General features: G+C 46.4%; 97 protein-coding genes and 2 tRNA genes. 11 read left to right on the top strand and 88 right to left on the bottom strand.

Going from position 1 to position 112,013, the window contains the following annotated elements; all coding sequences use genetic code 11:
* The 10 genes from ACMQ5W_RS04825 to ACMQ5W_RS04780 all read right to left on the bottom strand — a co-directional run.
* The coding region (locus ACMQ5W_RS04825; RefSeq protein ID WP_419023842.1) for a CoA transferase subunit A at positions 1–353 on the bottom strand (353 nt) is incomplete at its 3' end.
* A 23-nt stretch (positions 354–376) separates the two neighbouring features.
* A complete protein-coding gene (locus ACMQ5W_RS04820; RefSeq protein ID WP_419023840.1) occupies positions 377–1,762 on the bottom strand; it encodes a GntP family permease in 1,386 nt (461 codons plus the stop codon).
* A gap of 73 nt (positions 1,763–1,835) precedes the next feature.
* Positions 1,836–2,597, bottom strand: a complete 762-nt coding sequence (locus ACMQ5W_RS04815; RefSeq protein ID WP_419023838.1) for a 3-hydroxybutyrate dehydrogenase — start codon at positions 2,595–2,597, stop codon at positions 1,836–1,838.
* Between the two features lie 12 nt (positions 2,598–2,609).
* Entirely contained in the window at positions 2,610–3,548 is a 939-nt protein-coding gene (locus tag ACMQ5W_RS04810; RefSeq protein ID WP_419023836.1) for a 3-hydroxyacyl-CoA dehydrogenase family protein, read from the bottom strand.
* 265 nt (positions 3,549–3,813) lie between these two features.
* A complete protein-coding gene (locus ACMQ5W_RS04805) occupies positions 3,814–5,199 on the bottom strand; it encodes a sigma-54 interaction domain-containing protein (protein WP_419023834.1) in 1,386 nt (461 codons plus the stop codon).
* A complete protein-coding gene (locus tag ACMQ5W_RS04800; RefSeq protein WP_419023832.1) occupies positions 5,180–6,400 on the bottom strand; it encodes an AI-2E family transporter in 1,221 nt (406 codons plus the stop codon). The genes ACMQ5W_RS04805 and ACMQ5W_RS04800 overlap by 20 nt, the downstream gene beginning before the upstream one ends.
* Positions 6,401–6,742: 342 nt before the next feature.
* A complete protein-coding gene (locus ACMQ5W_RS04795; protein WP_419023830.1) occupies positions 6,743–7,414 on the bottom strand; it encodes a class I SAM-dependent methyltransferase in 672 nt (223 codons plus the stop codon).
* Between the two features lie 475 nt (positions 7,415–7,889).
* Entirely contained in the window at positions 7,890–10,433 is a 2,544-nt protein-coding gene (locus ACMQ5W_RS04790; RefSeq protein WP_419023828.1) for a heavy metal translocating P-type ATPase, read from the bottom strand.
* A 2-nt stretch (positions 10,434–10,435) separates the two neighbouring features.
* The gene (locus tag ACMQ5W_RS04785; RefSeq protein WP_419023826.1) at positions 10,436–10,744 is read right to left on the bottom strand and encodes a metal-sensing transcriptional repressor; all 309 of its coding nucleotides are present in this window, start codon (positions 10,742–10,744) and stop codon (positions 10,436–10,438) included.
* Between the two features lie 449 nt (positions 10,745–11,193).
* Complete coding sequence (locus tag ACMQ5W_RS04780) at positions 11,194–11,949, bottom strand: acyl-[acyl-carrier-protein] thioesterase (protein ID WP_419023824.1); 756 nt, start codon at positions 11,947–11,949, stop codon at positions 11,194–11,196.
* Positions 11,950–12,037: 88 nt separating this feature from the next.
* Between ACMQ5W_RS04780 and ACMQ5W_RS04775 the strand changes: the two genes are divergently transcribed.
* Positions 12,038–12,997, top strand: a complete 960-nt coding sequence (locus tag ACMQ5W_RS04775) for an alpha/beta hydrolase (RefSeq protein ID WP_419023822.1) — start codon at positions 12,038–12,040, stop codon at positions 12,995–12,997.
* 101 nt (positions 12,998–13,098) lie between these two features.
* On the opposite strand, the gene ACMQ5W_RS04770 is transcribed toward ACMQ5W_RS04775, so the two are convergent.
* The 11 genes from ACMQ5W_RS04770 to ACMQ5W_RS04720 all read right to left on the bottom strand — a co-directional run bounded on the left by ACMQ5W_RS04770 (position 13,099) and on the right by ACMQ5W_RS04720 (position 24,710).
* On the bottom strand, positions 13,099–13,359 hold the full coding sequence (locus ACMQ5W_RS04770) for a Txe/YoeB family addiction module toxin (RefSeq protein WP_419023820.1): 261 nt from the start codon (positions 13,357–13,359) through the stop codon (positions 13,099–13,101).
* Positions 13,352–13,615, bottom strand: a complete 264-nt coding sequence (locus tag ACMQ5W_RS04765) for a type II toxin-antitoxin system Phd/YefM family antitoxin (RefSeq protein WP_419023818.1) — start codon at positions 13,613–13,615, stop codon at positions 13,352–13,354. The genes ACMQ5W_RS04770 and ACMQ5W_RS04765 overlap by 8 nt, the downstream gene beginning before the upstream one ends.
* Positions 13,616–13,752: 137 nt before the next feature.
* Complete coding sequence (locus tag ACMQ5W_RS04760; protein WP_419023816.1) at positions 13,753–15,750, bottom strand: ABC transporter permease; 1,998 nt, start codon at positions 15,748–15,750, stop codon at positions 13,753–13,755.
* Positions 15,743–16,510, bottom strand: coding sequence for an ABC transporter ATP-binding protein (locus ACMQ5W_RS04755; protein WP_419023814.1), 768 nt, complete (start codon positions 16,508–16,510; stop codon positions 15,743–15,745). The genes ACMQ5W_RS04760 and ACMQ5W_RS04755 overlap by 8 nt, the downstream gene beginning before the upstream one ends.
* 110 nt (positions 16,511–16,620) lie before the next feature.
* A complete protein-coding gene (locus ACMQ5W_RS04750) occupies positions 16,621–17,616 on the bottom strand; it encodes a sensor histidine kinase (protein ID WP_419023812.1) in 996 nt (331 codons plus the stop codon).
* Between the two features lies 1 nt (position 17,617).
* Complete coding sequence (locus ACMQ5W_RS04745; RefSeq protein ID WP_148493192.1) at positions 17,618–18,289, bottom strand: response regulator transcription factor; 672 nt, start codon at positions 18,287–18,289, stop codon at positions 17,618–17,620.
* A 15-nt stretch (positions 18,290–18,304) separates the two neighbouring features.
* The gene (locus ACMQ5W_RS04740; RefSeq protein WP_419023810.1) at positions 18,305–19,234 is read right to left on the bottom strand and encodes a ketopantoate reductase family protein; all 930 of its coding nucleotides are present in this window, start codon (positions 19,232–19,234) and stop codon (positions 18,305–18,307) included.
* 157 nt (positions 19,235–19,391) lie between these two features.
* Complete coding sequence (locus ACMQ5W_RS04735; protein ID WP_419023808.1) at positions 19,392–20,177, bottom strand: hypothetical protein; 786 nt, start codon at positions 20,175–20,177, stop codon at positions 19,392–19,394.
* A gap of 110 nt (positions 20,178–20,287) precedes the next feature.
* Positions 20,288–21,115, bottom strand: coding sequence for a metallophosphoesterase (locus ACMQ5W_RS04730; RefSeq protein ID WP_419023806.1), 828 nt, complete (start codon positions 21,113–21,115; stop codon positions 20,288–20,290).
* Positions 21,112–21,795 carry a DNA alkylation repair protein gene (locus ACMQ5W_RS04725; RefSeq protein WP_419023804.1) on the bottom strand — a complete coding sequence of 228 codons (684 nt, stop codon included), beginning with the start codon at positions 21,793–21,795 and terminating at the stop codon, positions 21,112–21,114. The genes ACMQ5W_RS04730 and ACMQ5W_RS04725 overlap by 4 nt, the downstream gene beginning before the upstream one ends.
* On the bottom strand, positions 21,792–24,710 hold the full coding sequence (locus tag ACMQ5W_RS04720; RefSeq protein WP_419023802.1) for a response regulator: 2,919 nt from the start codon (positions 24,708–24,710) through the stop codon (positions 21,792–21,794). Before ACMQ5W_RS04720 ends, ACMQ5W_RS04725 begins: the two co-directional genes overlap by 4 nt.
* Positions 24,711–24,858: 148 nt before the next feature.
* Here ACMQ5W_RS04720 and ACMQ5W_RS04715 point away from each other — a divergent pair, with 148 nt between their 5' ends.
* The 5 genes from ACMQ5W_RS04715 to ACMQ5W_RS04695 all read left to right on the top strand — a co-directional run bounded on the left by ACMQ5W_RS04715 (position 24,859) and on the right by ACMQ5W_RS04695 (position 30,441).
* A complete protein-coding gene (locus ACMQ5W_RS04715; RefSeq protein ID WP_419023800.1) occupies positions 24,859–25,179 on the top strand; it encodes a PadR family transcriptional regulator in 321 nt (106 codons plus the stop codon).
* Positions 25,172–25,768, top strand: coding sequence for a DUF1700 domain-containing protein (locus tag ACMQ5W_RS04710; protein ID WP_148493198.1), 597 nt, complete (start codon positions 25,172–25,174; stop codon positions 25,766–25,768). Before ACMQ5W_RS04715 ends, ACMQ5W_RS04710 begins: the two co-directional genes overlap by 8 nt.
* Entirely contained in the window at positions 25,769–26,614 is an 846-nt protein-coding gene (locus ACMQ5W_RS04705) for a DUF4097 family beta strand repeat-containing protein (protein WP_419023798.1), read from the top strand.
* 159 nt (positions 26,615–26,773) lie between these two features.
* On the top strand, positions 26,774–27,478 hold the full coding sequence (locus ACMQ5W_RS04700) for an ABC transporter ATP-binding protein (protein WP_419023796.1): 705 nt from the start codon (positions 26,774–26,776) through the stop codon (positions 27,476–27,478).
* Positions 27,479–27,489: 11 nt separating this feature from the next.
* Positions 27,490–30,441 carry an FtsX-like permease family protein gene (locus tag ACMQ5W_RS04695; RefSeq protein WP_419023794.1) on the top strand — a complete coding sequence of 984 codons (2,952 nt, stop codon included), beginning with the start codon at positions 27,490–27,492 and terminating at the stop codon, positions 30,439–30,441.
* Between the two features lie 59 nt (positions 30,442–30,500).
* Here ACMQ5W_RS04695 and ACMQ5W_RS04690 read toward each other — a convergent pair whose 3' ends face one another.
* Both ACMQ5W_RS04690 and ACMQ5W_RS04685 read right to left on the bottom strand, forming a co-directional pair.
* Positions 30,501–31,667, bottom strand: a complete 1,167-nt coding sequence (locus ACMQ5W_RS04690; RefSeq protein ID WP_419023792.1) for a M20 family metallopeptidase — start codon at positions 31,665–31,667, stop codon at positions 30,501–30,503.
* Between the two features lie 16 nt (positions 31,668–31,683).
* On the bottom strand, positions 31,684–32,928 hold the full coding sequence (locus ACMQ5W_RS04685; protein WP_419023790.1) for an MFS transporter: 1,245 nt from the start codon (positions 32,926–32,928) through the stop codon (positions 31,684–31,686).
* A 122-nt stretch (positions 32,929–33,050) separates the two neighbouring features.
* On the opposite strand from ACMQ5W_RS04685, the gene ACMQ5W_RS04680 reads away from it, so the two are divergent.
* Together ACMQ5W_RS04680 and ACMQ5W_RS04675 are read left to right on the top strand one after the other, a co-directional pair.
* Positions 33,051–33,929, top strand: a complete 879-nt coding sequence (locus ACMQ5W_RS04680) for a LysR family transcriptional regulator (protein ID WP_419023788.1) — start codon at positions 33,051–33,053, stop codon at positions 33,927–33,929.
* Positions 33,930–34,187: 258 nt separating this feature from the next.
* Positions 34,188–34,775: a DUF4230 domain-containing protein gene (locus ACMQ5W_RS04675; RefSeq protein ID WP_419023786.1), complete on the top strand. Its 588-nt coding sequence runs from the start codon at positions 34,188–34,190 to the stop codon at positions 34,773–34,775.
* On the opposite strand, the gene ACMQ5W_RS04670 is transcribed toward ACMQ5W_RS04675, so the two are convergent.
* The 31 genes from ACMQ5W_RS04670 to ACMQ5W_RS04520 all read right to left on the bottom strand — a co-directional run bounded on the left by ACMQ5W_RS04670 (position 34,761) and on the right by ACMQ5W_RS04520 (position 68,198).
* Positions 34,761–35,498 (bottom strand): acyl-[acyl-carrier-protein] thioesterase, encoded by a 738-nt coding sequence (locus tag ACMQ5W_RS04670; RefSeq protein WP_419023784.1) that lies wholly within the window; start codon positions 35,496–35,498, stop codon positions 34,761–34,763. The two genes, ACMQ5W_RS04675 and ACMQ5W_RS04670, sit on opposite strands and share 15 nt — an antisense overlap.
* Positions 35,499–35,658: 160 nt before the next feature.
* The gene (locus ACMQ5W_RS04665) at positions 35,659–37,236 is read right to left on the bottom strand and encodes a glycine betaine ABC transporter substrate-binding protein (protein ID WP_419023783.1); all 1,578 of its coding nucleotides are present in this window, start codon (positions 37,234–37,236) and stop codon (positions 35,659–35,661) included.
* Complete coding sequence (locus tag ACMQ5W_RS04660; protein WP_148493208.1) at positions 37,233–38,378, bottom strand: ABC transporter ATP-binding protein; 1,146 nt, start codon at positions 38,376–38,378, stop codon at positions 37,233–37,235. The genes ACMQ5W_RS04665 and ACMQ5W_RS04660 overlap by 4 nt, the downstream gene beginning before the upstream one ends.
* A 1,051-nt stretch (positions 38,379–39,429) precedes the next feature.
* Positions 39,430–40,317, bottom strand: coding sequence for a GGDEF domain-containing protein (locus ACMQ5W_RS04655; protein ID WP_419023781.1), 888 nt, complete (start codon positions 40,315–40,317; stop codon positions 39,430–39,432).
* A 28-nt stretch (positions 40,318–40,345) separates the two neighbouring features.
* A complete protein-coding gene (locus ACMQ5W_RS04650; protein ID WP_419023780.1) occupies positions 40,346–40,642 on the bottom strand; it encodes an STAS domain-containing protein in 297 nt (98 codons plus the stop codon).
* A gap of 9 nt (positions 40,643–40,651) precedes the next feature.
* Positions 40,652–41,065, bottom strand: coding sequence for an ATP-binding protein (locus ACMQ5W_RS04645; protein WP_419023778.1), 414 nt, complete (start codon positions 41,063–41,065; stop codon positions 40,652–40,654).
* A gap of 60 nt (positions 41,066–41,125) precedes the next feature.
* Positions 41,126–43,111 (bottom strand): SpoIIE family protein phosphatase, encoded by a 1,986-nt coding sequence (locus ACMQ5W_RS04640; RefSeq protein WP_419023776.1) that lies wholly within the window; start codon positions 43,109–43,111, stop codon positions 41,126–41,128.
* Between the two features lie 11 nt (positions 43,112–43,122).
* On the bottom strand, positions 43,123–43,827 hold the full coding sequence (locus ACMQ5W_RS04635; protein WP_419023774.1) for a hypothetical protein: 705 nt from the start codon (positions 43,825–43,827) through the stop codon (positions 43,123–43,125).
* On the bottom strand, positions 43,824–44,720 hold the full coding sequence (locus ACMQ5W_RS04630; protein WP_148493214.1) for a DMT family transporter: 897 nt from the start codon (positions 44,718–44,720) through the stop codon (positions 43,824–43,826). The genes ACMQ5W_RS04635 and ACMQ5W_RS04630 overlap by 4 nt, the downstream gene beginning before the upstream one ends.
* A 6-nt stretch (positions 44,721–44,726) precedes the next feature.
* The gene (locus tag ACMQ5W_RS04625; RefSeq protein ID WP_419023772.1) at positions 44,727–45,191 is read right to left on the bottom strand and encodes a DUF3574 domain-containing protein; all 465 of its coding nucleotides are present in this window, start codon (positions 45,189–45,191) and stop codon (positions 44,727–44,729) included.
* A 91-nt stretch (positions 45,192–45,282) separates the two neighbouring features.
* Positions 45,283–46,602 carry a GHKL domain-containing protein gene (locus ACMQ5W_RS04620; protein ID WP_419023770.1) on the bottom strand — a complete coding sequence of 440 codons (1,320 nt, stop codon included), beginning with the start codon at positions 46,600–46,602 and terminating at the stop codon, positions 45,283–45,285.
* Between the two features lie 99 nt (positions 46,603–46,701).
* The gene (locus ACMQ5W_RS04615) at positions 46,702–47,427 is read right to left on the bottom strand and encodes a LytR/AlgR family response regulator transcription factor (protein WP_419023768.1); all 726 of its coding nucleotides are present in this window, start codon (positions 47,425–47,427) and stop codon (positions 46,702–46,704) included.
* A 28-nt stretch (positions 47,428–47,455) separates the two neighbouring features.
* Positions 47,456–47,680 (bottom strand): hypothetical protein, encoded by a 225-nt coding sequence (locus tag ACMQ5W_RS04610; protein ID WP_419023767.1) that lies wholly within the window; start codon positions 47,678–47,680, stop codon positions 47,456–47,458.
* A gap of 13 nt (positions 47,681–47,693) precedes the next feature.
* Positions 47,694–48,233 carry an RNA polymerase sigma factor gene (locus tag ACMQ5W_RS04605; RefSeq protein ID WP_419023765.1) on the bottom strand — a complete coding sequence of 180 codons (540 nt, stop codon included), beginning with the start codon at positions 48,231–48,233 and terminating at the stop codon, positions 47,694–47,696.
* Positions 48,234–48,394: 161 nt separating this feature from the next.
* Positions 48,395–48,592, bottom strand: coding sequence for a hypothetical protein (locus ACMQ5W_RS04600; RefSeq protein WP_148493220.1), 198 nt, complete (start codon positions 48,590–48,592; stop codon positions 48,395–48,397).
* Positions 48,593–48,770: 178 nt separating this feature from the next.
* Positions 48,771–49,016 carry a hypothetical protein gene (locus ACMQ5W_RS04595; protein WP_148493221.1) on the bottom strand — a complete coding sequence of 82 codons (246 nt, stop codon included), beginning with the start codon at positions 49,014–49,016 and terminating at the stop codon, positions 48,771–48,773.
* Between the two features lie 13 nt (positions 49,017–49,029).
* Entirely contained in the window at positions 49,030–49,275 is a 246-nt protein-coding gene (locus ACMQ5W_RS04590; RefSeq protein ID WP_148493222.1) for a hypothetical protein, read from the bottom strand.
* A gap of 20 nt (positions 49,276–49,295) precedes the next feature.
* Complete coding sequence (locus tag ACMQ5W_RS04585; RefSeq protein WP_419023764.1) at positions 49,296–49,556, bottom strand: hypothetical protein; 261 nt, start codon at positions 49,554–49,556, stop codon at positions 49,296–49,298.
* A gap of 80 nt (positions 49,557–49,636) precedes the next feature.
* Positions 49,637–51,811, bottom strand: coding sequence for an NHLP bacteriocin export ABC transporter permease/ATPase subunit (locus ACMQ5W_RS04580; protein ID WP_419023762.1), 2,175 nt, complete (start codon positions 51,809–51,811; stop codon positions 49,637–49,639).
* A 9-nt stretch (positions 51,812–51,820) separates the two neighbouring features.
* Positions 51,821–53,965, bottom strand: coding sequence for an NHLP family bacteriocin export ABC transporter peptidase/permease/ATPase subunit (locus ACMQ5W_RS04575; RefSeq protein ID WP_419023760.1), 2,145 nt, complete (start codon positions 53,963–53,965; stop codon positions 51,821–51,823).
* Positions 53,966–53,975: 10 nt separating this feature from the next.
* Entirely contained in the window at positions 53,976–54,572 is a 597-nt protein-coding gene (locus ACMQ5W_RS04570; protein ID WP_419023758.1) for a hypothetical protein, read from the bottom strand.
* Between the two features lie 169 nt (positions 54,573–54,741).
* Positions 54,742–56,319: a glycine betaine ABC transporter substrate-binding protein gene (locus tag ACMQ5W_RS04565; RefSeq protein ID WP_419023756.1), complete on the bottom strand. Its 1,578-nt coding sequence runs from the start codon at positions 56,317–56,319 to the stop codon at positions 54,742–54,744.
* A complete protein-coding gene (locus ACMQ5W_RS04560; protein WP_419023755.1) occupies positions 56,319–57,461 on the bottom strand; it encodes a betaine/proline/choline family ABC transporter ATP-binding protein in 1,143 nt (380 codons plus the stop codon). The genes ACMQ5W_RS04565 and ACMQ5W_RS04560 overlap by 1 nt, the downstream gene beginning before the upstream one ends.
* A gap of 218 nt (positions 57,462–57,679) precedes the next feature.
* Positions 57,680–58,132, bottom strand: coding sequence for a hypothetical protein (locus ACMQ5W_RS04555; RefSeq protein WP_148493228.1), 453 nt, complete (start codon positions 58,130–58,132; stop codon positions 57,680–57,682).
* Positions 58,133–58,150: 18 nt separating this feature from the next.
* Complete coding sequence (locus tag ACMQ5W_RS04550; protein ID WP_419023753.1) at positions 58,151–59,416, bottom strand: ArsB/NhaD family transporter; 1,266 nt, start codon at positions 59,414–59,416, stop codon at positions 58,151–58,153.
* Positions 59,417–59,595: 179 nt separating this feature from the next.
* Entirely contained in the window at positions 59,596–60,195 is a 600-nt protein-coding gene (locus tag ACMQ5W_RS04545) for a lactate utilization protein (protein ID WP_419023751.1), read from the bottom strand.
* 76 nt (positions 60,196–60,271) lie between these two features.
* Positions 60,272–61,903, bottom strand: a complete 1,632-nt coding sequence (locus ACMQ5W_RS04540) for a Na/Pi cotransporter family protein (RefSeq protein WP_419023749.1) — start codon at positions 61,901–61,903, stop codon at positions 60,272–60,274.
* Between the two features lie 263 nt (positions 61,904–62,166).
* On the bottom strand, positions 62,167–65,130 hold the full coding sequence (locus tag ACMQ5W_RS04535; protein WP_419023747.1) for a response regulator: 2,964 nt from the start codon (positions 65,128–65,130) through the stop codon (positions 62,167–62,169).
* Positions 65,127–66,404: an ABC transporter substrate-binding protein gene (locus ACMQ5W_RS04530; RefSeq protein ID WP_419023745.1), complete on the bottom strand. Its 1,278-nt coding sequence runs from the start codon at positions 66,402–66,404 to the stop codon at positions 65,127–65,129. Before ACMQ5W_RS04530 ends, ACMQ5W_RS04535 begins: the two co-directional genes overlap by 4 nt.
* 76 nt (positions 66,405–66,480) lie before the next feature.
* Complete coding sequence (locus ACMQ5W_RS04525; RefSeq protein WP_419023743.1) at positions 66,481–67,338, bottom strand: ABC transporter permease; 858 nt, start codon at positions 67,336–67,338, stop codon at positions 66,481–66,483.
* The gene (locus tag ACMQ5W_RS04520; protein WP_419023741.1) at positions 67,335–68,198 is read right to left on the bottom strand and encodes an ATP-binding cassette domain-containing protein; all 864 of its coding nucleotides are present in this window, start codon (positions 68,196–68,198) and stop codon (positions 67,335–67,337) included. The genes ACMQ5W_RS04525 and ACMQ5W_RS04520 overlap by 4 nt, the downstream gene beginning before the upstream one ends.
* A gap of 168 nt (positions 68,199–68,366) precedes the next feature.
* Between ACMQ5W_RS04520 and ACMQ5W_RS04515 the strand changes: the two genes are divergently transcribed.
* Positions 68,367–69,338, top strand: a complete 972-nt coding sequence (locus tag ACMQ5W_RS04515; protein WP_419023739.1) for a tetratricopeptide repeat protein — start codon at positions 68,367–68,369, stop codon at positions 69,336–69,338.
* Between the two features lie 20 nt (positions 69,339–69,358).
* On the opposite strand, the gene ACMQ5W_RS04510 is transcribed toward ACMQ5W_RS04515, so the two are convergent.
* The 7 genes from ACMQ5W_RS04510 to thrC all read right to left on the bottom strand — a co-directional run bounded on the left by ACMQ5W_RS04510 (position 69,359) and on the right by thrC (position 79,770).
* Positions 69,359–69,796, bottom strand: a complete 438-nt coding sequence (locus ACMQ5W_RS04510) for a DUF3021 family protein (protein WP_419023737.1) — start codon at positions 69,794–69,796, stop codon at positions 69,359–69,361.
* Positions 69,797–69,807: 11 nt separating this feature from the next.
* Entirely contained in the window at positions 69,808–70,245 is a 438-nt protein-coding gene (locus tag ACMQ5W_RS04505; protein ID WP_148493237.1) for a LytTR family DNA-binding domain-containing protein, read from the bottom strand.
* Positions 70,246–70,474: 229 nt separating this feature from the next.
* Entirely contained in the window at positions 70,475–73,465 is a 2,991-nt protein-coding gene (locus tag ACMQ5W_RS04500; RefSeq protein WP_419023735.1) for an EAL domain-containing protein, read from the bottom strand.
* A 1-nt stretch (position 73,466) separates the two neighbouring features.
* On the bottom strand, positions 73,467–74,909 hold the full coding sequence (locus tag ACMQ5W_RS04495; RefSeq protein ID WP_419023733.1) for an extracellular solute-binding protein: 1,443 nt from the start codon (positions 74,907–74,909) through the stop codon (positions 73,467–73,469).
* A gap of 140 nt (positions 74,910–75,049) precedes the next feature.
* Positions 75,050–77,761: a response regulator gene (locus ACMQ5W_RS04490; RefSeq protein ID WP_419023731.1), complete on the bottom strand. Its 2,712-nt coding sequence runs from the start codon at positions 77,759–77,761 to the stop codon at positions 75,050–75,052.
* A gap of 354 nt (positions 77,762–78,115) precedes the next feature.
* Positions 78,116–78,203: transfer RNA gene (locus ACMQ5W_RS04485), tRNA-Ser, on the bottom strand.
* A gap of 88 nt (positions 78,204–78,291) precedes the next feature.
* Positions 78,292–79,770 (bottom strand): threonine synthase, encoded by a 1,479-nt coding sequence (gene thrC, locus ACMQ5W_RS04480; RefSeq protein ID WP_419023729.1) that lies wholly within the window; start codon positions 79,768–79,770, stop codon positions 78,292–78,294.
* Positions 79,771–79,881: 111 nt separating this feature from the next.
* Here thrC and ACMQ5W_RS04475 point away from each other — a divergent pair.
* Both ACMQ5W_RS04475 and ACMQ5W_RS04470 read left to right on the top strand, forming a co-directional pair.
* Positions 79,882–79,956, top strand: a tRNA-Glu gene (locus ACMQ5W_RS04475).
* A gap of 512 nt (positions 79,957–80,468) precedes the next feature.
* Complete coding sequence (locus ACMQ5W_RS04470; RefSeq protein WP_419023727.1) at positions 80,469–81,524, top strand: hypothetical protein; 1,056 nt, start codon at positions 80,469–80,471, stop codon at positions 81,522–81,524.
* A gap of 278 nt (positions 81,525–81,802) precedes the next feature.
* Here ACMQ5W_RS04470 and ACMQ5W_RS04465 read toward each other — a convergent pair whose 3' ends face one another.
* The 27 genes from ACMQ5W_RS04465 to ACMQ5W_RS04335 form a co-directional block, all read right to left on the bottom strand.
* On the bottom strand, positions 81,803–83,179 hold the full coding sequence (locus ACMQ5W_RS04465) for an MATE family efflux transporter (RefSeq protein WP_419023725.1): 1,377 nt from the start codon (positions 83,177–83,179) through the stop codon (positions 81,803–81,805).
* A gap of 620 nt (positions 83,180–83,799) precedes the next feature.
* A complete protein-coding gene (locus ACMQ5W_RS04460; RefSeq protein ID WP_419023723.1) occupies positions 83,800–84,663 on the bottom strand; it encodes a GH25 family lysozyme in 864 nt (287 codons plus the stop codon).
* Positions 84,664–84,787: 124 nt separating this feature from the next.
* Complete coding sequence (locus tag ACMQ5W_RS04455) at positions 84,788–86,002, bottom strand: hypothetical protein (RefSeq protein WP_419023721.1); 1,215 nt, start codon at positions 86,000–86,002, stop codon at positions 84,788–84,790.
* Positions 85,999–86,559 carry an RNA polymerase sigma factor gene (locus ACMQ5W_RS04450; RefSeq protein ID WP_419023720.1) on the bottom strand — a complete coding sequence of 187 codons (561 nt, stop codon included), beginning with the start codon at positions 86,557–86,559 and terminating at the stop codon, positions 85,999–86,001. Before ACMQ5W_RS04450 ends, ACMQ5W_RS04455 begins: the two co-directional genes overlap by 4 nt.
* 208 nt (positions 86,560–86,767) lie before the next feature.
* The gene (locus tag ACMQ5W_RS04445) at positions 86,768–87,274 is read right to left on the bottom strand and encodes a CarD family transcriptional regulator (protein ID WP_419023718.1); all 507 of its coding nucleotides are present in this window, start codon (positions 87,272–87,274) and stop codon (positions 86,768–86,770) included.
* A gap of 131 nt (positions 87,275–87,405) precedes the next feature.
* Entirely contained in the window at positions 87,406–88,722 is a 1,317-nt protein-coding gene (locus tag ACMQ5W_RS04440) for a sodium-dependent transporter (RefSeq protein WP_419023716.1), read from the bottom strand.
* Positions 88,723–88,733: 11 nt separating this feature from the next.
* Positions 88,734–90,062, bottom strand: a complete 1,329-nt coding sequence (locus ACMQ5W_RS04435) for a hypothetical protein (RefSeq protein WP_419023714.1) — start codon at positions 90,060–90,062, stop codon at positions 88,734–88,736.
* Between the two features lie 130 nt (positions 90,063–90,192).
* A complete protein-coding gene (locus ACMQ5W_RS04430; protein ID WP_419023712.1) occupies positions 90,193–90,846 on the bottom strand; it encodes a GntR family transcriptional regulator in 654 nt (217 codons plus the stop codon).
* 209 nt (positions 90,847–91,055) lie between these two features.
* Positions 91,056–92,420 carry an FAD-dependent oxidoreductase gene (locus tag ACMQ5W_RS04425; RefSeq protein ID WP_419023710.1) on the bottom strand — a complete coding sequence of 455 codons (1,365 nt, stop codon included), beginning with the start codon at positions 92,418–92,420 and terminating at the stop codon, positions 91,056–91,058.
* 3 nt (positions 92,421–92,423) lie between these two features.
* The gene (locus tag ACMQ5W_RS04420; protein WP_148493257.1) at positions 92,424–92,840 is read right to left on the bottom strand and encodes an RrF2 family transcriptional regulator; all 417 of its coding nucleotides are present in this window, start codon (positions 92,838–92,840) and stop codon (positions 92,424–92,426) included.
* Positions 92,833–93,660 (bottom strand): 4Fe-4S binding protein, encoded by an 828-nt coding sequence (locus ACMQ5W_RS04415; protein ID WP_419023846.1) that lies wholly within the window; start codon positions 93,658–93,660, stop codon positions 92,833–92,835. The genes ACMQ5W_RS04420 and ACMQ5W_RS04415 overlap by 8 nt, the downstream gene beginning before the upstream one ends.
* 25 nt (positions 93,661–93,685) lie before the next feature.
* Positions 93,686–93,823 carry a CD1871A family CXXC motif-containing protein gene (locus tag ACMQ5W_RS04410; protein WP_419023708.1) on the bottom strand — a complete coding sequence of 46 codons (138 nt, stop codon included), beginning with the start codon at positions 93,821–93,823 and terminating at the stop codon, positions 93,686–93,688.
* An 11-nt stretch (positions 93,824–93,834) separates the two neighbouring features.
* On the bottom strand, positions 93,835–94,383 hold the full coding sequence (locus ACMQ5W_RS04405) for a TlpA disulfide reductase family protein (RefSeq protein ID WP_419023706.1): 549 nt from the start codon (positions 94,381–94,383) through the stop codon (positions 93,835–93,837).
* 149 nt (positions 94,384–94,532) lie between these two features.
* Positions 94,533–95,279 carry an alpha/beta hydrolase gene (locus ACMQ5W_RS04400; RefSeq protein WP_419023844.1) on the bottom strand — a complete coding sequence of 249 codons (747 nt, stop codon included), beginning with the start codon at positions 95,277–95,279 and terminating at the stop codon, positions 94,533–94,535.
* A gap of 93 nt (positions 95,280–95,372) precedes the next feature.
* Positions 95,373–96,578, bottom strand: a complete 1,206-nt coding sequence (locus ACMQ5W_RS04395) for an MFS transporter (protein ID WP_419023704.1) — start codon at positions 96,576–96,578, stop codon at positions 95,373–95,375.
* Positions 96,571–97,656 (bottom strand): butyrate kinase, encoded by a 1,086-nt coding sequence (gene buk / locus ACMQ5W_RS04390; RefSeq protein ID WP_419023702.1) that lies wholly within the window; start codon positions 97,654–97,656, stop codon positions 96,571–96,573. The genes ACMQ5W_RS04395 and buk overlap by 8 nt, the downstream gene beginning before the upstream one ends.
* A gap of 36 nt (positions 97,657–97,692) precedes the next feature.
* Positions 97,693–98,595, bottom strand: coding sequence for a phosphate acyltransferase (locus tag ACMQ5W_RS04385; protein WP_419023699.1), 903 nt, complete (start codon positions 98,593–98,595; stop codon positions 97,693–97,695).
* A 495-nt stretch (positions 98,596–99,090) separates the two neighbouring features.
* A complete protein-coding gene (locus tag ACMQ5W_RS04380; protein ID WP_419023697.1) occupies positions 99,091–99,441 on the bottom strand; it encodes an Hpt domain-containing protein in 351 nt (116 codons plus the stop codon).
* Positions 99,442–99,443: 2 nt separating this feature from the next.
* Positions 99,444–99,566, bottom strand: a complete 123-nt coding sequence (locus tag ACMQ5W_RS04375; protein ID WP_419023695.1) for a hypothetical protein — start codon at positions 99,564–99,566, stop codon at positions 99,444–99,446.
* A gap of 243 nt (positions 99,567–99,809) precedes the next feature.
* The gene (locus tag ACMQ5W_RS04370; protein WP_419023693.1) at positions 99,810–101,147 is read right to left on the bottom strand and encodes an APC family permease; all 1,338 of its coding nucleotides are present in this window, start codon (positions 101,145–101,147) and stop codon (positions 99,810–99,812) included.
* A gap of 14 nt (positions 101,148–101,161) precedes the next feature.
* Positions 101,162–102,325 (bottom strand): AfsR/SARP family transcriptional regulator, encoded by a 1,164-nt coding sequence (locus tag ACMQ5W_RS04365; RefSeq protein WP_419023691.1) that lies wholly within the window; start codon positions 102,323–102,325, stop codon positions 101,162–101,164.
* Positions 102,316–103,848, bottom strand: a complete 1,533-nt coding sequence (locus ACMQ5W_RS04360) for an amidohydrolase (RefSeq protein WP_419023689.1) — start codon at positions 103,846–103,848, stop codon at positions 102,316–102,318. Before ACMQ5W_RS04360 ends, ACMQ5W_RS04365 begins: the two co-directional genes overlap by 10 nt.
* Before the next feature lie 8 nt (positions 103,849–103,856).
* Positions 103,857–105,488, bottom strand: coding sequence for an amidohydrolase (locus ACMQ5W_RS04355; protein WP_419023687.1), 1,632 nt, complete (start codon positions 105,486–105,488; stop codon positions 103,857–103,859).
* 4 nt (positions 105,489–105,492) lie between these two features.
* Entirely contained in the window at positions 105,493–107,115 is a 1,623-nt protein-coding gene (locus ACMQ5W_RS04350; RefSeq protein ID WP_419023685.1) for an amidohydrolase, read from the bottom strand.
* Between the two features lie 176 nt (positions 107,116–107,291).
* Positions 107,292–107,810, bottom strand: coding sequence for a GNAT family N-acetyltransferase (locus ACMQ5W_RS04345; protein ID WP_148492685.1), 519 nt, complete (start codon positions 107,808–107,810; stop codon positions 107,292–107,294).
* A gap of 36 nt (positions 107,811–107,846) precedes the next feature.
* Positions 107,847–108,404 (bottom strand): hypothetical protein, encoded by a 558-nt coding sequence (locus tag ACMQ5W_RS04340; protein WP_419023683.1) that lies wholly within the window; start codon positions 108,402–108,404, stop codon positions 107,847–107,849.
* Positions 108,405–108,552: 148 nt separating this feature from the next.
* The gene (locus tag ACMQ5W_RS04335) at positions 108,553–112,011 is read right to left on the bottom strand and encodes a pyruvate carboxylase (RefSeq protein WP_419023681.1); all 3,459 of its coding nucleotides are present in this window, start codon (positions 112,009–112,011) and stop codon (positions 108,553–108,555) included.
* Positions 112,012–112,013: the final 2 nt, after the last annotated feature.

Below are 112,013 nucleotides of genomic sequence, written 5' to 3'. Positions count from 1 at the left end.
GCAGCTCTGATCTTCTCAGCAAGGGTTCCCTGCGGAACCAGTGTGCACTTGAGCGTTCCGGCTACCATGCCGTCGCCGATCAGCGGGTTCATGCCTACGTGGGAAGCGATGATGTGGTCTACCATGCCTGCTTCCAGCAGCTTGCCGATGCCTCTGGCAGTCTTTGCTCCATATGTACCGACAGGAAGGCCTCCATCGTTGCCGATTACAGTTAAATGCTTCACGCCCTTTCTGACCAAGGCGTCGATTAAAATCTCCGGCGATCCCGTTCCGAGGAATCCGCCGACCATGATTGTCATACCGTCTTTGATGCCTGCAACTGCTTCGTCAGCAGTGATTAATTTTTGAATCATCTGATCTCTCCTTCATTATATATCTAAACTATACCAATTGAACCCAGTGCGATGATAACGGCACATGAGATCAGTGGAATAATGACTGTACACATACCGATGTTGAGATAGCACTGTTTATGAGACATACCCGTAACTGCCAGTAAAGTGATGACTGCTCCGTTGTGAGGCAGGGTATCCATTCCTCCGCAAGCAACTGACGCAACTCTGTGCAGCACCTCCGGGCTGATTCCCGCTTCTCCTGCTCTTTCCAGGAAGGTCGGAGCAAAGGTTTCAAGTGCGATGGAAAGTCCTCCCGACGCAGAGCCTGTGATTCCGGCAAGCACTGATGAGGAAATTGCTTCACCGATGAGCGGATTTTCAAAGGTGTTCAACATGACGTTCGCGAGAATTGTAAATCCGGCCAGGGTCTTGATGACGTTTCCGTATCCTACCTCAGAGGCAGTGTTCATAATTGCTAAGAACGATCCTGCCACACCTTCCTTCAATACTTCTACTACACTGCCCATTCTCTTGTAATTACAGATAATGGCTACCAGTACGCCGATGATCAGTGAGACGATCAGTGACCAGTCTCCGATGACCTTTGACAAAGTTGTTCCGTACTGTTCCAGGTAAGAAGCATCCATGTCTCTAAATATGAATTTTGAGAAAATGTAGTTGCTTGCGATAACCAGGATGATCGGTGCGATGGCAATTCCAAAAGGCGGCAGTTTTTCTCTGTCCATGGTGGTCAGTTTTTCTTCTTTGTGCTCGCCATAACCTTCTCCATTCGCCATTGCGATCTTCTTTCTCCAAGTAAGCCAGAACATGCCGCCAAAGAGCATGATCGCTGCTGCGACGATGCCCAGAATCGGCGCTGCAAAACCGTCTGTTCCGAAATACTGCATCGGTATCGCATTTTGAATCTGCGGCGTTCCAGGGATGGCCGTCATGGTAAAGGTAAAAGCGCCAAGAGCAATGGCAGGAGGTAAGATTCTCTTCGGAATTCCTGCCTGTCTGAACAGTGCCGCGCCGATTGGGTAGATAGCAAATGCCGCTACGAACAGAGACACGCCTCCATAGGTGATGACGGCACAGGCCAATACGATGGCCCATAGTTCTTTGCCTTTTCCTGCTTTCTCAGAAATAAAGGTGGCGATGGAATCTGCTGAGCCTGATGCGTCCATGAGTTTTCCGAAAATAGCGCCCAGCATGAAAATTGGAAAGTATGCCTTTACGTAGTTACCTAAGCTGGTCATGAAGGCTTCTGTATAGATTGCGATTCCGTGGAAGTCTCCTCCTTCAAAAATGGCAAAGGCTGATGCCAGCAAAGCAAGAATCGGGGCTAGCAAGATAATGGACCAGCCTCTATACGCCAGGTATATGAGCAGTCCTAATGATAATATAATACCTATTACTCCTATCATTTTTTTCTCCTCTTTTTTAAATATTCAATGATAACGTCTGTTTCAAGTGCATCCCATACCCCTTTTCCTGTATTTAACCTGCAACCCAGCCGCCATCAAGTGGCAGCGCAATGCCTGTAATCGTGTCTGCGTTGTCGCTGCAAAGGAATCTGACTGCTTCGCTGATGGTGGCAAGATCGATGGTCTTCTTTACCGCCGCCTTCTGGAGCATGATCTTGGTCAATACCTCTTCTTCACTGATACCGTGGTGTTTTGCCTGGTCTGCGATCTGTTTCTCTACCAGCGGCGTCCTCACATAGGCTGGACAGATGGCGTTACAGGTAATCCCCTGTGGTCCACCTTCTAAAGCCGCCGTTTTGGTCAATCCTATCATACCGTGCTTTGCCGAAATGTACGCAGATTTAAATTCCGATGCGACCAGCCCATGGATGGAACTGATGTTGATGATTCTTCCCCATCCGTTTTCTTTCATGGAAGTCCAGGCGTATTTTGTCATCAGGAACGGCGCTGTCAGCATCAGGGAGATGATCAAATCCCATTTGTCTTCTGGGAACTCTTCGATGGGACATACGTTCTGGATTCCTGCCACATTTACCAGGATATCCACCCGTCCGTGATTTTCGATGGTGTAATCCACCAGACCCTTGCAGTCTTCTCTGAGGGTCAGGTTGGTGACTTTATATTGGCATCCCAGTCTTTTGGAATGGCTGATCAGCGCTTCTTCATTGATATCTGCCATAACCACCTTTACGCCGTCTTCTGCAAGGGTTTCCGCAATCGCCAGTCCGATACCGCTGGCTGCACCTGTTACAATTGCTGTCTTTACATTACTCATATTTTACCTCCTCTATGATTCTCCAAACAAACATTTGGAAATTTTTGTATACATTTGGTCTCTATACATAATCGCAGCTTCGTCTTTTCCATCGCTGTAGTCATAGAATCCGCACTGGGATTTCACACCATATTCTCCTTTTTCAAAGGCATCAGCCAGCAAGCCGAATGGCTTTTTTTCATTGCAGAGGTCTTCGAACAGGTAAGATGCAATATTATAGAAAATATCCAATCCGCCGTGATCAGAAACTTCAAAGGGGCCCAGACAAGCATAACGTACGCCAAGGGCGTATTTCATCACTCTGTCTACGTCTTCCGGCGATGCAATGCCTTCTTCAACGATATACAGGCATTCTCTGAGAATCGCCAATTGTATTCTGTTGAGGGCAAAGCCTGGGGCATCTTTGACGATGACCGGCTTCTTGCCAACGGCTTCTGCCAAAGCATAGACCGCAGCGGCAGTCTCTTCAGATGTTTTCTCCCCTTTGATCACCTCGATCAAGGGGATGATGTGAGGCGGGTTGATCCAGTGCATGCCTGCAAAGCGTTCCGGTCCGTCTACCACCTCGGCGATTTTCGTTATAGAAAGTCCCGATGTGTTACTTGCCAGAATGGCATCTTCACGAACCAGCGCAGATAGCTTTTCCCAGAAATCGTGTTTTACCTCGATTTTCTCCAAGATTGCTTCAATCACGATGTCCGCCTCTGCAAGCTCCTTCATATCCGCAGTATATTTGATGCGCCTCATCAGTTCTCTGGATTTTACTTCAGACACTAAGCCTTCTGTGACCTCTGTCTTTTGATTGATACCGATGAGCCGCTCAGCCTTTGCCAGAGCCTCCTCAAATATGTCAAAGAGTGTCACCTCATATCCATATTTCGCAAAAGTCTCAGCCATGGATGAGCCCATGGTTCCCGCACCAGCAATGCCGATTTTTTTGATGTTTGTCATCCTTTCACCTCCTCAGAGATTTATGAGAGTGCAATTGCATTTGCTCTATGCCATTCTATTGAGCAAATACCGTGCCATATTTTTCAAAGGCGAAAGGATTGTTGAAATTCCAACAATTATCCAGCACCTCCTATAAATCTGCATAACAAAAAACATCTGGAAATTGTGCTTCCAGATGTTTTTTGTTCAGTATTTCGAACATTTCGAGAAATTTGTTTAGAATTACGTTCGAATTTCAGAACATAATTCTATTTATTTCCATCTCTTATTTGGCCGAAATTTCATATTTTTTCATTTTCTCGTGCAAAGTCGTCCTGCCGATTCCTAAAGAGTCTGCAGTACGCCCTTTCCTTCCATTATTCTCCAATAACGTATCAACAATGAATTGACGTTCGGCTTCTTCCAGATATTGCTTGAGATTTTTGTTTGATTTTTCAACGTGTAGGCGCGTAATCCCTACGGGCAGATCTTTGACTGCGATCATTTTGCTGTCGTCTACAAAATGAGCTGCCTGCTCAATCACATTTTCTAATTCCCTCACATTACCGGGCCAATGATATCTTTTCAGGTACTCCATAGCGCCTGGCGTGATCCCTTTGACAAAAATGTTCCGTTTTTCGTTCATTTTTTCCAAGAGCAGCTTTGCCAGATATGGAATGTCATCGGTTCGTTCTCGCAGAGGAGGGATATTGATCACGATAACGCCCAATCTGAAATAGAGATCATCTCGAAACTCTCCTTTCGCTGCCATCTCCTCCAGATTCCGATTTGTAGCGGCGATGACCCGCACGTCCACACTTTCCGGCCTGCTGGCACCGACTCGCCTGACCTGTCTGTCCTGTATGACGCGAAGGAGCTTCGCCTGCATATGCATGGGAATTTCACCGATTTCATCTAAGAAAATAGTTCCGCCGTTGGCCGCCTGAAAAAGCCCGATGGAGCCGCCGGTTTTCGCCCCTGTGAAACTCCCTCCCTCGTAACCGAACAATTCTGATTCCAAAAGCCCCGGTGCGATGGCAGCGCAGTTGACGCATACAAGAGGCCGCTCATTGCCCCATTTTTCTTTATGTATGGCATGGGCGACCAGTTCCTTTCCTGTTCCGCTCTCACCTAAAATAGTAATGTTGGAATCGCTTGAAGAAACTTTATGCAAAAGAGCCCGCAAATCCTTCATTTCAGGGCTCTTTCCCCATATGTTTTCGATACCGTAACGGGCCGTATTCATCTTGTCAAAGGTACTTTCATAGAAATTCAGTTCCTTTTTCATCTTGCTGATCCTGTTATGAAGCTGATCCAGATCCTTCACATCTTTGAACAGGACTCTGCCGAACGCACCGATAACCTCTCCATCCTTGATGATGGGAATCCGGCTCGCAATCATATTTCTGCCTTTGATCTTGTGGGTTCTCTCAAGCTCAGGAATGCCGCTTGCGATAACTTCCAGCATTCTGGTGTTTTCGATCACCTGGTCTACACGCTTACCGATTGCCTCTTCCTGACTGATTCCAAGAAATTTTGCATAAGCCTTGCTGAGAGCGATAATCGTTCCCTCCGTATTCACAAACACGATGAGTTCTTCTGATGTATTAAACAGGAAATCCAGCAGAAATCCTTTGCTGTGCAGATCACACTTATTCAACGATTTCTTCATTGCGATTCGTCACCTCTTCTTCGCCTGTCATGACACTCTCTTCAAATACAGCCTTCTCCTCCCATTTTTCTCTCGGCACGCCCTTTTTCCTGAGCCTGTCTTTGACAAAAAGTCTGAACAGCGCATAGAGTATGGAGCAAATCGGAATAAAGATGATCATGCCGACAACGCCCATCAGATTTCCACCGATGGTAATGGCTACCAGTACCCAGATGGACGGCAGACCCACTGAATTTCCAACCACGTGTGGATATACCAGATTGCCTTCCAGCTGCTGCAATACTAAGAATACGATGATGAACATGAGCGCTTTAAACGGGCTGACCATCAAAATCAGCAGAGCGCCGATGGCACATCCGATGAAGGCGCCCACCATAGGAATCAGCGCCGTAAAAGCAATCAGCACAGAAATCAGCATGGCATACGGCATCCGGAAGATACTCATGACGATAAAGAACATCATGCCCAAAATGCAGGCTTCCAGGCACTGTCCGGATATAAACTTCGAAAAAGTCCTGCTGGAAAGAGTGCAGACATAAAGAATCTTCTCCGCCGTGTCCTCTTTAAAAATAGCGAAGAGAATCTGCTTGCCCTGTCCCGCCAGCTTCTCTTTTGCCATGAGCAGATAAACGGCAAAGACAAAACCGATAAAGAAATTGACGATGGCGCCGATGATGTTGGTCACTGCGCCAATGCCGCTGTTGACCATACTGGTGGCTGCCTGCTGCATGAAGGCAGACAGTTTCCGTACAATATCCGCCCAGTCCACAGAAAGCTGTTCAGCCAGATCCTGTAATGCCTTCCAATAGCTCATCTTGGAGAAAATCCAATCTTGCGCTGCATTAAATGCGCCCGGCAGTTCTCTTGCAATGCTCATCATGGTGTCAGCAAGCTGCGGAATAACAATATACATGGCGATGATGATGACGCCGACGACTGCTGCCAGTGTGAGCAAGAAAGAAAGCGGCCGCCGTCCTGACTTCAGTCTGTTCGTTCTGTGAAATATCCAGTATTCGATTCTGGTCATGGGCACGTTGATGACAAAAGCGATGCCGGCTCCCAAAATAAAGGGGAACATCAGCCCCAGCACCCCGCCAATCGCCTCGACGACCAGGCCGATGTTTTTGATGCCCAGATAAAACAGAATACAGGCAAATGCGGTCAATATAAAAGTCTTGATATTTTTCTTGTTAAACTCCAATGTGTTCTCCCCTCTTATCCCAAATGTAATTATGGAGATATTCTACCATAGGTATGGGGGTTTGACAAATAAAAAGTCTTCTGCTAGCCTTGCTACCAAAAACGCCTGATGCTGGTTTAATGCGGGATCAGCCAACTCTCACCAAGTATACCCCATCCCAGTATATTCTTGTAAAAATCGCAAAAAACATGAATTGTCCAATTTAAGAGCTGCACTTTTCCAGCATATACTCGATGTTCCAGTCGGATTCTATCAAACAATTCGGCAAATTTGCTGTCTTTTGCGACACCCCCCCTGACACAGCATCAAAAGAATCCTGCATGTATCCTCTCTCGAAATCATTCACTTCTCCACAACCAGGAAGATGCTGGATTCATCCACTTCTGTCACCTGGTACTTATATCCGGAAGCCCTGCCAATCATGTCCATATTTTCCGGCGAGCAGGTGGTTGCCCGAAAGCCGTCCTTGCAGACAATTACGCCATCCTTCGTCTTTTCCATATCGAGTTCACCCAGCAGTCCCTTTTCCGCCTGCTCCGCAAACCAGGCGAGCCGATGCTCCCAGAAGTTAGGACTGTAACTGCTGAAAAAGGCTTTCCCACCTGGCCGCAGCAGTTCCAACACCTCTTTGATGTAGCTCATCGGCTCAATCTTCATGGCGGAAAGACCGTTTTGCAGACATAAAATCACATCAAAAGACGCCTCAAGCTGCATGTGATGTGCATCCATGACGAGCAGCTGTGCGTTCTCCATCTCCTTTAAATATTCCCTGCCGAATTCCACATTGTCCTTAGAAATATCAATGCCGACTATGGACTGACAAAAGGGAGCCAGTTCTTTCATAATGCGTCCGTATCCAGCACCTAATTCCAAAATCCGCTCCGAGCCCTGCAGATATTTTTTTACATAAGAGATTTCCGCTGCCAAATACTGCGCTACTCTCGGATACTTGCTTTGATAGACGTCATAGAGCTTTTGTGCGTTCAAACTTTGATCATAATAGTTATCTTTCATGGCAGACCTCCTGCTATCTAATATAGCAATATTTTATCTTGCCTTCATAACTTTGTCAATTTTGGTGAATCAAATCTGTCGTCAATGAGAGTCGAGATACCCCTACCCGGTACATGCCTGTCAGAAAAACAAAATCTGCCTGATTTGTCTAATTTTAACCCTGATTCTGGCAGATTTCTCTGTTTTTCATGAATTTCTTTGGCACAAGGTGCTTTTAGAAGCGCTAATCCATAGTATTTCGCCAAAAATCGAGCTAAAAATTATATTTAATATACAAATTACATCGTAATATCAATTATTTTTCCCTGTTTTTCACCTTGTCTTTTGCCAAGATACCCCTTTCAAATTTTGAAATCTGCCATAATCCCTAGTTTTTTTGGCTTTTCTGGCCGCTCGCCCTGCTCCCACATGACCCTCTTTGCACATCACACAAAAAAATCCCCCTGCAATCTGCAAGGGGCTGATTTCAATCAGGCTATTTTACCAGTGTATAACCGGCGTCTTCGATGACGCTGGCAAAAGCGTCCATGGAAATTTCCCGCTCTGCGGTAACCGCCGCTATGCCAGAATCCAAATTTACCTCTACCGCACTCACACCCTCCATAGCGCTCAGCGCATCGTTTACGTGTTTCTGGCAGTGGCCGCACATCATTCCCTGAATCATCAATTCATACTTCATTTCTTCATTCCTCCTCGGTTCTCCGGCGCTTTCGCTTGTAACAATCATCTGCTCACGAGCCGCTTCCTGCGCCGGACTTCTCTTTACTTTAAATCTTTTTAAACGCAGCGCATTGAGCACCACGCATACACTTGACAAACTCATGGCTGCCGCGCCGAACATCGGTGACAGCTTCAGCTCGAACATGGGATACAGCACCCCTGCTGCCAGAGGAATCCCGATGGTATTATAGAAGAAAGCCCAAAACAGGTTTTCTTTGATGTTCTTGATGACTGACTTTGACAGTCTCACCGCAGTCACAGCATCCAGCAGGTCGTTTCTCATCAAAACCGCATCGGCGCTTTCAATGGCTACATCCGTACCCGCACCGATGGCGATGCCCACGTCGGCCTTCGCCAGGGCCGGCGCGTCATTGATGCCGTCCCCGATCATGGCTACCTTGTGACCTTCCGCCTGCAAAGCGGCGATGTGCTTTTCCTTATCAGAAGGCAGCACTTCTGCGATGACCTTTGGAATGTGCAGACGCTTTCGAAGAGCCTCGGCAGTCCGCTTGTTGTCTCCTGTCAGCATGACCACGTCAATCTTCATATCCGCAAAGGCCTCGATGGCTTCTCTGCTGCTGACCTTTTCAACATCTGCCACAGCGATCACGCCGATCACTTTATCTGCACGGGCAAAGATTAAAGGCGTCTTACCTTGATCCGCCAAGTCGTCCAAAGTCTTCTGAATGGAACCTGTGTCAATGCCGGCTTCTCCCATCAGGGCGGCGTTACCTGCCAAATATGCCTTGCCGCCGATAGAAGCTTTGATGCCGCGTCCAAAGACCGCTTCAAAGTTCTCTGCTTCCGCCGGTCGTATGCCTTTGACGCCTGCATGCTCCATGACAGCCTCCGCCAGAGGATGTTCGCTGCCGGATTCCAGTCCTGCGGCGATCTCAATCAGCTTTTTCTCGTCTATATCAAAATTGATCACGTCGGTTACTTTCGGTTTGCCTTCTGTGATGGTGCCTGTCTTATCCATGACCACTGTATCCACACTATGGGCTGTTTCCAAGGCTTCGCCGGATTTGATCAAAATGCCGTTCTCGGCGCCCTTACCAGTTCCAACCATGATGGCGACCGGTGTTGCAAGACCCAGGGCGCAAGGGCAGGAAATGACCAGTACAGAAATACCGATAGAGAGGGCGAACTCGAATCCCGCGCCTGCGATGATCCAAATCACTGCTGCGACGATTGCGATACCGATGACAACAGGAACGAAAATCCCTGCAATCTTATCTGCCATCCTGGCGATAGGCGCTTTGCTGGCGCTGGCCTCATCTACCAGTCTGATAATCTGGCTGATGGTGGTATCTTCCCCCACCTTTTCGCACCTGACTTTGATGAAGCCGGTCTTGTTGATGGTGGCAGAAACCGCCTTATCTCCCGGCTGTTTCTCCACCGGAATACTTTCGCCCGTGATTGCCGATTCGTCGATGCTGGTCGTTCCGCTGATGATCTCTCCGTCGGCGGCGATGCTCTCGCCCGGCCTGACGACTAACACATCGCCTATGGTCAATTCGCCGGATGGTATTTCCATCTCGACGCCGTTTCGCTCCACATGAGCGGTCTTTGGCGCCAGATTCATCAGCTTCTCAATGGCCTGGCTGGTCTTCCCCTTTGATCTGGTCTCCAGGTATTTACCCACTGTAATCAGGGTCAAAATCATGGCCGCTGATTCAAAATAGATATCGCCTGCATATCTGTGTACTAAATCCATATTGCCAGTCTCATATCCTGTGGTCATTCTGAATATGGCAAAGACGCCGTAGACGATTGCCGCTGCCGATCCCATAGCGATCAAACTGTCCATATTAGGGCTTCCCCGGAACAGGCTCGGAAAGCCTTTGAGGAAATATTTCTTGTTCAGCACTACGATGGGAATCAGGAAGACCACCTGCAGCAGCACCATGGTCAGTGGCTGGTCCGGCATATGCTTTCCGGTCAGCATATGTCCCATGGACACGTACATCAGAGGAACCAGCAGGATCACAGACCAAATCAATCTGCGCTTCATCAGCTTCGCTTCGTCAAAAGCAGCTTTAGATGCTTCTTCAGATGCGTCATTTGATTTCTTTGCCGCGGCTTCCCCGCTGTCAACGGAAGCGCCATATCCGGCTCTCTCTACTGCCTGAATAATCTTTCCGTCGTCTATTAAATTGTCATCATAGGTGACCTGCATGGTACCGGTCAGCAAGTTTACGCTGACTTCATCAGTCCCTTCCAGCTTGGAAACTGTCTTCTCCACCCTGGAAGAGCATGCCGAGCAGGTCATGCCCGTCACTTTAAATTTTTCTTTCATTTTTACCTCATCAATTTGTGAAGTGTCCCGCAGAGTTCCTCGACCATCTGGTCGTTGCCCGCTTTGATATCTTCCACTACACATGATTTAATATGCTCAGAAAGCAGCAGTTTATTAAAAGAATTTAGGGCGGCGCTAATCGCAGAAACCTGATTGATGATGTCGATGCAGTATCTGTCGTCCTCTACCATCTTCTTTACGCCGCGCACCTGGCCTTCAATCTTGTTCAATCTCGAAATTAAATCTCGATACTCTTTGCCTTCTCTATGGGTTGTTTTCTCTGCACAAGCAGCACACTTTTCTTCTGTCATATGATCATCTCCTTTTCCTTAATGATTATAGTATACCCCTGTTAGGTATATTCGTCAAGGGTTAGATGCTTTTTTTATAATTTGATCTTCATGCGTCTGCTATGGTCATGTTTTACCCGTCATTTCATCAAAAAAGGGTAAAAACGCCTAAATATTTTGCTGCATAAAGAGCCGCAACGGCATTTGAGAAAAAAAGGCGACGAAGTTTCAACGGTTACAGCCTGTACAGCAGCGGCACTCCCTTTGCAGTCCTCAGATTTTTTAGGTGTTATCGCGCTTTTTGTACCAATAGGGGTTAAAAGCGGTTTGCAGGTCGTTAGTTATGTCATTGCAAATAAAAAACGGAGCCGAGTACCAGTGATTCTTAGTACGCGGCTCCTCTTGTTTCATCTTGTTCTGCGTTATTTGCCGATTCTGTAAATTGTTTACTCCATTTCGTGTAGACTTTTTTATCGTTCTAACCTTTTCATGCCAATCTGGGCCTCGACGTTGATTTCACCTTCTACCTTTGATGCAAAACACCAGGTTTCTTCTGCCTCAGAATCCTCCGACAGAGGCACATCCATTTTGCCCATATAGATCTCCACTTTGCCTCCCAAAGGCGCTTCCTTCATGAATCTGAGATTGACAGACGTCACCTCTTTGCTCATAACATCTGGGATAAAGTTCCAGAGCATGTCCGGATAATGGGTGTTATTCATATGCAGATTCATGTCCACATCGCTGTAGAATACCTCCTTCTCCCCCGCTTTCGCATACGCAAGATCCTTTGGCAGGCGGAAACGATTTGGCAGGGAAAGGGACAGCGGCTCGTCCGTATCATAATTTGAGATATCTACTTCAGAGGCTTTGCAGAGCTTGCCGGTCTGGTGATTGGTTACAGCCCAGACGCTGTAGGCTCTGGCGCAAACGCGGTTATCGCAAGTGATCTCGTAACAGCGGATAAAGGTAGCCCCCTTTTCCGGGCAGCGCCAAGTTGCCACTTCGATCTCGTCATACTGATGGATTTGTTCGTAAACCTCAATGGTGATTCTGGTGATGATAAAAGATTTGCCGGCAAAAAACAACTCGTAGTAGGACGGCTTCCGATCCCTCATCTGGTGGTTGGCCGTTTCCTGCATGTATCTGAGGACGAGAGACGGCTTCATATTATTATTGACATCAACATCGTGACTGGTCACTTTGTACTTTTCTGTGTATCTCATCTTACCCTTCTTTCTTTTTTTCATTTCATATGATAATATTGTAACATAAATCTAAAAAATTTTGAATAAATATCATTGGGGTATGAAAATGAAAAAGAAAAAAATAATCATCATTTCTGCCATCATTTTGGCATTTTTACTCGTTGCCTTTGGCTCCATGTCCTGGTTCATCGGTACGGAGGTTTTCAAAAGCTCCACCCAGCTGGTGACCAACCAAGAGACATCCGGCGTCAAGGAGAGTTTCTGGAAAACTTTCGGCATCGATTACGAAAAGTTCAAATCCACATACAAAATAGAAGGCATTTCGGTTCCATCTTCTGAAGGCGACCACGATATTCCCGGCGACTATATCTACGCCAAAGGCGCAGATACCAAGGATCGAGATACCGTCATCCTGATTCACGGACTGGGAGGCAACAGATACAGCAACTACCCGGTAGCAGCATACTTCTTAGAGAAAGGCTATAATGTCATCACCTACGATCAGCGCAGCTCCGGGGAAAACAAGGCAAAATACACGACCTTCGGTTATCTGGAAAGCGACGACGCAAAAGATCTGGTATATTACGCCTCCAATCTGACGACCGACAAAGCCATCGGTCTTTGGGGCACCTCCTTTGGCGGCGCAACAGCGGGCCATGCCATTTCTGATAAGGATATCGCGGCAAAGGTGAAATTTGCTGTTCTCGACTGCCCAGTCAGCAGCATGAAAGACATGGTGGCAGCGGAGATCGACAAGATGGATATTCCGCTTCCTACGGAATACATGACCTGGTGCGGCAGTGTGGTCAACAAATTCAAACTGGGGTTCTCTTATGGAGACGCTGACGTACCGTCCGCCGTAGCCGACACCGACGTACCGGTTCTCGTCATCAACAGCAAAGCGGACCAGCTGACGCCCTATTACATGGGCCGGGACATCTACAAAGACATCGATTCAAAGGATAAAAAGATTCTCTCCGTAAAAGACAGCGACCACGCACAGGTCTGGCTGAACCATAGGGAACTCTACCGCAAAACCATGGACGAATTTATCAGCCAATATTGACTCTTGACCAGACAAAGAACGTACCTTACGAAGCGTCGCCCCTTGCGGGCGACATGAGTGCATAGGAGCGACGCTCCGTTATGCACTCGTTTTTTATAAGATTATTTTTGATGATGGTACCTGCAGGAGAGGATAATGATGGATCCGTCATCAATTTTATAAACCAATCGGTTTTGTTCATCGATGCGCCGGCTCCAAAATTCACTCAGATTTCCTGTGAGAGGTTCTGGTTTGCCAATTCCTCTGTTTCCATTGCGAGAAATGTCCTCAAATAATTGATTTATTTTTTTCAGAGTTTTTCGATCCTCTGTTTGCCAGTAAACATAGTCCAGCCAGGCATTGTCTGTAAATAATTTATTCATCTTTTGTCTCTAAAATTTCATGAATTTTTACATTGCCATTTTCGAACTGACGCTTAGATTCCATAAGCCAGTCATAATTAGCCTTGTTTCCCATCAAATGCATGTTTTCAAGCATATTATTATAGGCTTCCTCTGATATCATGACAACATTTTTATTATTCTTACGTGTAATAATAACCGGTTCATAATCCTCTGTCACTTTATCCATGTAACATTTCAAATTATCACGAACCTGTGAATAATTCGTTGCAATCATAATAGACTCCTCCTTTATTATATTCATTATATCGTACAATATTTTGTACGTTAAGTTCAAGATAGTCAAATTCAAAAGCGGCGGCTAAATCCATGACCTGGATTTTTAGCCGCCGCAATTTATTTTCTTTGTAAGCCTTATCCCACAATTTTATAGTATTCTCTCGCCGTTACCGCATAGACGATAGCGTAGATGACGGCAAACACCACGAAGGTTCCCAGAGTACAGAGAGCAAACAACGTCACATTGTACATCATGAATACCTGCAGCAGACGTGTAATCATCTGGAACGCCGCCAGTATATGGATGCCTGCCATGACCAGCGGTACAAAGAACACCATCAGAACCTGTTTCCTTATGGTTTTCTTTACCTCGCTCTTGCTCATGCCTACCTTCTGCATGATCTCGAATTTGTCCTTATCGTAATAGCCTTCAGAGATCTGCTTGTAATAGATGATCAAAGCTGCCGCAAAGGTGAACACGATGCCAAGGAAGATACCCAGGAACAGGAAACCTCCGACCAGCCCCGTAAAATCTTTGCTGCCCTCCTGCTTGCTGTCGATGCGCATCATTTCAAATGGGAACCTCAAATCATATAGAGCATCCTGCATTTTATTGTAGCAGGCTATTTTCTCCTCATTCGTTCCATCCATGTCCAGAACAAACTCTGTATTGATCTGGCTGCCGTTACCGCCATAGGCTTTTGCCTGCATGTCGTTGATCTGATTCAGTACCTGGTCGTCTGCCACCACCAGGTAGTAAGCTTCGGTCATATAGATCGCCAGATCCTCCATAACGAACTTATCTAAACGCTCCTTCACCTGGAACTTCATTTGGTTGATAGAAAAATCCTCGGCCAGCTCATCACCGTAAGAGTGTACAGCCACCTCGTCTTTTTTCAGAGTGACCTTCTCCCCCGAAATCCTTTCATACTCATCCGCCGTCAAAATTGCCAGATTTGCTACCTGATCGACAGATTCTACTCGTTCGATATCACTGTCAACTTGGAAACCGTCATCCTTCTTCTGTACGGAAAATATCAGCGCCTCATGGTCGTAATACTTCACGATCTTGCGGCCTTCTTCCCGGCAGATTTTCTTCATGGTATCACCTACCAACTGGCGATCCTCACTAGTAATCCGTTGCCCGTCATGCGGAGTCACGGAAGCGATGACGTCTCCTGCATAACGTCCGTCCAATACGTCATTCATTCCTGCATAGAGGCTGACTGTGCCGGATACCATGACCAGAACCATGGTGGAAAGAATGCAGATGTTAGCTAGACCCACCGCATTCTGTTTCATTCGGTAAATCAAGCCTGACACGGCTGTAAAGTTACCTGGTTTGTAGTAGAACTTGTGGTTTTTCTTCAGTGTCTTTAAAATTGCCACGCTGCCTGCCGTAAACAGGCAGTAAGTTCCGATGATGACCAGGACCACCGCCACGAAGAACAGCATGATTGCCGTCAGTGGTGATTCCGTCGTGATAGCGATATAGTAACCGACGCCCAGACAGATGACCCCGATGATGGCCAGAAGCCATTTGGTCTTCGGCTCTTTTTCTCCCACGTTGCCGCCGTAGAGCAACTCAATGGGCTTTGCCAGATGAATGCTCATCTGATTGGTAATCATAGTCAATACGAACAGCACACCGAAGAGCGCCAATGTGATGACCACGGCTAACCACGAAACGTCAATCCCAAAAGGCGGTTCTATCCCAAAGACCCAGCTGAGAAACAAGTGGACCAATTTGCTGAACAGAATGCCGCACAGCAGGCCGAGGATGATGGAAGACAGAGAAATGATCGTATTTTCGATAATCAAGATCTTGCCAATGTGCTTCTTCTCCATGCCCAGAATGTTATATAGACCGATTTCTTTTTTCCGCCTCTTCAGCAGAAAGCTGTTGGTATAAAACAGGAAGATGAAGGCGAAGATTCCCATGACGAAGACGCCAAATCCCATAATCATAGAAAGAGCGTCGGACATCGCCTGAATACCCTTACTGATAGATAGAAATGCGATAATGTAAAACATTCCGATGATGCCGATGGAAGCCAGAAAATATGGCAGATAGAACTTCCGATTGTTTTTGATGTTATTGACTGCCAGCTTTAATGAAAACGATTTACCCACGATTGCCACCACCTGCCTGCAGAACTGTCAGTGTGTCAGAAATCTTCGCAAACATCTCCTCGTCAGACATGTTTGCTTTGTAGATCTGATGGAATACCTCCCCGTCTTTGATGAACAGCACCCGCTTTGCGTGGCTGGCAGCCTTTGTGCTGTGGGTTACCATCAGAATGGTCTGACCTTCCTCATTGATTTCTCCGAAGAGCCTGAGCAGGCCGTCTGCTGCGTTTGAATCCAGTGCCCCTGTCGGCTCATCGGCCAAGATCAGCTGCGGACTTGTAATCAGCGCCCGCGCCACTGCCGTTCTCTGTTTCTGTCCCCCTGATACCTCATAGGGATATTTCTTTAAAATGTCCCCAATACCCAGCTTTGCCGCAATGGGTTTCAGCCGTTTCGCCATCTCTTTGTACTGCTTTCCCGCCAGGACAAGAGGAAGGAAGATGTTGTCCTGTATGGAAAATGTGTCCAGTAGATTAAAGTCCTGAAATACAAAACCCAGATTATCACGTCTGAACGCGGAGATTTCTTTTTCTCTGATCTGGACGATATTCTGTCCATTGAGAAATACCTCCCCACTGGTCGGCTTATCCAGCGCGGCCAAGATGTTGAGCAGCGTCGTCTTACCAGAGCCGGACTCACCCATGATGGCCACGTACTCGCCTTCTTCTACAGAAAAGCTGACGTTTGACAGCGCCTGTACTTGATTTCCCCCGAAGCGAGTGGTGTAAATTTTCTTTAAGTTTTTTACATCTAAGATTGTCATTTATTTGAACCCCTTTCTTTACCTTATGTGCTTATTCTAACAAAAAAGAGAATGTAAATCCTATACATTCCCTTACAATCTGCTGTTCAAATCTTACATTTTCGTAAGACTTATTCGTAAACGCTCATCTCGCAATAATCTAATCCTAATTTTACCTTTGTTCCTTTTCCTACCTCTGATTCGATGGACATCGTATGTCCCAGCTTGTTCATCACTTGCCTGCACAGATAGAGGCCGATTCCCGTGGACTTCTTGTCTTTGCGGCCGTTATATCCAGTATATCCCTTGTCAAAGACTCTCGGCAGGTCCTCACTCTGGATGCCGATGCCTGTATCCTCGATGATCAAAGTGTTGGGCAGATCCTCATCCATATAGATAGAAATCTTTCCCACGTACGTATACTTGAGAGCATTGGACAACAGTTGTTCGATGACGAAGCTGAGCCACTTCTCGTCGGAGATGACCACAGCGTCCGTCTGCCGATACTCCAGCGAGATTTTTTTCTTAATAAACGTGGTGGAATACTTTTTAACAGCCTCTCTGACGATATCGTCGAGAGGTTGTTTTCTGATGACGAAATCCGTGCTGTCGCTGCCCAGACGCAGATATTGCAGCACCATCTCCACATATTGTTCGATTTTGAACAGTTCCATTGCCAATTCATCCTTGGAGCGGCCGCCGCTTTCACTTTGCAGCAGAAGCCGCATGGCAGCAATAGGCGTTTTGATCTGATGTGCCCAAAGGGTGTAATAATCGATCATGTCCGTCATATTCCTGTCATTTTTGGAAATAGCCTCTGCCGTCTTTTTATAGAGCTGCTGAATGATTTCCTGATACTGCTCCTCAATTCCGTTGGCAGCCTTGGGCATCTGCTCCGGTCCATATTCGATTCGCCCTCTGATGTCCATCAGATATTCCGCCTTCTGCTTGTACCTAAAATAACTGTAGGTCATAAAGATGATGGCAAAGAAGATGCACAGCAGCATGGCGTACAGGCAGGCGTCTATGGGCATATCGTACAGATAAGCGATCAGACAGAAGATTCCTAAATACAGAAGGAACAGCAGTATATACTTATTCTTGCTCTTGATATATTTTCCCAGCATATCACTCCACCAGATATCCCATGCCTTTCTTCGTCTTGATAAAGTCCGATAATCCGCTTGCCTCCAGCTTTTTCCGCAATCTGGCCACGTTAACCGTCAAAGTATTCTCATCTACAAAGCTGTCTGTCTCCCACAGCTTGACCATGATATCGTCCCTGCTGACCACCTGCCCCTTATTTTCCAGCAGCAGCTGAAGAATTTTAAATTCGTTCTTGGTCAGATCGATTTTTTCTCCCTCATAGGTCAGTGTCGCATCACCGGTGTTCAGCATCGCGCCTCTGTGTTCCAGCACGTTGCCGCTGGTTCCAAAGTCATAAGTCCTGCGCAGCATGGCCTGGACCTTTGCCGTCAATACCGTCAGATCAAAAGGTTTTGCGATAAAATCATCTCCGCCCATATTCATAGCCATGACGATGTTCATATTATCTGAGGCCGATGAAATAAAGATAATCGGCACCTTTGACACAGATCTAATCTGCGTGCACCAGTGATAACCGTTAAAAAACGGCAGTCCGATGTCCAGCAATACCAGATCTGGCGAAAACTGGGCAAACTCCGCCATGACCTCTTTGAAGTCCTCTACACAGCGGGCTTCACAATTCCAGGTCTCTATATGGTTTTTTATGGCATTTGCAATGACCATGTCGTCCTCTACAATCAAAATCTTATGCATCTCTCCAACCCCTCTTCAGTTCTTCTCATATGCAGCTTCAATTTCTTTGATTCTTCGGTTCAGTTCCCTGTTGACTGGCACGTCGATACCGTGTTTTGCCGCTTTTGCCAAAACTGTGCCCGAAAACAGATCCACCTCAGAGTACCGCTTTGCCAGTCCGTCCTGCCTCATAGAAGGCATCCCATCTGGGTCCAGGGTATCTGCAAGTGTCATATATCCTTCCAGATCTTCCTCTCCTAAATGTACGCCTTCGGCGCGGGCGACGGCAATCACTTCCCGCATGGCGGCTTTCGCCATCTCCCTGCCGGAACCTTCCTCCTGTATCGTTCTATAGGTGCCCTCATTGACCATGATGACCTGGTTACACCCCACATTGAGCATCCACTTGCTCCACATTCTCTTCTTGATGTCTTCTTCCTCCGTGTATGGCAGGGACATCCGATCAAAAAACGCCTCCACCCTGCGCAGATTTTCTAATTTCCGAGGGTCTGCATCAGGCACGCCGATGCGCAGCTCCCCCAAATTGGAGAATTTCAGCTTGTTGCCGATTTTGGTGGCATCCATACCCTGGGCTACTGTATAGATCAGATGTTCCGGTCCGAAAATCTCCGCTAAAATTTCCTCACTGGAAATGCCGTTGAGCAGGGACAGGATTACCGTGTCTTCTGCCACAGACTTTTCCGCCAGCCGGGCGGATTCTCGCAGGGCATTCCCCTTGACTGCGAAAATCAGCAGATCAGCAGCTGTCTGCTTTCCGCCTTCTACCATGGTGAAGGAACACTTTTCTCCGTTGCAATATACCCCTTCCTTCGCAAAGCGGGCAGTTCTTTCTTCGTCTGCAACAAAGGTCACGTGATCACGCCCTATCTTCTTTACAAAAAAATCTCCGTACAATATGCCAAGGGCGCCCATGCCTACAATCGTTACATTTTCAATCTGCTTCATATCCTAAGTCCCTTTCTCTAGATGATAACATTATCATAATGGCATTTTTTATCCCTGTCAAGGCGTGACGGTTCTAAAAGCTTCTTCAGCTTTCGGCCGGTACAAAACCAGCGCCGCCAGGTGCACTATCAAAAAAGAGGGCCTAAGCCCTCTTCCATCACTCTTCCATATCTCTGACCCGCGTTTCTGTAAAAATCATGACCGCAGAGATATTGCCGTATTGATTGAACCAGATATATGCGTTGTCTGCATATTCCAGGTTGTCCTTTATCTTCTGATACGTCGTCTTGGCAAATTGAATATTCTTGTTGACCTCTTTGTTTTCACTGTCCACAGTGATCTTCACTGTTTCACTATAGAATTTCACATTCTTGGCGAACTGATAATTCTTGATAAAGCCCTCGAACTTCTCAGGCTCCTTTTCGTTGTAATTGATCGGCGCCAGCTTCATACCGTTCTTATTCATGGACAGAATCGTATTGGAGGATGTGAAACTGGACGGCTCTAAACCATCCAGGCTGGACAGGCTGGCATTATTATTATCGTAGCTCTGTTCCAAAACCATGATGCTCTGTACCTTGCCGGTGGTCGTCAGCCACATGCGGATGGATACCTCTCCTGCTTCGCTCTTTTTCTTCAAATCCTCGATAGAGGAATTCTTATAGCTGACCTTTGTCGTCTCATCGCCCTTTTCGTCAACCGTCGTGTCTATCTTCTGCAGGAAAACATCTACATCGTCCAGATATAGGTATGTATCGTTACCTGCGTTGCAGATTAAATTGTGGTCTTCGACACCTGCGCAAGTTGCTTCCACATCATAGCTGTCAGGGTCCAGTCCGCCAAGCAAATCCTCGCCTGCGCTGTTCTGGCTCCACAAATAAATCCCCCCTGCGACGACGACTAAAATCATCAAATAAACAATCGTTCTCACATTCTTCTTCATAGCTTAACCTCTTCCCGTTTTTAGTAATACACCTCTTTTATCTTTCTATTTCTTATATAATACTATCCTTATATCCCCTATTGCAACCCCCAAATTGACCTTTTTCGACTTTATTCGCCGGTAAGGTGAATGACTGCAACCTCCGGCCGATTGAGAAATCGAATAGGCACGGGAAAATTGCCCAATCCGCTGGAAACAAAGAGGTTCTTGTCTCCCATTTCATACAATCCTTTGACGTATTTTTCCTTTCCATCCTTTAATTCAGGAAACCAGACACCGCCATTGTTAAATCCGCCCACAAAAGGCAGACGCACCTGGCCGCCGTGGCTGTCCCCACACAGGGAGAGATCGATGCCGAAATCTGCGAAGGCTGAAAAATTAGGGATATGCGCTGCCAGAATGTTGAAAATATCTTTGTTCAGAGTGAATTCGTTAGCCAGGTCAAAGGTGCTGCTGTAATACACATTGCTAATCCCATATAAGCGGACTGTCGTCTGCCCGACGGTGATATCTCTGCTCTCGTAATCTAATACATCCACACCGGCAGCAGTCAGCTGTTCATCATAAGTTTCATTGTTGTCGTGCTCTCCATTGACAAAATACACAGGGCTGAATTTGGCTAAGTCCGCCATCAAATCCACCGCAGTCTGCCTTCCCTCGTCGTCTCCAGAGGAGTACATGTCACCCGTTATGACGATAAAGTCAGGTTTGGCCTCCTTTACCCGCTGAAGCAGCCGGCTGTTTCCCTGGCCAAAGACGGCACCGTGCAGATCCGTCAACTGTACAATGGTCACATCATCTTTGATCTCACTGCTTTCGATGGTCACCTCTGTGGTTTTTAAAGTGAACGTCCCTATATACCATATTGCTGCCAGAATCAGACAGTATATAAAAAAATTACGGATTCCGTGATGTCGCTTTTCTCTTCTCTTGCTCATTTTATTTTCAGACTGCGCAGATAGTCCTTCGTCTCCTTGTCAATTCTATAACTCTCTATGGCCTTTTGCAGGGATTTATTGTGCACCCACTTGTCCAGACGTTGTTCCTCAAAGAGCGGAATTGTGGATTGATATTGTTTGATCAGCGCAAAACTATAATACCACGCGATGGCCATATTTATGTAATACTCCTCGGTGTGAATCTCTGCCATAATATCCAGCATTTCCGCCCTGAAAGCATCCTCCAGAAAATACTGCAGCTGGGTCACGATGCCGTATCGCACCGTATAAACGTGCGTACTGTTCATCCACTCCAGCGTTTTGTCATACAGCGCATCCAGATCTTTTTTGAAGGCTTTCGGCGAAAAAGTGTCGCAGGTCGCCCAATTATTTATATAGGGAAGAAATTCCTCTGTCAGTCTCACAGCGTCGTCAAAAGTCTTAGCGATGTTTTCTATCAAATAGGCGTGCAAATTGTTTTCCTCATAATATTTATGCGGCAGTTCTTTGAGAAATTCCTCACAAAAGGGTTCCTTTGCCAGTTCTTTTGCCAGCTTACGTAAAACCGGCGTGCGGACCCCGATGACCAATTCCTTATCGTGGTCGGGCATCAGTTTAGAATGGAAGTCTCTGTACTGCAAATCCTGCAAAGCGAATAATCGCGCTTCTATGGTTTTCATGGCTGCTGTTTCCCTTCTGTCGGTAAAAATTTTCTTAACTCCTCAAGCAAAGTGGTGATATCCAGCGGTTTCACCAAATACCCTGTCATCTCAGCCTCGTAAGCTTTTTTCTTATCTTCCTCAAAGGCGTTCGCTGTCATGGCCAAAATCGGAATCCGCTTACTGTCCTCTCTGTCCATGGATCGAATCGCTTTTGTCGCCTCAATTCCGTCCATGACAGGCATGCGAATATCCATCAAAACAGCGAAGTAGGTGTTAGGGCTTTGCGATTCAAAGCGTTCTGCCGCTTCTCTGCCATTATCGACCACATCTACGACGGCTCCATTCATCTCTAATAACGTTTTAGCGATTTCCTGATTGAGTTTATTATCTTCGGCCAATAAAATGCGCTGACCTTCCAAAGTAGGTTCTTCATCGCCTCTATCTGTATCTGTGTCTCCGTGAATTCTTTTCTGATCCAGTTCCGCAAAAGTATCGTAGATAGACGATTTCAGCAGAGGTTTAGCGATAAAATAGTCCACCCCTGCATTTCTGGCATCCTCTTCGATGTCGGTCCAATCATAAGCGGTAATCATGATAATCATCGTCTCAGGCCCTACCAGACGACGAATCCGTCTAGCCGTCTCAATGCCATCGATACCTGGCATTTTCCAGTCAATCATGGCAATATCGAACATAGAGGCTTCTCCCATTCGCTGCTCTACTTTCTCGACGGCTCCATAACCAGAATCCGTCCAAACAGTCTCGGCGCCGATGCTGTCGAGAATCACCGCTGTCTGTTCTCCAATGAAAGGGTCATCATCTGCTACCAGCACTTTAAAGTCCTTCAGCAGGTTCTGCCGTTTTCTTTCCCACTCTCTTTCTTCATCGTCAGACACTAGCTGCAGGGGGATGGTCACCGTAAACTTGCTTCCCCGGTTTTTCGCACTTTCCACGCAGATGTTTCCACCCATAAGTTGAAGCAGATTATAAACGATAGAGAGACCAAGGCCGCTGCCCACGTTATTCCTCGCGCTGCCTGGATTTTCCTGTTCAAAGGGCTGGAAAATTCTTTCCATAAATTCCTCTGACATGCCTATCCCTGTATCCCATACGACGAACTCCAGCAGCGCGTAGCCGTTGGTTCGTTCTTTCTCTCTGATTTCTACACAGATGGTACCGCCTGACGAGGTGAATTTCAGAGAGTTGGACAACAAATTCATCAAAACCTGTTTCATCCGCAGAGCGTCTCCCATATAATAAGCCTCCAATGGCTCTTGATGACGCATCTCGTAGTTGATTTCCTTTTCCGCAGTCTGTGAATAGATGATCTGATTGATCTCGTCCAAGAAAGACTTAAATTCGAAGAGCTCGCAATTCACTTCCATCTTATCGGTTTCGATTCTGGACATATCCAGCACGTCATTGATCAAAGACAGCAGATACTTTGACGATGTATCTATTTTTTGGAAACAGTCGCCGACAACTTTCTTATCTTCGATTTTCAGTTGTCCTATGGTGCTCATGCCGATGATGGCATTCATAGGCGTTCTGATATCGTGACTCATCCGTGAGAGAAAATCCGATTTTGCCTGATTGGCCGCCCGCGCTGAAGCCAGGGCGTCTCGCAGCAATTGTTCCTGTTTAGCCTTCTCCTGCCTCTGGGTATCCAGAATTTTAATCAGGTTGATAGCCAGCACGTCGTCGTTGAAAGGATTATCCACATAAATAGAATGAACAGAAATCCAGTGGTACTCACCATCGGTTCCTTTCGACTGTACTTCCATGTATGCTTCACTTTCTCCTTTTTCAAAACGCTGCAGCAGTGCTCCTCTGCTGAACGTCGCGGCAAAGTCCTCCTGATAAGAGGCATAAGTATATCCCGTGCTTTCCTCCACCATGGCAGAATAGCAGCCTTCCTTTGTAAAATGGTAATTGGACTGTCCGTCCACAAAGCAGTTATAGCTATCTCTCGTGAGATTGACACTGATGATCAGCGGGTATGCCGTACAGATCGCAGCCCGGAGAGAACGATTCTCCAAAACGCGTTCCATCTCCTGGGTCTTTTCCATCTGCACCTCTTCTGTAATATCGGTGAATACTGCCTGAATGACCTCTTCACCGTTGCTGTTGACAATTCTGCCCATGACCACATTGATCCAGGCTTCTTCACCGTTCTTTTTTCTGCACTGACGGCGGTAAGATGTCGTCTCCCCGTTGAGTGTCAGCCCTTCAATCGTCGCCGTAATCCAGTCGCGGTCTTCTTCTTTCACGATTTGCAGGGCGCCCCTCACTTCACTTCTAAATGCTTCTTCACCGGAATAACCATAGAATTTCCAAGTCATAGGATTGACAGAAATCAGTTTGTGAAGGGAATCGATAGAAAACTGAAGAATTCCGCAAGGAACGGTATTGTAAAGCTGTTCTAAAAAACGAGCCTGGTGTTCATATTCCAGATTTTTTTCAATCAGCGCCGATTTTAGCCGTTGATACGCAGCACGACTCGATTCCATTGGAAACAGTTCGTCATCCTTGATTTCTGCAAAGGGCACGGAATTATGGATATGTACGGTTTCCAGGCTGTCACCTTTTTCCCTGAATACAAAGGTCACTCTCTGCTGCATATTCAAATAGGTTTCAGACTCCGGTCTGCTCTGCAGTCTGCTGACGCCTTCGCAGAGGTAACAGCCGCCTCCTAAGTCAACGGAATGATAAACCTCTTCTGACATGTCACAGGCAATCATTTCGTCCTTTCCGGCCCGAAAAGCTGCCGCCACAGCCTCTTTTCCCTCTGCTTTCTGCATTTCACCACCACCCAGCCAAATGATATCATCTGCAAAGGTCGAAATCATAAATTCCATTTCAGAATCACAGAAATAAGTGGATACGATCTTGTGTGCCAGCTGCTCTACTTCTGTTAAAGTTTTATTTCCCAAAATAAACGCCTCCTCTGCTGCGTAAAAAACACATTATTCTTTATCATAGCACATATGACAATCTGATAAAAGAAATTCTTTTGTCAAAATACTGCTTGACACACAATACTATGTGTTGTATAGTATAACGTGAAAGGGGGTATATCAAATGATAAATCCACAGATGAAGAAAGGCCTTCTGGAAGTATGTATTTTATCCGTACTGCAGCGAGGGGACTCCTACGGTTACAAGATCATCAAAGACCTTTCTAACTACATCAAACTATCCGAATCTACCCTGTATCCCATTCTGCGGAGATTAGAGGCATCCGGCTATCTGATGGTATATACCGTCGAACACAATAGCCGCCTTCGTAAAATGTACAAAATTACAGCTATGGGCACACAGCAGATTAAAGAATTCCTCATTGGCTGGGAAGAAATAGAAGCCATCTACCAATATATTAAGGAGGGCATCCGGGATGAATAGAGAAATATTTTTACATCAATTGCGTATCCGGCTTTCACAGCTGCCGGAACCGGAAATCGAAAAAAGGCTGGAATATTATAGTGAACTCATTGAAGATATGGTCGAAGACGGCATGAGCGAGGAAGCTGCCGTAGCCAGTTTTGGCGACGTCAACCAAATCGCACAGGGCATCATGGAGACGACAGCACTCTCCACTTTGGTCAAAACCACTGTAAAGCCGAAAAACGGCTGGTCCACAGCGGCAATCGTCTTTGCCATCGTAGGATCACCCATCTGGGTTCCGCTGTTGCTGGCATTTATGGCCGTCATCGCCTCGGTATACCTGGTCATCTGGGCTTTGATCATATCCATCTTTGCCGTCGTGTTGTCCCTAGGGCTCCTCGGCATCTACCTGTTCTTCAAATCCTTCTGGCTGCTCGGCGCAGGCTTCCCTACGGTGATTTATACCATCGGATGCGGTCTCGGACTTGCAGGACTCTGCCTGCTGGCATTTCTGGGGGCGAAAGTTGCCATTCTCGGTCTCATCCATCTGACTGGCTGGATCTTCATTCAGATCAAAAGCCTGTTCATCAAAAAGGAGGCGAAATAAATGAAAAAGAGCACTAAAATCATATTGATGGTTTCCATCTGCCTCATTTCTGTAGGTATCGTTTTTTCCACAATTGGAATCATCGCAGGTGCGTCTCCCAGCCATATTCTTTTTAACGGGCTTTGGAATGCTGCCTTTCACTACGGGGACGACTTTGATAACGACTTTGAAGAAAGTAATACTTACCGTGTATCTGATGCGTCCATAGACTCCATCGACATCGACTGGATCAGCGGCAGGGTGACGGTCATTCCTTACGATGGCGATGACATCGTCATCAGAGAAAAATCCAAGGGCAAAATCGATGAGGAGAACTGCCTGCGTTACCGGATAAACGGAAGTACCTTGGAAATCAACTATTTACGCCAGACAGCAGAAATCAACTTTTCAGGTTCTATAAACTACAGTAAACAGCTGGAAATCAAAATTCCGCGGACACTGGCAAAAGGCCTGGACGAATTGAATTTTGATGCGGTCTCTGCAGACCTCAATATCAAAGACCTGTACGTCAACTCCTTCGATATCGATACGACTTCAGGAAATCTGTTAGGTAAAAACATCGAGGCCAAATACGTGAATATGAACACCGTATCCGGCGATATGAAGGTGACCTATAGGAACTGTCCAAAGGAACTGAATATGGACTCTACTTCCGGGGACTGTATCATCTCCCTGCCGAAGGGCAGCGATGTAACAGCAGAACTTGACAGTGTCTCAGGTGATTTTTCCTCCGAGTTCAGCACTCGCTACGAAGACGAGGATGTTTATATCATAGGCAGTGGGAAGTATGAATTCAGCGTTGCTACTGTCAGCGGAGACTTTGTCATCAACAAAGCAGAAAAATAACAAAGGTGAAGCGGGCTTGTAAAGCCCGCTTTTATAATATTTACGGCTGCGTGATGTGACCTCATGGACTCATTTTTAATTTTTGTAATTTGTCTGAACACTTTGATTTCCCCTGTGTAATATGCTAAAATGAGTTATCAATAATGAAGGAGGCCTGCTATGAGTGCTTATGTAGAATTTCAACAGGTAAAAAAGGTATACAACATGGGCGAAGTTTCCATTGAAGCCCTGAGTGATGCAACCTTTGAGATAGAAAAAGGGGAAATCTGCGTCATTGTCGGCGCATCCGGTGCCGGCAAGACCACACTGCTCAATATACTGGGCGGCATGGATACCCTGACGACGGGCGCTGTGCTTCTGGACGGCAAAGAAATATCCAAATACAACAAAAAAGAATTGACAGCCTACAGGCGTTACGACATCGGTTTTGTATTCCAGTTCTATAACCTAGTGCAGAATCTGACCGCTCTGGAAAACGTTTCCCTCGCGACTCAGATCTGCAGAGAACCCCTGGATGCGGAACTGGTCTTAGAAGAAGTGGGCCTGTCTCATAGGATGAACAACTTTCCGGCGCAGCTTTCCGGCGGCGAGCAGCAGCGTGTTGCCATTGCCCGCGCCCTGGCCAAAAATCCCAAGCTGCTTCTCTGTGACGAACCGACAGGCGCCCTGGACTATAACACAGGGAAGTCTATTCTCAAATTGCTGCAGGATACCAGCCGGAAAAACGGTATGACCGTGGTCATCATCACCCACAACCAGGCCCTTACAGCCATGGCGGACAGAATTATCCACATCAAAAATGGCTCAGTTTACTCCGTTGAGAAAAATGAGAACATTGTCCCTGTGGAAAATATCGAATGGTAAGAGGTCAGCAAATGTTAAAAAAATCAACATTACGGGAAATAAAAAACAGCCTCGGACGTTATATCGCAATCCTGGCTATCGTCGCCCTGGGCGTAGGTTTCTTTTCGGGCATCAAAGTGACCCGGGAAGCTATGATTGAAACAGCTGACGATTACTTATCTGATCACAACTTCTTCGATTATAAAGTAGCGTCTACTATAGGATTTGAAGAAAAAGACGTGAAAGCACTTTCAAAAGAATCTTACATCGGCAGCGCCGAAGGTTCCATCAGCACGGACGTTTTGTACAGCATCGACGGCGACGCGGACAAAGTCCTGATGGTTCATTCCATCACTGCCGACATAAACAACCTCAGTCTGAAAAACGGCAGAATGCCAGAAGCTGACGACGAATGTGTCGTCGATTACAGACTGGTGGACGACGATGCCATCGGCAAAACCATCCGCATCTCTGCGGAGAACGAAAAAGATACGCAGGATATGTTCAAGTACAAAGAGTATACCATCACGGGGACCGTCCTTTCCCCTTCCTATCTCAACTTTGAAAGAGGCTCTACGTCTCTGGGAAACGGTTCCGTGGCAGGATTCGCTTACATGAACGAAGGCGGCTTTGATACCGACTACTTTACGGAGATCTATCTCAACCTGAAGGAACGCCATCCCATTTACTCTGATGATTATAACAATTTGATCGACAGCACCGAAGACAAAGTCAAGGCGGCGGCCGAAACGCGGTCGGATATCCGCTATCAGAAAATCATCAAGGATGCCAAAGAAGAGCTGGCCGATGGACAGAAAGAATATGATGAGAATTACGATCAATATCTGTCAGAAAAAGCCGATGCAGAGAAGCAGCTGGCTGACAGCTATCAGAAAATCATCGACGGAAAGAATACTCTGGCCCAGGAAAAGAAGAATCTGGATGCCAAAGAAAAGGAACTGAAAGCCTCAAAGACGAAAGTCCAGTCCGGTCTCTCTCAAGTGGCTGCACAGCGCAAAGAGTTTGAGGCGAACAAACAGTATATGACGCCAGAGCAAATCGCGCAGACAGAAGCAAAGCTTTCTGCCACAGAAAAGCAGTTAAATGGAAATTTAAGCAAAATCAACTCCGGCCTTTCACAAATCGACACTGGACGCAGGAAAATAAAGCAGGCAGAGGCTGAGATACCGGCAAACCTGCGCAAGTACAACGAAGCAAAGGCGGAGGCAGATGAACAGTTCGCCGAAGCAAAAGCAAAGCTCGACGACGCAAAGAAGGATCTCGACAAAGCCAAAAAAGAGATTGCAGACATCAAAGCACCTGATACCTATGTGTTAGACAGGAATACCAACATCGGTTACGCCTGCTTTGAAAGTGACTCTAATATCGTAGATGGTATCGCCAAGGTGTTTCCGATCTTTTTCTTCCTGGTGGCCGCTTTGGTATGCATGACCACTATGACGAGAATGGTCGATGAGCAGAGAACCCAGATCGGCGTCCTCAAAGCCTTGGGATACAGCAACGGCGCCGTCATCGGGAAGTACCTGTTCTACTCTGGCAGCGCCTCCTTTATCGGATGTGTGGGCGGATTTCTCTTCGGCTGCTGGCTGTTCCCATTAGTCATCTGGAAGGCCTACGGCATGATGTACGATTTCAGTTCCAATCTGTACTACATCATCAACGGACCTCTGGCTGTCACTTCCCTGTTGGTGTCCCTGCTCTGTTCTATGGGCGCCACCATCATTTCCTGTTATGCGGAATTCAGAGAAGTGCCGGCTCAATTGATCAGGCCAAAAGCGCCCAAAGACGGCAAGCGCATTTTGCTGGAAAGAGTGACCTTCCTTTGGAAGAGAATCAGCTTTTTATACAAAGTTTCCTTCCGAAACATCTTTCGTTATAAGAAGCGTTTCTTCATGATGGTGCTCGGCATCAGCGGTTGTACGGCCCTCCTACTCACAGGACTGGGCGTGAGAGATTCCATCAAAAATGTGGTCGATTTCCAATACGATGAAATTCAGGTCTACGACTACAGCGTCGTCTTCGACAAGGAGATGGGGACCTGGCGGCAAGACCAGTTTCAAAAAGAGGCAGCAGCCTACGTAGACGATATGATTTTCGTTCACGAGGGCAGCGCCGATCTGCTCACGGGCAAGACCGTAAAGTCTGTCAATCTGGTCGTCTCAGACAACGATCACTTTGACCAGTATGTCAAACTCCATCAGCCCGATGGAAAGAAGTTGGATTATCCAAAGGACGGGCAGGCGGTGATCTGCCGCAAGCTGGCCGATGAATACGACCTCGCTCCCGGTGATAAAATCACTCTGAGAGATGAAAACATGAAAGAAATGGAACTGGAAATCAGCGGTGTCTGCCAGAATTTCGTTTACAATTATGTCTACGTTTCTCCGCAGACCTGCCAGGAGCAATGGGGTTATACGCCAGAAATCAAGTCCGCTCTGGTCAATGTAAAGGACGGCACGGATGTCTATGCTTCTTCCTCCAAGGTGCTCAATATGGATCACGTGGCCACGGTATCGGTCAATAACGATCTCCGTGAGCGTGTCTCCAATATGATGAAGAGCCTGGACTACGTAATCCTCCTGGTCTGCCTGTCAGCCGGAGCGCTAGCCTTTATCGTTCTGTACAATCTGACCAATATCAATATTACAGAGCGAATACGGGAGATTGCTACCATCAAAGTGCTGGGATTCTATCCAAAGGAGACCTCGGCCTACGTTTTCAGGGAAAATTTCTTCCTGACCGGTATCAGCGCCGTGGTAGGGTTATTTCTCGGCAAGTGGCTGCACGCCTTTGTCATGGAACAGATCAAGGTCGATATGTTATCCTTTGACGTGAGAATCTCCGCTGTCAGCTACGTGCTGGCCGTGGTACTGACCTTCGTCTTTGCAGCCGTGGTCAATCTGGCCATGTACTACAAGCTGGAAAAGATCAGTATGACTGAATCACTGAAGTCCATAGAATAATCGTATTAGAAAAGCGGCTTCTCCATTTACTGGATCAGCCGCTTTTTTCATGCTTTGATTTACTGTTCCGCCGACTCAAATTCCGCTTTCATCTTGGCAAAGAGCTGTGGATTGGTCATCACTTCCACCGCCGTCATAGCAAGACCTGCGGCAGTATTTCTCATCTGCTCCTTGGCATAGTCTGTCAAAGTGGCGTCGCGGAAACCTTCCGTGTGCGCTGCGAACTTCTCTTCTGGACAGATGCCGAACATCGGATGCATAAACGGGCAGATCTTGCTGAGAAGGCCCGCGTCGTTAGAGCCGGTCTGCTCCGATGGTTCTCCCACTTCGATGTCAAACAGTTCCTTCATTTTATCACAGAAGACCTGTTCCATCGTTCTATTGGAAATCATGTTGTCCAAATAGATATCCGGATCTGTAAATTCTACCTCTGTACCGGTCTGCAGCGCTGCACCGCGGGCGCAGTTTCTCACTCTTTCGCGCAGCTCTTCATTGTACGTCTTTGTCAGCGATCTGACCACGAACTGAGCCGATGCATAGTCTGGAATCACATTTGTCGCCTCACCGCCTTTGACCACGATGCCGTGGACTCTTGAGGAGCTTTTCATCTGCTGACGAAGCGCGTTAATGCCGCACATGGCCAGAATCAACGCATCCAGGGCGTTTCTTCCCTCTTCCGGCGCCGCAGAAGCGTGAGAAGGTTTTCCGTGGAATGCAAAGGATACAGGACCTAACGCCAACATCGGGCTGCATTTGTTATATGTAGCGTTTGGGTGTGCCATCATGCCGAAGTCCAGTTCATCAAAAGCGCCTTTTCTGGCGTATGCCATCTTGGCGCCGTTGTACTCTTCCGCCGGCGTTCCATAAACGATGACCTTTCCGCCAATCTCGTCGATAACACTTTTCAGAGCAATGCCTGCGCCGCTGCCTGTGGCACCCAATATGTTGTGGCCGCAGCCGTGACCGATGCCTGGCAGCGCATCGTATTCAGCCATGATTCCTACTGTAAGTCCTGGTTTTCCGCTGTCATATTCGGCCTTGAACCCTGTCTCTATACCACATAAATTTTTCTCTATCTGAAATCCGTACTTCTCCAAAAGTTCCACATGCAATTTACAAGCTGTAACTTCTTCATAAGCAGTTTCTGGTTTTTCGTAAATTTTCCGGCTCAGTTCATCCAGTTCCGGTCCAATTTGTTCTATGGTCTTTAAAATGTTCTCTTTCATCTAATTTTTCCTCCCATTATGAGTTCAATTCTCTTCTATTATATACATATTCCCGCCTCAGTTCTTCCTTGACAACTTTTGCTCTATCACTAACCTGCCTGCGATACACTCCATGATACAAGAACACGCACAACAGGGCCAAAATTGCCATGGAGAGATACATACCGCGATAGCCTGTGAAGCCGAGAAGATTGCCCAGCAGCAGCGGTCCAACACCTACTGCCAGATCTAGACAGATATAGAAAGTAGAATTGACTAAGGCCAAATGTTTCCCCTTTGCCGCTTCCACGGCCGATGCCAAGCCTGCCGATTGCGTAACCCCTACGCCAAATCCCAGGAACGCTGCTGCAGTGAGCAGCAGTATTGCCGAGTCCGCACGGCATAAAATGACCATACCCGCGGCAAAACCCAACATGCCAGGCACCAAAGCGAACCACTGTCCTTTTTTATCAAATATTTTCCCAGTAAACGGTCTGGTGATCAGCATGGCCAATGCATAAACTGAAAAGAAATACTGGGCCGCAGTTTCTTGATGAATTTCTGCTGAGAAAGACATGAGGAAAGATAAAATGCTGGAATAGCCAAAATAAATCAGCGCACATAGGATGCTGATCGGCAGAGCCTCTTTTGCAAAGAATCTGCCGGCTGCAGGCTCCTCTTTTCCATCGTTCTCACAGACAGGGGCAGTCTTTTCGTATGCCTTGAAATTGAGAAGAAACACGCTGGTCAAAGCGATTACCGCTGCAAAAGTACATACGAAAAAAATCACGTCGTAACCACCGTGCTGGTGAAAGAACACCGCACAGAAAGGTCCGACGGCAGCACCGAGTGTATTGCTCAACATATAATAACCGATGCCCTCTCCCCGCTTGCTCTCCGGTACGGTCTCTGTCACTACTGTTCCCAAAGCAGTAGCCAAAAGCCCATATGCCGCACCGTGTATGAGACGAACGACTAAAAGAATTGCAATTTGCTCTACTATCAGATATACGCCGGACATGGCAAAAACCAGGACCGCACCGGTCAACACTAACCGCTTGTGACCAATCTGCTCCAGACGGCTGCCAGCAAAAAGGCGGGCAGCCAAAGTGCCGATGACGAAGATACTGGCGGTCAAACCTGCAATACCTGATCCCGCTCCATAGGTTTCTATGGCGTACTGGGTCATCACCGTAATCAGCAGATAGTAATTCAACATCAATAAAAAGTTCACAAACGTGCATAGTATAAAGTTTTTGGTCCATAATTTCGCTGGCTCCATAAATTTTCATCCTCCTCATTTCTTTCTTGTATACATTATACCATTGACAGAACCATAAAAAAAATATATAATTCGTCATAGATTCATGCCTTACAAGGTATAGATATAGGAGAATATATACCATGGAATTATTACAACTGCAATATTTTCAAACTGTAGCCCGCACAGGTAACATCACACAAGCCGCAAAGGAACTTTACATCTCCCAGCCCTGCCTCAGCCGCTCCATCTCCCGCCTGGAACGGAGTCTGGGGGTTCCCCTCTTTGATCGCAAGGGGCGCAACATCGTGCTCAACCAATACGGGAAGGTTTTTCTAAAGCGTGTCAATGCATCTCTGAAAGAACTGTCTGATGGGCAGCAGGAGCTCTCTGACATGAGCGAACAATTCAGTGAAACCGTCTCTGTCGGGGCTGTCACTTTGCGATTTCTACCCCGCCTCTTTAACCAATTTCTGCACCAAAACGAACAGGTCAAGTTCCGTTTGGTTAACGTAAAGCCTCACGGTGAAGTCGAAAGGGATCTGCAGGAAGGCGTCATTGATATCGCTTTCACCTTTACGCCTATTGGAGGTGAAAACATCACCTGTAAGCTGCTCACCGAGGAAGAAATCCTTCTGGCAGTGCCGGAAAATCATCCTCTGGCAGCAAAAAATCAGATTGATCTGTCTGCCACCGCTGACGAGCCTTACATCAATCTCAGCGGCGATTACGACTTCGCTCTTCTGAGCAGGTCATTGTGTAAACAGGCCGGCTTTACCCCTAAGGTTCGCTTTGAGAGCCCTACGGCAGATTTCATCGCCAGCCTGGTATCGGAGGGATTCGGCTGCGCTCTTTTCCCCGAAAGCTGGAAAAGCACCGTAAAGCTGACCGGCATTCGCTTCGTCCATCTCCTTTCCCCCCACTGTCGCCGCTCCATCTATTTATCCAGTCACAAATATAATCATCAATCTCTAGCGTCGATTCAATTTATAGACTTCGTCTCAACTTATTTCAGAGCATAAAAACCGCCTTTGAGCGGTCGTTTCTACATAATAAGAGAAGTCCGCCGCACCGCGTCTATTCTTGTCAGTCCGCAGATTAGCATGCCAGAAAAAATGTGTGGGACTTTTCTCTCATGCATATGCGTTTGCGGACTGCAGAGGTATGCCGACTCATTTCCAACATAAAATATATTGCAATTTATCTCGGAAATGTTAAAATAAAAGACGAGAAGTTTGTCGAAAAAGAAAGAAAAAGGGAGAAAAGGGGAAAATAGAATCATGAAGAAAACAAAGAAATTAGCAATCTTTGCTGCTGCTGTTGTCATCGTCTGTCTAGCGTGTTTCTTCGTCGGAAAATCTATCGGCAATTCAGATGGAATCGAAAAAATGTCCGCCATAGTTTTAGAAAACAGATTGACAGAAATTAATGAGCTGGCAAGCGTTACATACTCTTATACCAACATGGCAGAATTCGAAAATAGTAAGGATTTTTACGGAATGAAGGTTCCTTTCACCACGAAAAGCTTTATTCTCACGTACGACGGAGAGATCAAAGCAGGTGTCGATTTGTCTGATGCAGATGTTTCTGTCAGGAGGAAAACAGTGACCATTACACTGCCGGAGGCCAAGATTTTGTCCCACGAGATGAACGAAGACAGCATCGAAGTCTTTGACGAAAGCACCAGCATTTTCAATCCGTTCAAAGTGGAAGACTATCAGAGTTTCTGCAAGGACCAGAAGGTCGAAATGGAAAAGAAGGCAAAAGAAAAAGGCCTGCTCACAGAGGCAAGAAAAAAAGCCGCCAAGAGCATCCAGGGCATCTTTGCCCAAGTGCTCGACGACGACTATACGCTAAAAGTGAAGTAACTGCTTCAGCAATACAATGGCATGGATATGACGTCCGCCTTCGTCCCGAAAGGCAAAAAGCGTCTCACCATCGTTTTCATAAACCTGGCACTTTAGGACTTCTCCTAAGGTGCTTTCTTTTTTGTACATCATTTCAAAATAGTCAAAGACCCCCGACAGGTAACGCTCTGGATCCATTGAATCGGCAGCAGCATCCAGATAATAGAGATTATTCATATGTCCGTTTAAATCAATCGCACTGCAGGGAACTTTGTATTCAGCTCCATAAGAAGCCTCACACTCTGGTTCTTTCAGTTTCTCAATCTGATACGCATCAAAGACGGTTTTCTCATAAATACCGTAACCGTCCACAATCCACTGTGGAATTTTGATGGCTCCTGACTGCAGATTCGTCAGCACCCATTTGCTGTTCCCGATGGCGATGGTCTGCCCTTCATGATCTACAACCTGATATTGCCGGAACATGTAGAGTTTCTTCATACCCGCTACCCATGTCTTAATGGTAATCTTCTCTCCATATGCCGGGCGCCTGATGACTTTTATCTTCCAGTGCATAATTACCCAGGAAAGTCCTGTTTCTCTGATGTTGCCGACGCCGCAGCCGATGGTGTCCGAATGGGCAGAACTGACATCCTCAAACATACCCAGCAGCGCCCTGTTTGTCAGCCGCAGATGAGAATCAATATCTCTGACGCCTATTTTAAAACTCTGTTCAAAAATCATCTTTCTTTTCCCCCAACCCTATTTTATCATTTCTCAGTGTACTCCAGAGGCACCATGTCTTCAATATACATTTTAGTCAAAGTGTCTAGAAAATATCCCTTCCTGCCTGTCCATAAAAGAAAACAGCGGAAGGCATTCCTGTCTCCCGCTGCTTGTATACTTAAATTAATCCGATGGATTTGAGGAAGTCTCTTGCTACATCCTCAGGCTCTTTTCCCTCTTCATCGACCTGGTAGTTCAGTTCCTGCATGATTTCATCAGACAAGTAACTGCTCAGCTTGTTAATGCTGACTTCCAGTTCAGGGTATTTCTTCAGAGTGTCTTCTCTGATCATCGGCACCGCATAATACGGCGGGAAGTACCCTTCGTCATCGGTCAAGGTGACCAGATTGTATTTCTTCAAAAGTCCGTCGGTTGCAAAAGCGTTTACAATGTCAACCTCTCCGTTTTCAAGGGCGGTAAACCTCGGTGAACCATCGAGTCCTACTGATTCTTTAAACTTAATGCCATACTTTTTCTCAAGACCTGGCAGCCCGTCATCCGGTCTGTTGAGGAACTCCAGCGTAGCTCCGATCTTCAGTTGAGAATCACATTTTTTAAAGTCCTTGATGCTCTTAAGTCCGTACTTCTTCGCTGTTTCCTTGCTGACAGCCAGGGTGTAAGTGTTATTGAAGCCTGCCTGCTCTAGGAAGAGAATGTTATAATCCTTTTCCAGCTCATCTTTACATTCGTTATACACAGCCTCCATATCCGGTTTTGCTACGTGCTGCAACAGACTGACGTAGACGGTGCCTGTGTAATCCACGTACATGTCGATTTCACCCTTTTTCATCGCTTCAAAGCAAACCTGACTGCCGCCTAAGTTCAACTGTCTCACCACATTGATATCCGTGTCGTGTTCAATGATATCCGCATACATATTGCAGAGAATCAGCTGCTCTGTGAAATCTTTGCTGCCTACTGTAATGGTCTTCTCCTCTTGCTTCATGTTGCCGATCACAGTGTTGCCCACCAAAACGACAATCAAAACACCGGCAACTGCGAGAACGACTTTTTGTCTTCTTCTCTTCCTCTTCAGTTCTTCCTTTGATTTGCCAAAAGCTTTCTGCAGACTGATCGGTGTTACCAGCTTTTCTACCAGACCCATGAGGAAGTCTACAAGCAAGGCCAGAAGACACGCTGGAATAGCGCCGGCCAAAATCTGCAGATTGTTGACGGTTCTGATGCCGGAAAAGACCAGGTATCCCAGACCGCCTGCACCGATAAAGGCCGCCATAGTCATCAAACCTACCGCAGTAACTGCAGAAATTCGCACCCCAGCCATGATGACAGGCAGTGCCATAGGCAGTTTCACTTTCTGAAGCACCTGCCACTTTGTCAGTCCGATACCTTTTGCCGCTTCCACCATTTCCGGGTCGATACTGGCAATTCCTGTATAGGTATTTTTGATAATCGGTAGTAAGGAATAGATAATTACCATGACCACTGCCGGCAGGGTTCCGATGCCCAGCAGCGGAATAGCAAGTCCCAGCAAGGCCATACTCGGTATCGCCTGTACTACGTTAGCAGCGCCGATAATCGGTTTGTCCAGCTTCTTTACATAGCTGATCAGAATCCCGAGAGGTACGCCGATTACGATGGCGAAGCCGACAGAGATTGCGGTCATTTCGATGTGTTCAAAGAGAAGGCTGATAATCTGTGAAATATGTGCCGCCATATATTTTACTAATGCGATCATTTTTCAATCACCACCCCTTCTGTATTGTCATCGGTCAAGAACTGTTTGCTCAATGTGGATACCAGATTGCTGTTAGTCAAGAGACCGACGAGTCTTTCCTCCCGATCAAGAACCGGGATGTTGTTGACTTCACTTTCCTCGACCATTTTAAGTACGTTGACGATACTGTCGCCTACGTGGGCCACATAAGCCACCTCGTGCATGATGTCCTCTGCCGGCATCAAAGGTCTGGTCGCCTTGAACAGGTCTTTTCTGCCTACGATGCCTCTGAGCTTATTTTCCTCATCGACTACAAGCAGGGTGTCGATGTGGTGATCTCTCATCCGCTTGATGCAGCGGTTTCTGATCATATCACCCTTACAGGTAATCGGATGAGAAATCATGAAGTCTTCCACGCGGATGTATTCTGGAGAATCCCAGATCCGGTTTGTTCCAACAAAGTTAGATACAAATTCGTCCACCGGCTTTTTCAAAATCATCTCCGGCGTGTCGTACTGCAGGATATGGCCGTCTTTCATGATACAAATCCTGTCTGCGATTTTGATAGCCTCGTCCATATCGTGGGTTACAAAGACCATAGTCTTTCCTACCTTTGCCTGCAGCTCTATGAGTTCATCCTGCAGACTGCTTCTGGTCACCGGGTCCAAAGCAGAAAACGGCTCGTCCAGAAGCACGATATCCGGATCGTTAGCCAATGCTCTGATTACACCGATTCTCTGACGCTGTCCGCCGGACAGCTCAGTCGGATAGCGGTCTAGGAATTCTTCTGGATTCAGATCTACCATCTTCATCAGCCTGACGGTGTTGTCGACAATAGCTTGGGGGTCTTTTTTCTCTAGACGTTCAATAATCTCAATGTTCTGCCTCACGGTCATATGGGGAAACAGTCCTCCTTGCTGGATGACATAGCCCATATTTCTGCGCAACTGCACCTTGTCCATTTCTTCGATGTTTTTTCCATCAATAAAAATATCCCCTTTACTAGGCGGGATCAGTCGGTTTATCATCTTCAATGTCGTTGTCTTTCCGCAGCCGCTGGGGCCGATTAAGACGGTCAGTTCTTTATCTTTGATTTCCATTGAAATGTCTGATAACACGACGTTTCCTTTAAAATCCTTCGTCACGTCACGGAACTGGATCATGTTCATACCTCCGTTCTTTCAATAATTTATTTTAGATTATACCATGACGATGCCTTCAGAAATAGAATCGAACGTCATGATTCAATGGTTCTTCCCTTGCGACAACGTCGTAAGATTGTAGAACCATTATACCAAAAAATTTAGAATCTTGTCAAATCTTGCAGAAGCTTGCGTTTATTGGTCCCAGTTTTCCAACAGAAAATCGATGATGTTGATATGCCTGATTCCATCTTGATTCATTGGTATTTCGTCCATGGATATGATACATTTAGGATGGTAATCACCTATTTTCTGAAGGGGAGCCAGTAATATAGATATCCACGTTTACTCTGATATAAAATGAGTCCACTACCCTTTGAAAGTCAGTGACTGCCTATATTTCATCAAGAAAAATATAAGTCTTTTTTCCGGGTACAACCCGCTCTGTTATATAGCTGTGCAAAGCCCTATAGTCCAACAGATGCTCACAGTTTACATCTTTAAAGTTAACTGATATCATCTAGCGTTTGTATCACCTTTTTTATAGTATACCATAAAAACTTTCTTATAAAAATTTTTTTATAATGCACTAAAAAAGTGGAAATGACGGAATCAAGCGGTCAAGTCTGCCAAATCAAGATTTGGGGACTTTTTGCATGAGACCTGCCAACGATTTACTTAACGTAAATCGGGCTAGGGCTTCAAGATTCCTATTTCCACATTCCGTAACACACTCGTTTTGTACTTTTTGCCATATTTTTATTTCTCCTGCACAAAAACTCACCGCAGTATGGGCAGGTTCAGCGTTGACAGGCGTATATAATTAAGAAAGAGAGACTGTAAAAGCACTCAAAGTTACTTTTAGGGTCGTCATAAAGAGTTATCATATCATAAAAATCATCAAAAAATAACCAGCGGCAAAATAACGCCCTCCAAATCTCCATTTATTCTCTTTTTATAATCTTCTGCAAAGGGTAAATTGTGCAAATCAAGAAAGTTTGCTCAAAAAGTACAAAATAACCGTGGAGAGCAGCACCGCCCGATCGGAGTATGTCCCGTGAGGGAATTCCGATTATTTTACACCTTTCATTACTTTTTTATTCTCATACATGCGTCGATCCGCTTCTGTAACCAGGGATCCTAAGTCCCTGCCTGATGGACTCCAAGCGCTGCCCACCGCCACACTGCAGGGGATCAATTCTCCTTTATCCAGTTCCTTTAAGGTGTTGAGAATTCGCTTCCGACACCGCTCAAGCTCCTCTTTCGTACAATTCGGGGCGATTAAGATAAATTCATCACCGCCGATTCGGTAGCATCTTCTGCCTCTGCCCGCCGATGTAAAAATCGCCTCCGCCAGACGGCACAGCAGCCGATCACCCTCCGAGTGAAAGTAACTGTCATTAACCTCTTTCAAATTATTTAAGTCAAAAAAGAGGATTCCCGCGCATTCCACATCTTGAAATGCCCCTTCCAGGTCGGCAATATATTGATTTCGGTTGTATACGCCAGTCAGCTTATCATGGGAGCTTTCAAATTCCAGTATTTTGCCGATTTTATCCCGGTCACAGGCCAGATGCTGCATAGCCGCCATCTCTCTGATAGCGTCCCGACCGAGTTCCATCATATCTCCAACTAGGTTGACATTACCCAGACGGTATAAACATCCATCAATATCGACAAGACGATTTTTAATCTTATACCACTGTTTCGATCTTCTATCATAAAAATCCCAGACGTAAACTTCACCCTGCTGCCAAGCCGCTTCGTGCAGACAGGGGCAGAAATCACAAGGTCCCTCTCTGCCAGCCATAGCTTGATAGCAATAGCGGCCGACGATGGATTCTTGTAAAGGATTTATAAATGCATTAGCATAACAGATTACTTTTGTTTTTTCCTCTATAATATAAAGACCTTCTATACACGGAAGGAATGCCTCCCACAACTTCTCGTTCAGTTCCATGCCGGCCTCCTCCCTCCCTGTACAGCATTTATTCAATGGTCAAAATATCGATAAAGCCTGTCACTTCAAATACTTCCATAACCATATCGTTGACATTTCTGACTATCATTTTTCCTTGTTTGTTCATCTGCTTCTGTGCCGCCAAAATAACGCGCAAACCAGCTGACGAGAGGTAAGCCAGCGTATCCATATCCATGATCAAGGTTTCGACACCATCCAGGCTGGCTTTCAGTTCAGTCTCAAGATCTGGTGCGGTGTTCGTGTCTAACCTGCCATCCAAGGCCAACGTCAATACTGTCTCTTCTTTGTTTTTCGTGATTTTCATGATATCCTCCTAGTTTTCAGCTCTCTTTTTCAACGTTAATATATTTTTTCCGTCTTGATATTCATAGTAGATTTCATCCATGCTCTGTTTCACCATATAGATGCCCAGACCCCCGATTTCTCGCTCTTCAGCCGAGAGGGTAACGTCAGGATCTTCCTTTTGCAATGGATTATAGGGCCTTCCTCGGTCAATAAATCGAATCGTTGCCTGTGAAGGTGCGGCCTCTGTCTCCACCCTTATGGTCACTTCCCCTACATAGGGTCTGTAAGCATAGCGGGCGATGTTGACAAACAATTCTTCAATCGCTATATTGATCTGCACCTGTACTTTTGCAGGAAATTGACTGCGCTCTAAATTCGCGTCTATAAACTCCAGAACTCGGTCCAAACTCTCTGGAACAGCCTCCAACGTCATTTGTGCCATTTTCTCACCTCCTAATGGTTCTGCCCCAAAACTTGATTTTGGCTAGGCAGACCTTATGCTTTAAATCCCCAATCGAGGGGCATCCTCTATGCCACGCGATGGGCTGGATTTTGTCGTATCATGGTTCTGCCCCCAAACTTTCAAGGCCAGCATCGTGATGTCGTCAAATTGAGGAGCTTCGCCTGCAAAGGCGTCTACATCCTCCTTCACGCTTTTGATCAGTTCCGCCGGAGCCGCCTGCTTGTTTTCGTCGAGAATGTTTTTCAGCCGTTCCTCACCGTAAAGTTCCTCCTTTAAATCCGTCGCTTCGGTCACTCCATCTGTATAGAGATAGAGTGTATCTCCTGGCTGAAAATCAAAGGTTCCTGTGCGGTAATGCATTCCTTCCATACCCGCCAGTACAAAACCGACCCTCATCTTCAGATATGTAAATTCACCCTCACTGGTACAAATGGCCGGTGGATTATGACCGGCATTGGCAAACTCCATATGACCCGTGGAAATTTCCAAAATCCCCAGCCAGGCAGTGACGAACAGCCCCTCATCGTTGCTTTCACAAAGCTGCTCGTTGACTTCGTCAAATACCTCTGCCGCCGATTTCCCTGTCTGCGCCTGATCCTTAATAAGTGTTTTTGCGATGACCATAAACAAAGCCGCCGGGACACCTTTGCCAGATACATCGGCGATGACTACAGCCAGATGATCTTCATCCACCAGAAAGAAATCGTAAAAGTCCCCGCCTACCTCCTTGGCCGGTCTCATGGAAGCGGAAAGGTCAAATTCTGTTCTCTCGGGGAATGGCGGAAAGATACAGGGGAGCATGCTGGCCTGTATATGCGTCGCTACATCTAACTCTGCCCCAATCCGCTCCTTCTCTGCTGTCACCTGCGTCAGATTATCCATATAGGTTTCCAGGTCTGCTGCCATCTTCACAAAGGATCGTGCCAGATTTCCCACCTCCGTTTTTTTCTTGCACAGAGGTTCACAGACTTCGATGATCTTTTCGTGGTCGATTGCCTGCGACCTGTCTTCTGCGTAATATCGCGTTACAGCCGATAGACGCTCCAGCGGTACAGTGATATTGGTTTCCATATACCAGAGAAACACCAGAGAAATCAGGAAAAACAAGTTCAGGGAAATCGCCACGTAGCTGTACACCCTGTTCCACAAATCCACAGATGCTGCTTCCTGAGCCAAAAAACCATGATAAGCGGCATTACCGGCAATGGCTCCCGCAATAATCCCCAGTATCAGAAATATGAGAATGATTTTTTCGTTCATGGACAACGGGTGCCTGCCCTTTCGTTCTTTCAGTACCTGACCCGTTGGCGGCCAGACCGCAGCAGCAAAGAATAATAGAAAGGCTGCCGCCGCAAAAGGCCAAACGGACAGAAGTCCAGGTCTCAGCGCTTCTGTCAGGGTAAAAGCGCAGAGCAGGAAAAGTCCACCCCAGACTGACAGAAGTCCTCTTTGCGACTGTACTTTTCCTTTCTGGACATCAACAGAAATCCCTGTCACGGATACGAGAATAAGCACAGGCATGCCCAGAAGAATGCAGAAATCAAAGTTGTTCAACAGCAGCACAAAAGTAGTCGTTGAAAGGAACTGCGAGATGCCGAAGCCTTCCATCAGAAATCCCAGCAGACCTGCCATCATCAGAGAATCAATGGCAACGATAAATAGATATTTGACCACATGTCTGGCCGTATCCAGTTTGGGAAAGTCCTGCTCAGCGCCGCGAGACCCAAAAGCGTGCCACAGTTTAAAGGGTATGTAACCGTATAGGAACTGGGCAGCAAACCCTGTCAGACATAAACCCAAGGAATAACCCGATAAGATGTCGGCCATCAGATTTCCCAATGCAGTACCCAGTGCTCCCCAAAACCCAAAGAGAAGGCCGAAAGCTGGCGGCAGGGCACTGGCAGGACGCACTTCCGTGACCGGCATCAGAGAGAATAATTCCCGAAATGGCACAGTCACCGCGAAAAAAATAAGACCACACAGAAATGCTCTGATTAAGTTTCTATATATTGTTTTTCTTTCCATAAGTCCTTCCTCTATAAAAGCAGATAAAGCAACAGCAGCAGAGAGATTACATTCAGAAATCCCGCCACAGCTTGGTTTCCTGGCAGCCAGCCTGTGAAAACACCGGCAGCGATGACAACCATCAATAGAGTATAAGCGATCAGTACAGACTTTTTCATACTTTTCAGCCAGTGATATTTGCTTTCCTTTGCCTCTGTACAGACCAAATTGACTGAATCAGAGGTCAGTACGATAAACAGTGGCAGCCCCAAAGCTACAGAAAAGCCAAAGTTGTTGAAAAGCACATAAGTGAAAATCGTCTCGATCCACGAATCAAAGAAGTAGTAGAGGCCAAATCCGAGCATACAGGCAGCAGTCAGTGCTGATAAGGCTGATAAGTACACATAAAGACCGATGTTCTTCCAGGTATGTACGTTCGGTTCCTCTTTTTTCAACAGATGCCACAGCTTATAAGGCAGATAGGCCGCTACAAAATTAGCAAAGAATCCCAGAACCGATGTCAGATTGAAAGTACCGAAGGCGTCGGCAATGAGGTTTCCGATTCCGCAGCCCAAGGCGCCGATCGAACCAAAGCTGAGCCCCGCCAACATAGGCACCGCATTGACCGGCCTGACCTCTGTAAATCCCTCCACCAGTACCATGACCTTGAAAGCCGCGCCCAGCACAGCAAAGACCGCTGTACAAATCAGGAATTGTTTCCCCTTTGATAATCTCATGTCTTCTGCTCCTTTCTCTTATCGAGGAAGTCCGTTCCCGCTACAACCGCGCCTGCCATGATAAACATGGCTCCCAGCAGAGACTCCAAGTGAAACACTTCTTTGGCGCCGAAGCTGGCCGGAATCAGTAACGCTAGAATCAGTGTTACAATAGGCTCTGTGGAGGCGATGATGGTAACACTGACCGGGCTTGTATAGCGCTGAGAATACATCAGCATGATGTAGGCGTACGCCTTTGCAAAGAATGCCAAAATAAAGATGGACGACAGCAGCTCTTTCGTATATTCGATGCTGGCGAAAGTCCGAGGCTCTTCTATGAACCACAGCAAAAAACCGATGATCGCGGTAAAACACATCTGAACGACACCCAGGAGCAGGGGATCCGTACTCTTGGTAAAATAGTCTGCAGAGATGGTGTAGACTGCCATAAACAGACAAGCGATAATCATATAAAAAGTGCCCGCGTTGAGGAATCCACTCAGTGCAAATTCACTGGTCAATGCCAGACCAAAGAGAATAATGGGAATCCCCAGCATGTTATTTTTCGTCGGATAGCGATGCAGCATCAGCAGAAGTAAGGGAACAAATAAAATATTCAAAGAGGAGATAAAGCTGGCATTAGAGGAAGGGAGCTGATTGATGCCAGCCTTCTCTGCCAGAAGATTTCCAGCCATGAGCAAGGACAGCAAAAAACCCTGCCCCAATATCCGCAGAGTGATTTTTCGCAGCTGCTTTGCAAACACGATAACTAACACCACACTAGCTGTACCTGTGGTCAGTGTCAGGTAGGCGTAAGATGATAAATCCGGCGGCAGGCTTTTGATAAAAACATAAGAAGCTGCCCAACAGAGAGTGATGGAAAATAGTACGATATTATTTTCTTTCCTCGTCATTGCAGATCACTCCTTATCTCCGTAATAATAGGTCGATTGACTCTCTGTCATTTCCAGGAGAATGGAGTTCTGATTTAATGCAGTGAGAACTTCGTCCATGACAGCTTTGATTTGATCCTCTGTCACATCGTAGAAGGAATAGACCAGTGTATTTTCCTGTGTCAAGGTGCCAGTTTCATCTACCCAGCCGCCTGTGGCTTTGGAAGACGTATATCCTTCCACATATCTGGTGCAGATTTTGTTGACGATTCTTCTCGCCTTGTCCGTAGAAATCAGTTGGCTGTAAGTCTCTTTGTCGTTGGTGCCGATATAAAGCGTGTATTTCTCCTTTGTTTCCACATCGTCAAAGGCTGTCTCCCCATGTGTCTGCGCCTCCCCTCCTGTCAACAGGTAGATGGCTAATCCGCCAGTTGCCGTCAGGTTGATCAGCAGCAAGATGATAATGATGTTTTTCTTGATCTTCTTTTCCATGAAACTTCTCCTTTAAGTCTATATACGAATTGCGGCGCAAATCGTCTCAAAAAAAATTACACTTCTATCAAAATAATAAAAGTGTAATCTGTTAAAGTTCTTCTAGGATCAATACGATCTGCAGAATAAAGGTCTGCTCTTCTGTGTAGTAGCGCAGATACCCGTCGTATTTATCGACCACTCGCTGTATGCTTCGCATGCCAAAACCATGCTGTTCCTGCTCCTTGGTGGATTGCAAAAGTCCATTTTTCTCTCGCAGTATCCCGTCAAAACTGTTGCGGATATCGAAGATCAACTTTTTCTTTTCGTATCGCAGCCTTATATGCAGCTCTCTTTCTTTACAGACTTTTCTGCAGCCTTCCACTGCATTTTCCAGGGCGTTGCCTAAAAGCACGCTCAAATCCATCTCGTTGCAAAGTATCTTTGCAGGCAGATCCGCCTCGCAGCTGTAAGTGATATCTTCTGTTTCAGACAGCCAGGCGTAGTAACTCAATATGACATTGGCGGTGCCATTTCTGCAGTACACCTTCACCTCTTCCATCACATTCCTGAAGTTCAGCTCCTCCAGATAGGCTTCGATTTTTTCGTACTGTCTGCTGCTGCAATACTCTGAAATCATGCGGAAATGATGGGCCAGATCGTGGCGGATAATACGGGTCTGCTCTAAAGTGTTCATCATGTTCTTATACTGCTGCTCCATCTGCGCGAGCCTCATACTGTTGATACGCTGTTCATTCTGCCGTTGTGCTTCTGCCAGACCTTTTTCAATTTCCTGGCTCAGATTTAAAATAGTATAGATGACCAATACTACAGCACAATATATAGTAAGAATCAAAAGGACTGCAAAGCCATATTCTTTCGGACGTTCTGTGATGGGTTTTGGATAAGCAAAGAATACTACAAAAGCCAGATAGAATAAACCTGTGACAACTGCCATCAAGCTCCAGCCTTTGCTGACTGAGGCCAAGGCCTTAGCAAAAGGCTTTTTAACAAACCTCCACATCAGCCAAGCTGCCAAGAGCATCAGCGTACACCTGATAAAGACATGGGCGATGGGCCGCCAGCCAAAGCATGTATCTACGACGATAAACCCTAAACCATTTATCGAAGTGATGGATAAAAGAGAAATAAAATAAGTGACGAGATATCTTCCTCCCTTATACTTTGAAAATACCCAGAACACCACGAAAGTGAGGGGTATCCAAATTGCCAGCATAGAATTGTTTGCCGCCATGATACCTTTGAAATGAGCGACCGCAGCCATCATCAGCGCACACACTGACAGAGAAAAGACTGCCGTCATTCTATATCTTCTATTCACTTTTTGGGGAACGTAGACACTGAAAAAGGTGATTAAAACGCATGCGATCATCACGATGTTGATGACAGTAAACTGATCTGCATTTAACATGAACGACTCCTTATCGACTCTTCTAAAGATGATTCTGATAATATATACGCATCCTTCGCAGAATTGTCTCAAAGCAGATCATATCAATGACAGTGTTATTTACAATGTGGTTTTGAGAACGTACTGGTAATACGCTTCTTTCAAAGCCTTCATCTCCTGTCTGCGGATAGGCACCTGCGTTCCGTCCTCCATGTGAAATACTTTATCTACCTTTATTACATTCTCAAAATTTACGATGAAGCTCTGATGGCAGCGGACGAAGCTTCTACCCTCCACCTCATCCTCTACATCGACCAGCTTGGCGCTGATGCGGTGTACGTTTCCATCGCGCAAATGAATGTAAACGTAAGGTGTCTGGCTTTCCATATAGATGATGTCATTATAAGGAATCCGTTCCTGGGTCGTGCCGTTTTTCACTAAAAGACTTTCTTTTCTGTCGGCATGAAAAAAGCGCACAAAATTGTCCAAAAGTTCCACCAGAGTTTCTGCCTTGATGGGTTTCAGCAGATAGCTGTATGCGTGAACGCCGTAACCAGCGAGGGCAAACTCATCGGTGGTGGTGATTAAGATGATGCTCACCTTCTTGTCGTACTGGCGAAGCTGTTCTGCCACCTTCATGCCGTGGGATTTTTTCATAAATATATCTAAAAAAATCGCATCAAAACAGGTGCCGTCTCCATCAGCATAGTCGTCAAGAAGCACGGTACCTTCTTCGTATTCTGTTATTTCAATTTTTTCGTTCCGTTTATAAAAATAAGCCGTCAAAACCTTTTTTACAAATTCCCGGTCCTCAGCAAAGTCATCACAGATTGCAAACCGTATCATAAAAACTTCTCCTATATAAAATGATGCATTATCTTCTCGGTTTCACGCGGTTCAAGATGTGCCTGCAGACACTGTTTTCCAGCATGATCTCGTTAGACCTTCTGAAATCCGCATACCGGCAGTACCAACATTCTTTTACGTTATAAGTCATCGCGTCGTCTGGTTCAAAGTATCGACACACGTGGTCCGGCATGATGATCGGATATCCATCACTGGTAATACCAATTATACCACATACTTTTTTTTCTTCCATCCTGCTATCTCCTCTATATGATATCTTCATAATGTATCCCTTTTTCCTGAAGATATTTCAGCATCTTTTTCAGCGCCCTCTCATGGAGGGTTCTGATCGTACTGCTGTTCTTTCCAAGACGGCTGCCAATCTCCGTAAAACTGAGACCTTCAAAATATCGAAGATAGATAACTGGACGTTCCTTTTCGTTGAGTATGGCTATCAAAGCTTCTGTACTGCCTCGATACGCTTGCGTATATTCTCTGTAGGCGTCTTCAAAAGAGAGGGAATATTTGACTGAATCGACATAATCCTCGATATCGGATTCCAACTTCGCTTTTCTATAGTAGTCGATGACCGTGTTTCTGGCGATGGTGTAAATCCAAGTAGAAAAAGAGGCTTTCCGCTCATCGAATTTATCTATATTCTCTACTACCTTCATAAAAACGCTGCTGACCAAATCGTCACAGATGGCGCTATTATTGATCTGATAATATATGTAATTATATATTTTAGGGAAGAATTCTTTGTAAATATCAATTAATATTTCTTCTGTATCCCGTCGTCTCTCCACTCTGTGCCTCCATTCTGTCCCGCTGTGTAACCTACTGCCATGATAGCAAAAAAAATTCCCAAAATAGTAAATCACCGATTTCTGCACTTTTTTCATTGAAATCTGTCGTTTCGTCAAAATACGACAAAAGACTTTCTCACATTTTCATGTTCAGAAAGTCTTCAGCGTTTTTTCTTTTCTTTTAATTGTTCAATCGCTTTCTGCTCCTCTTTGCTGATTCCGGCAGCCGCGATCTGTTCCTCGTATTCCTCGGGGATTTCCCTTGCCCGCAGCTTCTGATAGCGCAGGAGGTCGAGTAGCAGGCTGTCTTTGATCCTGCTGTCCTTAGAAAAGTCCTTTCGTACCCATCTCTCATTCATCAACGTTCCTCCTAATGGTCCTGCCCCAAATCTTTGATTTGGCTTGGCAGACCTTATGCTTTAGCGCCCCACAAGCGTCAGCGAGTGGCTAGGCGCTAGTCGTATAATAGGTCCTCACCTTCTATAACGGGCACCAGCTATGTGCCTTACGCACATAGCTGTCCTGCCCATCGTTGTTTTAGTCGTTTCTCACAGAGCAGACATGCCAGCTGTCATCTTTCATCAGCTTGGTACATGCGCCGCAGGTATTCTTGAATGCCAGGAGCTTCAAGTTATAGAAATTTGATCCCGGATCATAGTACGGGCAGTTCTTTGCGGAGGTCAAGGCTGTGGTGATTCTGTGTCCGTTATGGACGGCAGCACCGCCGTCTACACTTTCAAGCTCCATCTCGCTGAGCTCTGTCGGCATCTTCTTTTCTTCCATGTCCAGGTCCTCCTTACTCATTTCTCGCATCGCACAGATGCCAACCGAATTCTGAAATCATGTGTACACAGGCGCCGCAGGTATTGCTGATGCCTATGACCTTTTTGTTGTAGAAGTTGCTGCCGGCCTCATAGAACGGGCATCCTTTTGCGGAGCTGACGCCCGTTATGATTCTATGTCCGTTAAATACACCGGATCCACCGTCTACGCTCTGAATTTCTTCTTCTGTCAATTCTACTGCTTTCTTTTCCTCTGTCATCTTACTTTCCTCCTTTAAATTTACACTTCACAGGTTCTTGCTCTGCACACATGCCAGCCATCGTCATTCATCAAATGCTTGCACGCGCCGCAGGTTCTGTTAATCGCCAAAATATGTTCATTATAGAAGTTTCTTCCGGCTTCATAGTACTGGCAGGTCTTGGCACTGGTGATTCCCGTTGTGATCATGTGGCCGTAGTAAAAGCCATTTTGTCCGCCGTCTACAGCCTCAAGTTCCTCATCAGTCAGCTCTGTGACCTTTTTTTCTTTTTCTTCAACCATATTGTTTCCTCCATTGACATCCTTTGCGATTGCCTTGTATCTATATATACGGCGCAGACGTCAAAGTGTCTCAAAAGTTTTCAGACCATCTGTCTTTTTACCAATTCTGCAAATTTTCCGTTCAGTTCCACCAACTGGTCAAAGGTGCCGTCCTCGGCGATTTTGCCGTTTTCCAGATAGATGATGCGGTCGCACTGCTTGATGGTGGACAGGCGGTGGGCGATGACGATCCTGGTGCTCCTGAGGCCGCTGAGGGATTCTGACACCTGCTTCTGGGTGATGTTGTCAAGGGCGCTGGTCGCCTCGTCGAACATGATGATCTTCGGCTTCGGCGCAATGGCCCTGGCAATCATGATTCTCTGCTTCTGACCGCCGGAAATGCCGCCGCTGCCCTCAGAAATGACGGTGTGCATGTTCATGGGCATCCGCTGGATATCCTCGGCGATACCAGCCATTCTCGCCGCCTCCCAGGCGTCGTCCAGTCCCAGCCATGGAGCTGAGACTACGATATTGGAATAGATGTCTCCTGCAAAGAGGGAGCTGTTCTGCATGACGACCCCGATATTGCGGCGGACCGACTTCACGTCCAGGGAATTCAGATCCTTACCGTCAAAGTACACCGATCCCGTCTGCGGCTTTTCAAAGCCCAGCAGGATCCGCATCAGCGTAGACTTGCCGCAGCCGGTTTTGCCGACGATGGCCACATACTGGTTCGGTCTGATTTTCAAGGATAGGTTGTCGATGATCTTCGGACCGCCCTGAGAATATTGAAAGGAGATGTTGCTCAGCTCAATGGAACCGTTCAGCTTGGTCACTGCCTTCTTGTTTTCCTCCACTTCCGGCATGGTTTTCATGATCGGTTCCACCATCTCCATAGCCGGCTTGATATCGGAAATCACGTTGGTAATACTGGACAGACCCATGATCGCCGTGCTCACCAGGCCGTAGGACGTGGTGAAGGCCATGTAGTCAGCCGCCGATACGCCAGTCACCGCCGCAATGTAATAGAGCACCAGCAGATTGCCGAAGGTGAAGACCACCGAAAATACCGGCGCCAGCCTGATGATCATCGGCGGATTGTATTCCAGATCCGCACTGGTCCTGTAAGTCTTTGCCCAGCGTCCGAACATCCTCTTCTCAGAGCCTGACAGCTTGATCTTCTGAATGCCGGAAAAGAGAGCGAACACCATGCCGTTCAGCCTGGCGTTGGCAGCCAGCCGCTTGCGGGAATAACCCAGTTGCAGAATGCTGCTGACCATGGTATAGACCAGGTTCAGCAGCAGGATGGCTACAGCCGTAACAGCCAGCGCCTTTGAATACCTGGTGATCTGCACCACGTAGACGATGGAAAACACGGCAGTCAGACCCGTATTCATGAGGGTGTCCTGCAGCATCTTCGACAGCGTATCCATGTTCTCCAGCCGTTTCGAAAGCTCTCCGGAGGAATAGGTCTTGAAAAACCCTGCCGGCAGCAGAAGCAGCCTGGCCATGGAGGCACTTTTCACCGCAATGCTCAGCTTCTTCTCTATCTTCGCGTCCAGGATCGTGTTGCAGATGCCGAACAGGTTGTTTGCGACGAGGGAGGTGACCACCAGAATCGCCATGGGCAGCACGTAGAAGCTGACCCCTGCCGGTATGACGCTGGAAAAAATCATCTGCGTCGCATAAGGCGTGATCAGGCCGATCAGGCTTACCGCTAGGGTCAGCGCCGCCACATAGGCATAATCCCAAAAACTCAGGGACTTTGCCATGAAGATGACCAGGTCTTTGATGTTCAGTGATTTCAATGGAAAAGCACGGTAGAAGCAGTAGGCGTCCCCTTCAAACTCTTCCGCCACTTTCTTCGTCACCCGCACCCGCCTGCCTTTTTGCTTGTCAAAATAGCTGTATCCACTGGTACGACTGGGCAGAAGCGCCACCACCGTGCCGTCCTTCTTCGCGGCCAGAATCGGATTGATGGAATCCTTGTACCAGGTATCCGTCAGCTCGATGCGCCTTCTCATGGCGCCTGTAGGCCGCAGCATGTATTCGATCTGATCGTTCAAGTCTTTGATTTCTTCCGGAACCTCTACGATTTTTACGTGAAGGTATTTCAAAATCGCTTCTATGGCGCTTTGGGATTCCTCCCTGCTGTTTTCCATCTTCTCTCTGCCTGCTGAGGGCATGACCACAGAGGACAAATCCTGAAAGGCGCCCTCAAAGAGCTCATTATCTTTTGCTTTTCTTTCTTCTAGTTGTTCTCCAAACCAGCTCATAGTACCCTCCTATTCCGTGGTGATCAGCTGGGTGTAGAGGCCGCCCTTTGCCATCAGCTCTTCATGGGTGCCTCTTTCCACAACTTCACCGTAATTCATAACGACGATTTCATCACAGTCCCGAATGGTCGAAAGACGATGGGCCACGATGATGCAGGTGATCCCGCGATCCTTGATGGCGTTGATGACCTCGTACTCCGTCTTTGCGTCCAGCGCGCTGGTCGCTTCGTCCATGATGACGATGCTGGGATCCTGCGCCAATACGCGGGCAATCTCCAGTCTCTGCCGCTGTCCGCCAGAGAAGTTCTTTCCGCCCTCGGTCAGCTTGCAGTCGTAGCCTTCGCGGAGCATGATTTCCTCGTGCATGCTGGCGTCTTTTGCCGCCATGATCATCTCAAAATCTTCGATGGACTGATCCCACATCTTGATATTGTTCCTGATGGAGTCTTCGAACAGGATGATGTCCTGATCCACGACAGCCACAGAACTGGTGAAGATCATGTGGTTCAGCTCCTCCATGGGTTTCCCGTCAAATTCGATGGTGCCGGACCACGGTTTGTACAGTCCCGAAATCAGCTTGGTCATGGTGGATTTGCCGCAGCCGGAGCCGCCCACAAAGGCCACCTTTGATCCCGGCTTGATGTCGATGCTGAAGTCTTTGATCAAGGCGGGAGAATTGGTGCTGTAGCCAAAGGTCACATCCTTCAGGCGGATATCGCCGCTCAGTTTTTTTGCTCCCTCTAAGGATTCCTTCTCGTCTCTGGTGTAATCCACGTCTGCCGGATATTCCATGACATCCTCCACTCTCTCCATAGAGGCGCGCATCTGCTGCACGGTGGTGCCCACGTTGATCAGTGACAGGGCCGGTGAGAGAAATTCAGCAATAAATCCCTGAAAGGCCATGAGCATGCCGACGGTAAAATCGCCATTGATGATCAGCGATGCGCCGATGAGCAGCACGGAGCTGTTTGCCAAGGAAGTCAGAAACTGGGGGATGCTGTTCATGTAGATGTTGGTCTTCAGCACCCTGTTATTTTCCACCGATTCTCTGGCGATGAAGCCGGACCAACGCTCAAAGAAGCCGCTCTCCGCACCGGCGGCTTTGATGGTCTCGATCATCTCGATGCCAGAGGTGGTGGTGCTGTCCACCTTGCCTCTCTCACGCATAGCCACACGGCTGATGTTCATGATTTTGTTGGATATATAGCCCGCCGAAAACAGGTTGATTGCCACGGTGACCAGTCCCACCACCGTCAGAATCACGCTGTATCTGAACATGATGGTCAGATACAGGACCAGGGTCAGCAGATCCAGCCCCGCCGGCGCCAGCTCGCCTACCAGGGTATTGGTGATGGACTGGTTCAGACTCTGCCGCCCCACCAGGTCACCGGCGTTTCTCTGTGAAAAGAAGTTCATGGGCAGACGGAGAACGTGCCACATGAATTCCGAGTTGGCCGTAATGGCAAACTTGCCCTGTATCTTGCGCAGGTAAATGGCCTGCAGGTAATTGACGACAATGCTGAAGACAAGGACGATTGCCATGGTTCCAATAAATGGCATCAGCCAGTCCGACTGGCCTTTGGTCAGGATGCTGTCCATAAAGACCTTGGAAAACAGCGGCTGTATAATGCCGACTACAGTGATGAACACGGTCGTGATAAAGACGAAGATGACAGCGGATTTCGTTCCCCGCAGCCTCTTCCCGGCAAAATTCATCACGCTGCGTTTCTCTCCGCCGGTCTCGAAGTCATCGTTCTTCTCAAACATGATTACTACGCCTGTAAAGGCTCTGTCAAATTCCTTCATGGAGACTGTCACCCGCCCTCGAGCCGGGTCGTTGAGGACAGCGCCCTTTTTTGTAAATCCGCATAGGACGACAAAGTGATTAAAATTCCAATGGATGATTGCCGGAAAAGAGATTTCCTGAACCATATCCAGCTCGTAGCGGAAGGCTCTCGCCGTCAGACCATAATCAGCCGCCGCGGATTTGATCGCCTTTACGCTGGTCCCATCTCTGGATACGCCGCAGGCCATGCGGACCTTTTCCAGCGGTTCCACCCGCCCGTGGTAGCCTAGGATCATGGCTAAGGATGCAGCTCCGCATTCCAGGGCTTCCATCTGCATGACAACTGGTACTTTGATTGGTTTTGCCATGATGCGCCTCCTACTCTAAGATCAGTTCTATCGGTTTTTGATTCTCGACTACGGCAAGAGCGGTACCGGTAGAACCTTTTTTGACCGTAACGTCTTTCCCTTTACTGCTGGACCAGGCAATGCCGCTGGCAGTTTCTTTGTCCGCATCAAAGGAAATAATCACCAAAATCCCCACGGAGTCCGGCATCAGATAACCGGCCAGTTCTTTATTCTTGACCAGGCTGACGATTTCCTCTTCTGATGTAGGGAATTCGCCGATACTCTCGATTCTGCCTTTCATGTATCCGTAAGTTTCTCGGTCAGCCGTATTTGGAGAAACCTGTACTTCCATACCCGTCTTCAATTCCGCCGCAGTTTCTACAGATACCACTGCGGCCATTTTGTTGCAGCGTTCCTGTTCCTCGCTGGCATAAAAGGCGCCCGACAGGTTTTCCGTGAGAGGGATGTTCCCCCAAAGCCCCCAGGCCAGTCCTCCCAGTAGCAGCAGGCCTAAAGCCGCCAGCATGATGACGACACTGGGGTTGATGACCTTGATGTAGTCATTCATCTTTTCCGGGGAAGAGATCCGCTCCAGGTTTGATTTTCTAAATACTTCTTTGTTATCCATGCCTTCCTCCTATCGTAGTCTGCGACCTTTGGGCAGACTGATTTACTTCACCTATACCTTTTGTATACGGCGCGGAAGGCAAAACGTCTCAAAAAAGAAAAAAAGAACTGCCACTGCGGCAGCTTTTCAGCCGCCGTCAGCAACAACTCTTTCATTTTCATATATAGAATTAAATCAGGCCCTGCTCCTTGGCAAACTCTCTTGCCACGTCAGCTGGTTCTTTTCCTTTTTCATCTACCTGGTAATTCAGTTCCTGCATGACCTCGTTGGTGAGGATCTTGCTCAGTTTATTGATGACGTCTTCCAATTCCGGATACGTTTCGAGGGTCTCCTCGTTGATGATCGGAATAGCATAATACGGTGGGAAAAATCCGTCGCTGTCTTCCAGGACCTTCAGGTTGTACTTCTTCAAAAGTCCATCTGTGGCAAAGGCGTCAACGATATCCGTGTCACCGTTTTTCAAGGCAGTGAATCTCGGTGAGCCGTCGATGCCTACCGTCTTCTTGAACTTAAAGTTGTATTTCTTCAACAGACCTGGCAGGCCGTCGTCCTGTCTGTTCTGAAACTCAAGCGTAGTGCCCAGTGACAGCTGAGAGTCACACTTGAGCAGATCTTTCATGGTCTTCAGGCCGTATTTCTTTGCCGTCTCCTGAGAGACCGCCAGGGTATAGGTATTGTTAAAGTTAGCCTGTTCCAAAACTTTGATCTTGTACTTCTCATGCAGTGCCTTTTTGCACTCGTCATAGACTGCCTGCATATCCGATTTAGCCGGTTGATTGAGGATGTTGACATAAATCGTGCCAGTATAGTCCACATACATGTCGATTTCACCCTTCTTCATAGCCTCAAAGCAGACCTGGCTGCCGCCTAAGTTTTCTTTTCGAACCACATTGATGTCCGTATCGTGTTCAATGACGTCGGCATATAAGTTACAGAGAATCAGCTGCTCGGTGAAGTCCTTGCTGCCTATGGTAATGGTCTTTTCTTCCTGGTTCATGTTTCCAATCACCGTATTTCCTACTAAGACTACAATCAAAGCCGCGGCGACTGCCAAGACGATTTTCTCTCTTTTTCTCTTCTTTTTCAGTTCCGCCTTTGCTGTGCCGAAAGCACTCTGCAAACTGATCGGCGTTACTAACTTTTCTACCAGCCCCATGAGGAAGTCTACCAGAAGGGCTAAGAGACATGCCGGAATGGCACCGGCCAGAATCTGCAGATTATTGACCGTTCTGATACCTGAGAAAACCAGATATCCCAAACCGCCTGCACCGATAAATGCCGCCATGGTCATGAGCCCCACTGCGGTTACAGCGGAAATTCGCACGCCTGCCATGATGACTGGCAGTGCCATTGGAATTTTGACCTTAGCCAGGACCTGCCACTTCGTTAACCCAATCCCCTTTGCCGCTTCTACCAGATCCGGATCGATGCTGGCGATACCGGTATAGGTATTTTTGATAATCGGCAGCAGCGAATAGATGATAACCATAACTACCGCCGGTAAGGCTCCGATACCGAGAAGCGGTATGGCTAGACCGAGAAGCGCCATGCTCGGTATTGCCTGTACCACGTTGGCTACACCGATAATGGGCTTATCCAGCTTTTTGACATAACTGATCAAAATACCGAGCGGCACGCCGATGAGGATGGCAAATCCCACAGCGATGGCTGTCATTTCGATATGTTCCATAAGCAGATCTGCAATCTGCCCCAGATGCTGGGTCATGTATTTAAATAGTGCAATCATTACTGGCTCACCGTCCCTTCCGTACTGTCTTCCGTCAGGAACTGTTTACTCAGTGTAGAGACCAGGTTACTGTTAGTCAAAAGTCCCACCAGTCTTTCCTCATTGTCGAGAACTGGGATGTTGTTGACCTCTGTCTCTTCCACCATCTTGAGCACATCGACGATGTTGTCGCCTAAGTGAGCAAAATATGCCACTTCGTGCATGATATCCTGTGCCTGCATCAACGGTCTATTGGCCTTAAACAGATCCTTTCTGCCGACGATGCCGCGCAGCCTCTTGTCTTCATCCACGACCAGCAGGGAATCAATATGATGATCCCTCATGCGCTTGATACATCTGTTCCTAATCATATCGCCTTTACAGGTTATTGGGGTTTTGATCATAAAGTCTTCGACTTTTATGTATTCTGGGGAGTCCCATATTCTGTTGGTGCCGACGAAGTTGGCTACAAATTCGTCAGCCGGCTGTTTTAGGATCATTTCCGGCGTATCAAACTGGAGAATGTGACCACCTTTCATGATGCAGATCTTATCTGCAATTTTGATGGCCTCGTCCATATCGTGTGTAACGAAGACCATAGTCTTCCCTACCTTAGACTGGAGCTCAATCAGTTCATCCTGCAGGCTGCTTCTAGTTACAGGGTCCAGAGCCGAGAAAGGTTCATCCAATAAAATGATATCAGGGTCGTTGGCAAGGGCCCTGATGACGCCGATTCTCTGTCGCTGTCCGCCTGAAAGCTCTGTCGGGTATCTGTCAAGAAACTGATCAGGATCCAGATCCACCATCTTCATCAGTTTCTTGGTGTTTTCCACAATCTCTTCAGGATTTTTCTTTTCCATGCGCTCGATAATCTCGATGTTCTGACGAATGGTCATATGGGGAAACAGGCCGCCCTGCTGGATGACGTAACCCATGTTCCTGCGAAGCTGGACTTTGTCCATCTCTTCGATGTCCTTATCATCGATAAAAATCTTGCCTTTACTTGTTGGTATTAATCTGTTGATCATTTTCAGCGTCGTTGTCTTTCCGCAACCGCTGGGACCGATGAGGACGGTCAGTTCACCGTCACCTATGTCCATAGAAATGTCTGATAAGACGACGTTACCTTTGAATTCTTTCGTAACGTCTCGAAATTGAATCATTAAAAAAACCCCCTATCTGATTCTCAATTAATCGTGCCTTCTGCAGACCAGAATACACATGTCCGCAAAAGTATAAGTTCCCCAATGTATATAATTATACCGACAATTCTGAACAAAGTCAAACGACAAAAGTCGATAATTGTTGAAATTGACGCAAAAAAAGAGAGCATATTTCCCTTCATGCGGAAAAATATACTCTCAAAACGGTTATTTATACATTAAGTCAAGAACGGCGAAACCGCAGTGATTTCAGCAATCAGAGTATGCAGCTTCTGCATCTCCTCTTCTATTTTTTCCAGGTTTTCCCGATCTACGTTACGTGTCATAAAAAGATTTTCAATTTCTTTGTCAAAAGTGGCTAAACTGCCTGCCACATCGATAAATTTTGTAAAATTGGAACTGTTATACGCCGACTGAAACTTTCTGAGATCTGTGCCGATGATGTCCACAATCTGCTGCTCATTATAAATCTTTCCAATCATCATCGGATAAGGGCTGACTCTCTGCAGATAGATTTCTTCCTCTTTTACTTCGTACATATAAGTGATTTTCAGTTCTTCCCCTAAATCAAATTTAGCAATATTGATATGGGCCGGTGAAGTTTTGATGGATTTCGCCCCCATCTGCCGCAGCATGATGTTGACCATATCGTCTGAAATTCTGTTTCTCATGATTGTTCAGCTCCTTCCTTACACAGCATATCTGATCAAAAGATAGATCATGGCCAGCACGACGGACATGATCATCACTGGGAATCCCACCTTCGTATATTCTTTGAAGGTAATCGGATAACCGTGCTTACCGCTGATGCCAGAGAGCACCACGTTAGCCGACGCACCGATCAGGGTACCGTTGCCGCCAAGGCATGCTCCCAGGGAAATTGCCCACCACAACGGGGTAATGTTGATTCCGCTTTCGCCCAAAGCCAGTACCAGCGGTATCAATGTAGCTACAAAAGGGATATTGTCCAAGACGGAAGACAAGAGTGCCGATGCCCAAAGCAATACCATCATCGTCATGATCTCATGACCCTTTGTCATATTGATGACAAGCTGTGCCAGCTGTCCGATTACACCGGTTTCGTCTAAGCCGCCTACAACGATGAACAGGCCTGCGAAAAAAAGAATGGTCGTCCACTCTACCTCACCAATGATGTAATCCACGTTTTGTCTGCCGATGACCAACATGACGGCTGCCGCTGTCAATGCCACCGTTGCCGACTCAATTCCCAACTGGCTGTGAAACATGAAACCGACTACGACCAAAATCATGACGACGATGCTCTTGTAGAGCAGCGGTATATCCTCTATGGCCTTGTTTTCATCCAGCTCCATAACGGAAAGAATCGCGCCCTCATCAGCTGTCAGTTTTGATTTGTAGACAAATTTCATGACCAGTATCAGCGCTACAATTACAACGACGGCCACAACCCCCGTATTGACGATGAAGTCGACGAAATCAAGTCCGGCTGCACTGCCGATCATGATATTCGGCGGGTCACCGATCAAAGTTGCCGTACCGCCGATATTGGATGCCAGTATCTGGGTCATCAGAAAAGGTACCGGATTGACTTTGAGCATCCTGGCGATAGTGATAGTCATAGGCCCTACCAGCAGGACAGTAGTCACATTGTCCAGGAATGCAGATAACACGGCTGTAATCACCATGAAAGCGACCATGATCTTCCACGGATTTCCATGGGCGAGCTTGGCCGCTTTGATTGCAATATATTCGAAAATACCCGAATTTTTGACAACAGAGACAAAGATCATCATACCGATCAATACCCCGATCGTATTGAAATCTATGTATCCCACAGCCTTGTCCACCGTAAGGATATGGGTCAGCATCAGCACGACTGCTCCTGCCAAAGCCACCGCCGTCCTGTGCACCTTCTCCGTCATAATTGCCACAATAACGATTAAAAAAACGATAATTGCTATCACTGCTTCCACTTTTTCACCTCTTGCTGTCAGATTCTGCTCCTTGCATAACATGGATTGTAGCACTTTTAAATAAAAAAGCAATGGCTTTACTAACATTCAAAAATATCAGAAATTGTCGCAAATGATCGAATCCCGCAGAATATCAAGGATGTCGTGGGATTTCAACTTTAGTATTATTTTTATTTTCTTTAAAAGCCCAGTGTTTCGTTGATGAGAACGACTTCCATCTCCTCGTGGCGCATCTTTTTGAAGTGAATCATCAGACCGTTGCAGATGCGGTCCGGACTGCTGCAGTCATAACATTTGTCACCGCCATGGTAGGCACAGGGCGTCTTCAGACCTTTCCGCAGAGCATTCTTCGGTGCTGCTACATTGCGCACTCTCCAAAGAGCTTTTTCCAGATCCGGCTCTATTTTGTTGGTGCCGAAGACCAGATACACTTTTCTGTGTCCATACAAGGTTCCCGCCACACGATTTCCAGTTCCATCCAGATTAATCAGTATTCCATCTTCTGTGGCTCCATTGACTGAGGTCACATAGAACTCCGCCTGCATGCCGTCTTTCGCCGCTTTAAAAAAATCCTCGCCATGTTCTGGATCATAGACCATGTTATGCGCAGAAAGTTTTTCGTACAGGTCCATTGAAAGCAGCGTCTGTGAATCGCCAAAAGCCACCGTCGTCTGATTGATTTCTCTGTCCAGATAATCGGCAGCTGCCGCAGCTGTCTCGAAATAGGAAACCTGGTAGTTGTTTTTTTCAAAAGCTTTTGCAATCTTTTTAATATCCATCTCTCCATCCTCCCTTTGCAGTTCTTCTCTAGACATTTTACATCTACTCACAGATAGTTTCAACTCACCTTTTTCATCATATTTCTCCGTACTGCTCTGCGATATTTAAAGCGTGGTCGCCGATACGTTCAAAATCTGTGACCATTTCTGAAAAAAGGATGCCTGCTTCAGCTGAGCAGCCGCCTTCTTTCATCCTGTTGATCTGGTTATTCCGCATGGTTTCACTCATATCGTCGATTCTCTGTTCATTCTGCGCCGTCAGCTTCAGCACTTCCTTACCATCCTTTTCATGACCGTTTTTAATACAAGTCAGCGTCTGATCTGTCAGTGTCTTCATCTCTGCAGTTTCTTTGATCGCCTGATCAGACAGCAGGATATCCCCCTTTTCAATAGCATGGGCATATTCTGCAATATTCATGGCATGATCGCCGATTCTCTCCAGATTGCCCACAATCTTATAATAGGAACCGATTCGCTCTGAATCGGATTCGCTCATCTCAAGGACGACCACCTTTGCAATATATTTAGAAATTTCCGCATTGAGATAATCGATATATTCTTCTCTGGCGGTGATGTTCTCCATCTGGCTGCATTTACGCGTAACTACCGCCTCAAAACCATCTCTTACGTTCTGCCACACCAAATCGAACATGCGGGCGATTTCATTGTCAAGCTGCTTGATGGACACCGAAATCTGTCCCACCTGTCTTGTTTTTCGTCCGTCGATAGGTTCCAGATAAATCAGCTTATGTGTCTCTTCACGTTCATCATCGCCGCCCGGCAAAATCTTTGTCGCTGCTTTTGCCATCAGATTTCCGAAAGGAAGAAGTAACAAGGTGGTGACGATGTTGAAAACAGTATGTACATTGGCAATTTGTGCCACAGTATTACCCGGTGTAAAGCTTTCCATCCATAAGACAAAAGGTGTCGTCATGCAGATCGCGGTGAAAAGGAAGGTTCCGATGATATTGAACATCAGGTGGATGATTGTTGAACGCTTGGCGTTGACCTTTGTTCCAATGGATGCCAGAACCGCTGTGATACAGGTGCCGATATTCTGACCGAACAGCACATACACCGCTTGAGGCAGACCGAGAACGCCGCTGGCGGCAAGTGCCTGCAGTATTCCCACCGAGGCAGAGGAGGACTGAATCAGCGCTGTAAAGATGGCTCCTGCCAGAATTCCCACCAAAGGATTATCAAATTTGGTAATCAGATTGGTAAATACTGCCGAATCCTGCAGCGGCTCCATGGCTGTACTCATCATGTTCATACCGATGAAAAGCACGCCCAGGCCTGCTATGATATTGCCAAGATGCTGTGCTTTCTCACTTTTCAGAAAGACCATCATCACGACGCCGATGAAGGTGATCAAGGGTGCAATCGCACTGACATCCAAGGCAATCAGCTGTCCAGTGATGGTTGTACCAATGTTAGCGCCCATAATCACCCACACTGCTTGATTCAGAGTCATCAAACCGGCAGAAACGAAGCCCACCACCATGACAGTCGTGGCCGAAGAGGACTGAATGACCGCTGTGATCCCTGCGCCCACTAAGACTCCCTTTACGCGGTTGGAGGTCAGCTTCTCCAAAATAGTCTTCATTTTATTGCCTGCAGCAGCTTCCAGACCGCTGCTCATCATCTGCATGCCATACAGGAACAGAGCCAGTCCGCCCAGAAGCATTAAAACATCACTTGTGCCCATTTCTGCATCTCCTTTTATAATAGAACTTCATTTGATGCGTCGATATGAGTTCGTTGTTCGTCAGCATCGTCCGCACCTGGTGATAACGGAATTCATTCATCTCTCCTTCATTAATCCACGTTTGATACTTGGAATTTTTGTCAAAAAAAATAAGGTTCCTATGTATTTCTGTCATTTTTCTCCCCCATTTAAAATAAGATATCAGGGATTATTGTAACAGGCGGAACCTATTTTTCCTATTGAACTTTAGTTGCATTTTTGATTTAGCGAGATGATTTGTTCAGATATTCGTCTAACATCTGCTGCAGGACGTTCATGTCCACCGGCTTCGCAAAATGGGCGTTCATACCCGCCTGCAGGGCGGCCTGTACATCTTCGGAGAAAGCATTGGCCGTCATGGCAATAATCGGCACTTCTTTGGTGTCATCGCGCTCCATCGCCCGTATGCGTTTTGATGCCTCGTAGCCGTCCATCTTTGGCATCTGGATGTCCATCAGAATCAAATCATAATATCCTTCTTGCCCTTCAGCCACTTTCTGCACGGCCTCTTCACCATCACAAGCTTCCTCTATCAGGATACCGCTTTCACTGAGCATTTCTCTGGCAATCTCCCGATTGATCTCGTTATCCTCCACCAGCAGAACGCGCTTATCCGAATAATCTCTTTTGCCAGCAAGAACCGTCTGCGTCGTTTCATACTCAGAACAATCTTTCTCAGCACGTTCCTGCAGCTTCAGGGGCAGGGTCACAGTAAAAACAGAACCTTCTGAGAGCCTGCTTTCGACCTGAATATTTCCATTCATCAGATCGATAATATTTTTGGTTATAGCCATGCCCAGTCCCGTTCCGGCAATCTTGCTGCTGGTAGAATCCTGCACACGCTCGAAGGGCAGAAACAACCTTTCGAGGAACTGCTGGCTCATGCCGATTCCAGTGTCGGCACAGCGGAACACATAATTCTCATAACCTCTCCAGGTACCGTTTTCTTGTGTCACCTGAATGGAGATGCTTCCACCAGGTTCTGTATATTTCACGGCATTGCTCATAATATTGACCCATACCTGCTGCAGACGCACTGAGTCTCCTACGACATAGGCATCTTTTACCGCTGACAGATCTGCCTGTATGTCAAGGGACTTCGCCTTTGCCTGTATCTTGATTAAATCAAGGGACTCTTCTAGTTCCTTTAAAAGATCAAGAGGTTCTTCTCTGAGGGACATCTTCCCACTCTCGATTTTCGACATGTCCAAGACGTCATTTATCAGATTCAGCAGATGTTTGCTTGACAGCTCAATTTTCTCAAGACAGTTTTGTACCCGCTGGGGATCATTGATATGGGCAGAAGCAATCGCTGTCATACCTACGATGGCATTCATCGGCGTTCTGATATCGTGACTCATATTGGACAAGAACTGACCTTTCGACTCACTGGCTGTTCTGGCGTTTTCCAGAGCAGTCTCAAGAGCCTGGCGCTGCTGTTCTTCTTCGTGTTTTCTTTCATCGATGCCGCGGGAAATGAGAATTGCCATCTTATCCTGGGAGTACGGATTATCGACGTGAATAATCTGTGTGGCAATCCAGTGGTAAGCATCATCCTTCAGTTTGAATTGCGCTTCAAAGGATACCTCCTTTTTCCCATCTTCCAAGCTGTTAAAAAGTTCGTTAAGACTGAAACGCTCTTTGAATTTTTCCAGATTCGCCGGATGCACTGTATGAGAAATGTCTGCAGCCAGCTGGCTGTAGGTCTGCTGATTCCCTAAATTTTCCATCAGATCTTCATCCAAATAGATGAATCTCACCGTATCTTTCGTCAGGTTGATGCTGATAATCACAGGAAATGCGTTGGAAATCGCCCCTACCAAAGTCACACGTTCTACAAGCTTTTCTCTCTCGATTTCTTCTTCTGCCAGCTTCTCAGCAGTAATGTCGTGGAACGTGGCAATCAAAATCGGCTTTCCATCCTCGTCTTGTGTCTTTTCCACAATCCCGCTAGCCCAGAACTGACTGCCGTCAAGTCTTACCATCCGTTGTTCAAAAACACGTTTTTCGTCGTCGAAACTGATTTCCTGCAAGATTTCCGACATTTCAGCAAAGTCATCCTGGCAGAACACAGCTTCCAGCATTTCTCCCTTCGGCGTATCGTTAACCGCATCCTCCGGATAGCGCAGAATCCGCAGACCTTCATCGTTCAGCTGAATAAACTGATATGGTTCCGTTATGGTAATCAAGGCGATTCCTTCGGGTATGGAGTTGTAGAGATGCCCGATATACTGCGTCTGGTTTCTTAACTTCTTGCTGGTCTTATTGATGTACCACAGGTACAGCAGCACCAGTGTAACGATAACGAAGATAATCGCTCCCGTCAACCCCAGGGACTGTTTCAAAATATGATTGGTCTGTGCGCTGACAACTTCTTTGGGAATGATGGAAATCAGATACCAGTCTGATTGTAAATTCAAAGGGGTATAACAAAATACGGTCGGCTGCTCTTCATAAGAGAAAACCGCCCAACCAGTTTTGCCTTCCTGCAGAGCACTCTGAAAAGTGCGAAGACTGCCCTCGCTGTTTTGAGAACGGCTCAGCATGTCGAACAGATTCTTCATGGTCTTGTTGCTGCCCGGATGAGGCGAACGAATCAAAACATCGCCCTGCGCATCTAGCACATAGGAAAATCCGGCATTGTTGTAAAAGGACAGGCTAAAGCTGTCTACAATGCTTTCCACTTCATACTCTTTCAACAGATAGCCTTGACTTCCGTCTTTCAGTGTGACCTTGACATAGAGATCAAAGACATTGACGCCTGTAACAGTGCTGATATGCGGATTGACGATGCCTTTTTCCCCATCGGATAACAGTTCCACTATCTGGTTGTCAAGCTGTGCACTATTTGGAAAAACTGTCCCATCTTCCATGTATAAGAGGATGCCCTCCTCCAGTTTGACGTAATCCTCTAAGGCGTCATCCAACTGCTCACTCTGACGCAGAGACAGATCTTCGAGATGTGCAGCTGCCGTTTCCATAGACTCATAGGTTTCACCTAACTGCACTTCCAAGGTCTTGCACCCCTGCCTGGTACTCTCCATAATCGTATCGATGGATTGTTCCCACAGCTGCGTCTTTACATCCTGCACAAAACGAAAAGTGAGAATACTGAGAATGACGATGGCGAAAACCGCACCCAAGGCAATCCTTCGTTTTACATTGACAGAACCCTGACCCTGCTTCATTTGCCGCCTCCTTTTTCTCTCTCATGCAAGTCCATATTCTTCATGACAGACTGCAGAGACTTTCCGGAGAGCAGCTGTTGAGATGCCTCTTTCGTCAGTTCCCAGATCGGCAGATCCAGTAAGCTGTCAGACCCGATCACAATATGTCCTTCATTATAGCAGGAAATCAGTGGTTCGATTTCCTGAACAGAGGATGGTTTTCCGTCATTCAGTGGGCTGAAAGAAGATTGCTGATCGGCAAACTTCTGTATATTTTCTGTTTGTGTAAAATACTCTACGAATTTTACTGCGGCATCTCTATGCTCACTATCTGCGTTAATAGCAAGACGAGTATCCGCATTGACAACTACCAGGGACCCTTCATCCAGTACAGGATAAGGGACTACTTGGAATGCAAAATCGGGGTTCATGCTCTTTACTCGTGTTGATGCCCAGGCACCTGTCAGCATAAAGGGCGATTCGCCCTTTATAAACTCCTCCAGATCGTCAGAGGTTTTTTCGGTCTTCAAGGCCTTTTCCCCATCGATATAACCTCGGCGTATGAACTTTTCGGCCAGGGTGAATCCGACTGAAAGAGATTCACTGAGCAGTTCACTGCCGTCGTTGAATTTTTTCATCACTTCTTCTTGCTCATTTTTTTGATATACAGAGTAAAAGCTTTTGCCAATTGCTAATGTTTTCAGAGAAATGTCATTGTTGGCGATGATAGGCGTTATCCCCTGCTGAACAAAATAGTCGCAGACTGCCTCCCATTCCTTCAAATTTTCAGGTATTTTTTGATCATGTTCATTTAAAAGATCCACATTACAATAGAGACCGAATGCGGATACTGTCGTAGGCAGCCAGTAAATCTTCCCATCTGTCGTCATTTGACTTTTCATCTGCTGAGAATAGTTTTCAATTGTCCCCAGCTCTGACAGCTCAGCCAGCTGGCCCTGTTCGCTCAATTCTAGAGCGATATCGTGATTGACCATGAACACGTCGTCACCTTTTCCGGCAGCCATGCGTTTTGTCAGTGCAGTAAAGTAATCTTCGCCTTTCAGGCTTTCGTAAGAAACTCTGATATTGGGGTACTGATCCATAAATCCAGATATGATTTCTTCTATAACCGTTACATTTTCCGGTTCATATTTATTGCCGAAGAAAGTGATCGTCGTCACCTCTCCCGCCGAATCGTCGTAATTGCGCACCTCGTTCTCGCTGCCGCAGCTGCTAAATACAAAGATAGCAGCTAAAATAAGCGCCAATATACCTGTCTTTTTGTTTTTCCCCATGGTGATTGTCTCCCTTGAACGACCGAATAAATTTGCTAATATATAAAATTATAGCATAATCCAGCCGTCAAGACAATTATTTAACATTCTTTTTGCTGGCACATAGTCTGCCGAGGATAAAAAACAGCACGATACAGCCCGCAATCACTAGCAGGCTTTCTGTCTGTGTCACGACGTGACTGCCGAATTCATAGCGGATGCCTAACTCCGTTTTTAAGCTTGCGGCAACTTCTTCTGGCACCCCTTCAAAAGCCGTCTTCATCGGTTTCTCCATCATCAAATTTCTAAAAATAGCTGCTGCATGGGAGACGGGGAAAATTTTAATCATCCACTGCACCGCCTCTGGATACATGCCGATGGGAAGATAAATACCTGTTACGAATCCAATCAGGGTTCCAAATACGGTGCTGGCAACAGAAAAGGCACTTTGGCTTTTAAACAAGGAGACAATAAATACCATAAAGGTCGTATTCATCAGGGTGGTCAGGAGAATCATGGCCAGCACTTTGACAATCTGTTCCGCAGCCAGAAGTGCGCCCCCGTTCACGACAATATAGATTTCTGCTGCCACAAAAGCAAGCAATGTCATGAGCAGCCCAACAATGTAAGCGCCTGCAATATAGCCGCCAGTCAAAGCCGTACGGCTGATCGGCGCGATATAAAAGTCCATGTTCATTCTAAGCTCCCGGTCTTTCACCATGGACCCCAGCATACCCATGGTAGTGGTAAAGCTTGTGACAGCCAGAACCCCGGCCATGACCCAGTTATCCATCAGTTCTCGTGCTCCGGCAAAGTCTCGCAGGTTTTTGGTCCATACATCACCCAAAAATAGGACATAGAGACCGATGATGATAAATACTGCCAAAAGGGAGAACATCACGTTAGACTTGTCACGAAAATATATCTTTAAATTTCTCTTTGTAAATGCTATCATTCTCTGATCTCCTTCCCTGTCACTCCAATGAACACATCGTCCATAGACCCTTTTTCCACGGTGAACTCTCTGATATTGCCCTCATATTTTTTCAAAAAATCGAGAGCTTCCATGGTCGATTCCAATTTCAGGTCTACAGTTTCACTGCTCTCTTTGAGCAATATGCTCATCTTATCTTTGGCATATCTGCTTTTTAGATCCAGTGGTGTACCTTTTGCCGCAATCTTACCATCATCTACGATGATACAGTAATCTGCATCTTCTGCTTCTTCCATGTAGTGCGTCGTCAGAAAGACCGTCATATTCTGTTCAGCCTGCAGCTTCTTTATGGTATCCCAAATACTCCTTCTGCTCTGCGGGTCAAGTCCCGTAGTCGGCTCGTCGAGAAAGAGAATGCGCGGCGTATGAATCAACGCTCTGGCGATGTCTGCCCGCCGTCTCTGCCCGCCGGAAAGCTTTCCATAGGGACGTTTGAGGAAGCCCATCAAATCTGTAGCCTTGGCAGCCCTTTTTACAGCTTCTTTTAACGCCTTTCCTTTTAAATTGTAGAAACTGCCTCTAATCAAGAGATTTTCTTCCACCGTGAGCAGATCGTCAAGCACACCGCTTTGAAACACGACACCAATTCGTTTTCGTATGGACGCATCGTCTTTACCCAGGATGAATCCATCCACTTGTACACTGCCGCTGTCCGGCTTCAAGAACGTGCAGATCATGTTAATCGTTGTGGATTTTCCCGCTCCATTGGGTCCCAAAAACGCGAAGAGACCGCCTTCTTCCACATAAAAGCTGATCTCTTTCACGGCTTTTACTGAGCCGTAACTTTTTTCCAATTGTTTTATCTCTATGATATGACTCATATCTTCACCTCCGCTGTAACCATAGCACGGCAGGTGCTGCCTAGTAAACCCTGTCGGCTGTGACCTGTTCAGATCTGCGGCTGAGTTACAAAAAAACGCCCATAACTTGCGGGGTGCTGTGAATTATACTATAATGAGGACAGTACAGGAAAGAACAGGAGTCAGAAAATGAAAGATACATTACTTACAGAAAAAGATATCGAAACCTTGGAATCTTATGCCGAAGGCTATTTTTATAAGATACTGCAGCACATCCGCGATTTTATCGATACTGGGCTCAAAGAGAAACGCTTTACGCAAAAAGAGGCAGAACACGACCTCGAAATCGCTCTGTGGGTTTCTTACGCCTGCAACAACATCGACGAATACGAATATTATTATACTGCTGTACGGTGGCTGGCTGATGTAGAAGACCTGGCAGAGGGCTGCGGCGTCTGGTATTACCGCTATTCCAGCGCTTTGATGTACTGCGGCAGGCTGACAGAGGCTCTCGTCTATGCAGAAAAAGGCGTTTTGGAAGACCCCGCCTACCCATGGGGCTGGCTGCAGTTAGCAAAATTGCGCAGTCACTTCGGAGACAGCGAAGGCGCACTATCAGCAAACAAAACCGGTCTTGCCTTAGTTCCCGGCGATTATGAATTTCTTCGCCAGGAGCAGGAACTGATACGGGGCTGTTCTTTAGAAGAACTATTAAATCACTATATTTACGAAGAACTCGATCGTGATCTGTCAGAGGGGCATCTAGACGGCTCCCTAAAACTGGATGCTATTTCCGGTGTCGTCTGTGACCAAGAAAATTTGGCCGCCATCAAAGACGCACTACAGGCAGAAAACTGGATCCCTGACGTACCCTATTGCTCTTTCCGCTTTCCTTATGGAGAACAGATGGTGATCGGTGTCTTTGAGATGAACGAGGCCGCCCTATCAAAGGTAAGTCTGAATTGGATCAGAGAAACCCTCGCAAACCTGCCCACAGTGGAGAAGATTCAGAAAGAGTCTGAAAGTCAGGCCAGTGGGATTCCTGCAGATGCCCTGGTATTAGATCAGGTAGTATTTTATCGCAACCAGAGTATCGCATTGTTCTTTGACCACAGCGCGGCAAGCATACTCAAAATGCCTGACAGCCCTATCTGCAGCTAAAACAACAATGGAGAGGATTTTCAAAAATCCTCTCCATTGTCATTGATTTCCTGTATTCTCTGATTGATGGCTTCTGCCTCGCGGCTGCCACTTTTAAAACTCAATAACTTGACCATGATGTAGACCAAGAGGATGACGAAGAAAAAGAACACCGCCTCTAAGGCGTTTTCGTACAGCCTGAGCAGACCGGCAAAGGTCATCAGCACAGCTTCCAACAGCAGGAAGTGGATCGCTGTGCGCAGAAGAAATTGTCTCTCTGTCAGCACCTTCTTCGAATAAAATACCAGCAGTGTGGCGTCTCCTGTCAGAGAAAAGAGAGCCATCCAGGCAAAGTAATTGAGCTTAAAGGTCATATCTGGATAAAATATGCTGCAGAACACATAGGTACCGAAGATGGAGCCTGTGTATATATAAAAAAATCCCAGAAGCATTTCTCTTTTTAATTCTTTAAAATCCATGCGGCACCTCCTTACAGTCCAATTTGTCTTTTCAGCTCCGGCACATACTGTCTGGACACTAGTACGCACTCGCCGTTTTTCAAGTAAACCTCAAACCGTCCGCTCATGGACGGTTTGACATGAGATATCTTTGTGGTATTGATGATGGTAGATTTAGACGCCCGAAAAAATTTGCCCGCCCTTGTTAAATCCTCAAACTCGTACAGCTTCAGCTTTGTCTCATAGACTCGGTCTTCACAATAGAGAAAGGCTTTGCTGTCCACCGTCTCAAAATAGAAGACATCGCCAAAAGGAATGCGATAGACTCTATCATCGACATAGGCGGTCAACTGGTTCTGATTCATTTTCAGTCTGCGTACCAATTCCAGAATGTCGTCATTCATCTCATGACATTTGATGATGATTTCTTCTTCTTCGTGGCTGTCTACTTCCCGCACTGATATCTTCACCAGTTCACCTCCTTACACTCATTTTTTTCATGGAACGCGTCGTATGACATTCAGTCCAGCGAGATACTTATCGAGCTGCGTGACAGAATTTATGCTTAATGGTGCTTGCCCCAATTCACGCAGTGAATTGCAGGGAAGACCTTATGCAACAATTGCCCGAACTTGTTCGGCTGCAATTGACTGCAGCGTTCCCCAGCCTATGGCTGGCTTGGAACGCGTCGTATGACATTCAGTCCAGGAGAGAAGGACGATGACAATTTACAATTTCAGACTTGATCTCCTTATAAATGCCCTGCGGCTGCGGAGAAGGCCTGCCAGTCAGATAACCTTGTATATAATCCACATCCATGCCTACCACGGTTTTCAGTTCCGCAATGGTTTCAATTCCCTCGGCAATCACGTACTTGCCACGCTCGTGACAGTAAGTGATCGTATCTTTGACAATCGTCCTCTTGTCCATATCTTTGTCAATATCTCTGATAATATCGATATCAATTTTTACATAATCCGGGTTGAGGAACAACAGATTGCGGCCGCTGTTGTAGCCGCTTCCATAATCATCCAGAGCCAAAGAGCTGTTCCAGCTTTGCAGAATCCGTTTTTTATAAGCTATATACTCTTCGTTCAGTTCTTCGTTTTCCGTCAATTCCATGACCAGATTTGGCAAAATCTCTCCATACTGCTCCTCTATGCTACGTACCTCTTCATCACTGAGCCGCTGGTTTGCGATTGAATTGACGAAGAGTTTCATGCCCCTTGGCACCTTCCCCTCTTCAATCAAATCGTGGAATCGTTTCAGACTGTTGCTCATGGTAATCTTCTCTATCAAGTACAATTTTGACTCCATCTTTGCAATCTCAATAATTTCAGCTGGATTCTTCAGCGTGGAGTTCACTGTCCGCATCAGCGCTTCGTAGGCGTAGATTTCTCCGTCCACCGTGCTGACAATCGGTTGGAAATAATAGGTAAAGGCGTTCTCCTCTAAAATCCGGCTCAGTTCTGACTTCCGCTTGATCATAAAGACATCATTTCTGTAATCTCTGGCTGAAAAATCTCCGATTTTTCCTTTGAGAGAGTGCTTTACACTATACATCGCGAAGTCAGAATACTTCTGCAAGGTGTTGAAATCTCTGCTGTCGTCGGGATACCAGGCCACGCCGCCGGACACCTGAATGTGGATCTGCTGCTGATTCGGCATGGTGACAGAAGCTTTTGTCAACTCCTGCCAAAATCTTTCAATTCGTTCGTGCAGTTCCAGCCTGCTCTCATAGCCATAGAGGAACAGATTGAATTCATCGCCAGAAATTCTCGAAATAATCGTTCCTTCCGGTGATAAGCTGCGGAACAAATCTGCCGCTTTCTGAATATAAATATCTCCGTATTCATGCCCATACTTATCATTGACCATTTTCAGATTATCTAAATCCAGCATCAGCAGCGCGCCGATTTTTATGCTCGCCGCTTCAATGGTAAACAAGCGTTTCATCTGCCTTTGATATGCTCTGCGATTGATGAGGCCGGTCAAAACGTCATGATCTCTCTCGTATTCGATAAGCTGACGTTCCCTCATCAGCTCGCTGACTTCTTCTACCAGTCCATAATATTTGCGGTTCACTTCATCGTCGATGTAACGCAGACGCAGGTAGATGTTTTTTCCATTTACATCCAGATTGAAGATATATTCGTTGGCGCTTTTTGAATTGCTCGGTCTGCAGCAATCTGAAAATTGATGTAATAATTGGCTGAACTTCTCAATGCTCAATTGATTGACATCTACCTGCAAGCCAAAAGCAGAAAAGAAGTCGTCAGTTACATACAATTGGCCTTTTCCATAGTCCAGTTCGAACCCTTCCAGCTGGGTGTTAGCCAGGCGGATAATTTTCGTGAAACGAGCCACAGCATCAATCGCATTGTTGCCTGTCTTTTCGATGGCATCAATCAACTGATCGATTTCTATAATTTTGGTCCGTTCAATGGAAATCTTATCCTTGAACGTCATGTTTCTGACGCTGTTCGCCAGTGAAATAACTGGTCTTGAAATCCAAAGGCTGAGCAGGATGCTTAAAATCAACCCGATGATCAGCGAACCGATGATGGCGTAGAGCAAGACCACTTTGATCTGCGAGGTGAAGGCCAGGAGATCATCTTCTTTCATCATCCCACTCAAATGCCACTGCTGTTTCTCATAGGGCGTATTATTATTATACAAGTTGATTTTTTCCATGCTCAGAGCGACTCGATCGTGATTCTGCATCAGGTATTTGTGGTCTCCATTCTGATGAATCGTCAGCTGATCGCCAGATTTGAAATCCACCGCAAAATAAGAATTATTGGTTAAGATATCGATGTACTTCCCATTATTTTCTAATATCAAGCTATATGCGCCCTTAGCGTCACTATCCAGTTCCAGATAGTTCAGCAAAGATTTCAGATATTCATGGGAGACCTCAATCCCCAGCACGCCGATAACCTTTCCCCGATATTGGATGGGGAGTACGTAGGAAACCACGTAATCGTTTCCCATCTGCATCATCGGCATCCAATATCCTAAGTCCTTGATATCTTTTGTGTCATTCTGAAGTTGATGATAATTGTCATATACTTCTTGAAACTCTTTCAGGTTACTGCCCCGCAGTGTGATATTCGGCTCCCAATCCGAGTCCGTGGCAATTCCCATTTTCTCAACCAGGCTTTTGGAGCCGCGTCGAATCATCAAATCGGAATTAGTGATGGAATTGTCATTTTCTACATTGCTGTCACTGATATACAAACCCGGCAGGGATTCTTTTCCACAGTCTTTGCCCATATTGCTGCACAAGAAAACATAGGCGCCTGTCACTCTGTGGTTGCGCAAGATAGAAACCACATTGTCCGAAACATGCTCCAATATGACATGACTATCACCCACATTGTCATCCAGATCTGCGGGGTTCACCTTGTTTGCCGCAGCCAAATCGCTGATAATGGATTGGATATCGGCTGCCTCGGTTTCCAGATTGCTCCACTGATTGACCATCATATTTTCCAGTTCATGAGAGCGGTTGACTACTTTGGAGTCAAAGATATCCCTTGTATTCTGCTCCATCTGTGAAAGGATGTTGTTGTAAAATATCACTCCGAAAAACAGAATAGACTCAATTAATACGAGAACAAACATCGGTATGAATATTCTCTTTAACATGGTCGCCTTCTGCCATTTCGCCCGAATCTTAGATTCCATACTATTTCCTCTGTTTTGCGGCTTCGTTTAATGCTTTCAGGGTATCCTCATACCACTTTTCAAAATTCTGATCAGTTGTGAAACGCTTGACAGCTTCTTTTCTAGACAATCCTGACTTCATCAATTTTTCTATCTTTTCCCGATCTGCAGCAGCTTTGTCTGACATGCTGTATTCCAGGATATTTCGAATGCTGGTGCCGTTTTCTACAGCTTTTGGCGTATATAGTTCATTGTTGTTAACAGTATCCGCCGCCGCTATGATAACCTGCTTCATCTGCTCATCTTTCACCTTGGTTTTTTCTAGTATTTTCTTCTCATCGGTGGCATCTTTCTTGACCGGCATATAACCGGAATCTATGGAGAATGCGATATTTTGATCCTCATCAGTAAACCATTTGAGGAAGGTGGCTGCCGCTTCATTTTCTGCATCACTGCCCTTTGTCACAACAAGGCCTGCTCCCTGCTGTACAGCGATGTCCTCTCCGCCTTTAAATTTCGGTGCCTCTTTTGCTGCGGATTCGATTTTGTAAGAAGTCTCGTCGTCAAAAATAATTTCCTTAGGGAAATAGGTCGAACCGGACGTTGAACATACGCAAGCGATGATATTGCCCATCTTCACATCATCACTGCGGAAACGTCCTTTGGACATGAAGTAACCGTTTACATACGGAACATAGTAGTTGTCCCACAGTTTTCTCACAGTTTCCTTGTCAAAATCAATCTTGGCGTTGCCTTCCTCGTCGCCGCTGACTATTTCATGACCGAGCTGTTTGGCGCCGATGATGAAATAGTTTGCCATGGCGTCACGACCGAAGAACGCCTGCCCGTCGTCAGGTTCTGCCGTCAGAGAATCAGTATACTCATAATAGGCTTCTGCCGTCTTGGTAATACCTTCTATCGTGTCAAGATCGCTGACTTTCGCCCCTGTAGCTTTGGCAAACTTGTCCCAGTCGGTCTTGTTCATCATAAAAATTTCTGTGGATTTGGCAATTGGGAAGATTTTCAGATCGTCTCCGCGGAAATACCCCTCTTCCAAATAGCCAGGCACATATTCAGCCAGTTCCTCTTCAGAAAATAGCTCGTTGAGAGATACGACTTTTCCCAGTTTATCAATTTCATAAGCCGTATCGGAATAGGCTGCAAAGATGTTTGGCATGTCCTCTGAGCCAACTTTCTCATTGGCTGCATCCAATACGCTGTCGCCCAATTCAGAAACGCTGCCGTAATTGGAGGATTCTACGATGACACCCTTGTCCTTGCCCTCCGTCTGATTGAATTCCTCTACCAGCTTGTTAAAAGCTTTCTCCTGTTGTCCATTATAGTAATGCCATATATTGATTGTAATCGGTGAATCAGGGTCCAGATTGCTCTCTGGTGCACATCCACACAGTAAAGCGAGCATCGTTACGCAGATAACTCCCACTAGATATTTTTTCAGTTTCATAATCAGTCGTCCTTTCTATGAAAATTCATTCATGTCTTTAAGTATACCACAGTATGCCTAAGATGCCTATTTAAATCTGCCAAAAGTTGGAGTTTTTTAAAAAAGAAAACAAGGAGAGATTGAGAAATCCCTCCTTGTCTTCAATGTATCCACTTTTCCAAAGTCTCCACCAGTCCAGTGAAGTCAATCGGTTTTGATATATGATCATTCATTCCCGCTTTGTGCGCTTTTCCCACGTCGCTTGTAAACGCATCAGCCGTAAGCGCGAGAATCGGTACCGTCTGGCTGTCCTTTCTTTCAAGCTGTCTGATGGCTTGCGTCGATTCATAGCCGTTCATCACAGGCATCTGTATATCCATCAAAACGGCATCATAGAATCCGATCCTGGATTTTTGAAAGATTTCTAATGCTTCTTTTCCATTCTGCGCAATATCCACTATCAGTCCCTGCATTTGCAGCAGCTCTACTGCAATATCCCGGTTCAGTTCGTTGTCCTCAACCAGCAGTACATGTCTGCCATCCAAGGCAGAAAGGGTTTCTTCCGAGGCAGCGCTTTCTGTTTCTAAATGGTTGTCAGAGCAAAATAACTGCAGTACGCGGAATACTTTTGATTTAAACAGCGGCTTCGTAATAAACGCATCGGCACCAGCAGCGATAAACTCTTCTTCTATGTCAGAATAATCGTAAGCCGATATGATGATGATCGGCACGTCTTCGCCCATCTCTTCCCGCAGCACCTTCACCGTCTCCAGTCCGTTCATTTCCGGCATAATCCAGTCCAAAATGACTGCAAAATAGTCGTCAGCCCGTTGATGTGCTTCTTTGATACTTGCGATAGCTTCTCGTCCCGACATCACCCAGTATCCGCGCATGCCTAATTCGTCTAAAAGCACGGCCGTGCTTTCACAAACTGCCTGGTCATCGTCCACCACCAATACAGGGAGACCAGACATGTCCCTGGTGCAGATTTCCTCGTCTTCTGCCAAATCAAACTGAATTGCTACAATAAATTGACTGCCCTCTCCAAAACGGCTTTTGACGTGGATAGCTCCGTTCATGATTCTGACAATATTTTCCGTGATCGTCATACCGAGACCGGTCCCCTGGATTTTGCTGATGCGGGGATCCTCAGCACGGGAAAACGGTTCAAAGATATGCTCTATAAAGTCTTCTTTCATGCCGATTCCATTGTCAGTGAAGATAAATTCATACTGCCCTTTTCCATTGATGGTAGAGGCAAGCTCATTAATTCTGAGGCTGATCAAACCGCCTTGCGGTGTATACTTGATCGCATTGGAGAGCAGATTTACGAAGACTTGCTGCAGACGATCTCCATCGGTGATAATCTTCTCATGTTTCACATTGTTGACACTGATGCGGAAATCTAAGCCTTTCTCCGCAATCAGAGGATTACACAAATCGGCTACGTTCTGTACCAGATCCGGCAGGCTGACTTCGCCAAGAACCAGATTCATCTGACCGCTTTCAATTTTCGACATGTCCAATACTTCATTAATCAAAGCGAGTAAATGTCTGCCCGACACGTTGATTTTCTCCAGGCAGTCTCTGACCTTTTCTGGCGAGGACAGATTCATCTGGGCAATAGCAGACATACCCATAATAGCATTCATAGGCGTCCTGATATCGTGAGACATGCAGGAGAGGAAATCTGTCTTTGCCGTATTGGCCAGCTTGGCAGCCAGATAAGCATCCTCCAGCGCCTGGCGCTGCCGTTCTTTCTCTTCTCTGTCTCTGGTCACATCGATACCCATGCTGTAGAAAGAGGGAATGCCGTCCCAACTGTCTTCACCACTGACGTAGCTGTATGTCATGGTCAAAATTTTCACCCTGCCGTCTCGGGTGATGATTCTGCCTTCGACAGCGGTGTTTTCCCCTGTCTGTCTTGCGCTTTCCATGATCTCAACAGCATGATCAATGTCGTCAGGATGAACATAATTGCATTTAGAGTCCAGTTCCTCTTCAAACTGCTCCTTCGTATATCCGATCATGTCCAAAAATCCGCCGCCGTACCAGAGCGCAGTCCGCATGTCTCGTGCGTCTACTCGGGCAAAACCTCCTGGAATGGCGCGCAGAATCTCGCTCCGTTCCCGATCCTTCTTTGCTAATTTGTAATTGGCACTGTACATATCGTGAGACAGTTCAATCCTCGCTCTGTGTCCGTACCAATCGATCTGTTTGTTTCGAATCATAAAAGTGCAATCTAATGCAGGATTTTCAAACTCCCACTCGTAGACCTCGTCTGTCTTTAACAAGTGGTTGGTACAGAAAGGGCAAGGGGAGGTTCTCCCCTGTATTACTTCGTAACACTTGCGCCCCAGCAGATTTTCCTTTTTCTCCTTTAATGTGTTCTCGCTGGTCTTGTTCAAATACAGCAATTCATAATTGTCCATATCACTTATGTAGACGTTTCCCCCATATTCATCCATCATCCACTCAAATCGCTGGAGCGCGCCTTGCGTCTCTTCAATCAAATCGCTGATATCCGTATCGACTGTCACAAAAATGAGGGCACCGTTGACGTCCTCCTCCGTGATGATTCCTTTTCTTCGCACCCAGAGACAGGTTCCATTCTGAACGGGTATGGCACAGTCGACGCTGAACGTCTTGCAGTCGTCCTTCCGTGCTGCCACTATAGCTTCTCTGATTTTATGATACTCTTCTATATGATTTTCATAATACTGATGCAAATTGGGAAAAAGGATCTTGTACTCTTTTTCGCTATATCCAGTGCTCTCGTAATAGGCTGCGTTGGCATCGAGGAAGGTGACTTTCTCGTCCAATATCCATCTGGCAGCGCTGATGCCGATTGTATCTATCATTTGGTTGCCCATCTTTCTTCTCCTTTTTCCCTATAGACTATGGAGGGAACCCTCACTCCAATTGCGTTTTTCTTTATCTTGCTATCCTTTGAAAATTCGCAGGATGAATATTCAATGCAAAATCATCTAGTGTAATCTTAAACCTACGGGATTTTAATGTACGTAATAACATTGACGGTCTTCAATTAATTCCGAAAATCAAATTGACTATGTTTCGGTTCTCACAGATATTTTCTGATAAAGCTTGCCTCTATTATATCTAATTTAGTCCGGGAAATCAATGAAACAAATGAAAGGTTGTAAAAGAAGGTTTGTAAATATAATCAAAAAAGAAAAAAAGCACTCACATTGTGAATGCTTTTTATTTGGCGGAGGACACGGGACTCGAACCCGCGGGGCTGTTACACCTTACCTGATTTCCAATCAGGCTCCTTAGCCACTCGGTCAATCCTCCAGGCACCATTATAATTTACCATAAAACGAAAGGTTTTGCAAGTATTTCCTTACAAAACCTTTACATTTTATTTCGTACAATTTGAAAACTATTTTACGGACTTTTCTACCGTAGCCTGCATCTGATCCACGTCGATTACGCCTGTATGTTTCACTTCTTTCTTATCCAGATCTTTCAGTCCCTTGGGAACTTCCACACCTGTCTTCTCTGCCAAAGCTTCAACATATCTGAAGCCGTTTTCTTCTTCACCCAGCCCGATCGATTTTGCAACACTCTCGGCAAATTTGTATGCGCTTGCAGTAGATGCAATAATCGTCGGCGTATTGTCGCCAGTCGCCTCTTTGTAATCCTCATAGACTTTGTAAGCGACCGCAGTGTGCGTGTCCATCAGATAATCGTAATCTGCGTACATCTCCCCGATCGTCCGATTTGTCGTATCCACATCAGCATAACCACCGTAAAAATCTGCCATGCCGTCTTTGATCTTCTGGCTGACTTTGTAGCACTTCTGCGTGTCCAAATTCTCCATCAGTTCTTTGATTTCTTCGCCATTTCCGCCGCTCAGGTGGTAGAGCAATCTCTCCAGGTTGCTAGAAATCAAAATATCCATAGAAGGTGAATTGGTCAGATAAAAATCTCTTTTAATGTCATAAACGCCCGTATTGATGAAGTCTGTCAGGACTTTATTCTCGTTGGACGCGCAGATGAATTTGTTAACAGGAATACCCATCTGTTTTGCATAATAGCCGGCCAAAATATTTCCAAAGTTCCCCGTCGGTACGACGATGTTCATCTTCTCTCCATTTTTAATGACACCCTGCTCCACCAGCTTTATGTAACTGTAGACGTAGTACGCCACCTGTGGAACTAGTCTGCCTACGTTGATGGAATTTGCCGATGACAATTTGCAGCCACTGCCCGCCAGCTTCTCAGCAAAGGCATCGTCGTTGAAGATTCTCTTGACGCCTGTCTGTGCATCGTCAAAGTTTCCGTTGATGGCAAAGACGTGGGTGTTCTCGCCTTCTTGGGTAATCATCTGCTGCTCCTGCACCTGGCTGACGCCCTGATTTGGGAAAAATACGATGATTTCTGTGCCAGGTACATCGGCAAAACCTTCTAGCGCCGCTTTTCCTGTATCGCCGGAAGTCGCCGTCAAAATGCAGATTTTCTTGTCTTCTTTCTCTTTCTTCGTGGCAGTTGTCAAAAGGTATGGCAAAATGGACAGCGCCATATCTTTGAATGCGGCAGTCTTTCCGTGATATAATTCCAAAAAGTATGCATCCCCTGCTTTTACAATCGGTGCAATCTCTTTTGCTTCGAACTTCTCGTCATAGGCCCCGTCGATGCAGTACTTCATCTCTTCTTCTGTATAGTCATCAAAGAAAGCTCCAATTACCTTGAAAGCAATTTCCTGATATGACCTGCCTAGCATATCCTCAATCTTGAAAGGCAGCGCCGGAATTTCTGTCGGAACGTAGAGCCCCTTGTCTTCAGAGATTCCCTGAATAATGGCTTGTGCACCTGTCAATTCTCTATCGCTTCCACGTGTACTTTTGAACTTCATCATATAGCTTTCTCCTTTTATTTTAACTTTTTCAAAAATTTTACTGGACAACAGTTAACATTAAGTATATAATAAATATCGTGAGATTTCAATAAGAGATGTAAAATTTAATATGTCGCCTTGGTCAAGTGGTCAAGACGTAGCCCTCTCACGGCTGAATCAGGGGTTCGACTCCCCTAGGCGATACCAATAAGAAAAAACGAATACCTTTAGGTGTTCGTTTTTTTCTTGCGCTCTATTAGCCTAGGGGCGTCGAACCCGAAAGGGCGTGAGCGTAGGCGAACCCTTCCGGTGGAAGGGTTCACAGCGAGCGGTCCAAGCAGCCTGTACAAGGCTGTGCAGGACGGCAGTCTGCAGGCAGACTGCGTAACTCCCCTAGGCGATACCAATAGGAAACCTCCTGCAAATCTTGAAAATTCAATGTTACAGGAGGTTTTTGCTTCGTTAATCAATGAAGAGAAAAACGTTTTTGGTGTTAAAAATGTGAACTTTTTTATAGTCCTTTTACAAGGCACAACATAGACAAAATCAGCCGGGGAAGAACCCCGGCTTTTATTATTATGCCCCCTATCTGGATGCAGTCTGTAATCACGACATTTTGTATGTGTTTTGCAACAATACTCGATTTAGTATTGATTTTATATTTTTTATAAGTAATATTATAGTGTACAAAATATTTTATTCAGTTAAGGAGAATTATTATGAAAAGAAATAGGTTATTAAGGAAAGTGGTTATAGTAACAGTGATGTGTCTATTATTCACTGCAGCTTTCTCTGCTGCAGCTTTTGCAGATAGTTATACTGTTACAAAAGACGGGACTACAACCTACGTTGCCTCAGGAATGCGTGCATTAGCCTGTACCAAGATGCAAGACCTGTCCGAAGTGGAATGGACATTAAACGCAAAGGACTTCTACTATGCAAAAACAATCAGCAACGGAGTACTGACCGGACTGGTTCATCTTAAACGAGATGATGCAAACGGGAATCCTATCAAACGCTACGGAGTCCCTTATTCACAAGTTTACAGAGAGTTTAGCAACATTGACGCAAAGCCATATGTCGTCAGGCTAGGTGATACATCCCAAACACTCAATGGCCGGACATACCGCACAGTAAAGGGTGTGGATTGTTCATCTGCCACCTGCTACTCATGGAGATACGCTGCTAGAAATGGTGGCTTGACTTCGTATACTGATGATTTTATGAAAGGGTCGAAGAAGCCGGATAAGAGTTCTACCTCTACCAAGTATATATATGATGGTACAAGCATTCTTTTAGATGCCCTGAATAATTCAGCGGTATCATACCACAGAAATAACTCGACTTATACGACTAGTATCAATGTAACAAAAGTTGGTAATTATGGTAACTATAAAACTTACTATTGGAAAGATGGCGAAATCCAAACAATCAACGACATCTCTAAAATTATCACGCATCTCAAATCTGAAGGAAACTATACTAAAGGAAAAGACGTATGGAGTGAAGTATATGCTCAAATAAAACCTGGTGATGCTTTGGTCTGTCCAACCCATGTACGTCTCGTTACTGGTGTTACCATAAAGACCAATGTCGATGGTAGTATCAACCCGAGTGAGAGCGAAATACATTTTATCGGTCAGATTGGAAACAATTTTAATGAAGAAGCGTCCAATGAATATGCAACCACCTCATGGGAAAACAAATCCCAGAAATTCACTACTTTGCTAAATGCAAAATACCTTCCTGTCAAAATGAACAAAATAGACAGTTAATTCTACTGGGGCTGTCAAAAAATGATTTAACATTTTTTGACGGCCCCCTATTTAGTTGTAATATAAAAAATTCTGTAGGTCGGTGTTTCATTGTCCATCAGGGGCGCGGTTTCGATTACTTTCCCAGTCAAAAAGTACAAAATGACCGTGGCAGAAAGTGAAAACATTTGCAATCCATGCAAAGGTTCGTAGCGGGAAGTCGCAATCGATAAGATTATGAGATATTCCCGCTATTACATGAACCGAATTTGTTTTGACAGGTCTTCCTATCATCTTTTTCACGAAAGCTGTTCTCGTTTCCAACTTCTGAACTCCCCTACCGCAAGGGCCAGTGATAAGACAAAGACCAGTGCATCCGCAATGGGCGCTGCAATCAGAGCACCATCCAGTCCAAATTTGCCCGATAAGATGATTGCCAGCGGGATTAGAAAAATCGCCTGCCGGGAAAGCGGGATCAGCAGCGCTTTGACAGGCTTACCGATGCCCTGCAGGAAGGATGCTGTAACCATATGTAATCCGTAGAGGAAAAACGCCATCATATATAACCGGAAGATATGCTGTGTGCATTCCGCATAGAGAGCATCCCCAGATACGAAGATCATACCGATCTGCTTACTGAACAGCTGATAGATTGCGAACCATACTACAGAGACAATCAATGCAATCACGGCTGCCAGCTTATACGTCTGCTTTACTCTGTCATAAAGTTTTGCCCCGAAATTATAACCGTTGATCGGCTGCGTAGCTGATGAAACGCCGACAAACATGGAGTGGGCAATTTGGTAGACCTTCATCATCATGCCGTAGACAGATAGCGCCATATCACTGCCATAAATGCTCAGTGCACCGTAAATCGTCATCAGATTATTCATGGTAATCTGCACCACCGCCGTCATAATTTGCGTAAGCAGGCTGGGAAATCCCAGCGCCAAAATCTGCCGAGTAAGCTCCCAAGTAGGCTTTAAAGCAGATTTTAAGATGTGTACGGTCTTTAATTTTTTCACATAAGAAAGACAGAGCAAACCTGCTGCCGCCTGCCCGATGACTGTCGCGATTCCCGCGCCAAAGACACCCATTTTTAAAACAAAAATGAAAATCGGATCCAAAACCAGATTTATGGCCGCGCCGATCATCATGCATTTCATGGTGTATTGAGGGTTACCATCCGCCCTGATGATGGCTGTCAGTGCCGAACTGAACATCAGAAACGGCAGCCCCCAGGCGATGGTGCGCGTATACATCAGAGACGATGCAAAAGCTGTGTCAGTGGAACCAAATAAGGTGACGATTTGAGGCGCCAAAATGCTGCACAGCAGGAGAATTGCGGCACCCGAAGCAATGAGCAAAGTCACAGCGTGACTGACCGTTCGATCAGCCAGTTCCTGCTGCTTTCGGCCCAGGCAGAGACTGATATTTGCCGCACAACCGTCCCCGATCAGCAAAGCGATGGCGATGGCGATAATCGTCAGTGGAAAAGCTACATTTGTGGCTGCCATTCCTGTGACGCCCACTCCCTGACCGACAAAAATCTGATCGACGATGTTATACAGATAATTGACCATCAGCGTCAAAGCTGTCGGAATTGAGTATTTGACGATGAGTCTGGTAATTGGTTCTGTTTCTAATGGATTTCGTTCTTCTTTTAGCTGGTTCATTAAAATTACTCCTTTTTCTAACAAATTTGGATTTGCCTCTTATTATCTGTATCATTTCGGTGCATAAAAAACAAAAGCACCCAGAAGACAAACCCATCTAAAAGTGAGAAGGTTTATTTAACGGATGCATATAAAAAACGTGGAAATGACGGAATCAAGCGGTCAAGTCTGCCAAATCAAGATTTGGGGACTTTTCGCATGAGACTTGCCAACGATTTACTTAAAGTAAATCGGGCTAGGGCTTCAACATTCCTATTTCCACATGTCGCCCGCAAGAGACGACGCTTCGCAAGGAACGTTCTTTGATATTCCGTCGATATCGATTTCATCGATATCTCCTACATAATAAAAAATCGATTTCTTACTCTCTTGCAAATAAAAAGAGAAAAACGCATCCAGTTACATAACCGAAGGCTTTCTTCTCCCATCCAGACTAACTGTTGGCTTCGGAATCAAACCGAATTAGCGTGATGCTCGCGGGCTGTACCGCCAGTAGAGTAAAACTCGTTTCCGAAGAAAGAACACAAATTATCTTCTACAGAATAGCACATCATTTTTATTACGTCAATTAAAACATCTGTGCCAATCGGAAAACCGCCGGCACAGATGTTGTTAAAGGATTATCTTCTGATGGATTTTGCTTTTCTCAGGCAATCTCGACCGAAGAGTCCATCCACATACAGACCATATCTTCTCTCAAACCATTTTACAGCGGCAATGGTTTTATCGCCATAAATTCCATCTACCGTCAGGTCTCTGCCGCACCAGTTGAGGAAACGCTGTAGTTCCCTGACTTTGCGTCCTCTGTCACCTCGTCTGAAATAACCTCGAAGTGGAAGCGACAGCGGTCCCCGATAGCGTTCCTTTTCCCGCGGCGGTTCTTCAGGCTCAGGATCTCCCGTATAATCCTTAAAGCACCAGTCCAGATCAAACTGTCCCGGTACACCTGAAAAACTTCCGTTATCTGCAAACTGCCACATGGCCGGTCGCTTATAATTGGTATGAGAATTGTATTGGGCTACCCATACGTCAATCCCCGAGAGATTGCCGATTTTTTCTGTCAGCCAATAGTACGATGCGTACACACCGCAAGGATGGCCCAGTCTGCGCACTTCTTTGACAAAGGCTTTGATGACCCTGGTCAGCGCCCGTTTAGACAGCCTTCCCTGAGTCAGTGGATCTTCCACGTCCATCCAGATCGGATACTGCAGCCTTTTTCCCCGGCAAAGGCGGACAGCATGACGCGCCTCGTTTCTCGCCTGCCTTGCAGTCACAGCCGTTGAATAATAGTATGCGCCAAAGTCCAAGCCTGCGGCTCTCGCCTGTCTATAATTATTGTCAAACATCCCATCTGTCACCGTTCCCCGATAGCCGCCGGCTCTGGCGATGACAAACTCGATATCGTCTTTTTTTATTCTTCTATATTGTTTTTCCGTGAGTCTTCCATTCCAAAAACTCACATCGATGCCTTTCTTTCTTACCATAATTACACCCCAGCTTTATAGTATGCAGGCGGCACTGAAAGGGGCACAACAGATTTCCCCACCGTTCAGTCATTCCATTGAAAAAGGGCCGTCAAGTAACTGACAGGCCCTTTCGGCATGCACCTTATTCAGCTGCATTTGGCATATTGGAGATATATTCTCCTTTCACAGCAGGAACATAGTAAGTTGCGTATTGCGCCAAACCGCTCGTCTCACTGTCTGCATCCTGTGTTCTGATATCGAAAGAATAGTAGGGCAGGAACGTCTCATAGGTATTCCCTGTCAAATAGACTAAGTTGACATTTTCAATCTGTTTTGTATCTGGCAGTGGATTATCATTGTCAAAAGTGATGTAGTTGCCCTTTTTCAGCAGCCTCTTCGCTTCTGCCGAAGTAATAATGGGATAGCTGTCTATTTTTTCACTGCTGGATAAATTGTCCTTCAAAATAATTGACTGCAGATTTCCTGTCTCATCAGTTTCGAAAATCATCTTTTTCATGCTGTAATTGATGATCTCATCTTTGCTGTCTCCTGCATTATCGTAGCCATTGATGATCCATTTCAGATTCCCTGTCTCATCATATACGGCTGAAGCACTTTGCTTTGGGTTTTCAAAAGACAGCAGACTGCCGTATTCTTGTAATAAGTATTCTGTCACCACTTCTGCTTCTTCTCTGTTCATTTCTGCAGGTGGAAAGCGGTATTCTTCCGGCAGTTCTACACTTTGAGAGAAAGTGATTATCGTACTGTGATCACTGGTTACAGAGATTTCTCCTATGTCTGTAACTGCTGTGGCTTTGTATGCTGTGGCTGCAGCTGTTCCGTCTGTGTCGCTGCCTGCTTCTTCTCCCTTGTCATAATGGATGTCCTGTACCTCTGTATCCAGGCTGGCGGCGACCACCTGTGCCTGATCCTGCAGCTCCTTTTCGTCAACGGGAGCAGACTCACCATCGGCGGCGGCGTACATGGTATTCTTATATACAGGCATCTCCTTTACATCCATGTCTTCTCTCCAAGGGCTTCCATCGCTCAGCAACGATTCGTCCGCCGCTTTTTTAGGTCTGACCTCTTTCGAAGAGTGATTGGTGTCTATTGTCAATTTTGGCAGGTTCAAAGCGGTCTTTGGCTCATCGCCGCCTGTGCTGGGTGCTGGTTCTGATGCCGGCCAAAAATGCACGCAGCCAAACAAGACAATCAGCAGGCAGGCCGCCAGACTGCCATATCTGAGCCAGAGCTTTTTCGGCGGCTTTTTTGTCTGTGGAACATTAAATTCCGCCGCTTCTTCAATAAAATCGTCGTCTATATTGCCTATCGCCGATAAAAATTTATCACTTTTCATAAGCGTATTTCCTCACTTTCAAGATGAAGTTTCAAATCATTCCTCATTCTAAACAACATGGTAGTGACTTTATTCGGTTTCATACCAAACTGGGCGGAGATTTCTTTGATCGAATTCATATACCAGTATCGCCTGACAAATACCATCCGGCTCTCCTTCGGAAGCCCTGCCAAAAATCCATTGATCGCATCTACCAGAACCATCTCTTCCACCAGATCTTCAACTTTTCCATTTGTGGACAGGCACTCCTCCAGCTCGGATAGAACCAGTTCCATCTGCCCCGCACCACGTTTCTGCGTATTGTAACCTTTATATTTGTTCAAAGCCAGGTTCCTCGTAATTTTCCCCAAAAAAGTAGATAATCTATTGGGCTTATGAGGCGGAATGGCATTCCAAGCTCTCATGTAAGTATCGTTAACACATTCTTCAGCATCTTCTGCATTGTAAAGAATGTTATAGGCTATGTGGTTACAGTATTTGTCGTATTTCTTTGCTGTTTCTGAGATAGCCGCTTCTGATCGCTGCCAGTATAGCTCTACGATCTTGCTGTCCTCCATAGTTCCTCTCCTTTCCCAAAGAGCAAGTCCCTTACCCTTATACACAACTTTTTGCTGGCGATATTTCTTTAGATATTCTATCATTTGAAATATTTTTTGTCAAAATACTGTCAAGGCAAAATAAAATACGCCATAGCAGGAATGATTCCAACTATGACGTATTCTCCCGTAAGATCAAAACACCTTCTGTGTTACCCTTTTTCGTGATTCAGTTTTTGCCTTCTACTGATTTGGTTATATAGTCTTTGACTTCTTCTTTCGGAATCCCCAGGGCTACAGACAATTCACCGTGCAGCAGTTCCTCAGCACGCCTCATATATTTTTCGTCCACCTGGCCTAATTTTTTCCCGCGCTCTCTGGCATCACTCTCTTTCAGATAAACATCCCTTACCAGCTTTAATAAATCGCTGCACTTGTGGGATTCAAAAAAAGACTGATAGTGTTCACTGAGAAATCGCATATTGTTATTCTCATAAATTTCTGCCTTGACCGTCGGTATCTCTTCAATCAGTTCCTCCGCTTTTTCCTTTGTAATCACATGTCGCATGAAGGTCTTTGTGTCTACCGGCGCAAAAATCTTTCCATCTTGATATTGCGGTAAAAGGGTGTAGTAAAGCCTCTTTTTCCCCATGATAGGAATGTCTGGTATTCCCACCGCTTCTACTTTGCATACGCCTTCGTTTCCATAGATTATAAAATCACCAGTCTCGTACAAATGATAGCCCCCTTCTCTGTTACTGCACAAAAAGACGTGCCGCTCGCGGCCAGCCGGCCCGATGTTCTTTGAAACAAGCAGCACGTCGCCTAATTTATTTTAGCATACACTTCACTATATGCAGCAAAAGTTTATTTTATGACACCAAATAACGTCAGACACAGAATAACGATGATTATCGGAGAGATGTATTTTATCATGACAGATAGAAAGTGATAGATCCATGTGTCTTTGCTAAAGCCACATGTCCTGGCCATGTTGTCCATCCCCCAGATCCATCCTGTGAATATGGAAATAGCTAAGGATCCCAAGATCAGAAAGACGTTGTTGGTCAGCATGTCAAATAGATTGAACATGTAATCAGAAAACAGCGCTGGCACGCCGATTATCATGACCAAGACAAAGGTGACCCATAGTGCTTTTAAGCGGCTCACCTGGAACTGATCCATGATGAAAGCCATGACCGCTTCCCAACCCGCAATGCCAGAAGAAAAGGCAGCGATAAAAAAGCCAATATAAAAGATGGTTCCCCATATTCTCCCGCCTGCCATTTCATTAAAAACGTTTGGCATAGTAATAAACGTCAATCCCGGACCAGAAGCCATCTCCAGGTCAAAAGCCGATGCCATGGGAAAAATCATCAGGCTGGCCATGACGGCTACGAAGATGACCGAGACAGAGATGATGACTGAGTTCTTCACCACGTTGATTTCTCCTTCTTTCTGATAGCTGCCAAAGATCATCGCTACAGCCATGGCGATGCCCAGGGAAAAGAAAGTCTGTCCCAGGGCCGTCAGAACACCCGCTAGGGAAAAAGAGTCAAAATCCAAGGTGAAGATAAACTTCACGCCCTCCGCTGCACCCGGAAGACGCAACCCTGCGATAACAAGAACACCCATGATGATCGCCAGGGACGGCAACAGGACCTTTGCAATTTTTTCTATGCCCTGCTGCAAATTATTCTTTACCACCAGGGCAGTCAGCGCTACATTGACCATGATAAACCCAAACACCAATACGTGATTTGCTGAAAAGTCAGTAAAGTACTGTGCCACCTGTCCACTATCCATACCAAGAAAGGTTCCTTTTGCAGTGGCGTAAATATAATGTAAAATCCACCCATATACCGGAATCGTATACCCGATGACCAGCACGATGCAAATCATATGGAAATACCCCGCAATATGCCATTTTGCTCCCGGTTTCTCCAAAACCCTGTACGCCCCTACCGGACTTTTGCGAGATGCCAGCCCCAACGAAACCTCCGCTGAAAACAGAGGAATACCGACGACAAACATCAATACGATATAAGTCAGCAAAAACAGACCGCCGCCGTATTCTCCGCAGATATATGGAAAGCGCCAAAGGGTGCCCACACCCACAGAAAAACCGATTGTCGCCAGGATAAATCCCAGCCTGGAACTGAAGGTATCTCTCTTCTTATCCATGACGTCACCTCCTATAGGTAAATCCGATCCTCCACAGAGTTATAAGCATTCTCACTCGGCGTAATTCCTTTCTCTGCAGCTTCTTTCAAGTTCTTCCTCGTAATTTCTGAGCAGACCTTCTCCACTCTGTCCATCAATTTTCTCTTGTCGGCCTTGTCACCTTTGGTATACATCTCCGCTCCGCTCATCACGCCGCCGATATTTTGAACCCAGCACTCTTGATACAAGATGCCGCGATTCATCAAAAGCTTCGCCAGACGCAGTTCTTCTTCTTTGTTGCTGGCGTGGAGCTGGTTATTGGCCGCACCAAAGACCATTTTAAATTTCAACTTGTGAATCACTTCTTCGGTGAGAAAGCCGCCGACAGCGCATGGACAGAGGATATCCGCCTCTGCATTTAGGATTTCTTCGTTTTCCACCACGGTGATTTCTGCTTCTGGATATTGATTTTTCAGTTTCTTTGCCATCTGGGGATTGATATCGCTTACAATCAGCTTCGCCCCATCTTTAAGCAGATATTCGGCTTGTGCGTACCCCACAGAGCCCAAGCCCATGACCGCCACAGTCAATCCCTCTAAAGAGTCCCTGCCAAATTGGAATTTTACCGCCTCCTTCAGAGCACACTCCACTCCCCAAGCCGTCGGTTTACCGGAGGAACCGATAGGATTAGAAGGACCTGCCGTGATATATGCCGAATAAGGTGCCATTGCGTCTGCCAGTTCGATCGGATAACGCATATCCGGGCCAGTAAAAAATTTCACCCTATCCAGAGCAAAAGCCAGGAAACCCAGTTCCTCTGTATCGTTCAAATCAGCTTCATCAGCAACCACAGTAATTTTACCGCCTCCGTAAGGAATCTGAGATGCCACATTCTTGTGACTCTGGGCGCGGCCCAGGTTCAGACCGTCGATGATGACTTCGATTTCCTCTTCATCGCGATCATGGCGCCGGATGCCTCCTGTATAGAGGGCATGATCTTTGTTATTGACACCCAGGACGACACTATGTAAGTTGGCCGTAAAGCGCATGTCCTTCCTGTCGTAATAGTAGCAGTCCAGTCCGAAAAACTTCCCCCTTCTCAGCAGATTAAAAACTTCTTCCAGATAGTCTGTAAGGCCGTACTTATCAATCAAGGCTCTCGTCTCTCTGTTGTTCAGCCTGATGTCGTTCTCTGTCAAAAGGCTGTCAGCATAAAATGTCTTATTAAAATTGCTCCACTCAATATCGCTATCCCATTCCTTGGCTGCGATGATGTACTCCCGATCTGTACGATAGTCGTAACGTAGCATCAAAGTCGTGAGACCTTCTTCCTTCAGCGGATAATATAAACTTTTCTCCATAATGAACCTCCTGTACTCTTTTCGCAAGTTTCTGACTTTTCTTAATTATAACATATTACATGTAATATGCAATATGTTTTTGTGTAAAAAAATTTCAGTCCCTATTATTCGACTGAAATTTTTCAATAAATTATTTTTTCTCTGTCATATACCCAATTTCTGAAAACCGATTGTGTTCCTTCATCAGCTCTTGTGCCTTGTCAATATCCCTTATTTTCAGCGCATTCTTGATGGCAGTATGAGCCTGAATACTCAACTTGCGATTTTCAATAACCGCCAGATATGCGAAAGTGCACATGTTAATCTGATTCTGGGTTTTCTTGGTGCACTCTCTAATGGTCTGGTTAGTACAATAATCAATCATCACCTTATGAAATCCTACTGACGCTTCGTGAAAGCCGTTGTCATCTTGCGCCTCATAGGCTCTGGACTGTTCATCCACAATTTCTTCCAAATCCGCAATCAAACCATCGAGACTGTCCATCTGCCGATAAGTATCAATCACGATATCAAAGAGATAGGCATTGGCTTCTATCAAATCTCTCTCCTGCTCTTCATCCAATTTGATAATGCTGGGACCAACATTGTGTTTTTGCTCCACAAAACCTTCCTGAATCAGGCGATTGATGGTCTCTCTGACTGGTGTTCTGCTGACGTCAAAGGCCTTTGCCAGTTCTTCTATATTCAGTCTGTCTCCTGGAACCAGTTCCCGCCTCTGAATCTTCCTCAATATCAGATTGTACACTTGATCTACCAGGGATTTTCGTTCAACCTTGTCTGTCACTGTTCTGCCCTCCTCTGTATTTTACATGTAATATATTACCATGATTTTGCAGATTTTGCAATCACAATTCACCACAGTGTCTTTCGTTTAGAGAAGTCTGCCCCTAAGTGAAGAAACGACGCAGAGCATTATTGCTCTGCGCCGTTTAGGCTGATGCATAGTGGGGGATTAAAATCAGTTAATCTGATAACCCTTCACATCAATATCCTTTATACATCAAGCAAATCGTTGAGTGCCTCACTCATGGTCGGATGTGTAAAGATCTGCTCTTTTAATACGTGATAATCTGCGCCTAGATCCATTGCCAGCTTGACGATATTGATCATTTCATAGGACTCTTCACAGAAGAGCATCGCGCCCAAAATCTGGTTTGTATCAGCATCGATGACGGCTTTCAGCAGGCCTGTCGTACTCTTCAGCACCTGTGCCTTTGGAATTGCTGCGGCAGGAAGTTTGGCGATTTTTACGTTGTAACCGGCTTTTCGCGCCTCGTCCTCGTTCAAGCCCACTCTTGAGAAGGACGGTGTGATGAAGACGCTATATGGCACATTCTTTCTGATTGCCTGAGAATACTGCCCGCCGTTCATCTGTGACCAGATGATACGGAAATCGTCTAAGGAAACATATGTAAATTGCAGTCCGCCTTTGGCATCGCCCATAGCCCAGATGTTCTCCGCCGTCGTCTTCAGCTTTTCGTCTACGATGACAGCGCCTCGCTTGTCGAGTTCTACGCCTGCCTTCTCAGCCTGCAGATCTGCCGTATTCGCTTTTCTTCCCGTGGCAGCCAATACTGCCTCCGCCTCGAGAGCCACCTCTTGCCCCTGCCAGTTTAATCTGACAACAGCTCTGCCCTCGCCAGTCTCTACCTTCTCCGTCTTTGCTCCCAGGTAGAAGCTGACACCTTTTGCTTCCAGCGCACCTTTGATCGCCTCTGCGATATCTCTGTCTTCCCTCGGTATAAAAGTTTCCCCGTCCTGTACGACCGAAACCTTTGCACCGAAACCAGAGTACATGGACGCAAACTCCAGTCCGATATAGCCGCCGCCGATGATAACCAGGTGCTGCGGAAGCTGATCCAGATCCATCAAAGTCGCACTGGTATAAACGTAAGGATTGCCCGCCAAGCCTTCAATCGGCGGAATCACCGGCGTACCGCCTGTGTTGATGAAAATCTTTTCTCCTTCAATTTCGAAAGTCTCACCGTCTGCCTCTATCTGCACGACTTTATTAGAAACAAAGGAGGCATCGCCTAAAATCACCTCAATATTAGGATGATCGGCCAGCTTACTGTAATTCTTGCCGCGAAGCATACTGGTCACACGGCGTTTTTCCTCTATAGCAAGACGATATTTTTCGGCTTTTTCCTCAAAAGAAGCTTTCTCATCCAGTGCAGACAGACCAGAACTTCTCACCAGAGATTTGGACGGGATACAGCCTACATTGATACAGGTACCTCCGTACATGCCGGCATCCTTTTCAATCATAGCCACTTTGCTGCCGTTAGCGGCCATCTTCCCTGCCAGGGTTTTTGCGCCTTTTCCAAATCCAATCATAATTGCATCATACTTTTTCATGATCTAGTCCTCCTTAAAAATTTTGTTGTTTATGTTATCAATTGTTATACGTTCCAATTCACGCCTGCACCCCTCATTGAGTTCCTCGTAAATTCCATCCATAATGCCCGCCATACCAGAAGCAATGAGGCAGTTCATCTCCGGATTACCCGACTTCCAAGAGGCTTTAACAAAATCCACGTCCAAGGCATCACCAATTTGGCACAAGTTGATCTCCTTCGCATCCTTGGCCATGGAATACCCCCCTCTTACACCTTCTTTTGTGGCAACAAAACCGGCCTTTTTCAGTTTTGCCATCACTTTTCTGACACGAACAGGATTCGTACAGACATTTTCCGCCAGTGTTTCGCTGTCCAGGGTCTCACCCTTATGATTTAAAAACACCAGCGCATGCACTGCTATCGTAAATTCACTAGTCATTTTTCTTTCCTTTCCTCAAAGCTCCAGTCGGACAGCTTTTGATACAGTCGCCACACCTGATGCACTCCAGGCTGTTCGGCTTTTCCCATACTTTAATATCCATCTTGCAGACCTTCTGGCATTTGCCGCATTTCACACATTTCTCCTGATCAACCTCAAATCGTTTAAAGGCAATCGGATTAAACAGGCCGTATACAGCACCCAGTGGACACAGATATTTACAAAACGGTCTGTAAACGATCACTGACAGTATCACTAAGAGGACGAGAATTGCCATCTTCCAAGCATAGAGGAAACCGATGGTCTGCCGCAGCGGTTCGCTGGCTAATACCAGCGGAATTCCTCCCGACAGAGTTCCGCTGGGGCAGATGTATTCACAAAACCAGGGTTTTCCCTGACCAAAAAGGTCCACAGCAAACAGCGGAAGCAAAATTACAAAGACAACTAAAATCATATATTTCAACCACTTGAGTACCCCGTGTCCCGGCAGATTCTTTCTCTTCTTTACAAAAGGAATCTTGTAGAGCAGATCCTGTACGAGGCCGAAAGGACAGAGCCATCCACAGACGAATCTGCCTAGCAGCGAGCCAAACAGCAGCAGAAATCCAAGGACATAAAAGGAAAACTTGTAGTCTCTGCTGCCGAGGACAGCCTGCAGCGAACCGATGGGGCAGGACCCCAGGGCTCCCGGACAGGAATAGCAGTTAAGTCCCGGCACGCAGAGATTCTTTGCCGGTCCCGTATAAATTTTGCCCTGTATGAAACCGATTAAATATCCATTGGTAATGGCCGTAAAAGCAATCTGCACCCACAGCCGCATTCTGTCTTTTGCTTTTCTTATCTCCTTAGCCAATTCCAATACACTCCAAACATATTTTTGTCGCTTTCATAAATACCGTTCCTATCTCTCCCCGCATGGCGCCGATGATGATGAATGCGATGCCTGCAGCTGCTATCACGCCTCCAAGTAAAGTTCTTTTCATAACGCCTCCTCTTAAATCTGGCTCAGCAGATCATCGATGATTTTCTTCCATTTCTCTTCGCTCTTGGAGCCAGTAATCGTCTGGCCTACCTTATTGCCATCTTTGTCGACAAAGAAGGTGGTCGGCACGACTTGGACGTCTTGCAAAGGGCCGTTCATCAAATCTGTATTCAGCACGATGTGGGTATAATCTGCGCCAGTTTGCTCTACGATGTCTTTGGCTGTTGGATCCTGGGGATCATAGGTGTCACTGACAATGCCCACGATCTGAAAGCCTTTGTCCTTGTACTCTTTGGCGATCTTACCAAGATCCGGCATCTCTTCGATACATGGGCTGCAATAGGTCGCCCACACGTTGACCATGGTCAGGTCTGCTTTTGTAAAAATGTCTTCAGCTGCCACGCCGCCGCCTAAAATCTCACCTTCAAAATTTTCAAAACCGGCGCTGGTTCTCTGATCTGAAGGCGCCACGTCCTGCTTTTCACTTCCGCAGGCGGCCATGGTCAGCACAGCAATCATCATCACGGCCAATACGGCAGCAATTTTTTTAAATCTTTTCATCTCTATCCTCCTAATCTGTTACTTTTGTATTTACAGTTATCATTTTCTGTAATTATAAATGTTACAGTTAAGAATGTCAATAGGCTTTTCAAAAGTTTTTGAAATCTGCTGGCAAGGGCGGTTGAAGCAGCTAGACGCCTGCGGCCATCCTAGACCATATACTGCCCCACAAATAGCTGAAAGCATTCCAGCAGATAGGCGTAATCTTCCGGGTCATAATAGAAATGCCCGGACTTCCGCAAAACAGAAATCTCTATTCGCTCATTGCGCCGCAGGTACTTGATGGAGTCCATAGAGACCAGTTCGTCCTTCTCAGACTGGAAGGCGCAGCAGGGCACAGTCACCAGAGAAATCCGCTCTCTCGTTTCTTTGATTTCCTGTAGCAGCTCCAGATAATGGGGAATCCAGCGCACATAAGACCACGCCTTCCTGCTGGGAGCAATGCTGTAGGCGTCCCTGGCAGCCATGGCCACCGCATCATCCTCTGGCACACAGTCAAAAGCTGCTTTCATGGAATTGATCACTGCCGAAGGCTTTACTGCAACTTTTAGGGGCACCGCCAAGAGGAAAAGTCCCCTCACTTTTCCTCCGTGCTCTATCGCCTCGGAGATTGCAAAAAGTGTTCCCATGGAGTGTGCGGCAATCAAAATCCGATCATACCGCTGCGCCAGATGATCCATCAGACCGCTGACCTGGGTCTTCCACTTTTCCATGGAAGTGTGGGAAAAATCCTGGACAGTCTTTCCATGGCCGTCCAGCAGTATATTATAGACAGACCAAGAGTCCGGCACCAGAGGCAGAAAGTCACGAAAGTGCCTCGGCGTTCCCATGATGCCGTGAACGAACAAAATAACCGTATCACTTCCTGCAATTTCTCGAATATATGGTTCATGCACCAAGACAATCACTCCTTTCTAAACGCAGAATATGCCGGACCAGCAAATGGAATTTTCCAAAAGCCAGCCCGGCATCTTTCATTTTATCGTAATTTATTTCTTGTCTTTTCCACATGCGCCATTCAGTATGATCCAAAGCACAAAAGCGCCTGCTGCACAGATGATGATGGCAAGGAATGTGGTGTCATACTTTCCGTCTGCACTTTCCACCAGCTTGCTGGAAATCATCGGCCCCAGAATTGCCGCTGGGATCAGAGAAAAGTTACCTAAGCTAAAGTTTACAGGGAAGTGCTTCGGTCCGTATTCCCGATTGATAAAAGCCGAAGAAATCGTCGGATTGCCGCCATAGGAAATGCCCATACACAGCAGACCCAGCAAGATCAAAATCATCGCTGAAGTCTTTGCGCCGAAAAACAGGGAGACACCAGCTACTGCCATAACGACCATATTGATCAGCATCGTGTTTTTTCTTCCCAGCTTGTCAAAGACACCGCCGATGATGACACGGCCCGCCCCGTTAAAGACGGAAACCACCATGCCCACAATTGCCGGTGCACCAAAAGCGATTGCAATCGATGCCGCGCTGTTGATGACCATCAGACCAGCCGAGTTGGCGATAATGCACCAGATAATGAAAATCCAGAAAGAAGATGTCTTCAGCATTTCTCCTGTCGTCATCCCCTCCAGGGCTGGCGCCGCTCCGTCTGTCCCCTTTGGCGCCTCTGGATTTTTAATAAACAGAGAACCGACGACTAAAACGATAAAGATGATAATGCCCAAAATCATGAAAGTAGTAAATACACCCTTAGCAGCAACCAAGCTGGTCGCAACGCTGCCCAGGATCAGTGCACCCAAGCCAAAGCCCATCATCATGATGCCAGAGGCAAGGCCCGGTTTGTCCGGAAACCATTTGTTCATCGTTGAAATGACACTATTGTAACTGAATCCTACTCCCGTGCCGCCTAAAACGCCGTAGCAGATGTAAAGCATGGTCAGGCTGGAAGATGAATTGTCAGGATTCAAGCGGGAAACACCAAAAAAACCGACCAACAGCAGAACACCTGACAGCATGATGATATATCTCGGCTTTAGCTTTGCTGACAATTTGCCAGCCACAAATCCGCCCAAACAGAAAAACACCATCGAAATTGTGAATGTCATCGATAACTGGGACAAGGACCAATCAGGATACACCTGACCAAAAGGTTCCTTAAACAGGGACCAGCCATAAATCAATCCACAGAAAATCAATAAGATTGTACCTACGCCCAGGTACAGCCATCTCTTGTTATTAGACATTAGAATACTCCTCTTCTACTAAAATTCTGGCAGTTTCTACGCCAGTTAATACGCGCAGCGCTCCATTTGCCAGTGAATCCATTTCTTTTTCTCCTGGAATGACTTCTACCGGAGCTATGAATTCCACTCGCTCTTTGACAGCCTTTGTGATATAACTTGAATAAGCGATGCCGCCCGTAAGAACAATATAGTCGATGTTTCCGTTGACGTCCACCGACAGCTTGGCAATATTCTTTGCGATATTCAGTGCCATAGCATCGTAGACCAGTTTAGCGTGTTCATCTCCGGCCAAAACCCGCTTCTCAACCTCTCTGGAATCGGAAGTACCGAAGTGAGATACCAGGCCGCCCTTTCTCTGCATCTGCCTCATCATGTCGGCTTTGTCATCATATATATCGTAACAATAATCTACAATGGCATAACCTGGAAGACCGCCGGCTCTCTCCGGTGAAAAAGGTCCTTCATCGTCGGAAATCATGTCTACCAGTCTGCCGTGAGCAAAGAGGCCGACAGAAATGCCGCCGCCTAAATGGACACTGAGAATGTTGTGATCCTTGTAGTCGATGACCTTCTGCTCACAGAGGTTCAGCACTGCAGCCCGCATGTTCAGATTATGACCTCTGCCAATTCGGAATACATCTTTGATGCCGGTAATCCGATAGAGTTCTTCCATCTCGTCCACTGCCACTGCATCGTAGATATAAGCTTTGCAGTTTGCCTTCTGCGCAATTCTATAAGCAATGGGAGCGCCCAGGTTTGAAGCATGCTGCAGCTGCGGTCTGTATTTCAGACAGTCCAGCATGTATTTGTTCACTTCATATGCACCAGTGTGCACGGGCGGAAGAAGGCCGCCCCGGCCTACAACAGCGTCAAAGTCCTCAATTCGCTCACCGTGTTCTTCACAGCATTCTTTTACCAGGTCTGAACGAAAATCCATCTGTGAGTAGATGTCAGCAAAAGGCTCCAGTTCTTCCTGTGTATGGGAAATGCTCTCTACCCACTGCTGATCCCGCTCAAGATAGACCGCAACCTTCGTAGAAGTGGACCCTGGATTGATGACCAAAATTCTATAATCCATTGGTATTCTCCTTTCTTAGCTCTTTTAAAAATACGATTAGGAAATCAAAGAAGCCAGTGCCAGGGAAACAAACTTCTCTTCCGTGGACGCGCCTCTTGAGGTCAATACGACGGGCACCTTTGCGCCGACCACGACGCCTGCCATCTTGGAACCACCGCACAAAACCATGGCCTTGTGCATCAGATTACCTGCTGCAATCGTAGGTACTAAGAACATGTCAAAGTCCCCACAATAAGGGCAGTCGTATTTCTTCGTCTTTGCAATTTCCTTACTCATGGCGATGTCAAAGGAAACCGGCCCCACGATTTCGCACCCCGGGATTTCGCCGTTCCGATTCATCTCAATCAAAGCCGCTGCATCGACTGTTTCTACCATTTTAGGGTTCACTTTCTCCACAGCAGCCAACACTGCCACCGACGGATTCTCCACACCCAATTTGTGAAGAACATCTACGCAATTAAGAACAATATCTTTTTTCTGTTCCAAAGTAGGGTAAGGAATCATGCCGCCATCGGATACAGCCAGGAGTCTTTTCATCTGCGGCACTTCCGTGTAGGCGAAGACGCACATCGCTCTGCCCGTATGGAGTCCGTTCTCCTTCTTCACCAAAGGTTTCAGCACATCCTTGGTATCCAGCATGCCCTTCATGATGAATTCAGCTTCACCATTTTTGATCAGCTCCACTGCTTCTATGCCGCAGTCAGCCGCTGTTTCAGCATGAATCATCCTGTAGTCGGCAGGATCTTCGCCCAGCTTCCTGAGGACATTCTCAACCTCACCAGTATTTCCAATCAAAATAGGCCTTACGAGATCTATTTTTTCCGCTTCTACGATGGCTTCCAGCACATGTTCGTCTGCTGCGCCAGCAACGGCTACAGTCTTCGTATGGGGTTTCTGTTTACATTTTTCGACTAATTCACTGAATTTGCTATAAGCCATTCTTTGTCTCCTTTTGCAAAGCAATCCATAAACTTGCTTTTCTTGTCATTATTTGCATTATACTATTTATTTTAACGAATCCGCTGTACAATGTCAAATTATTTTTTAGGTTTTATAACTTTTTGTTTGATGGTTTCCGCAAAGACATGCCTTCCTGAACAAAATTCGCTCTGTCATAATAAAAAACGTGGAAATGACGCAATCAAGCGGTCAAGTCTGCCAAATCGAGATTTGGGGATTTTTCGCATGAGACCTGCCAACGATTTACTTAAAGTAAATCGGGCTAGGGCTTCAAGATTCCTATTCCCACTTAAAAAGAACAGGCAAAATTCCCTTACATTTTGCCTGTTCTCCTTATGACTTATTTTGTAAACTGCTTTAACTGCTTTCTTTCGACATTATTCTAGTAATAATATGTAGAAAAGTCAAGCAGTTCTGGTACACATACAATAATTTTAATAGTTTTTCTAGTCAGGATACCAAATTATTTATTTTTCAGATTTCATTGATCAGTGCTACGAATTTATTGTAAGCCTCTTTTAAAGAATCGAAGAGACCATAAGCGGCTTCGAGATTATCGTCGCGGAAATGCTGCATCATCTCATCTGTAATCGAAAAAATCGGTGTCAATCCCAAATTGGCAGACACGCCCTTCAGGGTGTGAATATACATCTGCGCATCCTCGTCTCTGCCTTCTTCTTTTGCTTTTGCCGCATCTGCAAAGCTGGTGTCAGATAAGAACTTCTTGAGTATCCGTTTATACAAATCCTCGTTGTTCATAAACCTGTCCATCGTGCCAGATACATCGACTCCACTAGCGCTTAACTTATCTAAATAATGACTCATCTCTATCCCTCTTTTCGTCTGCTGACAAAATAAATTGTCACAGGAATAATCGCTGCGAAGCTAAAAACCAAACCACATAAGATACATACGAATTTTGTAAACTCTTTTTTATCTTTTCTAAACATCACACTACCCTCCTTCTGTCATCATACCATAAAACCAAACCAGGGTCAATGGATGTTGTCTGTTGTCTCTGGCGGTCTATTCTGCAGATGGGACTGTCTCCTAAAACAAAGCTGAACACGAAAAACCGGACAAAATCCTGGGCGCACCCAGCATCTTATCCGGCTTTATCATTGCGATCATCAGCCATCTCCGATGGACAAAATCTGTCTAACATCGATAGCTGACGTTATCGAGAGATAGGATTAGTCTTCCTTTTGTGCCTGCTTTTTGAAATAAACATGATACAGTATATACCCTGCAATCGGAATGACGACGCCGATGACGGAATTCATCGGATCTTCCCAAAGGGTAGTAACCAACACGACTAGTGACAGCAGGATCGTCACCGCTGGAAGCACCGGATAGCCCCATACCTTATACGGCCTTTCCATATCCGGATATTTCTTTCTAAATACATAAACTGAAGATACACCCAAGGTGTAGTAAATCCATGCACAGAATGCGACCAGAGCAGTCAGCTGCTCGAAAGTACCGAAGAGAATCAGCAGTGAAGATACAATCATTGTAGCAATCTGTGCATTGACAGGTGTTCCCGTCTTTGGGTTGATTTTCGCAAAGACTTTGAAGAACCGCTTGTCTCTGGCCATGGCGAAATATTCTCTTGGATAAGCCAGAATGCAGCCGTTACAGGAACCGAAAATTGCAATCAGCGCTCCGATGGTCACCAATACAGCTCCCGGTTTTCCGAAGAGGGCTTCCGCAGCCATGGTTCCCGGTGCTTCTGTTGCCACAATTTCGTCAATCGGCAGCACCTTCAGTAATGCGAAGTTGAACAATACGTAAACTAAAGTGACGCCTAGCACGCCGATTGTTACAGCTCTCGGCAAGTCTCTCTTTGGGTTCTTCAGCTCTTCAGAAACGATGTAGACAGAACTCCATCCATCATAAGCCCACAGTGCGGCTACAATAGCCAGGGCAAAAGCGCTCAGAGGGTTCAAGCCCTGGCCGGGCACGATGTCCATCGGATTGTTCATTTTGCCCATGATAAAACCACAGGCAATGATGATGGCAATGGGTACCAGCTTGGCAATCATGAAGATGCCCTGTACGTTGCCGCCCTTTTTCACGCCTGCCATGTTAATCAGTGATAATGCTACGATAATTGCGATAGCCATGGCTTTGATCTGCCACTCCGTCAGCGGTACCAATATGCTGAAATACGTAGAAAATCCAACGGCAAGGGCACTGATAGAGCCCGACTGTGAAATAAAGAAGTCGGTAATACCCATAGAGAATCCAATTCCCGGTCCATAAGCTTTAGAGATATAATTGTATGTACCTCCTGCCTGAGGCATCGAGGTACCCAGTTCTGCATAGCAAAGAGCTGCCATCAGAGACATCAGTCCGGCAATGACCCAGGCCAATACGGCAAAACCTGCCGAGAGGCCGGATCTTGAGAGTACGTAGGTGCTTACGTAGAAGATACCAGAGCCGATCATGATTCCGCCGACGATGGATACGCTGTGGAACAAGCCCAGTTCTTTACGCAGCCCAGTGTTTGTTTCTTGTTTGTTAGACATAATTTCCTCCAGATTTATATGATTTCGATATTTGGATGATCCAAATTACCTGACAAATAATGGATAAGCTGCTTCGTTTTACCGTCAAGGCCGTCTCCGTCCTCCACCTGAATCGTCAGCTTACCTTTTTCACTCAAATGTTCCAATAACTTCTTGATTGTATAAAACAGATAAATTTCCGGCAGATTCTGTCCGTCCAGCCTGTCTGAATACTGCGGGAACAAGAGGGCAAGCCCTCGCTTCAAATAATCGGGAACCAGGCTGCCATCCTCCACCACAGGCTCCAATAAGGTGTAAATGCTTTCGTAATCCATCGGCGCAGGTGCAGACGGGCGCAGGACAAGCACACGATTCTGACTGTTCTGCTCTGCAAGATCAGCTTGCGGAAGAACGAAATCAGATCCTTCTTCAGAAATTTTCTGATAAAGACTCCGCGTCTCCTCCATCGGACTGATGTTCAGCTCCTCCCCCAGAATCCTCACACACTCTTTGTACTGACAGATAGCCTTCGCCCTCTCCTTATTTTCGTAGTAGAGTCTCATCAGTTCTAAATGCACCTCCTCCAAGAGAGGATCCATCTGCAGCAGCTTCTTGAGACAATCAATCGCCCTTTCCGCCATCCCTTTTTCCTGGTAGATGGAGGCCAGGTCCTTGCAGACCCTGACCAGATTTTGATTGACCGACTCCCGTTCAAACATGAGCCATTCTTCAAAAGTGGCACTGCCTCTGACGTAGACGCCGGAAAGAACGCTGCCCCTATAAGCATCTGCAGCAGCCTGCAGATAACGGATTCTGTCATCGGCATCCTCCGCCGCGTACCCTGCTCTGAGGTTGTGCCAAAACTCAATCAAATCCACTTTGATATCCAGGTTTTCATTGAGACTGCAGACGTTTCTTTCCGAGGAGATGACAGACACCTCTTCCGTACAAAGCTCGGCAAGCTCCTCCGTACAGATTTTTTTGATGTAGGATAGATTCTGCCTCAGGTTGGAGCGGGCATTTTCACCCTGCTGCTCTGGCCAAAATATCTCGCTGAGCACCTCCTTGGAAACTGCCTGTCCCTGCTTCGAGGCCAAGTAAAGTATCATAGCAAAAGCCTTGTTATTCAATTTGGTAAACGCCTCTTTGCCATCTATTTCTATGTGTGGCCTTTGAAGCAGGTATATTCTTATTTCCATTCTGCTTCCCCCTTGGAATAGACAATTCGTCCACTCTTCATGGTCATAGTGATGCCGATGTCGCCTAAACTCTGCTCCCTGACAGCAAAAGGGTCCTCGTCCAGCACCACCAAATCTGCCTGCATGCCTTCCCGAATCTGCCCAATGGAATCCTCGGCAAAATTAGCATAGGCGCCATTGACGGTGTAGGTTTTCAATGCTTCATAGAGTGAAATCCTCTGTTCTTCCTGACTGTGCAGCAGACAGGATCTAATTGAAATCAGCGGATTCAACGGTGTCACACTGTATTCTGATCCACCGCAGACGATGCCGCCCCGGCGGACCACTTGTCCCACAGGATTACAGGCTTCCCAGCCGCTGCCCATGTTTGCCGCATACATGCCTTGACTGCCGCCCCAGAGATCATCGTAGTTGGGGCGCATAGACAAGATCAGTCCCAGAGCGATGGCTTTGTCTATCTGCTCTGCATCTGGCAGCACGAAGAGTTCCATCCTGTGTCTGTGATTACCACTGCCGACGGCTTCAAAGGCAGAAGAAAAGGCAGTCAAAGCCTGGTCTATGGCTCTGGGGCCGATACAGGACAGAGCGATCTGCATGCCTTGTGCATGAGCTTCCAGAACAAATTGGTTGACGTCGTCCTGGGAATAATACAGGGTGCCGTTGTGCTCACAACCTCTATAATTTGTCATCAAAGCGGCATTCTTTGATCCAATAGAGCCGTCCAGGTAGATATTTCCCCCGATTCTCGAAAGCCCCATTTCTTTGATTCTGGTCACGTCCATGGTCTGTGGAAAGAGCAGGATATTCAGAGCACTATCCTTGGCATAGGCATTCACAATATCGATGTCCCTGCCGGAGAAGAAAGCTCCGCCCTCCATGGCGTTTACTGTGGTGATACCGTAGCGAAAAGCTTCCCGCTCCATGTCCCGGACCGCTTTGCGCCGCAAGTCGTCGCTGACAAAGTTGGTGTACAGTTTTCTCCTGGCAAAACCGCTGGCTTCCCCTCGCAGTACGCCTGTAGGCATGTCATTTTCATCTCTGATGACGCCGGACAAGCTGCTGGGAATCTGCAGCATATTATATGCAGTCGTGTTGACCACGGTTTTATGAAACTCCGTCCTGCTGACTACGATGGGGTGGCTGGAGGAGACCTGATCCAGATCCCATCGGGTTACGTCGATGGTCTCTTCGTTATAGCCGATACACCAGACCAATTCTCCGTCTTCAAACTCCAAAGCCTTTTCCTGCAGATGCTGTAAAAACGCGTCCTTCGTTTCAGCGTTGATTTTGACGCAGTATTGCAGAAGCCCGCTCTGCACCATATGAATATTGCTGTCGATAAAGCCGGGCAGTACCGTCCTGCCGGCCAGATCAATCATCTTGGTGCCGAAACAGCGCTTTGGAAACTGATCTTTTGTTCCATAAGTGCAGGCAATCTTATCGCCGCAGATGGCGACAGCCTGATACCTCTCTGTTTCACCCTCCATGGATATAAAGTTTCCATTGTACAAAATATAATCCATGTTTTCTCCTATTTCTGATATACGATTTCGCCGCCTACTACGGTCATCACAACGCTGGTATCCATGATGGCGAGGGGATCGACCGCATATAAGTCTCTGTCCAATACGACAAAATCGGCGTACTTGCCTTTCTCAATGGTTCCCTTCTTATCCTCCTCAAAGGTCGCGTAAGCCGGTCCCGTAGTAAAGGCGTGGATGGCGTCATCGACGGATAATTTCTGCTGCGGATGATAGCCGCCTTCTGGCTGCTTGTCATAGGTACAGCGGGTCACCGATGCATAGATGCCGTGAAGCGGATTGTATTCCTCTACCGGGCTGTCGGAGCCAGCCGCGATGACCACGCCCAGATCCTTGAACTTCTTCCAGTTATAAGACATCTTTGCTCTGTGCTCTCCGATCCGGTCAGAGACGATGGCGATGTCTGATGCCAGGAAAATCAGTTCCAGACCGCCGATAATACCGTATTTGGCAAAGTCTTCGATGATTCCTTCAGTTGTTATCTGACAGTGATCGATGCCGAAGCGCAGGTCCTCACCCAGATGTTCCTCGATGATCTTGCTAAAAACGTCTAAGACAGTTCTCATGGCTCTGTCGCCGATGCCGTCAGACACAAGTTGCAGACCGTTGTCAAAGGCCAGCCTGGTCAAGTCTTCTAGTTCTTTTTTCGTGATATACATCTCGCCTGCATTTTCTTCCATGCCTTCGGGATTATCGCTGTAAGGTTCCCTCAGCGCCGCCGTTCTGCCGCCCAGAGATCCGTCAGTGATGGTCTTAAACGGTCCGATGCGGAAATATGGGCTGCCGTCGCCTGTTTTATAACCTAACGCAATAAACTCTTTTAATTCTTCAAGAGTGGGCAGATGGAGCATCAGATTGACGCGCATGGGCAGCAGTCCCTCTCTGTCCAGTTCCTCATAGGCCTGCAGAATTTCCTTAAAATTGCCCGCTCGCAGCAGTTCAAAATCATCAGTTTGTGTTGAGGTCATGCCGCTGGTGATGTATTTGTTGCAGGCAGCTAGAATGCACTTTTTGATTCTCGCAACGCCCAGCTTCGGAATGATCTTGTAGACGATTTCTGTAGCGAGACCTGTCAGCAGACCGGTGGCAATATGGTTCTCGTCGACAAGTATCATGCCGCCTTCAATCTGCTGTGGATTCTCATAGATGCCCGCCAGCTGCAGTACATTGGTAGTTACGACAGAAATCTGAGCGCAGGTTCTGGTTAGGACGACGTAATAGTCGCCAAACTCCTCGTCCAGATCCAGCCTGTCAGGCATCTCTTTGCTGTCAAATTGGTTTTGGTCCCAGCCCCTGCCTTCGACCCACTGTCCTTTCTCAATGCTGTTGTCTGCAATGTATTTCCGCAGACGCGATTTCAGTTCTTCCAGGCTTCTGCAATCGTTGAGATCGCAGACTTCCAGGCTGTAGCCGTAGCTGAGCAGATGGATGTGACTGTCGTTGAAACCGGGCAGCAGCGTTTTGCCTGCAAGGTCGACAACTTCCGCTTCCTCTGCGCTGGCGAGGACTTCTTCGTTGCTGCCTACAGACGAGATGATGCCGTCTTCCACATAGACAGCCTCAAATCGGCTCTCTGCCTCGTCCATGGCGTAACCGTTGGCGTTAATAAACACTTTTTTCATTTTCTCACTCTCCTCTTCCATTACAGAAGGTGTTCACAGCACTGATCTGATAGATCTTTTCTGCTGGAGTTTCCAGAGGATTTTGATCTAACATGGTCAAATCAGCTTTGAAACCTTCTTTTATCTTTCCAAGTTTGTCTTCCATAAATACGGAAATAGCTGGTGCCTGCGTATACAGCCGCAGCGCTTCCATAGCAGACAGCTTTTCGGCTGGCAGCCAGCCGCCCTCTGGTTTTCCATCCAGTCCTGACCGTGTCATCGCCGTCTGTATGCCGTACAGTGCATCATAAGACTCTACCGGCGCGTCAGAACTGCCGCTGATGCGGATGCCTTTGTCCAGCATGGTTTTCCAAGGATAAAGAGCAAAGCGCTCCTCTGCTTCTATTTTGTCAAAGACCACCTTGTAGTCTGTAGGAACAAAAGCAGGTTGAATGTCCGCCATCAGCTGAAAAGATGCCATCTGCTCCACCTGCTCTTTACTGCAGATCTGGCAGTGTACCAGCCTCGGACGTCTATCTCCCCCATATTTTTCCTGGCTGCCGCCGATGACGCGAATCGCCTGCTCGATGGCTCTATCGCCAATGCAGTGGCACAAGACCTGCAAATCCTTCTCATATGCAAATTCTACCAGCTGTTTTATCTCTTCATCGCTGAAGTTGAGGATGCCGTAATTGTCCTTGCTGCCTTTGTAAGGATTTTTCATAGCTGCTGTAGACGCTCCCAGAGAACCATCTAAGATCAATTTCAACCTGCTGTGGGAGAACATTTCGTCCTCTTCGATTTCTTTGAGGAACTCTCGAATCTGCAGAAACTCAGCCATAGAGGAAACCTGTATCTGCTCAAAAACTCTGATGGGCAGCTGCCCGCGGTTTCGCAAATTATCGTAGGCTCGCAAGATGTTTTCCTTCGACTGAAAGTCGGAAAACGCTTTCATGTCATCACTCTGAATAGAAGTAAACCCTTTGGATTTTATCTCTCCCGCTGTATCCGCAATGATACGCTCAATTTCTTCTACCGTCAGCGGTGGTTTCTTCTGCAGAATGACTCCACTGATGGCATCCTCGTAGATGAGGCCGTCGGGTCTGCCGTCTGCGCTGCGTCCGATGTTCTCATCCTCCAAAAAAGTGTTTTCGTTCACACCGCATAAGTCTAGCAGCTTGCTGTTGGCCGCAGCGATATGGATGCATACCCGTTTGGTAAAGATGTAGTGGCTGTCTGAAACTCTGTCCAGGTCCTCCCTGGTCAGCAGCCGTTTCTCTTTGAAATTTTCCTGATTCCAGCGCATGCCCATGACCCAGCTTCCTGCCGGGAGACCCCTTTCCAGAATAAAAGTCTTCATCATCTGTACGACTTCCTCTATGGACTTCGCTCCGGACAAATCGACACAGTATTTCTTGTTATATCCATATTCCACCATGTGCATGTGGCTGTCGTGAAAGCCGGGTATGCAGGTCATTCCCACAAGGTCTACAGGTTCCACGCTTTCGCTGTCTTTCAGTTGATTGACTTCTGCTGTCGTCAAACCGACCTTTCGGATGATTCCATCTTCGATTAAAAGGTTCTCTGCCTCCGGCCGTCCCGGATCCATTGTGATGATATTGCCGTTAAAAAATAGTTTCTTTGTCATCTTCTCCTCCCTTATGGCTTTATTTTAGAACATGAACCGTTTATTTTTCGTTAATTTTCTATCTATGCTCCGTATTTTTTTGTTTTGGCGAAAAAAAATACCGTTACCTCAGACGGCGGATGGTCTTATCACCCTGTCAAAAGTAACGGTATGGTATCTTAAAGTTTTCCATATAATCAGAGTTTCTTTTCGAAAAAAATCAGTTCTTCTGGTATCACACCTTCGTGCAAGGTTGCTGCCTTACCCGCGTAACGATAACCCAGATTGCTGTAAAGCGACGCAGCTGGTTTGTTCCCAATATAGGTATCCAATCGGATGACCCTGCACCCCATCTCCCTGGCCTTTTCTTCGGCATAACCTGCCATGACTTTGCCAAACCCTCGTCCAGCTTTGGATGGCGGTATACACAGAGTATGGATTAACAAAACCTTCTCCGGTTCTGCCGCAATAGACCAGGAAACCTGGGCGTAGACTTCCGGTTGTATCTGGTTGAGAATCATACTGCCACAGAGCCCGTCCTCTTCCTGTAAGACGTACAAAGTCTGTTCATCTAAACTCTTTTGCGCTGTCTCCCTGGTGGGATAAACGCCCAGCTGCCAGTTGGTATGGCTTCCTTCCGCCGCTTCCCGTGCTAGCAGCTCCACATAGCTTGCCTCTATCCAGTCCAAATCATTTTTTGTTGCTTTTCTTATCATGAGAACCTCCAGTCTCGTCTGCTATATATAGAAAGCTTATTTCTTCCAAAATACGTCCATATACGTTTCTGCCTCTTCCGCAGATAGGCCCATCTTCTCTTTTACTCTAGTCACTGCGTCTTCTCTGGGAATGCCCAGTTCCTGGTACGTCTCGATCAGTCCTGCCGCTTTTCCTTTGCGTTCGCCTAATTCTACGCCATCGTTGAAATAGTCCTGCTTTATTTGTTCAATAAACGCTTCATAGTTGAATTCTCTGAATGCCATATCTGCCGCCTCCAATCCATAGACGCCCAGAAACTCTTTGAGCAGCCCCTCGCTCATTGCAATGCGCACGGCCTCCTTCGCGGCAGCTTCTCTGTCACTGCTTGCCGCCAGAGTTTCGCGGACAATTTTAATGAAACGGCTGTACTCATAAAGCATCCTTGATTTTTTTAGTATGTTCTTATCTTTATTGTAACTGACATCCAAAATTTTTACAACTATTTCGATGGAGTTTTCCGGTGAACCGTCTATATAGCAGTCAGACAAACGGATAAGAGATTCTTCAGGAAGTTCCTCCGTACCGTTATACAGGATATAGAATTCCGGTGCCATGATGTGCTGTTTCTTCGTGCTGAAGAAATTCACATCTTTGTAGATTCGCTCAAAGGTTCTAGCCGTATATCCCCTTGCAGCATAATCAGCCCCACGAAAAAACCGGGCAAACGATTCGCTTGCCCGGCAGACTCTGCCTATAATATTCTTATTTTTCTTCGTCTTTCAGTCTTGCAACCAGTTCGCCAGCTTTTACTTGCTGTCCTTCGTTGATGAAAATCTTGTCTACGACTCCATTTGCCGTAGCCAGAATGTTTGTTTCCATCTTCATCGCTTCGATGACCGCAATCGGCTGTTTTTCCGTCACCATTTCCCCTTCTTTCACCAAAATTTTGATGATATTTCCCGGGATATTGGCACCGATTTCAAGCGGATTATCTTCATCAGCAAAACGAGCTGTTGCGATGGAAGACTCAGCAGTCTTCATATCCTCGTCTTTGATCTTGATGATTCTTCTGTTGCCGTTGACTTCGAATACCAAGTCTCTGTTGCCTTCTGCATCCATCTTTCTGATTTCATTCAGTTTGATGACCAGAACCTTACCTTCTTCCAGCTTTACTTCGCAGGTTTCGCCTTCTTCCAGCCCGTGGAAGAAGATGTCGCTGCCCATGTATCTGAAGTTTCCGTCCTTTTTCAAGCTCTTGTGGTAATCCTCAAATACTTTTGGGTACATCGCATAGCTGATGACCTCCTGCGGCGTGCCCTCTAGGTCAAAGTGCTTCTGCAGTCCCGTTCTGATGTATTCGAAATCCTCTGGCGGAAGCAGCTCGCCAGGTCTGCAGGTAATCGGCTCCTTGTCTTTCAGGACCAGCTTCTGCAGGTCTTTGTTGAAACCGCCTTCCGGCTGACCCATCATGCCCTCGAAGAAGGATACGATAGAATCCGGGAAGTCGATGCCTTTGCCCTTCTCCAGAATGTTTTCAGGCGTCAAGTCGTTCTGCACCATGAAAATAGCCATATCGCCCACAGCCTTTGAAGAAGGTGTTACCTTGACGATATCACCCAGCATCTGGTTCACCGCTTTGTACATATCCTTTACTTCCTGGAACTTATGACCCAGGCCAAAGGACTCTACCTGTGGTTTCAGGTTGGAATACTGACCGCCAGGAATCTCATACTTGTAGATCTCTGCTGATGAAGTTACCAGTTCAGACTCAAATTTCTTGTAAACCGGTCTTACATCCTTCCAGTATTCAGAAATTTTCTGAATGCCATCCACATCGATGCCCGTGTCTCTGCTGCTGTGCTCAAGAGCTGCAACGACAGAGTTCAGTGCCGGCTGTGAAGTCAGTCCGCTCATACTGTTGAAAGCAGCGTCCACGATATCTACGCCAGCCTGTGCTGCCATAAGAATGGTTGCAACGCCGTTTCCGCTGGTATCGTGGGTGTGGAGATGGATAGGAATTCCGATTTCTTCTTTCAGCGCGTGTACCAGCTTGTAAGCTGCCATCGGCTTCAGAAGCCCTGACATATCCTTGATACCCAGAATGTGAGATCCTCTCTTCTCCAATTCCTTTGCCATTCTGATATAGTAATCCAAGTTGTACTTGGTTCTGCTGTCGTCCAAAATATCACCAGTATAGCAGATGCAGGCTTCTGCAATCTTGCCCTGGTTCAGCGTTTCTTCCAGCGCCACCTTCATGCCATCGATCCAGTTGAGCGAGTCGAAGATACGGAATACGTCGATGCCCGCTTCTGCTGACTGTTTTACAAACTCTCGGATCACGTTATCAGGGTAGTTCTTGTATCCTACTGCATTAGCGCCTCTGATCAGCATCTGGAATAATACGTTAGGAATCTTTGCTCTCAAAGTCTCCAGTCTTTCCCATGGATCTTCCTTGAGGAATCTGTAGGCTGTATCAAAAGTTGCTCCGCCCCACATTTCCAGTGAGAACATATCTTTGCCGTAAAGAGCCACGGCTGGAGCAATTTTCTCCATGTCTACAGTTCTGACCCTTGTAGCCATCAAAGATTGCTGTGCGTCTCTCATCGTGGTATCTGTAATCAGAAGCTTATTCTGATCCAGCGCCCATTTTGCAACGGCTTCAGGACCTTTCTGATCCAGCATCTGCTTTGTTCCAGAAAGAACGTTGATCTCTGTCATCGGAATTCTCGGGAATACCGGCACGTTAAACTGCGGTTTCACGCCCTTTGTTTCGTTTACAACTTTGTTCCCTATGTAGTTCAAAATCTTCCGCTCTCTATCCTGTGCTTTTCTGATGTTGAGCAGTTCAGGATTGGCTTCGATAAAACCAGTATCACAGTTACCCGCTTTGAATGTCGGGTGATTCAGCACGTTGAGCAGAAATCCAATGTTGGTCTTGACCCCTTTGATTTCCGTCTCTCTCAGCGCTCGAATTGCTTTCTTTGTAGCCGCCTCAAAAGTTCTGGCATAAGCCGTCATCTTTACCAGCAGGCTGTCGTAGTACGGTGAAACCACGGAGCCAGTAAATCCGTTGCCGCCATCCAGTCTGATGCCGTAGCCGGAAGCACTTCTGTAGAGCTCGATCGTTCCAGTATCAGGCGCAAATCCGTTGGCCGGATCCTCTGTAGTGATTCTGCACTGAATTGCATAACCTGTCATCTGAATGTCCTTCTGACTTCTGATGCCCACTTCTGCTGAATCCAGCGGATAACCTTCTGCTACCAGAATCTGCGACTGCACGATGTCAATCCCTGTTACCATTTCTGTAACAGTATGTTCTACCTGGATACGAGGGTTCATTTCAATAAAGTAGTGGTTGCCGTGTTTGTCTAGAAGGAACTCCACAGTTCCCGCACTTCTATAGTTGACGGATCTGGCAATCTTCAAAGCGTCATCACAGATTGCCTTTCTCTTCTCTTCTGTGAGGCACAGTGACGGCGTAAATTCGATTACCTTCTGATGTCTTCTCTGGATGGAGCAGTCTCTCTCACAGAGATGGACTACGTTACCGTATTTATCTCCCAGTACCTGTACTTCTATATGCTTTGGCGCTTCTAAGTATTTTTCAATAAAAATATCATCGATGCCAAAAGCCTTCTTCGCTTCGCTCCTAGCACTTCTATATTCCGGAATCAGGTCTTCCTCGCTTCTGACGATTCTCATTCCTCTTCCGCCGCCGCCTGCTGCAGCCTTGAGCATAATCGGATATCCACATCTCTGTGCGAATTCCAATGCTTCTTTTTCTGTCTCTATGGCTTTTTCTACACCCGGTATAGTTGGAACCCCAACACTGGCTGCAACAATCTTGGATTTGATCTTATCACCCAGACTGTCCATCATCACGTGGGTAGGTCCGATAAATTCAATACCTGCATCCTCACAGGCTGAAGCAAATTCTTCATTTTCGGATAAAAAACCGTAACCAGGGTGAATTGCGTCAACGCCCTTAGATCTTGCTAAATCAATGATTTCGTCGATTGCCAAATAAGCGCCGACTGGAGTCTTGCCTTTTCCAATCTGATAAGATTCATCTGCTTTTGTTCTAAAAAGGGAATTCTTATCTTCTTCTGAGTAAATTGCAACTGTTCTGATGCCAAGTTCCTGGCATGCTCTAAAAATTCTGATTGCAATCTCGCCTCTGTTGGCGACCAAGACTCTTTTAAATTTTTTAATTTCTTTCATTT

Origin of the sequence: Emergencia sp. (genome assembly GCF_048465375.1) — a bacterium.
In the GTDB taxonomy this organism is placed as follows: Bacteria; Bacillota; Clostridia; order Peptostreptococcales; family Anaerovoracaceae; genus Senimuribacter.
The sequence above is the reverse complement of the archived record's forward strand: the minus strand, read 5'-3'. Positions and strand labels throughout refer to the sequence as shown.

Bases quoted from the DNA above. Each gene is read 5' to 3' on its own strand.
- ACMQ5W_RS04345 (WP_148492685.1), bottom strand. From the start codon at position 107,810: ATGATAAGAAAAGCAACAAAAAATGATTTGGACTGGATAGAGGCAAGC.
- ACMQ5W_RS04415 (WP_419023846.1), bottom strand. From the start codon at position 93,660: ATGCGGCTGTGGGTGCAGATTGCTTTTACGGCCATTACCAATGGATAT.
- ACMQ5W_RS04555 (WP_148493228.1), bottom strand. From the start codon at position 58,132: ATGAGAAACAGAATTTCAGACGATATGGTCAACATCATGCTGCGGCAG.
- ACMQ5W_RS04670 (WP_419023784.1), bottom strand. From the start codon at position 35,498: ATGATTTTTGAACAGAGTTTTAAAATAGGCGTCAGAGATATTGATTCT.
- ACMQ5W_RS04640 (WP_419023776.1), bottom strand. From the start codon at position 43,111: ATGGAAAGAAAAACAATATATAGAAACTTAATCAGAGCATTTCTGTGT.
- ACMQ5W_RS04465 (WP_419023725.1), bottom strand. From the start codon at position 83,179: ATGAACCAGCTAAAAGAAGAACGAAATCCATTAGAAACAGAACCAATT.
- ACMQ5W_RS04780 (WP_419023824.1), bottom strand. From the start codon at position 11,949: ATGAGATACACAGAAAAGTACAAAGTGACCAGTCACGATGTTGATGTC.
- ACMQ5W_RS04375 (WP_419023695.1), bottom strand. From the start codon at position 99,566: ATGTTTAGAAAAGATAAAAAAGAGTTTACAAAATTCGTATGTATCTTA.
- ACMQ5W_RS04820 (WP_419023840.1), bottom strand. From the start codon at position 1,762: ATGATAGGAGTAATAGGTATTATATTATCATTAGGACTGCTCATATAC.
- ACMQ5W_RS04635 (WP_419023774.1), bottom strand. From the start codon at position 43,827: ATGAGATTATCAAAGGGGAAACAATTCCTGATTTGTACAGCGGTCTTT.
- thrC (WP_419023729.1), bottom strand. From the start codon at position 79,770: ATGATGAAGTTCAAAAGTACACGTGGAAGCGATAGAGAATTGACAGGT.
- ACMQ5W_RS04595 (WP_148493221.1), bottom strand. From the start codon at position 49,016: ATGGAAGAAAAGAAGATGCCGACAGAGCTCAGCGAGATGGAGCTTGAA.
- ACMQ5W_RS04570 (WP_419023758.1), bottom strand. From the start codon at position 54,572: ATGGATAACAAAGAAGTATTTAGAAAATCAAACCTGGAGCGGATCTCT.
- ACMQ5W_RS04645 (WP_419023778.1), bottom strand. From the start codon at position 41,065: ATGGCACAAATGACGTTGGAGGCTGTTCCAGAGAGTTTGGACCGAGTT.
- ACMQ5W_RS04460 (WP_419023723.1), bottom strand. From the start codon at position 84,663: ATGGTAAGAAAGAAAGGCATCGATGTGAGTTTTTGGAATGGAAGACTC.
- ACMQ5W_RS04410 (WP_419023708.1), bottom strand. From the start codon at position 93,823: ATGAAAAGAACTTTACTTGGAGGCGTGATAGCAGCTGCAGGCATCGCA.
- ACMQ5W_RS04470 (WP_419023727.1), top strand. From the start codon at position 80,469: ATGAAAAGAAATAGGTTATTAAGGAAAGTGGTTATAGTAACAGTGATG.
- ACMQ5W_RS04565 (WP_419023756.1), bottom strand. From the start codon at position 56,319: ATGATTGCACTATTTAAATACATGACCCAGCATCTGGGGCAGATTGCA.
- ACMQ5W_RS04405 (WP_419023706.1), bottom strand. From the start codon at position 94,383: ATGAAAAGATTTAAAAAAATTGCTGCCGTATTGGCCGTGATGATGATT.
- ACMQ5W_RS04365 (WP_419023691.1), bottom strand. From the start codon at position 102,325: ATGGAAATAAGAATATACCTGCTTCAAAGGCCACACATAGAAATAGAT.
- ACMQ5W_RS04420 (WP_148493257.1), bottom strand. From the start codon at position 92,840: ATGACTAGTGAATTTACGATAGCAGTGCATGCGCTGGTGTTTTTAAAT.
- ACMQ5W_RS04355 (WP_419023687.1), bottom strand. From the start codon at position 105,488: ATGAAAAAAGTGTTTATTAACGCCAACGGTTACGCCATGGACGAGGCA.
- ACMQ5W_RS04340 (WP_419023683.1), bottom strand. From the start codon at position 108,404: ATGGCACCGGAATTCTATATCCTGTATAACGGTACGGAGGAACTTCCT.
- ACMQ5W_RS04785 (WP_419023826.1), bottom strand. From the start codon at position 10,744: ATGACAGAAGAAAAGTGTGCTGCTTGTGCAGAGAAAACAACCCATAGA.
- ACMQ5W_RS04715 (WP_419023800.1), top strand. From the start codon at position 24,859: ATGATAAATCCACAGATGAAGAAAGGCCTTCTGGAAGTATGTATTTTA.
- ACMQ5W_RS04730 (WP_419023806.1), bottom strand. From the start codon at position 21,115: ATGAGCAAGAGAAGAGAAAAGCGACATCACGGAATCCGTAATTTTTTT.
- ACMQ5W_RS04515 (WP_419023739.1), top strand. From the start codon at position 68,367: ATGAAAGATACATTACTTACAGAAAAAGATATCGAAACCTTGGAATCT.
- ACMQ5W_RS04510 (WP_419023737.1), bottom strand. From the start codon at position 69,796: ATGGATTTTAAAGAATTAAAAAGAGAAATGCTTCTGGGATTTTTTTAT.
- ACMQ5W_RS04490 (WP_419023731.1), bottom strand. From the start codon at position 77,761: ATGGGCAACCAAATGATAGATACAATCGGCATCAGCGCTGCCAGATGG.
- ACMQ5W_RS04335 (WP_419023681.1), bottom strand. From the start codon at position 112,011: ATGAAAGAAATTAAAAAATTTAAAAGAGTCTTGGTCGCCAACAGAGGC.
- ACMQ5W_RS04790 (WP_419023828.1), bottom strand. From the start codon at position 10,433: ATGAAAGAAAAATTTAAAGTGACGGGCATGACCTGCTCGGCATGCTCT.
- ACMQ5W_RS04525 (WP_419023743.1), bottom strand. From the start codon at position 67,338: ATGATAGCATTTACAAAGAGAAATTTAAAGATATATTTTCGTGACAAG.
- ACMQ5W_RS04740 (WP_419023810.1), bottom strand. From the start codon at position 19,234: ATGAAGCAGATTGAAAATGTAACGATTGTAGGCATGGGCGCCCTTGGC.
- ACMQ5W_RS04610 (WP_419023767.1), bottom strand. From the start codon at position 47,680: ATGGAAGAAAAAAAAGTATGTGGTATAATTGGTATTACCAGTGATGGA.
- ACMQ5W_RS04520 (WP_419023741.1), bottom strand. From the start codon at position 68,198: ATGAGTCATATCATAGAGATAAAACAATTGGAAAAAAGTTACGGCTCA.
- ACMQ5W_RS04700 (WP_419023796.1), top strand. From the start codon at position 26,774: ATGAGTGCTTATGTAGAATTTCAACAGGTAAAAAAGGTATACAACATG.
- ACMQ5W_RS04695 (WP_419023794.1), top strand. From the start codon at position 27,490: ATGTTAAAAAAATCAACATTACGGGAAATAAAAAACAGCCTCGGACGT.
- ACMQ5W_RS04575 (WP_419023760.1), bottom strand. From the start codon at position 53,965: ATGGCAAAACCAATCAAAGTACCAGTTGTCATGCAGATGGAAGCCCTG.
- ACMQ5W_RS04770 (WP_419023820.1), bottom strand. From the start codon at position 13,359: ATGAATAAATTATTTACAGACAATGCCTGGCTGGACTATGTTTACTGG.
- buk (WP_419023702.1), bottom strand. From the start codon at position 97,656: ATGGATTATAGAATTTTGGTCATCAATCCAGGGTCCACTTCTACGAAG.
- ACMQ5W_RS04560 (WP_419023755.1), bottom strand. From the start codon at position 57,461: ATGATTCAATTTCGAGACGTTACGAAAGAATTCAAAGGTAACGTCGTC.
- ACMQ5W_RS04545 (WP_419023751.1), bottom strand. From the start codon at position 60,195: ATGGATATTAAAAAGATTGCAAAAGCTTTTGAAAAAAACAACTACCAG.
- ACMQ5W_RS04735 (WP_419023808.1), bottom strand. From the start codon at position 20,177: ATGAAGAAGAATGTGAGAACGATTGTTTATTTGATGATTTTAGTCGTC.
- ACMQ5W_RS04435 (WP_419023714.1), bottom strand. From the start codon at position 90,062: ATGGAGAAAAGTTTATATTATCCGCTGAAGGAAGAAGGTCTCACGACT.
- ACMQ5W_RS04755 (WP_419023814.1), bottom strand. From the start codon at position 16,510: ATGACAATCTTAGATGTAAAAAACTTAAAGAAAATTTACACCACTCGC.
- ACMQ5W_RS04795 (WP_419023830.1), bottom strand. From the start codon at position 7,414: ATGAAAGATAACTATTATGATCAAAGTTTGAACGCACAAAAGCTCTAT.
- ACMQ5W_RS04625 (WP_419023772.1), bottom strand. From the start codon at position 45,191: ATGGAAAAGAAGATCAAGAAAAACATCATTATCATCTTGCTGCTGATC.
- ACMQ5W_RS04500 (WP_419023735.1), bottom strand. From the start codon at position 73,465: ATGGAATCTAAGATTCGGGCGAAATGGCAGAAGGCGACCATGTTAAAG.
- ACMQ5W_RS04590 (WP_148493222.1), bottom strand. From the start codon at position 49,275: ATGACAGAGGAAAAGAAAGCAGTAGAATTGACAGAAGAAGAAATTCAG.
- ACMQ5W_RS04650 (WP_419023780.1), bottom strand. From the start codon at position 40,642: ATGAAAATCACGAAAAACAAAGAAGAGACAGTATTGACGTTGGCCTTG.
- ACMQ5W_RS04530 (WP_419023745.1), bottom strand. From the start codon at position 66,404: ATGGGGAAAAACAAAAAGACAGGTATATTGGCGCTTATTTTAGCTGCT.
- ACMQ5W_RS04660 (WP_148493208.1), bottom strand. From the start codon at position 38,378: ATGATCCAGTTCCGTGACGTGACGAAGGATTTTAAAGGAAACGTCGTG.
- ACMQ5W_RS04630 (WP_148493214.1), bottom strand. From the start codon at position 44,720: ATGACGAGGAAAGAAAATAATATCGTACTATTTTCCATCACTCTCTGT.
- ACMQ5W_RS04600 (WP_148493220.1), bottom strand. From the start codon at position 48,592: ATGAATGAGAGATGGGTACGAAAGGACTTTTCTAAGGACAGCAGGATC.
- ACMQ5W_RS04440 (WP_419023716.1), bottom strand. From the start codon at position 88,722: ATGGATAAGAAGAGAGATACCTTCAGTTCCAGGCTGGGATTTATCCTG.
- ACMQ5W_RS04350 (WP_419023685.1), bottom strand. From the start codon at position 107,115: ATGACAAAGAAACTATTTTTTAACGGCAATATCATCACAATGGATCCG.
- ACMQ5W_RS04380 (WP_419023697.1), bottom strand. From the start codon at position 99,441: ATGAGTCATTATTTAGATAAGTTAAGCGCTAGTGGAGTCGATGTATCT.
- ACMQ5W_RS04725 (WP_419023804.1), bottom strand. From the start codon at position 21,795: ATGAAAACCATAGAAGCGCGATTATTCGCTTTGCAGGATTTGCAGTAC.
- ACMQ5W_RS04370 (WP_419023693.1), bottom strand. From the start codon at position 101,147: ATGTCTAACAAACAAGAAACAAACACTGGGCTGCGTAAAGAACTGGGC.
- ACMQ5W_RS04815 (WP_419023838.1), bottom strand. From the start codon at position 2,597: ATGAGTAATGTAAAGACAGCAATTGTAACAGGTGCAGCCAGCGGTATC.
- ACMQ5W_RS04615 (WP_419023768.1), bottom strand. From the start codon at position 47,427: ATGATACGGTTTGCAATCTGTGATGACTTTGCTGAGGACCGGGAATTT.
- ACMQ5W_RS04680 (WP_419023788.1), top strand. From the start codon at position 33,051: ATGGAATTATTACAACTGCAATATTTTCAAACTGTAGCCCGCACAGGT.
- ACMQ5W_RS04455 (WP_419023721.1), bottom strand. From the start codon at position 86,002: ATGAAAAGTGATAAATTTTTATCGGCGATAGGCAATATAGACGACGAT.
- ACMQ5W_RS04705 (WP_419023798.1), top strand. From the start codon at position 25,769: ATGAAAAAGAGCACTAAAATCATATTGATGGTTTCCATCTGCCTCATT.
- ACMQ5W_RS04360 (WP_419023689.1), bottom strand. From the start codon at position 103,848: ATGGATTATATTTTGTACAATGGAAACTTTATATCCATGGAGGGTGAA.
- ACMQ5W_RS04745 (WP_148493192.1), bottom strand. From the start codon at position 18,289: ATGCATAAGATTTTGATTGTAGAGGACGACATGGTCATTGCAAATGCC.
- ACMQ5W_RS04585 (WP_419023764.1), bottom strand. From the start codon at position 49,556: ATGGTTGAAGAAAAAGAAAAAAAGGTCACAGAGCTGACTGATGAGGAA.
- ACMQ5W_RS04750 (WP_419023812.1), bottom strand. From the start codon at position 17,616: ATGCTGGGAAAATATATCAAGAGCAAGAATAAGTATATACTGCTGTTC.
- ACMQ5W_RS04805 (WP_419023834.1), bottom strand. From the start codon at position 5,199: ATGAAGAAATCGTTGAATAAGTGTGATCTGCACAGCAAAGGATTTCTG.
- ACMQ5W_RS04395 (WP_419023704.1), bottom strand. From the start codon at position 96,578: ATGTCTAATAACAAGAGATGGCTGTACCTGGGCGTAGGTACAATCTTA.
- ACMQ5W_RS04690 (WP_419023792.1), bottom strand. From the start codon at position 31,667: ATGAAAGAGAACATTTTAAAGACCATAGAACAAATTGGACCGGAACTG.
- ACMQ5W_RS04775 (WP_419023822.1), top strand. From the start codon at position 12,038: ATGAAAAAGAAAAAAATAATCATCATTTCTGCCATCATTTTGGCATTT.
- ACMQ5W_RS04385 (WP_419023699.1), bottom strand. From the start codon at position 98,595: ATGGCTTATAGCAAATTCAGTGAATTAGTCGAAAAATGTAAACAGAAA.
- ACMQ5W_RS04685 (WP_419023790.1), bottom strand. From the start codon at position 32,928: ATGGAGCCAGCGAAATTATGGACCAAAAACTTTATACTATGCACGTTT.
- ACMQ5W_RS04655 (WP_419023781.1), bottom strand. From the start codon at position 40,317: ATGGAACTGAACGAGAAGTTGTGGGAGGCATTCCTTCCGTGTATAGAA.
- ACMQ5W_RS04425 (WP_419023710.1), bottom strand. From the start codon at position 92,420: ATGAAAAAGTATGATGCAATTATGATTGGATTTGGAAAAGGCGCAAAA.
- ACMQ5W_RS04765 (WP_419023818.1), bottom strand. From the start codon at position 13,615: ATGATTGCAACGAATTATTCACAGGTTCGTGATAATTTGAAATGTTAC.
- ACMQ5W_RS04495 (WP_419023733.1), bottom strand. From the start codon at position 74,909: ATGAAACTGAAAAAATATCTAGTGGGAGTTATCTGCGTAACGATGCTC.
- ACMQ5W_RS04535 (WP_419023747.1), bottom strand. From the start codon at position 65,130: ATGAAGCAGGGTCAGGGTTCTGTCAATGTAAAACGAAGGATTGCCTTG.
- ACMQ5W_RS04620 (WP_419023770.1), bottom strand. From the start codon at position 46,602: ATGTTAAATGCAGATCAGTTTACTGTCATCAACATCGTGATGATCGCA.
- ACMQ5W_RS04450 (WP_419023720.1), bottom strand. From the start codon at position 86,559: ATGGAGGACAGCAAGATCGTAGAGCTATACTGGCAGCGATCAGAAGCG.
- ACMQ5W_RS04810 (WP_419023836.1), bottom strand. From the start codon at position 3,548: ATGACAAACATCAAAAAAATCGGCATTGCTGGTGCGGGAACCATGGGC.
- ACMQ5W_RS04540 (WP_419023749.1), bottom strand. From the start codon at position 61,903: ATGGGCACAAGTGATGTTTTAATGCTTCTGGGCGGACTGGCTCTGTTC.
- ACMQ5W_RS04710 (WP_148493198.1), top strand. From the start codon at position 25,172: ATGAATAGAGAAATATTTTTACATCAATTGCGTATCCGGCTTTCACAG.
- ACMQ5W_RS04580 (WP_419023762.1), bottom strand. From the start codon at position 51,811: ATGAGCTGGTTTGGAGAACAACTAGAAGAAAGAAAAGCAAAAGATAAT.
- ACMQ5W_RS04665 (WP_419023783.1), bottom strand. From the start codon at position 37,236: ATGATCGCATTAGTAAAATATATGGCGGCACATATTTCACAGATTATC.
- ACMQ5W_RS04675 (WP_419023786.1), top strand. From the start codon at position 34,188: ATGAAGAAAACAAAGAAATTAGCAATCTTTGCTGCTGCTGTTGTCATC.